This window comes from Kluyvera sp. NPDC087067 (assembly GCF_044745165.1).
In the GTDB taxonomy this organism is placed as follows: domain Bacteria; phylum Pseudomonadota; class Gammaproteobacteria; order Enterobacterales; family Enterobacteriaceae; genus Kluyvera.
Genome location: NZ_JBIUZS010000006.1, coordinates 1 through 115343, shown reverse-complemented (window position 1 = coordinate 115343; position 115343 = coordinate 1). Strand labels below are relative to the sequence as shown.

Here is a 115343-nt window from a genome sequence, read left to right as displayed (position 1 = left end):
GCACGATGCCAATCAGCATGATCGCAAGCGCCACGGTGCTTTTGCGCGTTAAGACCATCACACCGGCAAAAATGCCTTCGCGACGTTGGCGGGTGACAATCTCATCGACGTCCGGGATAAAGCTGTAGATGTTCCAGGGAATATAGTACAGCCCGGCTTTGGCTAACCCTAACAGGACAAAGACCGCGGAGAACAGCAGCGTTGGCACCTGTAGGTTGCCGATATAGGCGATAAACAGGAACGCCAGCACCACAAAAATACTGCCATAAGAGAGCCTTAATGCGCCCGATGGCGTGAGATTAAACTTATTCATCAGTATCATAAAACCGAAGGTGCCGGGAATAGAAACAAAGGCGGCAATGCTTAATAACCCGGAAACCATATCAGTATCATGATGTAATGCGTACACCACGTAATAGGCAAATACTGAACCAAACACATCCATAGCGGTGAATGAGCAGATATAAATCAGAATATGCTGACGAAATATTTTTATCTTGAATGAAGAGATAAGATCGAGAACCAGATATTTTAAATGATTTAAAAGACCGCTACTGCGCTGATTCTCAGGTTGGAATTCGTATTCCTCGCGAACATCTTTGGCTTCCCATGTACAGGCCCAGGTGGTAAATACCGCGATGCAATAAATCACTGCAAAAACCAGACCGGTGAGGGTATAAGTAAACGAGTTATCTTTGCCGGTAAATTGCATAATGATTCCCGGCACGGAGACCGCCAGAAAACCACCGAGCGACGAGCACATCATCCGCACCCCGGACAACCGTGTACGCTCACTAAAACGGTTAGTCATCTCTGCGGCCAGCGTTTCCCACGGCACCAGCACCATGGCGGAGAGCAGCTCAATCGACAGATAGGTTCCCAGGTAATACCAGTAATTCATGTCGGTAATCCACACCAGCGCGTAGAGGAACATCAGCGGTGAGCTTATCAACAAGAAGAAACGGCGGCGGCCAAATTTACGCCCAAGCCAGGTATTACCGAAGTTATCGGTGATATAGCCCATAACCGGACTTAATATCGCATCAATAATACGAGCGATAGCAAATATTGACCCGGCTTCTAATACGGTTAAACCACAATAGGTGGTGTAAAAAAATAAAAGCCATGTTCCTATAACGGCAAAGGCGCCGCCGCCGAAAAGATCGGTTACGCCGTAGCCTATAGCGATACCATAGCCAACGCGGCGTTCGGTTGGTTTTACCATAATATTATTATTCCTGTACTGGTAGGGTGTTTCAGTGCAGAGTTACCTCTGCACCTTATATTATTGACAGCAGGAAATAGTGGATGACGATCACTCTATTATATTCACCCATTTCCTCAATAGTGACGATTGGTAAATAGCATTAACTATCCGTAATGATTTTGCCGCCTCATGAATTCCGCAATAATTTTCGGAATTATTATTGTCGAGTCCTTGATAAAAATGGTGAATCGCCTGTTGATGGCCGATACCCCAGTAGCTTTTGCCGACCCCATCCGGTGACGCGTCGCTGGCCAGTTTTGTGTGCTCATCGCCACAAATTTGCCACAGCGCGTTGTCCGAAAGGCGCAGCGTTCCGTGCTCAAACTCCAGCTCCAGCAGCAGCGGTGAATCGCTGGCATAACAGTTGCTGGCATAAAATAATCCGCGAGCGCCGTTGTTAAAGCTCATTGTCGCCATGGCGCTATCTTCAGTCTCAATCTCATCTTCCAGCAAAGTGCTATCTACCACCCCTTTTAAGCGGCTGACGCCTTCGCCAAACCACTGCATGAGATCCAGCGTATGGATAGCCTGATTAATCAGCAGGCTGCCACCTTCAGTGATGAAACTGCCGCGCCACGGACTGGCGCTGTAATAGCTGCCCCCACGTGACCAGGTGAGCACGGCTTTAATCGCGCGCATGCTGCCAAGCGACCCCGCCTCAATACAGCGCTGGATAGCCAGGCTGGTCGGGTTGAGGCGGTTTTGATAACAGATCCCAACATGACGCCCGGCAGCATCGGCTGCGGTCTGAATCTCCGCCACCTCCTGCGGGTTCATCACCATCGGTTTTTCACAGAACACCTGTTTGCCCGCAGCGAGCGCTGCCAGGATCATCGGCTTATGCAGGTAGTGCGGCGTGCAGATGTGTACCACGTCAATGGTGTCATCGAGCAGCATCTCGCGGTAATCCTGGTAAAACTGGCAGCCGTAAGTTGCTGCCAACCGGCTTCCCTTATCGCCATCAATATCGACAAGGGCGCGCAGGGCCACATTCGGAAGGTGGCGCAGTGCTTCCACATGACAGGTGTGGATAGCGCCGCCGCCGATAATCGCCACATGACGTGTTTTCATCACCGCCTCCCGTTACGCCACGGCGTTCGCCAGCATTTGTGCTTTCACGCACAGCTCGGCGGCTTTAAAGGTATGTTCCTGGGTCATCGCATTTTCGGTGCGATTCAGGCAGTCCAGAATCAACTGGCCGAAATACGGGAAACCGACCTGTCCGGCAACGGGATAGCGGAATTCGCCCTCTTTGTTGACCAGATAAACCACGTCCTGCTCGCCGCGCGTGATATCGACGTATTTGCGGATTTCGATATAGCCGTCGGTGCCTAAGAGCGTCAGACGACCGTCGCCCCAACTGGACAAGCCATCAGGCGTGAACCAGTCGCAGCGGAAGTAGCCGGTTGCGCCGTTTTCCCCGGCCAGCATTGCATCGCCAAAGTCTTCAAACTGCGGATACTCGGGGTGGTTGACGTTACGCACCTGGCTTGCCACCACGCGAGCATCGCTGTTGCCGGTGTAAAACAGGAACTGTTCAATCTGATGGCTGCCGATATCGCACAGGATGCCGCCGAAAAATTCCTTCTCGTAGAACCAATCCGGGCGGCCTTCGCCTTCGCGGTGCGGGCCGACGCCCAGCGTCTGCATCACGCGACCAATCGCGCCCTGTTGCACCAGTTGACCGGCAAACACCGCGCTTTCCACGTGCAGACGTTCACTGTAGTAGACCGCATATTTGCGTCCGGTTTGCGCCACTTTCTGCTTAGCCGCGTCGAGCTGTGCCAGAGTGGTTAACGGTGCTTTGTCGGTGAAATAGTCTTTGCCCGCGTCCATGACTTTAAGCCCCAGGGCGCAGCGCTCAGAGGGGATTGCGGCACCGGCGACCAGATGCACGCTACTGTCGTTTAAGATGGTTTCAAGCGTTGGGGCAATCTGTACCTGCGGGTACTGCTGGACGAATTTATCGACTTTCGCCGGGTCAGGATCATAAACCCATTTCAGCGTGGCACCGGCTTCAATCAGGCCGTTGCACATGCCATAAATATGGCCGTGATCTAATGCTGCGGCGGCAATGACAAATTCACCTGCGCCAACAACCGGCTGTGGTTTGCCCACCGGGGCGTAGTTCATACCGTCTTTGATGCTCATGTTTATGCTCCTTTGTCCAAATCTTTACCCAACGGAATTGCGCCCACTTCATTGAAGTTTTCTACCGACGCGGCTTTCTCATAAAAGTGTGGGGCGAGGGAAACCAGGCCACCGGTTTTATACCAGGGCTCATCCGGGTTGACGGGAAGGGTGACCACCCGTCCGGTTATCGAGGATTGATAAATCGCGGTAATCAGCTCTAGTGAGCGCTTACCCTGCACGCCGTCAATCAACGGTGCGCCTTGCTGTTCAACCGCGTTGAGCAGATCGTTGATCTGTCCGGTATGCAGGGTATATTTCAGCTTTGGCGTATTACGGAACAAGGCATCGAGGCGCGCCTCGCGCTCATCATCATGCTGTTCTTGCGGGAAGCCGTTGTCGGCAGAAACGCTGGCCCACATGTCCCACGGCGCGGAAATTCGGGCCTTTTCACCCTGAATAACGATCTTCTGATCTTCACCGTGATGCACCACCGAGGCGGTTAATTGCGTTAGCGCGCCGCTGCTGTAGCGGAAAATAGCGGCGGAGAGGTCTTCCACTTCGGCATTGTCGTGGGCGACGTTGGTCATCATTGCCACCACTTCCGTCGGGAAGCCGAGCATCCATTGAATGGCGTCGATATGGTGAACCGCATGATTGAGGGTGCAGCCGCCGCCCTCTTTCTCCCAGGTTCCGCGCCACCACAAATCGTAATAGCAGTGACCGCGCCACCAGAATGAATCCACCTGGGCGTGGCAGATTTTGCCCAGCTCACCGGAATCGACCACCTGCTTTAAGCGCCAGAAAGCATCGGTAAAGCGGTTCTGGGCGATAATTGAGAGGATTTTGCCGCTGGCGCGCTGGGCGGCGATCATCGCATCGCACTCTTCAAGCGACGCCGCCATCGGTTTTTCGCACAGCACATGCTTCCCGGCGTTAAGGGCATCGATACTGATTTCAGCATGAACATACGGCGGGGTGCAGACATCAACGATATCGACCTCGAGACCGGACTCCAGCATCGCCTGATGGCTGCTAAATACGGTTGCTTCCGTCAGCCCGTAACGCTCTTTTTTCTCTTGTGCTTTTTCGGGATAGATATCGACCAACGCGACAATCTGGCAGCGTTCGGCAAATTCTTGATATCCCTGAATATGGTTATGGGAGATATTCCCCGTACCCACAATGGCAATGCGTAACATGTGTTTCTCCTGCTGCGGTTTACCAGGTGCCGGAAGCATCCAGCGTTTTGCTTTCAACCTGTTTTTCCACCGAGTGCGCGATGCGCTCGTCGAGTAATTTTTTAAACAACGCTTCGTCAAACGGCAGGTCGACCCAGTCGTCGGTCCAGGTAGAGAGGTGCATAGCGTTGGAGAGCGTCAGGCCATGAATGCCATCGGTACCGGGGGCGATAAGCGGTGTGCCGTGGAGTACGGCGGCGGCAAAATTGGCGGTGACCACGTGATGTTCGCTGGATTCAGGCGCAACCGGAATGGTCACCTCCCAGCACTCAGGCTCGCCAAAACCGTTTTGCCAGCGGGCGTTAAACTCGGTTTCGGATTCGCGCAGTCGCCAGAAGCGTAACTTGCCGTCTTCGACCACGACTTTGCCGCGATCGCCTGCGATCTCCAGACGATTGGTGCCCGGTGCTTCGGCGGTGGTGGTGATAAACACGCCGGTCGCGCCATTGGCGTATTCAGCGTATGCGGTGACTTCGTTTTCCACTTCAATCTGGCGATGCTTCCCTTCCTGGCAGAAGGCGCGGATGCGTACCGGCATCCCAACCAGCCACTGCCACAGGTCAAGCTGGTGCGGATCCTGGTTTAACAGCACGCCGCCGCCTTCGCCTTTCCAGGTCGCGCGCCAGCCGCCGGAGTTGTAATAGCTTTGTGAGCGATACCAGTTGGTGATAATCCAGTTAGAACGGCGCAGCTCGCCCAGTTCGCCGCTGTCGATCAGATCTTTCACTTTCTGATACAGCGGGTTTGGGCGCTGGTTAAACATCATGCCAAACACCACGTTGCAGCCACGGGCGAATTCGTTCATCTCGCGCACCTGCGCGGTGTAAACGCCCGCCGGTTTCTCGCATAGCGTATGGATGCCGTGGCGCATGGCCAGCATTGACAGGCCCGGGTGGTCATAGTGCGGCGTGGAGACGATCACCGCATCAATCAGCCCACTTTTAAGCATGGCTTCGGCGTCGCTGAATATTTCGACCTCTTCACCAACAAGCTGACGAATGGCCGGATGCTTATCGAGATTGTTGTCGCACACTGCCGTCAGGCAGGCTTCTTTCACCGTTCCCGCCAGTAGGTAACGGGCGTGAACGGTCCCGATATTACCTACGCCGATAATGCCAAAACGCACCTTTTCCATGTTGCACCTTACGTGATAGGAATGACTGATGTCTGAAAATAGGCAAGGTGCGAATGACGAACAAACGGAATTTGTGAGAATGCTCGCAGCTGGGAAAGGAATCTGGGCAAGGAAATGAAAATGCGTTTTAAAATCAGCCAACTGCATCTGCAAAAATTTGCAAAACATGATTGCGAGCGAGGTCACACAATGCCAGGTAAGCTAAAAATGGATGAAATAGCCGCCCGGACTGGCTACTCCATCAGCACCGTTTCCCGGGTACTGAGCGGCAAATCGTACACCAGCGACAAGGCGCGAGAAGCGATCGTCAAATGTGCTCGCCAGCTCGGCGTGCTCGACTCGTTGGCAAACGGACGGCTGCTGATTAACGGTATCGCGGTATTTGCCCCGGAGCGGACATTCCAGGGGCGGGGCGATACGTTTTATCTGGAGGTGACGAAAGGCATCGCTGAAGCCAGCGCGCCGCATGACGTCTGGATTAGCCACTGCGCGCTGGAAGAGCAGCGCGCCGACGTCAAATTATTCCTCGAAAAAGCCAACCAGAAGAACATCAATGCGGTGGTGATCATCGGCACGGACGACCCGACGATCCTCAAGCTTGCCAGCACCCTGAATAAACCCTGTGTGCTGATTAATTCTATCGACAGGGATATGGCGCTGGACTGCGTTTCACCCGACCACCGGGCGATTGGGTTTACCGCCATGCGCTATCTCTTTGAGCAAGGTCATCGGCGCGTGCTGACGATGACCTGTCTGCGTCGGGAAACGCTGTATGCCCGGCTGGACGGCATTAAAGAGGCGTATCGCTATTACCACGTTCCCTTCAATCCTCAGCATGATTTACTGGTTACTGAATGGTTTACGGCGCAGGAGGCGGAGCGGGCGCTGGATAAGTGGCTCAAAGAGCACGATCGTGCGCAGTGGCCGGATGTTATCTTCCCTAACAGCACGAATATGACGGAAGGGGTGATGAGGGTGTTGCATCGCTATGGGCTACGCGTGCCGGAAGATATCTCCCTTATCACCACCGATTTTACGTGGAATCTGCAGCACAGCCTGGCGATGCCGGTTACCGGCATTCGCGTGCCGTGTCGCGATTTGGGGATTGAAGCGGTGCATCTGCTGCAAACGCGACTAAACCGGCCACAATCGCCGGTTTACAATCTCTTATTGCAGGGGAACGTCATGGACTTTGGGTCGGTCGCTAACGCCACGCGGCATGCGGCGCGCGTGGCGCTCGACGTTTAATTCTGCAACTGTGGCGGCAGACAAACGCCAATTCCGCCGATACCGCAGTAGCCGTACGGATTTTTGTGCAGATACTGCTGGTGCTCATCTTCTGCATAATAGAACGGTTTTGCGGCTTCGATTTCAGTCGTCACCGTGCGAACGTCACCCGCCGCGCGCATCGCTTCCTGGAATTGTTGCAGGCTGGCATGCGCCGCTTGCTCTTGCTCCGGTGTGGTGGGATAGAGGGCGGAGCGGTACTGAGTGCCATGATCGTTGCCCTGACGCATCCCCTGCGCCGGGTCGTGGTTTTCCCAGAAAATTTTCAGTAAGTCGCCGTAGCTTATTACTGCGGGATCGTAAACCACGCGCACCGCTTCCGCGTGTCCGGTCTCCCCGGAACACACTTCCCGATAGGTTGGATTCGGCGTAAAGCCGCCGGTATAGCCTGCCGCGGTACTGTAAACGCCGGGCAATTGCCAGTAGAGGCGTTCAACCCCCCAGAAGCAACCCATCGCGAAAATCGCGACCTCCATTCCTTCAGGAACGTGCGTCATTGAGTGTTCGGTTACAACATTGAGCGTGGCGACTGGCATCGGTGTATTTCTTCCGGGCAATGCATCCGATTGAGATACAAGGTGTTTTTTATCAACTGGACTCATAGGATTGATCTCCGGGAAACAGTAATTTTCGTTAAGGTTGTAACCTGGCGTGTCTTTTAACACAATAACCACGCCGAATAGGTCTAGATTTAAACATAAGAATAATTTGGGGCTCTGTCTTTATTTCAACCCGACAAAGAGTGGGTTTTTTCAATGGGCGTTATAAGCCGTGCGCCGTAAGTGCGCAAAATGGCAAAAATCAGCCACAACCGCGGAGCGGACTTTCGTTTCCTATTTTGGGGTGGAAACAAGGATATTCAGGAGAAAATGTTGCGACAAATCCGCCAGTTATGTTTGGTGAGCTTACTGCTGACCAGCGGTGTTGCCAGTGCAGCAAACATCCGTCTACAGGTAGAAGGCCTCTCAGGCGAACTACAAAAGAACGTCAGGGCACAGCTTTCGACGATTGATGGTGACGAAGTGACGCCAGATCGTCGTTTTCGCGCGCGCGTGGACGATGCGATCCGCGAGGGACTTAAAGCCCTGGGCTATTACGAACCGACGATTGATTTCGAACTCAAGCCACCGCCAGCCAAAGGCCGCCAGGTGCTGTTGGCAAAAGTGACGCCGGGTGAACCGGTGCGCATTGGCGGCACCGACGTCATCCTGCGCGGCGGAGCCCGTGACGACAGTGATTATCTTAAGCTGCTGAAAACCCGGCCAGAGATAGGAACGGTGCTCAATCACGGCGATTACGACCATTTCAAAAGCTCCCTGACCAGCGTGGCGCTGCGTAAAGGTTATTTTGATAGCGAATTTAAAAAGAGCCAGCTTGGCATCTCGCTTGACCGCCATCAGGCCTTCTGGGATATCGACTACGACAGCGGCCAGCGCTACCGGTTTGGCGACGTCACGTTTGAAGGCTCACAGATCCGCGAAGAGTATTTACAGCATCTGGTGCCGTTCCATAAAGGCGACTATTACCAGTCGAGCGATCTGGCTGAACTGAACCGGCGGCTATCTGCTACCGGTTGGTTTAATTCGGTGGTGGTGGCGCCGGAGTTTGATAAATCCCGCAAAACCAAAGTATTGCCGCTGCATGGCGTGGTGTCGCCGCGTAGCGAAAACACCGTCGAGCTGGGGGGCGGTTACTCGACCGATGTCGGCCCTCGCGTCAAAGGCTCATGGAAGAAACCGTGGGTGAACTCATACGGTCACAGCCTGACCACGAGCCTCAGCGTCTCAGCCCCCGAACAGCAGCTTGATTTCAGCTATAAGATGCCGCTGCTGAAAAATCCGCTGGAGCAGTATTATCTGGTGCAGGGGGGCTTTAAAAGCACCGATTTAAACGATACCAAGGCCGATTCCACGACGCTTGCCGTATCACGCTTCTGGGACCTCTCCAGCGGCTGGCAGCGCGCGATTAACCTGCGCTGGAGTCTCGATCACTTTACGCAGGCTGACGTCACCAATACCACCATGCTGTTCTATCCTGGCGTCTCCATCAGCCGTACCCGCTCGCGCGGCGGCCTGATGCCAACCTGGGGCGATTCACAGCGCTACTCGATTGATTACTCCAATACCGCCTGGGGCTCGGATGTCGACTTCTCGGTCTTCCAGGCTCAGAACGTCTGGATCCGTACTCTGTATGACCGCCATCGTTTCGTGATGCGCGGCAATCTTGGCTGGATTGAAACCGGCGACTTCGACCGCGTGCCGCCAGACCTGCGTTTCTTCGCCGGTGGCGACCGCAGTATTCGCGGCTATAAATACAAATCGATTGCCCCGGAAGATTCCAAAGGCAAGCTGATTGGTGCGTCGAAGCTGGCGACCGGCTCGCTGGAATATCAGTACAACGTAAGCGGAAAGTGGTGGGGCGCGATGTTTGTTGATGGGGGTGAAGCGGTCAGCGATATCCGCCAAAGCGACTGGAAAACCGGCGCAGGCGTGGGCGTTCGCTGGCAGTCTCCCGTTGGGCCAATCAAGCTCGATTTCGCCGTTCCTGTCGGCGACAAAGATGAACATGGATTGCAGTTTTATATCGGTCTGGGGCCTGAACTATGACGTTATGGAAGAAAATAAGCCTCGGTGTTTTACTTTTCCTCGTGGTGCTGGTGGGGGCCGTTGGCTTCCTGATAGGCACCACCACGGGATTACACCTGTTGTTTAATGCGGCGAACCGCTGGGTGCCGGGGCTGGAAATCGGTCAGGTGACCGGCGGTTGGCGCGATCTGACGCTGAAAAAAGTGCGTTACACCCAGCCGGGCGTGGCGGTGGATGCCGGGGAATTTCACCTGGCGGTTAACCTAAGCTGCCTGTGGCACAGTAATTTGTGCGTCAACGACATAGCCCTGCGTGATATTAACGTAGCTATCGACAGCAGCAAAATGCCGCCTGCCGCGAAGGTTGAAGAAGAGGACAGCGGCCCGCTGAATCTTTCCACGCCGTATCCCATCAGCTTAAACCGGGTCGCGCTAAATAACGTCAATATCAAGATTGATGACACCACGGTGTCGGTAATGGACTTCTCAAGCGGCCTTAAATGGCAGGAGAAAAACCTGACGCTGACGCCAACCTCATTGCAGGGGCTGCTGATAGCGCTGCCGAAGGTTGCCGAGGTGGCGCAAAAAGAGGTGGTTGAGCCGAAGATCAATAACCCGCAGCCACAGGAAAAGCCGCTGGGCGAGACGCTGACCGAGCTGTTCTCTAAACCGGTGTTGCCGGAGATGACCGATGTCCATCTGCCGCTGAATCTCAATATCCAATCCTTTAGCGGCGAACAGCTGCGCATCACCGGCGATACCGATCTGACGGTCTATAAAATGCTGCTCAAGGTCAGCAGTATTGACGGCAACATGAAGCTCGACACGCTGGATATTGATTCCAGCCAGGGAACGGTTAACGCCAGCGGAACGGCGCAGCTCATCAACGACTGGCCGGTCGACATGACGCTTAACAGCACCCTGAATATCGACCCGCTGAAAGGCGAGAAGGTGAAGCTGAAAATTACCGGCGACGTGCGCAAGCAGCTTGAAGTTGGCGTGAACCTCTCAGGCCAGGTGGATATGAACCTGCGGGCGCAGGCGCAGCTGGCCGAAGCCGGTTTGCCGTTTAATGTCGCGATTGACAGCAAGCAGTTGTACTGGCCGTTTACCGGCGAAAAACAGTTCCAGGCCGATAATCTCAAGCTGAAACTCGGCGGCAAGATGACCGACTACACCCTCTCGTTTAGCACTAGCGTGAAGGGCGAGGGCGTACCGCCGGCGGATATTACCATTGATGCCAAAGGCAACGAGCGCCAGGTGAACCTGGATAAACTCACTGTCGCGGCGCTGGAAGGTAAAACCGAGCTGACCGCGCTGCTTGACTGGCAGCAGGCGATAAGCTGGCGCGGTGAGCTGGCGTTGCGCGGCATTAATACCGCGAAAGTTGCGCCAGATTGGCCTTCAAAAATCGATGGGTTGATTAAAACCAACGGCAGCCTGTACGGCGGCAGCTGGCAGATGAACGTGCCGGAGATGAAAATCACCGGCAACGTGAAACAGAACAAGGTAAACGTCGACGGCTCGCTGCGCGGTAATAGCTACTTGCAGTGGACCATTCCGGGGCTGCACGTGGCGCTGGGCAACAACACCGCCGATATTAAGGGCGAGCTGGGGGTGAAAGACCTCAATCTCGACGCAAATATCGATGCCCCAAAACTCGACAATATGCTGCCGGGTCTTGGCGGTACGGCTAAAGGGCTGGTGCATATTCGCGGCACCGTGGATGCCCCGCAGCTGCTGGCAGACATTACCGCTCGTGGCCTGCGCTGGCAGGAGCTGTCGGTAGGCCAGGTACGCGTTGATGGCGATGTGAAATCCACCGACCAGATTGCCGGGAATCTTGATGTGCGCGTGGAGCGCATTGTGCAGCCGAGCGTCAATATCGGCCTGGTGCATCTGTCGGCAAAAGGCAGCGAAAAACAGCACTCGCTGCAATTGCAGGTGCAGGGCGAGCCGGTTTCCGGGCAGCTGGCGCTGTCGGGCAGTTTTGATCGTAAAGAAGAACGCTGGAAAGGCGCGCTCAGCAATACCCGTTTCCAGACGCCGGTAGGGCCGTGGTCGGTTAACCGCGATGTTGCGCTGGACTACCGCAACCTCGAGCAGAAAATCAGTATCGGACCGCACTGCTGGGTGAACCCGAACGCTGAACTGTGCGTCCCGCAGACGATTGATGCGGGTGCGGCGGGGCATGCGTTGGTTAACCTCAACCGTTTCGACCTGGCGATGCTAAAACCGTTTATGCCAGAAGAGACTCAGGCCAGCGGCGTGTTTAGCGGAAATGCAGATGTCACCTGGGACACCACCAAAGAGGGGCTGCCGCAAGGTAAAGTCTCCCTTTCCGGGCGCAATGTGAAGGTGACGCAGATCGTTAACAACGCACCGCTGCCGGTCGCTTTTGACACGTTGAATCTCAATGCGGATCTGCACAATAATCGCGCCGAGCTGGGCTGGCTTATCCGTCTGACCAATAACGGCCAGCTGGACGGACAGGTGCAGGTCACCGACCCGCAGGGACGGCGTAATCTTGGCGGTAACGTCAATATCCGCAACTTCTCGCTGGCGATGATTAACCCTATCTTCTCCCGCGGTGAAAAGGCCGAGGGAAGGGTCAACGCGAATCTGCGACTGGGCGGGGATGTCCAAAGCCCGCTGATGTTTGGTCAGCTGCAGCTTAACGGTATCGACGTTGACGGTAACTTTATGCCGTTCGACATGCAGCCAAGCCAGATAACCATGAACTTCAACGGCGCCAGCTCCACGCTGCAAGGGGAGATCCGCACTCAACAAGGGCAGATAAGCCTTAACGGTGACGCGGACTGGCGACAAATTGAGAACTGGCGTGCGCGTATTGCGGCGAAAGGCAGCCGGGTACGGATCACCGTGCCGCCGATGGTGCGTCTTGATGTTTCACCGGATGTGGAATTTAACGCCACGCCAAGCCTGTTCACGCTCGATGGCAGCGTAGATGTGCCGTGGGCGCGCATTGTGGTGAAAGAGGTGCCTGAGAGCGCGGTAGGCGTTTCCAGCGATGAAGTGATGCTAAACGAGAACCTCCAGCCGAAAGAAGCGAAATCGGCGGCGATTCCCATTAACAGCAACCTGATGATCCACGTCGGCAACAACGTACGTATCGATGCCTTTGGCCTGAAGGCTCGCCTGACCGGCGACCTGAAAGTGGCGCAGGATAAACAGGGGCTGGGCCTGAACGGGCAGATCAATATTCCTGAAGGGCGCTTCCACGCCTACGGCCAGGATTTGATTGTGCGTAAAGGCGAACTGCTGTTCTCCGGCCCGCCGGATCAGCCGCTGCTCAACATCGAAGCTATTCGTAACCCAGAGTCGACCGAAAACGACGTGATTGCCGGTGTTCGCGTCACGGGGTCTGCCGATCAGCCTAAGGCTGAAGTCTTCTCTGATCCTGCTATGTCGCAGCAAGAAGCGCTTTCCTATCTTGTCCGTGGACAGGGGCTGGACAGCGGCCAGAGCGACAGCGCGGCGATGACTTCCATGCTTATTGGGATGGGGGTTGCACAAAGTGGTCAAGTTGTGGGTAAAATCGGCGAGACATTTGGCGTAAGTAACCTGGCTTTAGATACGCAAGGGGTGGGTGATTCCTCTCAGGTGGTGGTCAGCGGTTACGTATTGCCAGGTCTACAGGTGAAATATGGTGTCGGGATCTTTGACTCTTTAGCCACGCTCACGTTACGCTATCGTCTGATGCCTAAGCTGTATCTGGAAGCGGTGTCTGGCGTAGACCAGGCGCTCGATTTGCTCTATCAGTTTGAGTTTTAGCAATGCGAATATTTGTGTACGGCAGTTTACGGCGCAAACAAGGCAACAGCCACTGGATGACCAACGCTCAGTGGCTGGGCGATCATAGCGTTTCCGATTATCAGCTGTACAGCCTGGGCCACTATCCAGGCGCCGTGCCAGGAGATGGCACAGTACACGGTGAGGTTTATCGGATAGACGCCTCGACGCTTGCCGAGCTGGATGCGCTTCGCACCAAGGCGGGGGAATACGCTCGCCATCTCATCCAGACGCCGTATGGTAGCGCCTGGATGTACGTCTATCAGCGCCCAATTGACGGGATGAAGTTGATAGAAAGCGGCAACTGGTTGGACAAAGACCAGTATTGAATACGGCAACGCCACCTTCGGGTGGCGTTGTTTTTTTGTATTGTGGATACCGGGAAGCACCCCGGGGTCGGCGTGACCGCCTCGGTAGGCCGGATAAGGCGCAGCCGCCATCCGGCAATGTGCTCGGTTATGCCTGATGGCGGCTACGCCTTATCAGGCCTACATGATGTCAATCCACAGCCCCTGTAGCCCGGCCAAGCGCAGCGCCGCCGGGAACCGCACAAACAAAAACACCGCCCGAAGGCGGTGTCTTGCAAAGCTCGAAAAGAAATCTTATTTCTTCGCGCGCTCGAAGGAAGCGATGATTTCAGCTTTCGCTGCTTCAGCGTTGTCCCAACCGTCAACTTTAACCCATTTACCCGCTTCGAGGTCTTTGTAGTGCTCGAAGAAGTGGGTGATCTGCGCTTTCAGCAGGTCTGGCAGGTCGTTCACATCTTTGATGTGATCGTATTCTTTGCTCAGCTTGGTGTGCGGAACCGCAACCAGCTTCGCATCTTCACCAGATTCGTCGGTCATTTTCAGCACGCCAACTGGACGGCAGCGAATCACTGAACCTGGCTCCAGCGGGTATGGCGTTGGGACCAGAACGTCAACCGGGTCGCCGTCCAGAGACAGGGTGTGGTTGATGTAACCGTAGTTGCATGGGTAGAACATCGCAGTGGACATGAAACGGTCAACGAACAGCGCGCCGCTCTCTTTGTCGACTTCGTATTTGATAGGATCGGCGTTTGCTGGGATTTCAATAACAACGTAGATATCTTCCGGCAGATCTTTACCCGCAGGGACGTTGAGTAAGCTCATGTCTGTTTCCTTTAGAATGTATGGCAAACTAGTGCCCGGTATTATAGCCAACTCGCCGCGAAAGTCTTGGCCTGTTTTACCTCACACACCTTCGCCCTCGTCTTTTTCAGCCACATCCTACGGCAGAAAAATCCATAAACTTAGCCGCATCCTGAATAAAATCATGAAACCGTTTACATCACGGTAAAAAATGACGGCTGCTGGTTTCATTTTTCTACAAAATCGATAGCGCTCAATGGGCGCGCGACCCCTTCTCCTTGCTGAGCTCATTCGCAACGCATCGGTTAACAAAAAATTTACTTTTTTGAAGTGTGATGTAACTCATTCCGTTACATAACCCATTGTCTATAGTTCTTCCGCTGAAGAATATTTAACCAATGATAACCCGATGAGGATACCTCTATGTGGAAGCGCTTACTTCTCGTCACCGCAGTTTCCGCAGCCATGTCGTCTATGGTGATGGCTGCTCCATTAACGGTGGGATTTTCGCAGGTCGGCTCTGAATCGGGCTGGCGCGCGGCTGAAACCAACGTCGCTAAGCAGGAAGCCCAAAAACGCGGCATCACCCTGAAGATTGCCGATGGCCAGCAAAAACAGGAAAACCAGATTAAAGCGGTTCGCTCCTTTATCGCGCAGGGCGTAGACGCCATCTTTATTGCGCCGGTGGTGGCGACAGGTTGGGAGCCGGTACTGAAAGAAGCCAAAGAGGCCAAAATTCCGGTATTCCTGCTCGACCGCTCAATCGACGTGAAAGACAAGTCGCTGTACATGACTACCGTCACCGCCAACAACGTGCTGGAAGGCCAGCTTATCGGCGAATGGCTGATTAAAACCGCCGACGGCAAGCCGTGTAACGTGGTTGAACTGCAAGGTACGGTAGGCGCGAGCGTGGCGATTGACCGTAAGAAAGGCTTCGCTGACGCCATCTCTAAAGCTTCCAATATCAAGATCATCCGCTCCCAGTCCGGCGACTTTACCCGCAGTAAAGGCAAAGAGGTGATGGAGAGCTTTATCAAAGCCGAGAACAACGGCAAGAACATCTGCATGGTTTACGCACATAACGACGACATGGCGATCGGCGCGATTCAGGCGATTAAAGAAGCGGGTCTGAAGCCGGGTAAAGATATCCTGACCGGTTCGATTGACGGCGTGCCAGACATATACAAGGCGATGATTGCCGGGGATGCGAACGCCAGCGTTGAACTGACGCCAAACATGGCGGGCCCGGCGTTTGATGCGCTGGAGAAATACAAAAAAGACGGCACCGAGCCTGAGAAAGTGACCCTGACGAAATCGACGCTCTATCTGCCGGATACGGCGAAAGAAGAGTTAGAGAAGAAGAAAAATATGGGTTACTAAGATATTGCGCCGCCTGAGGGTGTTTTACATATCAGACCTGACCCACCGTAGGCCTGATAAGCGAAGCGCCATCAGGCAATGCGAAGCCGGATGGCGGTGCTGACGCACCTTATCCAGCCTACAGGGTGAGGGGGAGAGCACCATGACCACTGAAACCAACCCAGAAATCCTCCGTACCGAGGGACTCTACCAGTACTTCCCCGGCGTCAAAGCGCTGGATAACGTCAATTTCAGCCTGCGACGCGGCGAAATCATGGCGCTACTGGGCGAAAACGGTGCCGGGAAATCCACGCTGATTAAAGCCCTGACCGGCGTCTACCACGCCAACAGCGGCACTATCTGGCTCGAAGGCCAACCCATCAACCCAAAAAACACCGCCCATGCCCAGCAATTGGGGATTGGCACGGTGTACCAGGAAGTGAACCTGCTGCCGAACATGTCGGTGGCGGATAACCTGTTTATCGGTCGCGAGCCCAAACGCTTTGGTTTCCTGCGCCGCAAAGAGATGGAAAAACGCGCCACCGCACTGATGGCCTCCTACGGTTTCTCCCTCGACGTCCGCGAACCGCTAAACCGTTTTTCGGTAGCGATGCAGCAGATCGTCGCTATCTGCCGGGCAATCGATCTCTCAGCCAAAGTGCTGATCCTTGATGAACCCACCGCCAGCCTCGATACCAAAGAGGTGGAAATGCTGTTTACCCTGATGCGGCAACTGCGCGATCAAGGCGTCAGCCTGATCTTCGTAACTCACTTTCTCGATCAGGTCTACGCCGTCAGCGACAGGATCACCGTCCTGCGCAACGGCAGCTTTGTCGGCTGCCGGGAGACTCGCGAACTGCCGCAGATCGAGCTGGTGAAAATGATGCTTGGCCGCGAGCTGGAACATCAGGCGCTCCAGCGCGCCGGACGAACCTTGCTGAGTGACAAACCGGTGGCCTCGTTTGAAGGCTACGGCAAAAAAGGCACCATCGCACCGTTTGATCTCCACGTCCGCCCCGGTGAGATCGTAGGACTGGCTGGGCTGTTAGGATCCGGGCGTACCGAAACCGCCGAGGTGATCTTCGGCATTCGCCCCGCCGACAGCGGGCAGGCGACGATCAAAGGCAAACCGCAAACCCTGCGATCGCCGCATCAGGCCTCGTGTCTGGGGATCGGTTTTTGCCCAGAGGATCGCAAAACCGACGGCATTATTGCCGCTGCCTCCGTCCGTGAAAATATCATCCTCGCCTTGCAGGCGCAGCGCGGCTGGCTGCGGCCGATCCCGCGTAAAGAACAGAACGATATTGCCGAGCGCTTTATCCGCCAGTTGGGGATCCGCACCCCCAGCGCCGAACAGCCGGTGGAGTTTCTCTCCGGCGGTAATCAGCAGAAGGTGCTGCTCTCGCGCTGGCTGTTGACGCGTCCGCAGTTCCTGATCCTCGATGAACCGACGCGCGGGATCGACGTCGGCGCACACGCGGAGATCATTCGTTTGATCGAAACCCTATGCGCGGACGGCCTGGCGTTATTGGTTATCTCGTCGGAACTCGAAGAGCTGGTGGGCTACGCGGATCGGGTGATCATCTTGCGTGACCGTCAGCAGATAGCTGAGATCCCGCTGGATGCGCTTTCCGTTCCCGCCATTATGAACGCTATTGCGGCCTAAGGAGTTAACCGTGATGCCCCGATCCGTTCCCCAAACCAAGCCATCCGGGCGGCGTTTTCGCTGGCCACCGGGGATGCCGCAAATCGCGGCCTTAATTCTGGTGCTGCTGGTAGATAGCCTGGTAGCGCCGCACTTCTTCCAGATAACGCTCCAGGATGGCCGTCTGTTCGGCAGCCCTATCGACATCCTTAACCGTGCGGCCCCGGTTGCGCTGCTGGCGATTGGCATGACGCTGGTGATTGCCACCGGCGGTATCGATTTGTCCGTCGGCGCGGTGATGGCGATTGCCGGTGCCACCGCGGCCTCAATGACCGTTGCCGGACATAGTCTGCCGATTGTCCTGCTGGCGGCGCTGGCTTCCGGCGTGCTCGCCGGGCTGTGGAACGGCATCCTCGTCGCTATTTTGAAAATCCAGCCCTTCGTGGCAACGCTTATTCTTATGGTGGCGGGGCGCGGCGTGGCGCAGCTCATTACCTCCGGGCAAATCGTTACCTTCGATTCGCCGTCGTTGGCGTGGCTTGGCAGCGGCAAATTGTTGCTGTTTCCGACGCCGGTGATTATTGCGCTGGTCACCCTCGTTATCTTCTGGCTGGTGGCGCGTAAAACCGCCCTCGGCATGTTTATTGAAGCGGTGGGGATTAACATCCGCGCGGCGAAAAATGCCGGGGTAAATACCCGCATCGTGGTGATGCTGGCCTACGTGCTGAGCGGCGTGTGCGCGGCGATAGCCGGGATCATCGTCGCGGCGGATATCCGTGGTGCCGACGCCAACAACGCCGGGCTGTGGCTGGAGCTGGACGCCATTCTGGCGGTGGTGATTGGCGGCGGCTCGCTGATGGGCGGGCGCTTTAACCTGCTGCTGTCGGTGGTCGGCGCGCTGATTATTCAGGGCATGAACACCGGGATTTTACTCTCCGGCTTCCCGCCGGAACTTAACCAGGTGGTGAAAGCGGTGGTGGTGATGTGCGTGCTGATCGTTCAGTCATCGCGCTTTATTGAGATTCTGAAAAGGATACGGGGCCATGATAAAACGTAATTTACCGCTGATGATTACGCTGGGCGTGTTTGTGCTCGGCTATCTCTACTGCCTGACCCGGTTTCCCGGCTTCGCCTCCACCCGCGTTATCTGCAATATATTGACCGATAACGCGTTTCTGGGGATCGTCGCGGTGGGAATGACCTTTGTGATCCTCTCCGGCGGTATCGATCTCTCCGTCGGTTCGGTGATCGCGTTTACCGGCGTATTCCTCGCCAAGGCGATCGGCTTTTGGGGATTGTCGCCGCTGGTGGCTTTTCCGCTGGTGCTGGTGATGGGCTGCGCTTTTGGCGCCTTTATGGGCTGGCTGATTGATGCGTTAAAGATCCCCGCCTTTATCATTACGCTCGCCGGAATGTTCTTCCTGCGCGGCGTGAGCTATCTGGTGTCTGAAGAGTCGATTCCTATCGATCATCCGGTTTACGACACGCTCTCCGGGCTGGCGTGGACGATCCCCGGCGGGGGACGCCTGAGTGCGATGGGTCTACTGATGCTGCTGGTGGTAATCCTCGGGATTTTCCTCGCTCACCGCACGCGCTTTGGCAACCAGGTCTATGCCATCGGCGGCAACGCCACCTCGGCGAATCTGATGGGCATTCCGACCCGCAGCACCATTGTGCGCATTTATATGCTGTCGACCGGGCTGGCGACGCTTGCGGGGATCGTTTTCTCGATTTATACCCAGGCGGGTTACGCATTGGCAGGGGTAGGGGTCGAGCTGGATGCGATTGCGTCGGTGGTGATTGGCGGCACGCTGCTCAGCGGCGGCGTAGGAACGGTTCTTGGCACGCTGTTCGGCGTGGGTATTCAGGGGCTGATTCAGACCTATATCAACTTTGACGGTACGTTAAGCTCGTGGTGGACGAAAATCGCCATCGGCATTCTGCTGTTTATTTTTATCGCCCTCCAGCGTGGCCTGACCGTACTGTGGGAGAACCGGCAGAATGCGGCGGTCACGCGCGTTAGCGTCGAAGTTACAAAGAACTAACATACTGAAACGCTAAAGCTTTTCCGGTAGCAGCCGATACTTTTCTTTTACGCCAAACGTACCCCTGCTACCGGACAACATTATGATGCTAAAAACGCTTTCTATCCGTACCGGCCTGCTTTCCCTGCTCGCCGTGATGACCCTGTTGCTGATTCTGGTCAGCGGCATTGGCATTTACGCTCTCACCCAAAGCTCCTCGTCATTACAGCGCATTGACCACCTGCAAAGTGACCAGATGGCGCAACTCAACGAGGGCTATACGCTGTTGCTGCGAGCCCGTAACGAAGCGAGCCAGGCGGTGCGACTGATGGAAATTGGCATGCTGGACGATGCGGCAAAAGCGGTCAAACAGCTCAATGGTGAAGCGGCGCAGGCACAAAAGATCATGGCGACCGTCAGTCAATCGCCGATAGACGATGCCGACGGGGCGAAGCTGATGGCGGAGGTGGCGAAAAGCTACCAGATCTACAACGCGCAGGGGATCAAACCAATGCTGGCGTCGCTTGAGCAGCAAAACGTCGACGGCTATTACGATCTGCTGGAAAAAACCATGATCCCCGTATCCCGCCAGTTTGATAACGCGATCCAGGCGTTCCAGGGCTGGGGCAAGTCCCGTGGTCAGATTGAAATTGCGGCGGTACACAGCACCAAAAATCGTGTGCTTGTGCTGATGATTATGGCGATTGCTCTGACCCTGGGCGCTATCACTCTGGGCTGGCTTCAACTGCGGCATTTGTTGCTAAAACCGCTGGCGGCAGCCATCGGTCAACTCGAACAGGTGGCCGCCGGTGATTTAACCCGAACGCCGCTTGCCGCGGGCAGCGCGGAAATTAAGCGTCTGAATATCGCCATTGAGGGTATGCGTGAGTCGATGATGAACTCGGTGATGCGCGTGCGCGATGCCAGTTCACAGATTGATGTTGGCAGCCGTGAGCTGACGGCGGGCAATAACCATCTGGCGCAGCGTACCGAGTCGACGGCCACCTCGCTTGAGCAAACCGCAGCGAGCATGGAACAGCTCACCGCTACCGTGAAGCAGAATGCCGACAACGCCGATCAGGCGCACAAGCTGGCGAAAGAGGTCTCCGACACCGCCGACCGTGGCAGTGAAATGGTCTGCTACGTGATTGAAAAAATGCAGGATATTTCCGGTAGCGCCAACCGCATTGCCGATATTCTAGGTGTGATTGACGGCATTGCCTTCCAGACCAACATTCTGGCGCTGAACGCCTCGGTAGAAGCGGCGCGCGCGGGCGAGCAGGGGCGCGGCTTTGCGGTGGTGGCAGGCGAGGTGCGTAACCTGGCCAGCCGCAGCGCCGATGCCGCAAAAGAGATCCGTCAGCTGATTTCCGCTTCGCAAACGCACGTCAATGAAGGCAGCGACCTGGCGCAGCAGGCGGGGGAAACGATGGATGAGATCGCCAGTGAAGTGATGCGGATGACCAAATTGATGCGGGAGATAGCCAGCGCGTCACTGGAGCAGAGTCGCGGCATTGAGCAGGTGAATATTGCGGTGAGTCAGATGGATGAAACTGCGCAGCAGAATGCAGCGCTGGTACAGCAGTCGTCGGCAGCGACGCGCTCACTGGAAGAACAGTCGCAGGCGCTGGCATCAGCGATGGCGTCGTTCCGGTTGCAGGTATCGTAACCGGGTTATGATTTGTAGGCCGGATAAGGCGTTTACGCCGCCATCCGGCAATAACACCGCATCGTGCCGGATGGCGCTTCGCTTATCCGGCCTACAACTGACGGTAAAAACCGCACCGATCGGTCCCCTCTCCCCCATGGGGAGAGGGTTAGGGTGAGGGGGAATACACCCAACTCTAAACGTATTACGCGTCCGGGTACTCACGAATCATCCGCTCAACGTCTTCAACCATATGGTTGTTGCCGACGAAGAACGAACGACGCTGGTGCAGCGTTTCCGGCTGAATATCCAGAATACGCTCCTTCCCATCGCTGGCCTTACCGCCAGCCTGTTCCGCGAGGAACGCCATCGGGTTGCACTCATACAGCAAACGCAGCTTCCCATCCGGGTGGCTTGCCGTGCTTGGGTACAGGTAGATCCCGCCTTTTAGCAGGTTGCGGTGGAAATCTGCCACCAGAGAACCAATGTAGCGCGAAGTATACGGGCGCTGCGTATTGGCATCTTCTTCCTGACAGAACTTGATGTACTTCTTCACTCCGTTCGGGAATTTGATGTAGTTACCTTCGTTGATGGAGTACGTGTTGCCGCGTTCCGGGAAGCGCATACGCTCCTGGCTCAAGCAGAACACACCCAGAGAAGGGTCGTAGGTAAAGGCGTGAACGCCGCAGCCGGTGGTGTAGACCAGCATGGTTGAAGAACCGTAAACCACATAACCGGCGGCAACCTGACGGTTACCCGGCTGGAGGAAATCTTCCTCAGTCACCGGCGTGCCCACCGGAGTCACGCGGCGGTAGATAGAGAAGATTGTGCCGACTGAAACGTTAACGTCGATATTAGATGAGCCATCCAGCGGATCCATCAAGACCACGTATTTCGCGTGTTCGCAGCCGTCAAAGACGACGATTTCGTCCTCTTCTTCAGAAGCGATACCGGCGACGATGTCACGAGCGCGCAGTGCGGCTTTCAGTTTCTCGTTCGCGAAGAGATCGAGCTTTTGCTGTACTTCTCCCTGTACGTTTTCTGCGCCGCTGGCACCCAGGATATCGACCAGACCGGCCTTATTGATATCGCGGTGGATGATCTTGGCACCTAACTTTATTGCCGACAGCAAAGCGGTAAGCTCACCGGTCGCATGAGAGAACTCATGCTGCTTTTCGACAATAAATTCACCTAACGTTTTCATAACACTTTCCCTGACAGTGGATGTTGAGTAAAACGACTGCAACAATCTTAACAAAGAATAAAAAAAATACGCACAGGTGAATCGCGCCAGCAAACTACGGAATATCCTGAAATGCATTTCTCTGGCGGTAAACATATGGGTAAAATGCGAGGCAGATTAAAAAAGGACTGTAACGTATGCGCATTCATATTTTGGGTATTTGCGGCACCTTCATGGGCGGCCTGGCAATGCTGGCCCGTTCGTTGGGTCACGAAGTCACGGGTTCGGATGCCAATGTGTATCCCCCGATGAGCACGCTGCTTGAAAAGCAAGGTATTGATTTAATTCAAGGTTATGACGCAAGTCAGCTTGACCCTCAGCCGGATCTGGTGATCATCGGTAACGCTATGACGCGCGGTAATCCGTGTGTTGAAGCGGTGCTGGAGAAAAACATTCCGTACATGTCCGGCCCGCAATGGCTGCATGATTTCGTGCTGCGCGACCGCTGGGTCGTGGCGATTGCCGGTACGCACGGTAAAACCACCACCGCGGGCATGGCGACCTGGATCCTTGAAGCATGCGGCTACAAGCCGGGCTTTGTTATCGGCGGTCTGCCGGGTAACTTTGATGTTTCCGCACGTCTGGGCGACAGCCCATTCTTTGTGATTGAAGCCGATGAATACGACTGCGCCTTCTTTGATAAGCGCTCCAAATTCGTCCATTACTGCCCGCGCACGCTGGTGCTCAATAATCTTGAGTTCGATCATGCGGATATCTTCGACGATCTGAAAGCCATTCAGAAACAGTTCCACCACCTGGTGCGTATCGTGCCGGGGCAAGGCCGCATTATCCTGCCGGAGAACGACGCTAACCTGAAACAGGTGATGGCGATGGGCTGCTGGAGCGAGCAGGAGCTGGTGGGCGAACAGGGCCACTGGCAGGCGAAGAAACTCAACACCGACGCCTCCGAGTGGGAAGTGCTGCTCGATGGCGAAAAAGTCGGTGAAGTGAAGTGGGGCCTGGTCGGCGAACACAACATGCACAACGGCCTGATGGCGATTGCTGCCGCGCGTCACGTGGGCGTGCTGCCAGCTGATGCAGCCAATGCGCTGGGCGGCTTTATCAACGCCCGTCGTCGCCTTGAGCTACGCGGCGAAGCCAACGGCGTCTGCGTCTATGACGATTTCGCGCATCACCCAACGGCAATCCTCGCTACGCTTCAGGCGTTGCGCGGTAAAGTTGGCGGGACAGCGAAAATCATCGCCGTGCTGGAGCCTCGCTCTAACACCATGAAAATGGGCGTCTGCAAAGACGATCTGGCCCCGTCTTTAGGCCGGGCTGATGAAGTGTTCCTGCTGCAACCGCAGCATATTCCGTGGCAGGTAGCGGAAGTGGCGGAAGCCTGCGTGCAGCCAGCCCACTGGAGCGCGGACGTTGACACCCTGGCAGATATGGTGATTAAAAACGCGGAACCTGGCGACCATATTCTGGTGATGAGCAACGGCGGGTTTGGTGGTATTCATCAAAAACTGCTGGATGGGTTGGCGAAGAAGGCGCAGCAGTAAATCGCTGCGCTTTTTTCCCCCCTCACCCTAACCCTCTCCCCACAGGGGAGAGGGGACCGTTTGGTGCGATGTTTACGCTTGGCACCAATCCGGTTTTCTCCCTCGCCCCTCAGGGGAGAGGGCCGGGGTGAGGGGCCATCACTCAAATTCAGAATGACACCGGTACTCATCAAATGCTAACCGCCAGGAAAATCACCTCCACCGACTCACCTCTGTTTCCCCCGCTGGATACGCTCTACGCGCAAGCCTTCCCCTGGCATGAACAACGCGAACTTCCCGCCAAACAGCGCGCGCTAAACGACCCGCACTTCGCGCTGGAAGCATGGTTTGACGGTGAACAGTTCATCGGGATGAGCGGCACGTGGGCGTTTGAAGGCTATACCTATATCGAACACATTGCGATTGACAGCGGCCTGCGCTCACAAGGCTACGGCAAGCGCCTGCTGGGGAAAATTCTGGCGCGTGCGCCAAAAACCATTCTGGAAATCGACCCGCTGACTACCGAGATTGCGCACAAACGTCTGCGTTTTTATGAAGGGATGGGCTTCTTCGCTAATCCATGGGCGCACGCGCACCCGACCTATCACGCAGGGATCGCCGACCATGAATTGATCGTCCTGAGCTACCCGCAGCCGATAGATGAAGCGCAGTACCAGCGGTTTAATGAGGATTTATGCACCATTGTCATGGTGTAAAAGACGCGGAGGCCTGATAAGCAAAGCGCCATCAGGCAGCCCCGAGCACGTTAACGAGGATAAAAAAATACCCTCACAGCGGAGGGCATTTTACAGAGACTTAATCCTGGTTTTCAGCCAGCTCACGCAGATACTGGTAAATCTGACGGGCGGATTTCGGCGGCTTGTTGCCTTCTTTCTCTTTCTTAGCGTTGCGAACCAGTGAACGCAGCTGCTGACGGTCGGCGTCAGGCCACAGGTTTATCACGTCTTCAATCGCGTCGTTGCTACCTTCAATCAAGCGATCGCGCAGCATTTCCAGCTTATGGAACAGGACAACCTGCTGGTTGTGACGGTTCTTCAGCTTATCCAGCGCCTGACGGAAAGGTTCTACGTCGCGTTGACGCAGCATTTTACCGATCAGCTGCAGCTGGCGGCGGCGGCCTTCCATCTTAATACGCTGCGCCAGTTCAATGGCGGCGCGCAGGTCGGCATCCAGCGGAATTTTATCCAGGGCATTTTTACCCAGGGCAACCAGTTCTGCGCCAAGCTTTTTCAGCTCTTCAGCATCACGTTTAATTTCACTCTTACTGACCCAGATAATTTCATCGTCTTCTTCCTCGATATCATCACCGGGGACTTCGTCGAGCCAGTCTTCGGGCTGCTTTGTCATTTCAGGCTCCTTAAAAAAGAGGCTAATACTAACAGCTTGAACGCATACTGAGAAAGGGTTCTCTGTTAGACTTCATTTAACTTTACCTCAGATTATGGCTTTGACGATGAAAGTGATCACACAAGTTGCACAACAGCGTATTGCGCTGGAAAAAGCGGTCTCGATGGCGCTAGAGCTGGCGGCCAGCAAATCAGATGGTGCGGAAGTCGCGGTGAGTAAGACCACCGGTATTGGCGTTAGCACCCGTTACGGTGAAGTCGAAAACGTCGAATTTAATAGCGATGGGGCGCTGGGGATCACCGTCTATCACCAGAACCAGAAAGGGAGCGCCTCCTCCACGGACCTTAGCCCAGATGCCATTGCCCGCACCGTGCAGGCCGCGCTGGATATCGCCCGTTATACCTCGCCGGATCCTTGCGCGGGCGTGGCGGATAAAGATCTGCTGGCCTTTGATGCCCCGGATCTTGACCTGTTCCACCCGGCGGAAGTGACCCCGGATGAGGCCATTGAACTGGCCGCTCGCGCCGAACAGGCGTCGCTGAAGGCAGATAAGCGCATCACCAATACCGAAGGCGGCAGCTTTAACAGCCACTACGGCATCAAAGTTTTCGGCAACAGCCACGGCATGCTGCAAAGCTACTGCTCCACGCGCCATTCACTGTCGAGCTGCGTCATTGCCGAAGTGAACGGCGATATGGAACGCGACTACGCCTACACCATTGGCCGCGCGCTGGACGATCTGAAATCGCCGGAGTGGGTCGGTGAAGAGTGCGCGCGTCGCACCCTCTCTCGCTTGGAGCCGCGCAAGCTCTCCACCATGAAAGCCCCGGTTATTTTCGCCAACGAAGTGGCTACCGGGCTGTTTGGTCATCTGGTCGGCGCAATTGCCGGTGGTTCGGTGTACCGCAAATCAACGTTCCTGCTGGACTCTTTAGGCGAACAGATCCTGCCGGAATGGCTGACCATTGAAGAACATCCGCACCAGCTCAAAGGGCTGGCATCGACGCCGTTCGATGGTGAAGGCGTGCGCACCGAGCGTCGCGACATCATCAAAGATGGCGTGCTGACCCAGTGGCTGTTGACCAACTACTCTGCGCGTAAGCTGGGGCTGAAAAGCACCGGGCACGCGGGCGGCATCCATAACTGGCGCATCAACGGCCGTGGCCTGAGTTTTGAAAAGTTGCTTAAAGAGATGGGCACGGGTCTTGTCGTCACCGAACTGATGGGGCAGGGTGTAAGCGGCATCACCGGCGATTATTCACGCGGTGCATCCGGCTTCTGGGTTGAGAACGGTGAAATTCAGTATCCGGTGAGTGAAATCACCATCGCCGGCAACCTGAAAGATATGTGGCGCAATATGGTCACGATTGCCGACGATATTGAGACACGCAGTAATATTCAATGTGGTTCTGTACTGCTCCCGGAGATGAAAATCGCTGGGCAGTAATCACGTATCGGGCGCATCCTGCTGCGCCCGTTTGCTTAAATAATAAAAAAGGAAGTGAGCAATGCGTAAAAAACTGTTAGCGATGTTGGCGGTCTCCGCTTTTGCCTTCGGCTCTGCTTCGGCTTTCGCCGATCTCGGCGAAGACATGGATACACTGGCGGAAAATCTGCAAATTGTGCAGAAAACCTCTGATGCGGGCGAGCTGAAAGATGCGCTGGGTAAAATGCGCGTAGCGGCAAGCGATGCGCAAAAAGAGACCCCGCCTAAGCTTGAAGGCAAGGCCGCCGATAGCGCTGAAATGAAAGATTACCGCCACGGTTTCGATACCCTGATTGGTCAGATTGATGGTGCAATCAAGCTGGCTAATGAAGGCAAAATTAAAGAAGCCCAGGCCGCTGCGGAAGAGTTTAAAACCACCCGCAACGCTTATCACAAGAAGTACCGCTAAGCCTTTTGCCGGGAAGCGTCAGCCGACGTTTCCCTCATTTCGTTTGCAAAACTCCCTCAACATCACACTTTTACCCTTCGTTTTGCCATCCGCTTTTCCTATTGCTGTCCTCTGCAATCGTGACATTCATCACGCGAATATATCGATATCGCGATATTCGTGACAAATGTGTGAATCAGATCACCCAGCCCGTCTCCCTTTCCACTTCGAAGTGGAAAACAACTCGCTACAAACTCCCATCCCCCGGCGTTAGGTTTATCCCCAGAGACATTAGCGGGGTAACACGAGTGAATAACGCAGCGGTAACACACGACGCAGGGGAGCAGACGGCGCAGACCGAACAGCTGGCAGACAAGATGCTAAAGCAGGTGTTCGCTCTGTTACATCGTCGCGGTATCACCCCTAACGACGTGCAGGAACAAATGTTGACGTCCCACGTCCGGGCGATGGCCCATCGCTCAATCAGCGGCGAACCGCTACCGGAAGTGGACGCCAGCCTGTTTGAAGAGATTTCAGAAGACTCAATGAATCTGGCTCGCGACGTGGTCGCGGAATTCGGCAATCTGCCAAAAGAAGAGGCGTGGCTACTGTCCGTCCACTTCGAAGTCGCAAAAGAAAACCTGTAAGGAGCAACACATGGAACAGATCACCTTAGTTATTGGCGACCGTCTGGGTAAAGGCCAAAAAGTTGCCGCTGGCGCGGAGAAAGCCGGTGCTCGTGCAGTCGTCGTACCGGGCGTGGCTGCGGATATGAAGCTTGGCGACATGATGAAAGCAGAAAATGCCACCTTCGGCATTTCATTTTGCGGCAGCGGCGGCGCAGGCGCTATCACCGCGCAGAACAAACACGGCTACAAAGCGAAATATGGCATGCGTTCTGTAGAAGAGGGCGTCACCGCCATCAATGAAGGTTACAACGTGCTGGGCTTCGGTTTTATGGATAAAGAAGAGCTGGGCGAGCGCCTGGTTGAAGCCTGGAAGAAGAAGTACGGCGCGTGAACATGAAAGAGCAATTCACCACCACGGTGAGGGTAACGGGTAAAGGCGAAAGCAAAACGCGCGCATTCGCCGATGCCCTGAACCATGTGCAGGCTGCGGTGATGAAAACATCATCGCACATCTTATTGCGTATTGAGCCACAGGATGTGGCGGTGATTCATGCGCGTGAAGCGGTACGAAAAGAGGCCTTTCTGTTCTTCTTTTTGCGCCGTGAACGACGAGCGTACAGCGTGGAGCTGGACGTCACCGTCAACGTGACCGCCATTGATATCGATAAAGTGGATTTCGTCACGCCAACCTGATTTTTACCTAAGGGTTAGATTATGTTCCTGATAATTTTAATAAAATCGCTCATTATCGGCGGCCTGGTTGGCGTCGGCGTGGGCGCCGGAGCGGCACGCATGTTTCATGCGCCCACCACCCAGGGGATGGGCGCATTTCGTACGTTGGGTGAGCTGAACTCCTGCGAAGGCGACCCGGCTTCCCACTTCTCCTTTGGCCTTGGCTTCTTCTTTAACGCTTGGGCTTCTTCCGTTGCAGCAGGGGCATTCACCCAGGACGTCGACCACCGCATTATCCCGAACTGGGGTGCCGCAGCGTTAATGATGAAAAACCGCAACGTCGGTGAGACGCTGCATGATCCGAAGAAAATGGCCATTGCCTGCGGCATCATCGGCATGATTGTGGTTGCCTTCTTAAACCTCACTGCGTCTTCCGTCCCTCAGGCGTTGCAGGTCACCGCCGTTAAGGTTCTGGTTCCGGCAGCAAACCTGCTGGTCAACACCGTGATGCCGGTGATCTTCTGGCTGGCGGCAATTGATGCCGGTAAGAAATCGGGCTTTTGGGCTACGATCTTCGGCGGCGCGGCGCAGTTGATTATGGGTAACGCCGTACCGGGCCTGGTGCTGGGTATTCTGATTGGTAAGGGCGTTGAAGAAAGCGGCTGGCACCGCGTCACTAAAGTGATGATGGGTGCAATCGTTGCGCTGTTCGTTCTGAGCGCCTTCTTCCGCGGCTTCGACATGAAAATGATCGAATCCTTCCACATGACCGTGCCGAACTGGCTGGATCTCATCCACAACTCAATCAGCGGCAAATAACGGGAGCCTGACATGGAACAAAATAAAGGTTTTTGGTATGCCGACTGGTCGTTCCCGATCTTCGTGGGCCTGCTCTCTTCCGGCGTCTTTGCCGGGACACATATGTACTACCTCTACGGCATCGGCGCCTTCAACGAAGTGGCCTTTGTGGCGATGTTGAAAGCCGGGATTGATACCGGCGCATACGGCGCGGTGGCGGCGTTCGGCGCGAGCTTCCTGTTTGCTCGTATCATCGAAGGATCGCTGGTGGGGATTCTGGACATCGGCGGCGCGATTCAGACCGGCGTGGGCCTGGGTGTTCCGGCACTGCTGCTGGGCGCGGGCATTATGTTCCCGGTGACCAACTTTATTGCCTCGCTGATTACCGGGCTGGTGATTGGTCTGGCGATTGGCTACATCATCATTCTGGCGCGTAAGTTCACCATCAATCAGAGCGACTCGACCTACGGGGCCGACGTGATGATGGGCGCGGGTAACGCCTCCGGCCGCTTCCTCGGGCCGCTCATTATCCTAAGTGCCATGACCGCCTCGATTCCTATCGGCGTGGGTTCGCTGATTGGCGCGCTTATCTTCTACGTCTGGCAGAAGCCGATTACCGGCGGTGCCATTCTGGGCGCGATGCTGCTGGGTTCCATCTTCCCGGTCGCCATTAGCTGATTTGTTGTCGTTGTAGGCCGGATAAGGCGTAGCCGCCATCCGGCAATGCCGCCTGATGGCGCTGCGCTTATCAGGCCTACATGAGCGCTCACCACTTGTTGTAGGCCGGATAAGGCGTAGCCGCCATCCGGCAATGACGCCTGATGGCGCTGTGCTTATCAGGCCTACATGAGCACGTGATTTGTATGCCCCCCTTTCTACAGGAGAGAACTATGTTTGATTTACTCCTGCGCCGTGCGCGCCTTGTCGACGATACCCTGACTGATATCGCCATTCAGGACGGTTCAATCGCGGCGCTGGGCGAAATTGATGCCCCCGCGCGCAAAACCGTCGAGCTGGACGGCAACTGCTACGTCAGCGCCGGCTGGATTGATTCTCACGTCCACTGCTACCCGAATTCGCCGATTTATCATGACGAGCCGGACAGCGTCGGCATCGCGACCGGAGTGACCACCGTTATCGACGCGGGAAGCACCGGCGCAGACGACGTTGACGATTTCTATGCGCTCACCCGTAAAGCGACGACCGACGTTTACGCGCTGCTCAATATCTCCCGCGTCGGGCTGATTGCGCAGAATGAACTGGCGAATATGGCCAATATCGACGCCGATGCGGTGAAGCAGGCGGTGCAGCGCTATCCCGATTTTATCGTCGGCCTGAAAGCGCGCATGAGCAGCAGCGTGGTGGGCGAAAACGGCATAACGCCGCTGGAGCGGGCGAAGGTCATTCAGCAGGAAAACGGCGGCCTGCCGCTGATGGTGCACATCGGCAATAACCCGCCGAACCTCGATGAAATTGCCGATCTGCTGAGTTCAGGCGACATCATCACCCACTGCTATAACGGCAAACCTAACCGCATCCTGACCCCGTCCGGCGAGCTAAAAAGCGCGGTCACTCGCGCATTGCAGCGCGGCGTGCGTCTGGATGTCGGCCACGGCACCGCCAGCTTCAGCTTTGAAGTGGCGCGTCGGGCGATTGCGATGGGGATTTTGCCAGACACCATCAGCTCGGATATCTACTGCCGCAACCGTATCGACGGCCCGGTGCGTTCGCTGGCGCTGGTGATGTCGAAATTCCTCGCCATCGGCATGTCGTTACCGCAGGTCATCGCCTGTGTCACCGCCAACGCCGCAGACGGCTTGCGTCTGGTGAAAAAAGGGCGGCTGGAAGTGGGCTATGACGCCGACCTCACGCTGTTTACCGTCGCATCCACCCCAACGCTGTTGGTGGATGCCGAAAAAGAGAGCCTTCAGGCTGACAAGATCTTACAGCCGCTTGCCGCGATTCGCGCGGGCAAGGGCTATTTGACCGAACAAGGGAGCGCGCAAAATGCCTTCGATTTTTGAGAAATACAATTTAAAGCAAGTCATTAATACCTCAGGCCGCATGACGGCGCTGGGCGTGTCCACACCGCGCCCGGAAGTGGTGGAAGCGGCGCTGGCGGGTATGAATCAGTATTTTGAGATGAAAGACCTGGTCAATAAAACCGGCGACTACATTGCCCGACTGCTGGACGTCGAAGGGGCGACGGTGGTCTCCTGCGCCTCGGCGGGGATTGCCCAGTCGGTGGCGGCGGTGCTGGTGAAAGACAGCGACTGGCTGCTGGAGAATCTTCACGTTACGCCGGTTGAGAATAACGAAATCGTCCTGCCGAAAGGCCACAACGTCAACTTTGGCGCGCCGGTAGGCACCATGGTGGCATTGGGCGGTGGCAAGCTGGTGGAAGCCGGTTACGCCAATGAATGTTCCGCCGATCAGCTGGCGGCGGCGATTACCCCGCGCACGGCGGCGATTTTGTACATCAAATCGCACCACTGTGTGCAGAAAAGTATGCTCAGCGTGGAGCAGGCGGCGGTGGTTGCGCGCCACCATAATTTGCCGCTGATTGTCGATGCGGCGGCGGAAGAAGATCTGCAATGCTATTACCGCGTTGGTGCGGATTTGGTTATCTACAGCGGCGCGAAAGCGATTGAAGGGCCAACCAGCGGACTGGTGATTGGTAAAACCCAGTACGTCGAGTGGGTGAAGCGCCAGTCGATGGGCATTGGTCGCGCCATGAAAGTGGGTAAGGAAGGCATTCTCGGTCTGACCTGCGCCATCGAACATTATCTGACCGCACGTAAAGAGAGCGGCGATGAGATGGTGGCGAAAATGACCCCGTTTATTGAACAACTCAACACCTTAAACGGCGTGACCGCTCGCGTGGTGTGGGATAGCGCCGGGCGCGACATTGCGCGTGCTGAAATCAAATTTGATGAAGCCGTCACCGGCGTCGCCACCGGCGAGCTAGTTAACGCGCTCAAGCAGGGCGAATACGCCATCTACTTCCGTGGCTATAAGGCCAACGAGGGCATTATTGAAGCCGATGTGCGCAGCGTTGATGCGCAGCAGCTGGAGATTGTCGCTCGCCGTATTGCTGAAGTTCTAAACAAGGAGAAAACCGCATGAAACTGACCCCTAATTTTTACCGTGACCGCGTTTGCCTGAACGTGCTGGCAGGCAGCAAGGATAATGCCCGTGAAATTTACGCGGCAGCGGAAGGTCATGTGCTGGTTGGCGTGCTCTCCAAAAACTACCCGGATGTGGGCACTGCCGTTGCCGATATGCGCGAGTATGCGCAGCTCATTGATAATGCGCTGTCCGTGGGACTGGGCGCGGGCGACCCGAATCAGTCGGCGGTGGTGAGCGAGATTTCCCGCCAGGTGCAGCCGCAGCATGTGAACCAGGTGTTCACCGGTGTGGCTACCAGCCGCGCGCTGTTGGGGCAAAACGAGACGGTGGTGAACGGTCTGGTTTCCCCGACCGGCACGGTTGGGATGGTTAAAATCTCCACCGGCCCGCTTTCCAGCACCGCGCCGGACGGCATCGTGCCGCTGGAAACCGCGATTGCGCTGCTCAAAGATATGGGCGGTAGCTCAATCAAGTACTTCCCGATGGGCGGGTTGAAGCATCGCGACGAGTTTATTGCGGTGGCGCAGGCCTGTGCGCGTCATGATTTCTGGCTGGAGCCGACGGGCGGGATTGATCTCGAAAACTACAGTGAGATTGTGAAAATTGCTCTGGATGCTGGAGTTAGCAAAATCATCCCCCATATCTATAGTTCAATTATTGATAAGGCCAGCGGTAATACGCGTCCGGGTGATGTGCGTCAGCTGCTGGAGATGACGAAAAAATTAATGTAGTGCGGTTGGTTGCCCCTCACCCTAACCCTCTCCCCACCGGGGAGAGGGGACCGATCGTGCAACGGGCACGTATGGTTTTCTCTCTCGTCCAATAGGGGGAGAGGGGACGGATCGCGCTGGTTTTCTCCCTCGCCCCTTTGGGGAGAGGGCCGGGGTGAGGGGAAACAACGCGCACTAAACCACCAAGGAGTCACCATGCACACCGCTCACCACCTGCTTGCCGCCTCACTCTCCCTGCTCGCTGCCAGCGCCGTCGCGCAAACGCAGTACGCCTGGGTGGGCACCTACAACCCTAACGGGCAAGGCCTGTATCGTTTTATCGTGGATGAAAAAACCGGTGAACTGCATAACAAAACCCTGGTAGGCTCACTCCCGGACGTCGCGCAGCTGACCGTTTCGCACGATGGCAAAACGCTCTACGCCGCCAGTGAAGTGGATCAGGGCGTGGTGCAGGCATGGAGTATTGGTCATGAGGGCGAGTTGACCAGCCTGAATCAGGTGGCCTCCGCGGGGGCAGGCCCGGTATTTCTCTCCCTAACGCCGAACGGCGGCCATCTGCTGGTGGCAAACTACGTCAGCGGCTCGGTGGCGGTGCTGCCGGTGAAAGACGATGGCAGCCTCGGTGACGCGGTCGATGTCCATCAGGATAGCGGCCCGACCGGTGCCGCGCGCCCGGAGGCTGCGGTGGAAGGCAGTTTCGCCATCAGCGGCCACAGCAGCCCGCATGCGCATATGATTTCCGCCGATCCCAGCGGGCAGTTTGTCTACGCCACAGACCTCGGGCTTGACCGGATTTATCAGTACCGCATCGACAACGCCAGCGGCAAGCTGACGCCGAACGACCCGCCGTTTATCGCCGCTTCGTCGGCGGGCGCCGGGCCGCGTCACTTTGCCTTTACCCCGGCAGGTGACGGACTGTGGCTGGTAAACGAAGAGGCGTCTACGCTGACGTTTTATCACCTCGACAAAACTAGCGGTCTGCTGCGTGAAGGCCAGACCGTATCGACCTTGCCTGAAGGTTACAAGGGCACCAGCTTTGCCTCCGGCCTGGTGTTAAGCCCGGATGGCAAACAGCTTTATGTCGCCAACCGCCTGCATAACAGCATCGCCCACTTTAGCGTTATGGCCGACGGCAGCCTGAGCCGTCAGGATGAAGTCTGGACGCGCGGGGATTATCCAAGAACCTTAACGCTGGATAATCAAGGCCGTTGGCTATACGTCATGAATCAGCGCAGTGACAATATCACCCGCTTTCGCGTCGCGCCTGACGACGGCAAGCTGACATTCTCGCCGGACTATACACCGGTCGGCAGCCCGTCCCAGATGGTGATTTCTGCCAAACCTTAAGCCGTAAAATGAAGGAACCGACATGCGATTTCCCAACCAACGTTTAGCGCAACTCTTTAGCCTGCTGCAAAACGAAACGCTGCCCCAGGATGAACTGGCGCAGCGGCTGTCGGTCTCAACCCGTACCGTTCGCGCCGATATCACCGCGTTAAACGCGCTGTTGATGCAATACGGCGCCCAGTTTGTGCTGAGCCGCGGCAACGGATATCAGTTGAAAATCGACGATCCTTCCCGCTATCAGACGCTGGAAGAGACGGCGCCGAAGCCGCAGCCTATCCCACGAACCGGCCAGGATCGTATCGCCTTTTTGCTGGTGCGTTTTCTGACCTCGGCGTTTTCCATCAAGCTTGAAGATTTAGCCGATGAATGGTTTATCAGCCGAGCCACACTACAGAGCGATATGGTCGATGTGCGCGAGCGTTTTGCACGTTATCAGCTGACGCTGGAGACGCGTCCGCGTCACGGTATGAAGCTCTTTGGCAGTGAAGTGTCGATTCGCGCCTGCCTGACCGATCTTTTATGGGAGCTGAGCCAGCAGGGGGCGCTGAACCCGCTTATCCGTGAAGAGGCCTTTGATAGTCGCGTGCTATCAAAGCTGGAAGGGGGATTGCAGGACATTTTAACGCGTCATCAGGTGCGCTTGACCGACGCGGGCGAGCGCTTTATCTGCCTGTATGGCGCGGTGGTGACGCGTCGCGTCAGTGAGGGGTTTCCGCTGGTGGACTTTCGCGCAGAGGACGTGGCGCAAAACGTCCGCGATGTGGCGCATGATGTTGCCGGTGAACTGCAGCGTCTGGCGGGAAAACCGTTCTCTGCGGCGGAAGAAGAGTGGCTGTGCGTGCACATTGCGGCGCGTCAGGTGCAGGAGGTGGATCCGGGCACCATCAGCGCCGACGATGACGAGGCGCTGGTTAACTACATCCTGCGTTACATCAATCAGCAGTATAACTACAACCTGCTGGAAGATGCCCAGCTGCATGCCGACTTGCTCACCCATATCAAAACCATGATCACCCGCGTGCGCTACCAAATAATGATCCCCAATCCGCTGCTCGATAACATTAAACAGCACTACCCGATGGCGTGGGATATGACGCTGGCGGCGGTCTCAAGCTGGGGAAAATATACGCCGTATGCGATAAGCGAAAACGAAATTGGTTTCCTGGTGCTGCACATTGGTGTCGGCCTGGAGCGTCACTACAACATTGGCTATCAGCGCCAGCCGAAGGTGCTGCTGGTATGCGACGCGGGTAACGCGATGGCGCGGATGATTGAAGCGATATTGCAGCGCAAATACCCGCAGATTGAGATAGCGGCGACGCTCTCCCAGCGTGAATACGAACAGCTTGAAGGGGTTGCAGAAGATTTTGTGATCTCGACGGCGCGCATCAGCGAAAAAGATAAGCCCATTGTGACCATCGCGCCGTTCCCCACCGACTATCAACTGGATCAAATCGGTAAGCTGGTCCTGGTCGATCGCACCCGTCCGTTTATGCTGAACAAGTACTTTGACGAAGCGCACTTCCGGGTGGTGGATGCCTCCATGACCCAGCAAACCCTGTTTGCCGAACTCTGCCAGCAGCTTGAGTCAGAAGGTTTTGTCGGTATTGAATTCTATGATTCGGTGGTGGAACGTGAAGCCATTGTCAGCACCATGCTGGGCGATGGCATCGCGCTGCCGCACGCGCTGGGATTACTGGCGAAAAAGACGGTGGTCTACACCGTTATCGCTCCCGACGGCATTGCCTGGGGCGATGAGACTGCTCACATCATCTTCCTGCTGGCGATCAGTAAAAGCGAATATGAAGAGGCGATGGCGATCTATGATATTTTCGTCACTTTCCTGCGCGAACGCGCCATGACTCGGCTTGCCGCGACCCGAAGTTTTGCTGAATTTAAAACGATGGCGATGGAGTGCGTCAGCCGATTTTGAACGGCTGACGTGGAGATTATCGCAGGTGATGGACAACCTGATTGCTGCTTCCGCGCCAGATAAGCGCCGGGTCTTTTAAGTCCTGCACGAACTTACCGTCAACCAGCACGTTGATGAGGTTCACCACCTCCATCTGCGCCGCGTTTAGCTCGTCCAGCTTGTAGCCTGTCCACACCCAGATATCTTTGCCGGGGCATTCGGCGTGGATGCGTTGCACCAGTTTCAAAATCTCCGGCACGTTTTGCGGGTGCAGCGGGTCACCGCCGGAAAGCGAAATCCCCTGACGTTTAACGCGGGTATCGTTCAGGTCGGCGATGATACGGTCTGCCATCTCAGCAGTGAACGGCTGGCCGGAGTTAACGCGCCAGGTGCTCTTGTTGTAACAGCCGGGGCATTCGTGAACGCAGCCTGAAACAAACAGCGTGCAGCGCGTGCCGGGGCCATTGACGATATCAACCGGATAATACTGGTGGTAATTCATTTTCGCTTCTCAATTAACGCCATAACTGCGTTGGCCGCACTCACTCACCCTGGTCACTGACTTATGTAAGCTCCCAGGGATTCCTTCGCTTGCCGCCTTGTTCTGACGTTAATTGCTTCGCGAAAAACGAGTGGGAGGCTTGTAGCAGTTGTAGGCCGGATAAGGCAACGCTGCCATCCGGCAATCAGCTCCGGTTTGCCTGATGGCGCTGCGCTTATCAGGCCTACGGGGTGCAGCCCGGACGAGGCGTTTACGCCGACTCCGGGAATTCCCCGGCGTCGCGGCGCTCGGCCGGGCTACGAGAGTGCAATGCGCTATGAACGGTTCCCTCTCCCCTGCGGGGAGAGGGTTAGGGTGAGGGAGCAAACGCTCGAGCTTAACCGAGCTGCTCATTACCCAGGTGTTTCACACGGCGCTTCACTTCTTCTTGCTTACCGGCGTTGAACGGACGGGCATCCGGGCTGCCGAGGTAACCGCATACGCGACGGGTCACGGAGACGCGCGCGGCGTCGTGGTTGCCGCATTTCGGGCAGGTGAAGCCTTTGCTGGTGCACTCAAACTCACCGGTAAATCCGCACTCGTAGCACTCATCGATTGGCGTGTTGGTGCCGTAGTAAGGCACATGTTTGTAGCTGTAATCCCACACGTCTTCCAGCGCTTTCAGGTTGTGCTGAATGTTTGGATACTCGCCGTAGCAAATGAAGCCGCCGTTAGCGATTGGTGGATAGGCCGCTTCAAAATCGATTTTGTCGTACGGGTTCACCTTCTTCTCCACGTCAAGGTGGAAGCTGTTGGTGTAGTAACCTTTGTCGGTCACGCCTTCCACTAAACCAAACTCGGCGGTATCCAGGCGGCAGAAACGGTCGCACAGGTTTTCGCTTGGCGTGCTGTACAGGCTGAAACCGTAGCCGGTTTCGTCTTTCCACTGGTCAACGGCATCACGCAGACGCTGGACGATGGCGACACCTTTTTCACGCAGCATTTCGCTGTCGTACATATGGCTGTTGCCGAACAGCGCATTGATCGTTTCGTGAATACCGATATAGCCCAACGAGATAGACGCACGGCCGTTTTTGAAGATTTCAGACACGTCGTCGTCGGCTTTCAGACGCACGCCGCAGGCGCCTTCCATATAGAGGATTGGCGCCACGCGCGCTTTCACGCCTTCCAGACGCGCAATACGCGTCATCAGCGCTTTACGCGCCAGCAGCAAACGCTCGTCCAGCAGCGCCCAGAATGCGGCTTCATCGCCCTTAGCTTCCAGCGCAATACGCGGCAGGTTGAGGCTAATCACGCCGAGGTTGTTACGCCCATCGTGTACCTGCTCGCCGTCTTCGTTTTCCCACACGCCGAGGAAGCTGCGGCAGCCCATTGGCGTTTTGAACGAACCGGTTACCTTCACCACCTGATCGTAGTTGAGGATATCCGGGTACATGCGCTTGCTCGCGCACTCCAGCGCCAGCTGTTTGATGTCGTAGTTGGCATCGCCCGGCTTGTGGTTCAGGCCGTCGCGAATAGCGAAGACCAGTTTCGGGAACACCGCCGTTTTACGGTTTTTACCCAGACCCGCGATGCGGTTACGCAGAATAGACTGCTGAATCAGACGGGATTCCCAGCTGGTGCCCAGACCGAAACCAAAGGTCACGAACGGCGTCTGACCGTTGGCGGTATGCAGCGTATTCACTTCATACTCCAGCGACTGGAAGGCGTCGTAGCACTCTTTCTCGGTGCGAGAAAGCGCGTACTCTTTGGCGTTCGGGATCTGCCACTCTTCTGCGGTTTTACTGTGCTTTTTAAAGCTCTCGGTGACGAACGGCGCGAGCACTTCATCGATACGGTTGATGGTGGTGCCACCATAAATGTGGCTGGCAACCTGCGCGATAATCTGCGCGGTCACCGCGGTGGCGGTCGAGATCGATTTAGGCGGCTCGATTTCCGCGTTCCCCATCTTAAAGCCCTGCGTCAGCATGCCTTTCAGATCGATAAGCATACAGTTGAACATCGGGAAGAATGGGGAGTAGTCGAGGTCGTGATAGTGGATCATCCCACGCTCGTGCGCCATCACCACGTCATGCGGCAGCAGGTGCTGGCGCGCGTAGTGTTTGGCGACGATACCCGCCAGCAGATCGCGCTGGGTTGGGATCACTTTACTGTCTTTGTTGGCGTTTTCGTTCAGCAACGCCGAGTTGGTCTGCTCAACCAGACCGCGAATTTCCTGGTTCAGGCGGCCGCGTTTTTCACGCTGGCTGTCGCGGTCGTGGCGATATTCGATATAAGAACGGGCCAGCTGCTTGTACGGCCCGGACATCAGCTGGTTCTCAACGGCGGTTTGAATTTCGTTGATATCGACCTGCGGTTGGTCCTGCATTTGTTGGCTTACGATTGCTGCGACGGTGGCGCAATAATCTGCGTCATCGACTCCCGCTGCTTTAGCTGCACGTAGAATAGCTTCTTGAATGCGCTCTGATTTGAATGGCACTTTACAGCCATCTCGTTTCATCACATGCGGTGTCATGATCACTCCATTATTTATAAGAACAGGTTATCCACAGAGGCCGGAAAAGGTGGATTGGCGTAATAGCGCCAGTCACCAATACTTTCCCGCACTCGCGGCCCAGGTTATCCACATACCCACTACCATTTTCGTGATTCTTGTTGTTGCAATGATAGCCGATAAATACCATATATTGGGCCGGGAAGCATTTTAAGTTCTATATGTAGTGCTTTGCACCAAAGATGTTTGCAATTTTATTGATTCAGAACAAAGTAAAAATGCAAGAGTACAGATGGCAGGCGTTGCGGGAAATGTAAATTGTGTTGCGCAATAATTACGCAAAAATGAACTGGAAATTGCATAATCTCGACAGGCCCGGCAGCACTGCGCCGCCGGGCCATGGGTTTAGCCCTGAAGCCACCAGATAGCTTCAAACGGACGCAGCGTCATGCCGGCTGGGGTGTCGTAGTTGCTCATCAGCACCTCCCCATCGCTGTAACCTGCTGGCGGTTGCCAATCCTGCGGCTCGTCGCTGAGGTTGGCGACAACCAGCAGAGTCTGCCCCTCATGCTGACGGCGATAGCACCACAGCGACGGATGTTCAGGCAGCAGATCCTGATAATCTCCCCAGGTCAGCACCGACTGAGATTTACGCAGCGCAATCAGCTGCTGATAGGCATAGAACACCGAATCAGGGTCGGCCAGCGCCTGCTCGACGTTAATGTCGGCGTAGTTATCGCAAGTGCCAATCCACGGTTCGCCCGCGGTGAAGCCTGCGTTCGGGCTAGCATCCCACTGCATCGGCGTGCGGCTGTTATCGCGCGATTTCGTCGCGAGAATGGCCAGCAGCTCGTCTGGACTCTGCCCCTTAGCTAATAGCTCGTTATACATATTGTGGCTTTCTACATCGCGATATTGCTCAATCTTCGCAAAATGCGGATTGGTCATGCCGATTTCTTCACCCTGATAGATGTACGGCGTGCCCTGCATCCCGTGCAGCACCATCGCCAGCATTTTCGCGGCGTGGACGCGGTGTTCACCCTCTTTGCCAAAGCGTGAAACAATGCGCGGCTGGTCGTGGTTACACCAGAACAGCGCGTTCCACGCCCGGTTGTGCATCCCCTGCTGCCAGTGGCTGAACAGCGCTTTTAACGCCACAAAGTCCGGGCGCGCTAACACCCACTTCTCGCCGCCGGGGTAGTCCACCTTGAGGTGATGGAAGTTAAAGGTCATCGACAGCTCTTTGCCGTCCAGCGACGCGTACTGCTGGCAGTGTTCAAGCGACGTCGACGACATCTCGCCAACGGTCATTAATCCCCGTGGCGTAAATACCTCGCGGCTGAACTCTTGCAGGAATTCGTGGGCGCGTGGGCCGTCGGTATAGAAGCGGCGGCCATCGCCCCGGTCGTCATTCGGGAAGGATTGGTCTTTTGAGATAACGTTGATGACATCAAGGCGCAGGCCGTCAACGCCACGATCGGCCCAGAACTCACAAACCTTTTTCAGTTCATCGCGAACTACCGGATTTTCCCAGTTGAGATCGCCTTGTTCGGTCGCGTAAAGGTGCAAATAGTATTGCCCGCTGGCGGCGTCCCACTGCCAGGCGCTGCCGCCAAATTTTGAACGCCAGTTGTTCGGCGGCGTTTCCGGGGTGCCATCACGCCAGATATAGAACTGGCGATAAGGACTGTCTTTTTTGAGCGACTCTTTAAACCAGGCATGATGGGTGGAAGTATGGTTCAGCACCATATCCAGCACGATGCGGATGCCGCGCTTGCGCGCTTCGGCAACCAGCTGGTCAAAGTCGTCGAGCGTACCGTAAGACGGATCGATAGTGGTGTAGTCGGCAATGTCATAGCCATTATCGATCTGAGGCGAAACGTAGAACGGCGTCAGCCAGATAGCGTCGACCCCCAGCTTTTGCAGGTAATCCAGGCGAGAAGTCACGCCGCGCAGATCTCCCGTACCGCTGCCAGTAGTGTCCTGGAAACTCTTTGGATAAATCTGGTAGATGACACCGTTTTGCCACCAATGAGGAAGTGTATTCATAGAATTTTCCTTGAAGAAGGAGAAGGGGCGCAATTGCGCCCCAAACAAGGTGAGATTTACATGACCGGCAGCGTGCCCTGTTTCTGCTTACGCTTGTACACCATCATGGTCAGAATGATTGGCACGACGATGGAGATGATCATCGCAACGCTGTAAACGCCCCAGAAAGTCGGTTTAATTGACAGAATGCCCGGCAGACCGCCTACACCGATACCGTTCGCCAGTACGCCGTACAGACCGCACAGCAGACCCGCAATACCGGAACCTACCATGGCGCACAGCATTGGGAAGCGGTACTTCAGGTTAATCCCGTACATCGCCGGTTCGGTGACGCCAAGATAGGCGGAGATCGCAGCAGGAACGGAAATTTCACGTTCTTTCGCTTTGCGGCTGCAAATGATGATGCCGACGACCGCCGAGGCCTGCGCGATGTTCGACAGGGCAATCATTGGCCACACCGGGGTGCCGCCCATGCTCTGGATCATCTGCATATCAATCGCCAGCGTGGTCTGGTGTACGCCGGTAATCACCAGCGGCGCATACAGGAAGCCAAACAGCGCCGCGCCAATTGGGGCGAAGCTACCGGTCAGCAGGTGACGCACGGCAAACGCGACGCCATCGCCAATCCAGCGGCCGAACGGGCCGATAATGGCGTGCGCGAGGAACACCGCGAGGATAAGCGAACAGACCGGCACGATAACCAGATAAAGATAGTCCGGCACGATGCGTTTCAGACGTGTTTCAATAAAGCCTAAGGTCAGACCGGCAAGCAGGGCGGGAATAACCTGCGCCTGATAGCCGACTTTAGCGATAGTGAACAGGCCGAAGTTCCACACTTCAGGCACCTGCTGACCCAGCAGATAGGCGTTCATTAGCTGAGGTGACACCAGGGTGACGCCGAGCACAATACCGAGAATCGGCGTGCCGCCCATTTTCTTCACCGCAGACCAGCAGATACCCACCGGCAGATAGAAGAAGATCGCCTCACCGATTAGCCATAAGAAGTCATAGGCGGTTTGCAGCGACGGGTGCATTTGCGCCAGCGTCTGACCGTTGCTCATCGGCAAGTCGCCGATAACGTTACGGAAGCCTAAGATCAAACCCCCGCTGATAAGCGCTGGCAGCAGCGGGAAGAAGATTTCCGCGAAGTGGGAAATCATCTGCTCGTGCCATTTCATATTCTGGCGCGCCGCCAGTTTTGCCTGCTCTTTGTCCGCCGACTTTTGCCCGGTGGTGGCGAGCAGCGCCTGATAGTAATCGCCCACTTCGGTGCCGATAACCACCTGGAACTGACCGGCGTTGGTAAAGCAACCTTTAACCATCGGCAGCTCTTCAATGGCTTTCGGATTGGCTTTCGCCGGATCGTTTAGCACGAAGCGCAGACGCGTGATGCAGTGGCTGACGGTGGCGATGTTATCGCGTCCGCCCACCAGCTCGATAAGTTTATCGATGTTCTGTTGTTCTATTTTTTTGCTCATTATAGGGCCTTAAAACAGAGGTGAGATCTCTTCGATACCCGCCACTTCAGACTGCTTTTCTCTGGCAGACTGACGGACTCAGGATCAAAACCGTAGTTATTACGCTGAACATTAGCGTACCGGGTTTACGTTTTTGGGAAAATGGGAACGTTCCCGAAACGTTGCGACGATCACATTAAAGCTGATATTAGCTTAGGCCAGGATTGCGGGGATCACTATCTGCAGCGGTTCGCTTTTGCCGCTGATTTGGGCGATGAGCTGTTCTGCGGCGCGGCGTCCAGCCTCGGCATAGCCGGGATCGACGGTGATAATTTCCGGGTGCAGGAACTTGGTGAGAGGGGTATTACCGACGCTGGCGAGCTGGACGTTATCGATACGTCGCTCCTGAAGGTATTTGCTGGCCCCCAGTGCCAGCGTGTCGGTGGCGCAGATGAGCGCCGTGGTTTCGGGGGTAATCACCCGGCCCGCATAGTCGTAGCCTTGCTTCATGGCCAGCCCCGGTAAAGCGGCAACCGGCGTCAGCGAGTGTTGCTGACAAAAAGCCTGATAAGCATCATGACGACGCTGACCGGTGGTGACATCGCTTGTCGGAACGCCGAGGAAACTGATGTGGCGATGGCCCTGTTCTAATAGTCGCTGCATCAGTTGGGTAATTGCCCCTGTATCGTCGTAACAGACCGAGGTAAACCCGCTGGCGTCACGGGCCATCAGAACCAGCGTGGACTGCCAGTTAGCGAGCATCTCGTCGGTGATACCGGTAAAACCAAACAGAACAATACCGTCAATGTTACGGCGTCTGAGCATCGCCAGATGTTCGACCACCTTCTCCGGCGAGAACTGGCTCTCCATCATAATCGGGTCGTAGCCCTGATCATAAAACGCCGGCAGCATGGTCTGGACGGCAAGATTTTCCGATAGCGAATCCAGACGGGTAACGATAATCGCTACCACTTTATCACTTTGCCCACGCATCGCGCGCGCCGAGCGGGAAGGGGAGAAGCCTTGCTGCAACATCACGGCTTCCACGCGTTCGCGGGTGCGTTCGCTGACGCCGCTCTCATTATTGAGAACACGGGACACGGTTGATTTACCGACGCCGCTCAAACGAGCGATATCTTTGATGGTCAGCCGATTATCCATGTAGTTGCCCCGTGTAATTATTTTTTCGTAAAACCTGATGGTTTACGTATCGTTGAATTGCTTGCCGTTATTATATCGCCCTAATTGTCACACAACTTGAAATTTTCTCCGTATAATTCGCGGCGATTTTTCCCTATTTCCTTACCGGAGGCGTTATGGATCCCGATCCCACCCCTCTCTCCCGCTGGAGAGTAACTTTCCGGTAAGTCAGTTTTCACTGCCTTACCGATTTGTGAGGCAGTGACATTCCAATGTATGTCCCTGCGTTAAAAATTAAGCGCCTGTAAGGTGCAGATTTTCTGTGCCCGTAAGGCAGACTGCGGCCGCTTTTTGCGGCTGCGAGGGACTATGTATGCTGAAAAACTTTACCCGGCAGCTGTTTGCACAGCTTAGCCGTCACTTACCGCATCGTCTGATTCAGCGCGACCCAATGCCGTCTCAACAAAGCGTCGCCAGCACGCCCATTCCGTCATCGCTGAGCGAGCACTGCCTGAAAATGGCGCAGTTGAGCGAGCAGGAGCTGTGGCAGACCTTTAATACGCACCCCGAAGGGCTTAACGCCGCTGAGGTTGAACAGGCGCGCGCACTTCACGGTGAAAACCAACTGCCCGCACAACAGCCGCAGCCGTGGTGGGTGCATCTGTGGCTGTGCTACCGCAACCCGTTCAATATCCTGCTGACCGTGCTGGCGGCGGTTTCCTACGCCACGGAAGACCTGTTCGCGGCAGGGGTTATCGTACTGATGGTGGGTATTTCCACGCTGCTGAATTTCGTCCAGGAAGCGCGCTCGACCAAAGCCGCGGATACCCTGAAAGCGATGGTGAGCAACACCGCCACGGTGCTACGCGTCATCAACGATAAGGGCGAGAGCGGTTGGGTTGAACTGCCTATCGACCAACTGGTGCCGGGCGATATAGTTAAGCTTGCCGCCGGGGATATGATCCCCGCCGACCTGCGTGTGATTCAGGCGCGCGATCTGTTTATTGCCCAGGCGTCATTAACCGGCGAATCGCTGCCGGTGGAGAAGGTCGCGAAAACCCGCGAACCGAACCAAAGCAATCCGCTCGAGTGTGACACCCTGTGCTTTATGGGCACCAACGTGGTGAGCGGCACGGCGCAAGCAATGGTAATTGCCACCGGGGCGAACACCTGGTTTGGTCAACTGGCGGGCCGGGTCAGCGAGCAGGAAAGCGAACCGAACGCCTTCCAGAAAGGCATCAGCCGCGTCAGCATGTTGTTGATCCGCTTTATGTTAGTGATGGCGCCAATTGTGCTGCTGATTAACGGCTTCACCAAAGGCGACTGGTGGGAGGCGGCGCTGTTTGCCCTCTCCGTCGCCGTCGGCCTGACGCCGGAAATGCTGCCGATGATCGTCACCTCAACGCTGGCGCGCGGGGCGGTGAAGCTGTCCAAACAGAAGGTTATCGTTAAGCATCTTGATGCCATCCAGAACTTTGGCGCGATGGATATCCTGTGCACCGATAAAACCGGAACCCTGACCCAGGATAAAATCGTGCTGGAAAACCATACCGACGTTTCCGGTAAGGTCAGCGAGCGCGTGCTGCAAACCGCGTGGCTTAACAGCCACTACCAGACCGGGCTGAAAAACCTGCTTGATACGGCGGTGCTGGAAGGCGTGGATGAAGGGGCGGCTCGTCGGCTCTCCAGCGACTGGCAGAAGGTGGATGAGATCCCGTTTGATTTCGAACGTCGCCGTATGTCGGTGGTGGTAAGCAAAACGCCGGATGCGCATAAGCTCATCTGCAAAGGCGCGTTGCAGGAGATCCTCAACGTCTGTACCCAGGTGTATCACAACGGCGAAATCGTTCCGCTGGACGTCACCATGCTGCGCCGCATCAAGTGCGTTACCGATACCCTGAACCATCAGGGGCTGCGCGTGGTCGCTGTGGCGAGTAAATTCCTGCCTGCGCGGGAAGGGGATTATCAGCGCATTGATGAGTCCGACCTGATCCTCGAAGGCTATATTGCCTTCCTCGATCCACCAAAAGAGACCACCGCACCGGCGCTGAAAGCGCTGAAGGCTAGCGGCATTACGGTCAAAATTTTGACCGGTGACAGCGAGCTGGTGGCGGCAAAAGTGTGTCATGAAGTGGGGCTCGATGCGGGAGAAGTGATTGTTGGTAGCGACATTGAACAGCTGAGCGACGACGAACTGGCGAAGCTTGCCCAGCGCACCACGCTGTTTGCCCGTCTGACGCCAATGCATAAAGAGCGCATTGTGACCCTGCTCAAACGCGAAGGGCACGTGGTGGGCTTTATGGGCGACGGCATTAACGACGCTCCAGCGCTGCGCGCCGCGGATATTGGTATTTCCGTCGACGGTGCGGTGGATATCGCCCGTGAAGCGGCCGATATCATCCTGCTGGAAAAAAGCCTGATGGTGCTGGAAGAGGGCGTGATTGAAGGACGTCGTACCTTCTCGAACATGCTTAAGTACATCAAAATGACTGCCAGTTCTAACTTCGGTAATGTTTTCAGCGTCCTGGTGGCGAGCGCCTTCCTGCCGTTCCTGCCAATGCTGCCGTTACACTTACTGATTCAGAACCTGCTGTACGATGTGTCTCAGGTGGCGCTGCCGTTTGATAACGTTGATGACGAGCAGATTCAAAAGCCGCAGCGCTGGAATCCGGCAGATTTAGGACGCTTTATGGTGTTCTTCGGGCCGATAAGCTCTATTTTCGACATTCTGACTTTCTGCCTGATGTGGTGGGCATTTAAGGCGAATACCCCGGAAATGCAGACGCTGTTCCAGTCCGGCTGGTTCATCGAAGGGCTGCTGTCGCAGACGCTGATTGTGCATATGATCCGTACTCGCCGCATTCCGTTCGTCCAAAGCCGCGCAGCGTGGCCGCTGTTTGTTATGACGCTGCTGGTGATGATGGTCGGTATCGCACTGCCGTTTTCACCGCTGGCAGGCTATCTGCAACTCGAAGCGCTGCCGTTAAGCTACTTCCCGTGGCTGGTGGCGATTCTGGTGGGTTACATGACCTTCACGCAGATGGTGAAAGGGTTCTTTACCCGTCGTTACGGCTGGCAGTGATCGGTGAGGGCCCCGGCGGCGCTGCGCTTGGCCGGGCTACGTTCGTGCATGTTTGTCGCCCCCGGATTTCGTGCACCTTTGTCGCCCGATCAGGCGCAGCGCCGCCGGGAAACCCGCCGCACAAAAACAAAAAAGGCAGCCATCGGCTGCCCTTTCTTCATACTGCGTCTAATTAGCGACGCACGGCAATCGCTTCAATTTCAATCTTCACATCTTTCGGCAAACGGGCCACTTCAACGCAAGAACGCGCTGGGAAGGTGGCATTGTGCTCGGTGAAGAACGCTTCATAGGTGGCGTTAACGGTCGCGAAATCATTCAAATCTTTCACGAAAACGGTCGTTTTAACGATATCGCCCACTTTCAGGCCGGCAGCTTCAACGATCGCTTTCACGTTTTCCAGTGACTGGCGAGCCTGAGCGGACACGTCGTCCGCTACGCTACCGGTTTTCGGATCAACCGGGATCTGACCGGAAGTAATAACCATGCTGCCCAGGTCAACGCCCTGAACGTATGGGCCGATAGCGGCTGGTGCTTTTTCCGTCGCAATAGTCTTGCTCATGATATCTCCAGATGAACTGCAATAATAAGGTGTTAGCCATTATAGAGAGGCCACATTTCAATACCAACCGCAATTAGTTGGCCAGCACCACATAATGAGAAAACTCTTTTTCACAGTATTTGCATTTGAGTGCAATGTCATCGGCGCGTTTTTTCACTGCAAAGCTCGACGAAACCGGCTCAGCATGGCTGATACAGTTACTGTTCGGGCATACCAGCACGCGTTCAATGCGCTCCGGCAGGCTTGGGCGAGATTTTCCCACCACTTCATAGTTGTCGATGCGGTTTACCGTCGCCTGTGGGGCATACAGCGACAGTTGGTTAACTTGTTCATCGGTCAGGAAGGTATTTTCGATTTTAATCAGGTCTTTACGGCCCATTTCGCCTGACGGCAGGTTCAGACCGATGGTGATGCGCTGATCGGTTTCGGTCAGTTTGAACAGCGTCAGCAGCTTAAAGCCGACCTGCGCCGGGATATGGTCAATTACGGTGCCACGGTTAATGGCTTCCACCTGCAATTTATTGTCGTGTGTCATCGTCATTTCCTCCCTTACTTAAGCCAGTTCGCTATTGAGTACCAGTGCCAGTAACGCCTGGCGGGCGAAGATACCGTTACCGGCCTGCTGGAAGTACCAGGCGTGCGGCGTTTTATCGACATCGGTGGTGATCTCATCAATGCGCGGCAGCGGATGCAGCACCTTCATGTTGTCGCGCGCGCCTTCGAGGTCTGCGGCACGCAGTACGAACTGCGCCTTCACGTTGGCGTATTCGGACGGGTCGAGGCGCTCTTTTTGTACGCGGGTCATATACAGAATATCGACCTCAGCCATCACTTCATCAATGGCGCTGTGCAGGCTCCAGACGATCCCTTTTTCATCGAGCATATCGAGAATGTACTGCGGCATCGCCAGCGCATCCGGGGCGATGAAGTAGAAGCGGTTGCCGTTAAATTTGGCCAACGCCTGGGTTAATGAGTGGACGGTACGGCCATATTTCAGGTCGCCGACCATGGCGATGTTGAGGTTTTCCAGGCGGCCCTGAGTTTCCAGAATGGTGAACAGGTCGAGCAAGGTCTGGGTTGGATGCTGGTTGGCGCCGTCGCCCGCGTTCAGAATCGGAATACCGCCTGAGAACTCGGTAGCCAGACGCGCCGCACCTTCCTGCGGATGGCGCATGACGATAGCGTCGACGTAGGTGCTGATGACTGAAATGGTATCCGCCAGAGTTTCCCCTTTTTTGCCCAATGAGGTGTTGGCGCTGTCGGAGAAACCGACCACGCTCGCCCCTAAGCGATGCATTGAGGTTTCAAAAGAGAGGCGGGTACGCGTCGAGGCCTCGAAGAAGCAGCTGGCGATAACCTTGTGCTTAAGCAGCTCCGGCTGTGGATTCGCTTTCAGTTTAGCGGCGGTCGCCAAAACCAACTCAAGGTCTTCGCGGCTGAGATCGTTTATGGAAATGATGTGTTTTTGATACAGCGGATTAGCCATGGTTATCTCCTGACGACGGCGCAAAAAAAAAGCCCCTTAAATAAGGGGCTTTACGAATACGGATGCAACGGAAAGGAAAAACGGCAGGCCAGCGTCTGTTTTCAGACGCGGTAGGACGCGATGTCGTACACACTGAACCATATTTCCTCCTGGCAAACGGAGCGGAATTATACGCAGCTTTATCCGGCAATCAAGGGGGGAATTCACATTTTAATCGACGAAAACGATTCTCATTGAATGGGTAGTGGGTCAGGGTGAATTTAAATTCGATGAAGGAAACGGCGCAAAGTGTGCGCCAGAGCGGCAGACGCGGAGAGTCATGATAAAAAGTACTGGTATGGTAATGCGATTTTACGTATAACAACTTAAAATTGAAACATTGTTTTATTTGTGGAGTCATCATGATCATTGGCAACATCCATCACCTGCAGTCATGGCTGCCGGAAGAACTGCGTCAGGCGATTGTCCATCTTCAGGCCAACGTCACCGATGAGACGCCGGAAGGGAAATACGATATCGACGGTAACCGTCTGTTTTATCTTATCTCTGAAAATATGACCGAGCCGTTTGCCGAGCGCCGCGCTGAATATCACGCGCGTTATCTCGATATTCAGGTAGTCCTGAAGGGCCAGGAAGGGATGTCATTCAGCGTGCTGCCCGCGGGCAAGCCGGACACCGACTGGCTGGCGGATAAAGACATCGCGTTTCTGCCGGAAGGCGGGCAGGAAAAAATGGTGGTGATGAGCGAAGGTGACTTCGTGGTCTTCTACCCGGGTGAAGTGCACAAACCGCTGTGCGCCGTGGGACAGCCTGCGAAAGTGCGCAAAGCGGTGATTAAACTGCTGGTCGCCTGACGGTGTGAGGTGCCGGATGGCGGCTATGCCTTATCCGGCCTACACCAGCCGGTAGGCCTGATAAGCACAGCGCCATCAGGCATAACCGCGCACATTGCCGGATGGCGGCTACGCCTTATCCGGCCTACACCAGCCGGTAGGCCTGATAAGCACAGCGCCATCAGGCATAACCGCGTACATTGCCGGATGGCGGCTACGCCTTATCCGGCCTACAACCGCATTTGTAGCCCGGACGAGGTGCGACAGCACCGACTCCGGGAACTCCCGGTGTCTCTGATGAGCTCATTTACTCAGCGTCGCGACCATCACCGCTTTGATGGTATGCATCCGGTTTTCGGCCTGATCGAACACGACGCTCGCCGCCGATTCAAAGACCTCATCGGTCACTTCCATCCCGCCATGCATGCCGTACTCCGCCGCCATTTTCTTGCCAAGCGTCGTCTGATCGTCATGGAATGCAGGCAGGCAGTGCAGGAATTTGACCTGTGGGTTACCGGTCAGCTTCATCATCGCGCTATTAACCTGATAACCACGCAGCAGGGCAATACGCTCCGCCCATTTCTCTTTGGCTTCCCCCATCGACACCCACACATCGGTATAGATAAAGTCCGCGCCTTTCACGCCTGCGGCAATATCTTCGGTCAGCGTCACGTTACCGCCATTTTTCTGCGCCAGCGCTTTGCATTCCGCCACCAGACTCGCTTCCGGCCAACATTCCTGCGGGGCGACCAGACGCAAATCGATACCAGTTAACGCCGCCGCTTCCAGCATAGAATTACCCATGTTGTTACGCGCGTCGCCAGCATACACCAGCGTCATTTCGTTGAAGGCTTTCCCCGGCAGATGCTCCTGCATGGTGAGCAAATCCGCCAGCAGCTGAGTGGGGTGGAATTCATCGGTCAGGCCGTTCCAGACCGGAACACCAGCATACTCCGCCAGCGTTTCGACGATCTCCTGACCATAACCACGATACTGAATACCGTCATACATCCGGCCCAGTACGCGGGCGGTGTCCTTAATCGACTCTTTATGGCCAATCTGGCTGCCGCTGGATCCAAGATAAGTGACGCGCGCGCCCTGATCGTATGCGGCAACTTCGAAAGAGCATCGTGTACGGGTTGAGTCTTTTTCGAAGATGAGCGCGATGTTTTTACCGGTCAGGTTTGGCGACTCCGTGCCGTTCTTTTTATCCGCTTTTAGTTTTGCCGCGAGTTGCAGCAGCGTGGTGATTTCTGCAGGGGTAAAATCGAGTAGTTTTAAGAAATGCTTTTTATACAGAGTAGACATTTTTCCCTCACCTGGCTCAAGCCACTTATTGAATTAAAATTCACTTTATATGTATGAATATTCATTTGCAACCCCGATAACAAATCTTTATCGGAAAGGTGGAGGCAATGGCGGCGGTATGTGACAATAAGAGTATCAGCCACATTACGAGGAACGAGTCATGGCAAACGCAGAACACCTGGAAGAACAGCGTGAAGAAACACGTCTGATCATTGAAGAACTGCTGGAAGACGGTAGCGATCCCGACGCGCTCTACACCATTGAGCACCACCTTTCTGCGGACGATTTTGAAACCCTGGAAAAAGCAGCGGTGGAAGCGTTCAAGATGGGTTATGAAGTGACTGAGCCGGAAGAGCTGGAAGTGGAAGAAGGCGAGACCGTCATCTGCTGCGATATTCTGAGCGAGTGTGCGCTGAACGCGGATCTCATCGATGCGCAGGTTGAGCAACTGATGAACCTGGCTGAGAAATTCGAAGTGGAGTACGACGGTTGGGGCACCTACTACGAAGATCCTAACGGCGAAGAAGGCGACGACGAAGACGAAGATGAAGTCGACGAAGACGACGATGGTGTGCGCCACTAAGTTATCTGGTTCCCTACGGCAGCGCTCGCTGCCGTAGTTCAAGGATTTGGTCATGGATTACCCGCAAATACTCTCCCCCATCTACAGCTTCCTGCATTGCAAAACCCCCGACAAATGGCTGGAAAAAGCGCGTTTACCTGAAAACCTTCCTCTGCTGCTCACCGATCATCTGGTTTGCGAGCTGAAAGCGGCGCAAACGGCGATGTTCCTGGTGCGTAAATATGTGGCTGGCAAAGAGGGCGCACAGGCGCTACTTGCGTGGTTACGACCGTATGAAGCCTTTGCTTTTCGTGAGGGAGAAGCCCCGGACTTTGCGCTACTCAATAAGCAGATCAATAAGAGCGTGATGCCGCAGACTGACGATCCCTGGGGGCAGCAGCTTATCGACAGCATGGTGCTGCTGATTAAAGAGGAGCTGCATCACTTCTGGCAAGTGTGGCAGGCCATGCAGCGCCGCCAAATTCCTTACGTGAAGATTACCGCCAGCCGCTACGCCAAAGGGATGCTTAAAGAGGTGCGCACCCATGAACCGCTGACGCTGATTGATAAGCTGATTTGTGGCGCGTATATCGAAGCGCGTTCCTGCGAACGTTTTGCCGCGCTCGCGCCGTATCTTGAGGACGATCTAAAGACGTTTTATCTGTCGCTGTTGCGCTCGGAAGCGCGCCATTATCAGGATTACCTGACGCTGGCACAGCAGATTGCAGACGACGATATTAGCGACCGCGTACGCTTCTTTGGCGAAGTGGAAGCGTCACTCATCACCACGAGAGATGACGAGTTCCGCTTTCACAGCGGCGTGCCGGAAGCACTTTAACCCACAGATTGCAGGCGAGATTAAGGCTTAACCGTAGACTTTGATGCAGCGGAACAGTCTTTACCCACAAAAGTTTGCTTGAGCGTTTGTGAGGTTTCCATCTTCGCTTTTGGCGAGTCAACATCCATTTTCATGGTCATTGCAAACTCGGTATCGCTGACTTTGTTCATCTCAATGTGAGCGTTGGTTTTGGTTTTTCCCTGGGTGCAGACGGTGTCATTCACCATATGGTTGTCAGAGCTTTCCGTAAAGGTGGTGGTACAGCCGTTTAAGCTGTTGGTGTAGCCTTTAGCAATTTTTTTAGATTCTTCCGCCATTTTAGGCGTATAGCAGAGAAGCTTCGAGGCACCGGAATTCTTCTTGTCTATCACCACTTTGCCGCTGGCTTTATCAACCACGTGCATTTGGGTATTTTCCAGCTTCCATTCGCCAGGCTGCATATCCAGCGCGCAGGCGCTGCCGATGCTGAACATGGCGCTTGAGATGACTACCGCGCAGATAAATCCTTTCATTTTCAATCCTTTTGATAAATTGAGATACAACGTACTGGCCGGAGGTATCCGGCCAGCTTTGGCATTACAGGAACGGTAGCGCAGAGGCTGTGCCGCGAGAGATGCGGGCGAAGAAACCATTTTCGACGGGACGCTCGTCGTTTTTCAGTTCAAGCTTATCGAGATCGCCAATCACCATCGTGTTCTCTATCTGGTAGCGAAGAAAATGGACTTTTAACCAAGGATAGGCGAGGCCGAACGTCAGCATGGAGAAAAGCGAAATGATAAGCAGGTTTACAGCCACGTTGAAGAAGGTCAACGACGACTGGAAGCGTATGTCGCCAGCCAGCGTTAAGTTGTTGAACGCATAGTTGCGCAGCGCCGAGAAAAGATAGGCCGTGGAAAGTAAAATGCCAACGGTATACAGAAGGAATAATGAGTATTTCATGTCTGAGGTAGCAAATATCAGTCCACCTAGCCCTGCGTTATTCAGCGTGGAATAAATAATGGCGAAAATGGTGGCAATAAAGGGCACCATAATCAGCATAGATATAATTGATATGGTGACGCACCGCGCTATTTTGATATCGACATTAAATCTATGAATGCCAAATTGGAAGTTATTAGCGAAAAGCTGTATCCAGTTGCGATAGACCAGGCCATAGAGTGCACAGCAGATGATTATCCACGCTATGGCGCCGAGGACGATGGTGGCGATTACCCCATTCATGCTTGTTGGAGTGCCCATCAGCTTGCCAAACCCCATGATAACAATGGCACAGCCAATTAAGATCAGAATGGGCATGCCCATCGTCAGCCACCAGGCACGCAGAGTCGAGCAGTGAAAACCAAAGCGGACGTTATTTAGTTCGGTCATTGCCGCATGGTAATTGAGGCTCTTAACCGCCATGCAGGGAGAGATAAGGATAAAAATCCAGAAGCCGATTTGCAGCTCATCGCTTCCTGTAATCAAGTATTCAACAAAGGAGATGATCAGGAAAGCTACCGATATGGCAAACCAGCTCAGTAGTATCGCGCCACCTTTAGCGTGATAGCTAAAACAGGCACCGTTGAGTTCCATATTTTCATAAATATAACGTCGGCAACGTACCACTGCCCAGGGAATATAAATCCCGCAGGTAATCAATGACAGCACGACATTAATCAGGCAAATAAAGAAAAAGTCCTTGCCGGTTCCATGAAATTTTAGCGTGTGCGATTCACCGCACTCGCCGGGGAGAGTGTGAGACATAATGGACATCCTTGTGTTTAAAGAGGCACAGACTTTAGCGTTTTTTTAAAGGATGGCGTATTAAATTATACCGAGAGACACAGTTTTCGGAATATAGCCCTGACTTGCATTGCCAAAAAGAGAGTGATATTAATCTGATGTATTTTTGTCTTTGAATTAATTTAACTTATGTATAATTTACGGCGGTGCCGCCTTCGGAATAGGGATAAAAAATAGAATGAACTGGACACACGTCATCCTGGCGGGCTATATCGGGGCGGTGATCGCCATCGTAGTCGGTGTATTTCGCAAAAAAGGCTGGATTGGTAAAGCGGCTGGGGCAATTATCTTTGTCGTCGCGATAATCGCCTGGAACTTGTTTGATGTGCACTATCTTATCCCGCGAGAGAGTCCTGATTTTGGCAAAACTGAAGAACAGCAGTTCGAATCAGCGATGTCGACGATGCCGACTTTCCGGGTGCTAAAAGAGCAGGATCCGACATTCTGGCAGCATATTCGCGATATGGCGGCGCAGATGAAAAGGGAAGGCAAAAGCCAGCAGCAGGTCATTGATGCCATTCAGCCTCAAATCCTGCAACTGCAAATGGCGCGGCTACAGCAGGCTCCCGACGCTAACGTGATTGAATACATGAAAATCAACCTTGAGCAGATTGCCGCCGCGAAGAAAAGCGGCGACGACGTGTGCTACCGTTTTCTATTCCCGGCGGTCAAAGGGGGAATTAATCCGGTCAAAATTCTCTCGAAAGAACTGCTGACCCGACGCACTGAAAGTGACGCCCGAATGATGCGAGCGGCTTACGGGCCGGATAAACACACGGTCACGGCGCAAGAGAAACAGCAGGCGCTGGCGGATATGCAAAGCATCGGCCCGACGCTTATTCAACGCTACGGGCAGGATGTGCAAATCATGTCGGATCCGACAAAAGGTGTGGGCAAAGAAGGCATCGCTTGCGATATCGTGCAGGATTTCTGGCAGCAGATATTGGCTCTGCCGGAAGCCAACGCGGCAGGGGCTATTCGCCTGGCGGTCTCACCGGAAATGCAGTAAACCTGATAACCCCTTTGCGTTGCTCAAAGGGGTTTTAGCATTCTCACTTCGCAATCAACATGACCGGTGCAACCCAGTGCCTGCGAGATGTGCGCAAAACCCAGATGCTCGTAGAGACGAATAGCTTCGGTCAGAAACGCGGTGGTTTCCAGATAACATTGCTTAAATCCCTGCTCGCGGGCGTGATCGAGCGCCGTTAAGGCGAGCTTCTTCGCTAAACCCTGGCCGCGCACGCTTGGCAGAAAATACATCTTTTGCAGCTCGCAAATATCCGGCTCGCTACAACCTAACGGCGCCACACCGCCGCCGCCAACGACGTGTCCATTTTGTTCGACGACCCAATAGGCTGCACCTGGCTGGCTATACACCTGGAATAATTCGTCCAGATTCGGGTCAGCCACCGTGTAGCCTTTGTCAGCGGTCAGGCCGTATTCGGCAGAGACCTGGCGAATAACCTGGGCAATGGCGGCGTTATCTTCAGCCGTGATCCGGCGAAGGGTCGCAGAAACGGGTGTAACAACACTCATAGCGAAACTCATGACATAAACGTGAAATATATGCAGTTAATAACACTGCGGGCAGGGGGAGTGCAAGCGAGGATAATTCAGGAGCGAACCCGGAGTCGGCGCAAGCGCCTCGTCCGGGTTACATTCGTACACCTTTGCTGCCCGGGCGAGCCCGGGACAACATCGGCACGATTTACAGCGCGGCGATAACCGCCTGCTGTTCAATCAGCTTCGCTTTCGCTTCGGCGTAACCGTCCAGCTTCTCACGCTCTTTGGCGATGACCGCTTCCGGTGCGCGAGCAACGAAACCTTCGTTAGAGAGCTTGCCTTCGATACGGGCAATCTCACCTTCGATTTTCGCCACTTCTTTCGCCAGACGCGCCAGCTCATCTTCTTTGTTGATGAGGCCAGCCATCGGGATCAGCAGCTCGGCACCGTCGATGATTTTGGTCACGGAAACCGGCCCTTTATCATCAGCAGGCAGCACGGTGATGCTTTCCAGACGCGCCAGATTCAGCAGGAAGCTACGGTTATCGTTCACGCGACGCATTGCGTCAGCGCTGCAACCGCGCAGCAACAGCTCCAGCGGTTTGCCCGGAGCGATGTTCATTTCCGCGCGGATGTTACGCACGGCAACGATCGCCTGCTTCAGCCATTCGGTATCGGCCAGCGCCGCTTCATCAACCTGAGACGCATCGTATTCCGGGAACGGCTGCAACATGATGGTATCGGCGGTAATGCCGGAGATGACCTTCACGCGCTGCCAGATGGTTTCGGTGATAAATGGAATGATTGGGTGCGCCAGACGCAGCAGGCCTTCCAGCACGGTGACCAGCGTATTGCGGGTGCCGCGCAGTTCAGACTCAGAACCGCCGTTCATTACCGGCTTGGTCAGCTCCAGATACCAGTCGCAGAACTGGTTCCAGGTGAACTCATACAGAATGCCCGCGGCGATATCGAAGCGGAAGTTATCCAGCGCTTCGCGGTACGCTTTGATGGTCTGGTTGAATTCCGCGAGGATCCAGCGGTCGGCCAGAGACAGGGTCATTTCGCCGCCGTTGAAGCCGCAATCCTGATCTTCGGTGTTCATCAGCACGAAGCGGCTGGCGTTCCACAGCTTGTTACAGAAGTTACGATAACCTTCCAGACGCTTCATATCCCAGTTGATGTCGCGACCGGTTGAGGCCAGCGCCGCCAGGGTGAAACGCAGGGCGTCGGTGCCGTGTGGCTCAATGCCGTCCGGGAACTGCTTCTCGGTACGTTTGGCAATTTTCTCAGCCAGCTGCGGCTGCATCATGTTGCCGGTACGCTTAGCCAGCAGGTCCGGCAGGGAGATACCGTCAACCATATCCAGCGGGTCGATAACGTTGCCTTTGGATTTGGACATCTTCTGGCCTTCGTCATCACGAATCAGACCGGTCATGTAGATGGTCTTAAACGGAATCTGCGGCTTGCCGTCTTCATCTTTGATGAAGTGCATGGTCATCATGATCATGCGGGCAATCCAGAAGAAGATGATGTCGAAACCGGACACCATCACGCTGGTTGGGTGGAACTGACGCAGCGCGTCGGTGTTTTCCGGCCAGCCGAGGGTGGAGAAAGTCCACAGCGCGGAGGAGAACCAGGTGTCGAGAACGTCTTCGTCCTGACGAAGCTGAACGTCGGCGCCGAGGTTATTTTCCTGACGCACTTCCTCTTCAGTACGGCCAACAAAGACGTTGCCGTCGTTGTCGTACCATGCCGGGATACGGTGACCCCACCACAGCTGACGCGAGATACACCAGTCCTGAATATCGCGCATCCAGGAGAAGTACATGTTTTCGTACTGTTTTGGTACGAACTGAATATCACCGTTCTCAACCGCTTCTACCGCTGGTTTCGCCAGCACGTCAGCACGCACGTACCACTGGTCGGTCAGCATCGGTTCGATAACCACGCCGCCACGGTCGCCGTAAGGTACGGTCAGGTCGTGTGGTTTAATTTCTTCCAGCAGGCCCAGCGCGTCAACGGCAGCGACAATTGCTTTACGCGCGGCAAAGCGTTCCAGCTTCTGGAATTCAGCCGGGATTACGTTGGAGTAAACGTCGGACTCTTCGCCTTTGGTGTCATACACTTCAGCGCTTTCGCGGATGTCGCCATCAAAGGTCAGAATGTTGATCATCGGCAGGGCGTGACGACGACCGACTTCATAGTCGTTAAAGTCGTGAGCCGGGGTGATTTTCACGCAGCCGGTGCCTTTTTCCATATCGGCGTGTTCATCGCCCACGATAGGAATGCGGCGGTCAACCAGCGGCAGAACCACGAATTTACCAATCAGATCTTTATAACGCGGATCTTCCGGGTTCACGGCCACGCCAGTGTCGCCCAGAATGGTTTCAGGACGCGTGGTGGCAACCACCAGATAATCTTTACCGTCTGCGGTTTTCGCGCCGTCGGCCAGCGGATAGCGGATATGCCACATAGAGCCTTTCGACTCGCGGTTTTCCACTTCCAGGTCAGAGATAGCGGTGCGCAGTTTCGGATCCCAGTTGACCAGGCGTTTGCCGCGGTAAATCAGGTCTTCTTTGTACAGGCGAACAAAGACTTCTTTCACGGCATTGGAAAGGCCTTCGTCCATGGTGAAGCGCTCGCGCTCCCAGTCAACGGAGTTGCCGAGACGACGCATCTGACGGGTAATAGTGCCGCCGGATTCCGCTTTCCACTGCCAGATTTTATCGATAAACGCCTCGCGACCGTAGTCGTGGCGAGTTTTACCTTCTTCAGCGGCAATCTTACGCTCAACCACCATTTGGGTCGCAATACCCGCGTGGTCAGTACCGGCCTGCCACAGGGTATTTTTACCCTGCATACGCTGGTAGCGGATCATGGTGTCCATGATGGTTTGCTGGAAAGCATGACCCATATGCAAACTGCCGGTGACGTTCGGCGGCGGGATCATGATGCAGAAGGACTCTTTGCTTTCATCGCCGTTAGGCTTGAAATAGCCCTGCTTTTCCCAGTGCTCGTAAAGCGGCTGTTCGATATCTTGGGGGTTATATGTCTTTTCCATTATTTCCAGGTTGCCGTATTCAGGTTAAAACCAGCCACGCGGTAAGCTTTGTAGCGATCGCGTGCGAGTTGTTTTAAAGTTTCTTCGTAAGGGACGAAGTCTACCACTTCTGTGAAAGCGGTGGCAAAATCTGCAAAATTTACCCGCAGACTGATCAGGATATCGCGTGGGCTGCTGTTACGTTTCGCAGGCCAGGCTATCTCAACCGGTGCACCGCCTCTTGGACCTTCGCCCGCCAGATTATGCGGCACAAAGCTTTCCGGTGGACGCGTCCACAGCGCTTCATCCAGGCGCACGGCCTGCTGCTCGTCTTCACAGGCAATCAGCACCCGCTTACCCGCACGCCAACGTTCTGCGGCAATTTCACACACTAACTGCTCGACGGCGCTGAGGTCGTCGACGGTGGTGTCGTTGTCCAGAATATAGAACGTTGCATTCTTCATATATGGGGCTTCTTGTGGTGGATTTAAATGCAAAGCCGGGTGACCCGGCCTTATTGCCTGATGGCGACGCTGATGCGTCTTATCAGGCCTACAGCGTGCAGTTTTGTAGGCCGGATAAACGCAGCGCCATCCGGCATTCACACATTACTCTTCGCCGTTAAAACCGGCGCGATTAAGCAGGAACTGCGACAGCAGCGCCACCGGACGACCGGTTGCGCCTTTGGCCTTGCCGGAACGCCATGCGGTGCCAGCGATGTCCAGGTGCGCCCAGTTGTACTTACGGGTAAAGCGCGCCAGGAAGCAGCCCGCGGTGATGGCACCGCCAGGACGACCACCGATGTTGGCCATATCCGCAAAGTTGGACTCCAGCTGTTCCTGATACTCATCGCCCAGCGGCAGACGCCATGCGCGGTCACCTGCCTGTTCGGACGCGCCAATCAGCTCATGTGCCAGCGGATTGTGGTTCGACATCAGCCCGGTGATGTGGTGGCCCAGCGCAATCACGCAGGCGCCGGTCAGGGTCGCCACGTCAATCACCGCTTCCGGCTCAAAACGTTCAACGTAGGTTAACACGTCGCACAGCACCAGACGGCCTTCGGCATCGGTATTCAACACTTCAACGGTCTGACCGGACATGGTGGTCAGCACGTCGCCCGGACGATACGCGCGGCCACCAGGCATGTTTTCACAGCCTGCCAGTACGCCGATAACGTTAATCGGCAGCTGTAGCTCTGCCACCATCCGCATGACGCCGTACACCGCTGCCGCGCCGCACATGTCGTACTTCATCTCGTCCATCCCTTCGGACGGCTTGATGGAGATACCGCCGGAGTCGAAGGTCAGGCCTTTACCGACCAGCACGATAGGACGCACGTCTTCAGATGCCACGCCTTTGTACTCGATGACCGACATCAGCGATTCGTTCTGCGAACCGTTGCCGACTGCCAGATAGGAGTGCATCCCCAGCTCTTTCATCTGCTGTTCGCCGATAACGCGGGTGATGACATTCTTGCTGTAACTGTCAGCCAACTGACGCGCCTGAGAGGCAAGGTAGGCGGCGTTACAGATATTTGGCGGCATGTTGCCGAGATCTTTTGCGGCTTTAATACCGGCAGCGATCGCCAGACCGTGCTGGATTGCTCGCTCGCCGCTGGTCAGTTCACGGCGGGTTGGCACGTTGAAGACCATTTTACGCAGCGGACGACGCGGCTCGCTTTTATTGGTTTTGAGCTGGTCAAAGCTGTAGAGGGTCTCTTTTGCGGTCTCAACCGCCTGACGCACTTTCCAGTAGTTATTGCGGCCTTTGACGTGCAGCTCGGTGAGGAAGCAGACGGCTTCCATTGAGCCAGTGTCATTCAGAGTATTAATCGTTTTCTGAATAACTTGCTTATACTGACGCTCATCAAGCTCGCGCTCTTTGCCACAGCCAATCAGCAGAATGCGCTCTGACAGGACGTTGGGTACGTGGTGCAGCAATAAGGTCTGCCCCGGTTTGCCTTCGAGTTCGCCGCGGCGCAGCAGTGCGCTGATATAGCCGTCGCTGATTTTATCGAGCTGCTCGGCAATGGGAGAGAGACGACGTGGTTCAAATACGCCCACGACGATACAGGCACTCCGCTGCTTCTCCGGGCTACCACTTTTTACACTGAACTCCATGCACTACGCTCCTGAATCTTAAAGACAACGGCGGTGGCTACGGATAGAATTGCAAGCTTACGTAACTCATTTCCGCGGTTGCGGTGACTTCGTGTTAATCTTAACGTTATTACGGTGTTGGCACGTCAGAACATTTCCTGAAACGTGAAACCGCTGAGTCATTTAATCTTAGCGATGTTTTCGACGACTCAAGAGAATAAATGACGTTTAAGCCATGAAACAAGCTATTTTCCTGCAATAAGACGGGTTTTTACGGGCGTATTTATAGTGATAATCATACGATATCTGGTGCGAGAGACGCTAAAAAGCCAGCTTGCCATCTTGTTCATCCTGCTTCTGATCTTCTTTTGTCAGAAACTGGTGAGGATCCTTGGCGCAGCGGTAGACGGCGATATCCCGACAAACCTGGTGCTCTCTTTGCTGGGGCTCGGCGTGCCTGAAATGGCGCAGCTTATTCTGCCACTGAGTCTGTTCCTGGGTCTATTGATGACGCTGGGCAAACTGTATACCGAAAGTGAAATTACGGTCATGCATGCGTGTGGCCTGAGTAAAGCCGTACTGATTAAAGCGGCGATGGTGCTGGCGCTATTTACCGGCATCGTCGCGGCAGTGAACGTCATGTGGGCCGGGCCGTGGTCGTCCCAGCATCAGGATCAAGTGCTGGCGGACGCCAAAGCTAACCCCGGCATGGCCGCGCTGGCGCAAGGGCAGTTCCAGCAGTCAACCGATGGTAACTCGGTGCTGTTTATTGAAGGCGTGAATGGCGCGAGCTTCCACGATGTGTTCCTCGCGCAGCTCCGCCCGAAAGGCACCGCGCGTCCTTCCGTGGTGGTGGCGGATACCGGCCAGCTCTCCCAGCATAAAGATGGCTCTCAGGTGGTGACCTTAAATCAGGGAACCCGCTTTGAAGGCACCGCGATGCTGCGCGATTTCCGCATTACGGATTTCAAAAACTATCAGGCGATTATTGGTCACCAGGCGGTCGCTACCGACCCGACTGATACCGAACAGATGAGCATGACCACGCTTTGGAATACCGATACCGATCGTGCTCGCGCAGAGCTGCACTGGCGTTTCACACTGATAGCAACGGTCTTTATCATGGCGCTGATGGTCGTGCCGCTGAGCGTGGTGAACCCGCGTCAGGGGCGCGTGCTGTCGATGCTGCCAGCAATGCTGCTGTATCTGGTGTTCTTCTTGCTGCAGACCTCGCTGAAGTCGAATGCGGGCAAGGGCAAAATCGATGCGGGCTTGTGGATGTGGACGGTCAACCTGATTTACTTCGCACTGGCCGTGGCGCTGAACCTGTGGGATACCGTGCCAATGCGCCGTTTCCGCGCCCGTTTTACGCATAAAGGAGCGGTATAATGCAGCCGTTTGGTGTACTTGACCGCTATATCGGCAAGACGATATTTACCACCATCATGATGACTTTGTTCATGCTGGTGTCGTTGTCCGGCATCATCAAGTTTGTCGACCAGTTGAAAAAGGCCGGGCAGGGCAGCTATGACGCGATGGGCGCTGGGCTATATACGATTCTGAGCGCGCCAAAAGATGTGCAGATCTTCTTCCCGATGGCGGCACTGTTAGGTGCGCTGCTGGGGCTGGGGATGCTGGCTCAGCGCAGTGAACTGGTGGTGATGCAGGCTTCCGGCTTCACGCGTATGCAGGTGGCGCTGGCGGTGATGAAAACCGCGATCCCACTGGTATTGCTGACTATGGCAATGGGCGAGTGGGTTGCGCCGCAGGGCGAACAGATGGCGCGTAACTACCGCGCCCAGCAGATGTACGGCGGCTCTTTGCTGTCGACGCAGCAGGGGATGTGGGCCAAAGACGGTCACAACTTTGTCTACATTGAGCGGGTGAAGGGCAACGACGAGCTGGGCGGCGTGAGTATTTACGCATTCAACGACCAACGTCGCTTACAGTCCGTCCGCTATGCGGCGAGCGCGAAGTTTGATGATGCACAGAAAGTATGGCGACTGTCGCAGGTCGATGAATCTAACTTAAGCGATCCAAAACAGATTACCGGTACGCAGACGGTGAGCGGCACCTGGAAAACCACCCTGACGCCGGACAAACTGGGCGTAGTAGCGCTGGACCCGGATGCACTGTCCATCAGCGGCTTGCATAACTACGTGAAGTATCTGAAGGCCAGTGGCCAGGATCCTGGACGTTACCAGCTGAATATGTGGAGCAAAATCTTCCAGCCGCTTTCCGTGGCGGTGATGATGCTGATGGCGCTGTCGTTCATCTTCGGCCCGCTGCGTAGCGTGGCGATGGGTGTGCGCGTGGTAACGGGGATTAGCTTTGGTTTTGTGTTCTACGTGCTTGACCAGATCTTCGGGCCGCTGACGCTGGTTTACGGCATTCCGCCGATTATCGGAGCATTGCTGCCAAGCGCTAGCTTCTTCCTGATAAGCCTGTGGCTAATGACGCGAAAAGCCTGATATCTCTGTAATGTAGCCCGGCCGAGCAACGCGACGCCGGGTTTTTTTATGCCTGTAGTTTGAGGACGATTGTTCGCGATGAGCGGTTCCCGGGGGCACATGCGTTCGCCCGGACTACCGGTGGGCGTAGGCCGGATAAGGCGAAGCCGCCATCCGGCAATGTGCGCGATTATGCCTGATGGCGCTACGCTTATCAGGCCTACGAGTTGCAGGTGTTCACAGTATCTACGATATGAATTTGTAGGCCGGATAAGGCGTTTACGCCGCCATCCGGCAATGGTTGATGCCCGAGCCCTTAACGACGTCTTCCCCCAAGCAGGCTACCCAGCATGCCGCGCACAATCTGGTTCGTCACCTGACGCACCGCGCTTTTCGCTGCCGTTTGTACCAGCCCATCGTGCTTGCCGCCGCGCGGCCCGGTGGTGCCAAAAATAATGTCTTTGAGCCCACCCAGCAGGCCGCCATCATCAGCACTTTGCTGTCCCTTCGCTGGCGGTGCATCTGCCTGACCCGCGCTATTCTCGACGCCTTTTTGCAGCATCTCAAACGCCGATTCCCGGTCAACTTCATCTTCATACTTGCCGTACAGCGGCGAGTTATTGATAAGCCCGTTGCGCTCATCGTCCGTCACCGGCCCCATTCGTGAGTCAGGCGCAATCACCATCGCGCGCTGAACAATCGACGGGCTGCCTTTCTCATCAAGGAAGGAGATTAACGCCTCGCCCGTCCCTAACTCCTGAATGGCCTGCTCGGTATTAAACGCCGGGTTTGCCCGCATGGTCTGCGCCGCCGTTTTCACCGCTTTCTGATCTTTCGGCGTAAAGGCGCGCAGCGCATGCTGCACGCGGTTACCCAACTGGCCGAGTACCGCATCGGGAATATCTGACGGATTCTGCGACACAAAATAGACCCCGACGCCTTTCGAACGTATCAGGCGGATCACCTGTTCGATTTTATCCAGCAGCACCTGCGGCGCATCGCTAAACAGCAGGTGCGCCTCATCAAAGAAGAACACCAGTTTCGGTTTATCCAGATCGCCCGCCTCCGGCAGCTGTTCGTACAGCTCAGAGAGCATCCACAGCAGGCTTGCGGCATACAGTTTCGGCATCTGGTAGAGCTTTTCGGCGCTGAGGATATTGATGACGCCTTTGCCGTTGCTGTCGGTACGCATCCAGTCTTTGATGTCCAGCATCGGTTCGCCAAAGAAGTGCTCGGCGCCTTGCTGTTCCAGCGTCAGCAGCCCGCGCTGGATGGCCCCCACCGAGGCGGTACTGATATTGCCGTACTGATTCTGGAAGGATTTTGCGTTATCGCCGATATATTGGGTGATGGCGCGCAGGTCCTTAAAGTCCAGCAGCAGCAACCCCTGATCGTCAGCGATACGGAAGATAATATTGAGCACCCCGGACTGCACCTCGTTGAGGTTAAGCAGACGTGCCAGCAGCAGCGGCCCGAGGTCGGAGACAGTGGCGCGCACCGGATGGCCCTTCTCGCCGAAGATATCCCACACCACCACCGGGTTCGCATGCGGCTCCCAGTCGGTAACGCCGATATTTTTCAGCCGCGCCAGCAGCTTCTCGGAAGCCACGCCTTCCTTAGCAATACCGGTCAGATCACCTTTGACATCCGCCATAAACACCGGCACACCAATCTCCGAGAACGACTCAGCCAGCTTTTGCAGGGTCACGGTCTTGCCCGTCCCCGTGGCGCCGGTAATCAGCCCGTGGCGGTTTGCCATATTGGAAAGTAAAACCAGCTGTGTGTCCTGGGTGCGTGCTATTAGCAAAGGTGTGCTCATGGGTAATCCTCCATTTATTCTGCGTCGAGTATAGGCAAAACGGCGGCATTGCGATGCAGGAAATTGCCCAGATTGCGCGGAATTTTCCAGTATTAGCGAGGTGTTGCAGTGGGATGACTTATTTCTGGAAGAGGGTATCCCACTGGAGAGTCAGGCGGGCCGATAAAGAACCGGCGGCAGAGCGCCGCCGGATAAACATCAGGCGTCGGCTTTCAGCACCACGCGGTAGCGGGCTTTGCCGTCACGCACGTGCTGGATGGCGTCGTTGATTTTTGACATCGGGAACAGTTCGGTAATCGGTGCCACCTTGCTGCGCCCGGCAAATTTCATCAGCTTGCGCAGTTCAGACGGATTACCCGTCGCCGAACCGGAGATGCTGCGGTCGCCGCCAATCAGCGTAAACGCCGGTACCGGCAGCGGGGTGAGCACCGCGCCGACCGTATGGAAGTTGCCGCCCGAAGCCAGCGCTTCGAAGTACGGTTGCCAGTCCAGGTCGACGTTGACGGTGTTGATGATAAGGTCAAACTGACCCGCCAGCGCTTTCAGTGCTTCCTGCGAACGGCTGTTCACCACGTGGTCAGCACCCATCGCGCGCACTTCCTGCTCTTTCGACGGATTGGAGCTAAAGGCCGTCACCTCCGCCCCCATCGCCCGCAGCAGCTTGATGGCGATATGCCCCAGCCCACCAATCCCAATCACCCCCACGCGGCTGGTGGCGGTTACATGATGCATCAGCAGCGGTTTAAACACGGTGATGCCGCCGCACAGCATTGGGCCTGCGGTTTCGATATCGATGCTGTCCGGCAGCGGAATAACCCATTGCCAGTCGGCGCGCAGCTTATCAGCAAAGCCGCCGTGGTTCAGGATGGTCGGCACCGACCCACCGGAACAGTTCACCTGGTTGCCGGCGATACAGGCATCGCAGTGGCCGCAGCTTCGCGCCGTCCAGCCAATGCCCACGCGCTGACCAATCTTCAGGCCCTTGCTCTGCGCAGCGCTGCCCAGCGCCACCACGTGACCAATCACCTCATGGCCCGCAACCAGCGGATACTGCGACATGCCCCATTCGTTATCGATCATCGACAAGTCTGAGTGGCAGATCCCGCAGTAATCTACCTTCACCTCAACGTCTTCCGGCAGCAGTTCACCGGCATCGTATTCCCAGACTTCCAGTTCCGCTCCGGCATTTTTGGCGGCGTAGCTTTTTATAATGGACATCGCGATTCTCTTTGGTGTGGTGTTGAACTGAGAGTGTAGAGCATGTGGGGAGGGGGCGCTTGGCGGTTTATGGGCTTTTCACCAGCAACGCATTGAGCCACATTTCCGTGCGCTCCGGCCGTTTGTCCTCGGTAATCCAGTGGCGGATAAGCGTGATATCGGCCAGCGGCGTTAACAACGCTTCCAGCGTCTGTTCATTGAGATCGGTGAAGTGACGACCCTCTTTAACGCGCTCGCCATCGCCGTATTTAAACGACACATACCACACGCCGCCGGGCTTCAGCGCTTGCGCTAGCTTCTCCATCGCCTCCGGCAATGCCTGCATCCTAACGTGCAGCAGCGAGGCGCAGCACCAGATACCATCGTAGCGTGCGGTGACGTCCATATCGCTGAAGGTCATTTGCCTCACCGGAAGACCGGTGTGCTGTGTTGCGAGCGCGGCCATTTCCGCGGTTGCGTCGAATGCCTCAACCGCATAACCCCGTTGCTGGAACGCTTTGCTATCGCGCCCGGAACCGCAACCAGCATCAAGTATTCGACCACCCGCCGGTATGCGTTCCAGGAAAGGGGCATAAAGTGAAGCCATATCGACATTGACCGTCGCGCTGAAAAAGTCCTGCGCGTGGCGCTGATAGTATTCGAGCGTCATCAGAGTGTATCCGTCCCTTGTGCGGTGGGTTCCCATTGGTGGAAGAGGATCTTTAGCGCGTCATTCCAGCTGGTTGCCAGGAATTTATCTCGCTGCGCCGTGGCGGTGCCGGTCTGGCGGATAAGCGTTTCACGCAGCGGCAAATGGCTGTTGATGAAATATTCATTTCTATCGCGCAGGCGTTCAAGCAGTTTACGCGACGGCAGGCGAGCGAACTTACCTTTCTCCCCGCGATTGCACTCCTGACACGCCAGCACCAGATTCCAGACGCCATCAACATTGCGCACCTGCCCGCGCGCTTTCCACGGGATAAAGTGGTCGACATCGGCGAACTGCGCATCGCCCGGTTGTAGGCTGATGGGTGCAAAGCAGTAGAAGCAGCGCCCTTTCTGGTAGCCATTCAGGCTATCGCGACAGCTGGAGATGGCAACCCGGCGATCGCTGTTACGACTAAACAGCATCTGATCGCTATCGTCATATTCCACGTTAATAAGCTGGCTGGAGATATTCATCGCCCACGCCTGTTCCACCAGATTCCAGCGCGCATCCGTTTCAAAGCTGAGGTTGCGATACTGCTGACGCTCACCCAGACGGTAGAAGTTCTCCGTCATCCGAATGCCTTTATGGGTTTTTCGCTCATCGATGAAAAAACGCTTGTCGATCTCGCCCTGATTCACGTTGTGAAAGGCATCAATCACGTTATTAAACCCCTGACGCACGGTTATGCCGGTGAGGTCATCGCGGCTGATTTCGCCCGCATTGAACTGCGCGCAGGCGGCAATAAACTGGCTGCTGCGCGAAGTTATCTGCTTTGGCGCGTGCTTTAGATGTCGACACAGATGCTCGCTGAACGGCACCGCCAGATCGTCGAGCAGGATCAGATCGCTACCGTTCGGCTTGATGTCGTACAACGCGTGCGCTAGGGCGAATTTATAGGACGCGACATTTTTGCCAAAGAGAATAATCCCGCGCCAGTAGTTCTCCAGCGTCGGTTCAACCTGATAGAAACGCATAACGGTGTCCTGAGATCGGGGGATGGCTATTACTGGATTGAGTAACGCGATCTCATAACAAATGCGGGCAAATGTAAACCGACTGGGTCACGTTGCATTTTTTTGCGAGGACGATTCCAGGAAACGGGCTATCTGTGGAGCAGCGGTGGCGTTTGGCAGAAGAGTCGATGTTTTTTTAGGCACTTAGTCATGTGGCGGTGTACTGATGCTTGCATGGTGGCGTGCGGTAGGTATAATCCACAACGTTTTCCGCGTACCTCTTCAGTGCCGAAGTGGCGAAATCGGTAGACGCAGTTGATTCAAAATCAACCGTAGAAATACGTGCCGGTTCGAGTCCGGCCTTCGGCACCATCGGAACATCAATAGACGTCAACGGACGTCTTTTTTTGTGCCTGAAATCCAGTATTTGCAAGGCTTTCCTCGCTTTTTCACTCTACCTAAGTCAACCTGATTCAATCTACATCAACTTACTGATGCGGGTACAACTGCGGGTATATCCCGGTTCGATAATGTTTGTACCCACACAGAACCCTTGAAGGGATACTCATCATGGTTCTGAGTGATGTGAAGGTTCGTTCAGCTAAGCCTGAAGTAAAAGCCTATAAACTGACTGACGGTGAAGGTATGGTTTTGTTGGTTCACCCTAACGGTTCCAAATATTGGCGTCTTCGTTATCGATTCGGCGGCAAAGAGAAAATGCTGGCGCTGGGGAAACGCCCTGAGTGGAGGATACCCGGGCACGTCGTGATGACGCCCGTAAGCTATTAGCTAACGGCGCCGATCCCAGTGAGAATAAGAAAGCCGTCAAAATAGAGCAGGAACAAGAGGCGATAACGTTTGAAGTGGTTGCCAGATACTGGCATGCCAGCAATCAGAGGTAGTCTGCATCGCATAGCGCTCGTGTATTGAAAAGCCTCGAAGATAATCTCTTTGCTGCCATCGGTAAGCGGAACATTGCTGTATTGAAGACACAGGATTTGCTTGTACCCATCAAAGCCGTCGAATCATCTGGATGACTTTAAGTCGCAGCCTGTTTACAACCGCGATTATGCGGAGAGTGGCTTAATCGGTTACAACCCTGCGTAAGAGATAGCCGGTGCGATTGCTACGGCGAAAGACAGCATCATCCTGCACTGAAACTTAACCGCATCGATCACTATTATGGCTGGCCGTTAATCCAACTGGGGGCCACAATCAGTATGTCTGTAGAACTCTAAAGATAACGGTTCGTTTTTCTAGAATATTTGCAATTGCCATTGGAAGTTTACGTTAACTGATTTTTTACACTTCTAGCAATGGAGTTGTGTATATCGAGGTTAAATTAAAAAGTTAGAGCCAGAGTGTGAATGACCGTTTGGATAGTCATTTTTTAATAGAAAATACTAGCATTCAAAGGCTATTCTATTACATACTTATGATACAATAATATATTGTTAATGGTATAATTAAATGAGTTATTATAATGCTCGGGCGATAAAAAAATTAGCCGAAGATGCGGAGAAATTTGTTGTTTTTTTTCAGGGATGGATCGATAAAGCAGACATTAAGCCAGCTTTGAATGTTCTAAAAATCTCAGCACTTTACTATAACCGTTTTACTGAACAGTCTGAAGATGATTATACACGTTATTTTGGTCAATGTATCTATCTGCTTCTAGTCCGTTTTCCCTCTAATTATGATGAGATTTTAAAAATGGAGAAGGACTGCCGCACTATACATGTGGCATATAATGATTTCTTTAGACGTATAAGGATTATGAAGGCGCGTTTTTATAGGGCAGAAGAACATAATCTTAATGCATTTTTAATCTTTTCTGAAATAAGTCTGAGTGTTATGCGCTCACTCCTTGATAACATACCAAGTAGCCGACTTGAGTCAATTTTCCCCATCGTATTTAGAATGCATGGACTTCCACTCTCGGAAGATATCACTCCACATAATGTAAAATCAGTCAGTATGATATTTGATCAAGTGTGTAGTTATACTGGTAACTTATTTAAAGAGTTACGGCACTCTGATCTTCTTGACCTCGAGTATCATTGTCCCGATAAAACAGTAAGAAATGCAGGTTGCTGGATAAAAGAGTGGGATGATTATGATTCACTTAATCGTATCAGCGATCTTTTTCGGTTTTGTCATGGAAAATTTAACTATTTAGATTTAAATAATATTTCATTAGAAGTGGATGAAGGTTGTACTTATAAAGATTATGAGATTGCACGCTCAAGATTTACCATGAGAGGCACTGGTGTCTATTATGAAATTCAGAAGATTTTGGAAAAAAATCCTAATTTCATTGAACAGCTGAAACCGAGAGTTCCTAATTGGGTTAATGAAAATGATTTTTTCTCCATAGCCTATTTTAGTGAAATGGAAAATATGTCACCAGAAGATTTATATATTGAGTATGGTGGGGTGAATATTTATGCATGGATACATGCATATGGAATGTTAGTGGCGATAGCGAAACAGGAGATGGACCAACGCTTCAACAGAACAACGCCCGGAACCTTGCAACTTAAAGATTGGGTTATTTATCATACTCGCGATGAGTGGATACTATTTTTCGTCGAGGGAGGTCTTTCTTACGTTACTGCGGCATTGATCACCGATTACTTTACATTTGATGACAAAGCATTAGATATAAATGATTGCCCGTTACTACCATGTAAAGATGGTCTTTGTATGTTACCTTCCATAGTTTCAATGAGTTGTGTAACCCGTTCTCTACTATCACTTTTTAGTGCAAAAAACATTTCAATTGGTGATAAGGGGAAAACTCACGAACGAGAATTTATCCAGAGGGTCAGGGGTTCTAAAATTTGTGCTGCTCAACTATCAGTTCGAAAAGATTATGACTGTGACTGCGCAATGGTGATTCAAGATCATTTATTCTTTGTGGAGCTGAAATCTAATGGACATCCGGTACATTTTAATCGCTATTACCAGACTCTTGTGAATATTAATGGTGATACTGTTGGGCTAAAAACCAAATCCTCTTGGATTAAACAAGTGACGCGTTACGCCAATTATTATTCGGCTCAATTAGAATTGGTCCGTGATGCTCTGGGTTTACCTGCTGGGTGGAAGCCGAAGGGTCTTCATAAAATGATTGTCACAACTTCGGTGTTTGGGGGGATATATCATCGAGAGGGATGCTTTGTTGTGGATAAAACAGCATTTTATAGTTTTATTGATCGTATGGTGAGTGTAACTACTGAATTGAAAAATGGAATACGTATACAGATAAGTCCCGAAAGTGACCATTTTTACCATGGTGAGATTACTATTGATAAAATGCTTGGCTTTTTGAATGAATTACCATCTATTACTGCAAGGCGTCAAAGAGTAAAGCAGTTATCATATAATGTTCAGTGCGGAAAAGTAAATTTCTCTTATCCATTTTTTGATATATGGCCTGCGTTTGAAACTGTAATAAAAAAAGATGGTACTGAATCTGTTGCTATGTTATAGACCTTTCATGTTTTTAATTTTGAAAAACATTCAGGGGCAATAAAATTTGGATAAAGATAAAGATAAAGATAAAGATAAAGATAAAGATAAAGATTTTATTGCAAGCAGTAATTGTTTATAAGGGTTATATTTTATTAAATGTCAATTATTAAATTGACGTAAATTCATGTCCTTTCTTGAGGGTTATATCTGTGAGCTGCTGATATAGCTCTTTGCATATTAGTGATGTCTATTTCATACGTATTTGAATTTATGGGGAAAAGTGCAGATAAAATTATTTTTCAACTTATTAACTATATTGGTATTAGTCTTTGTGTCTAAAATTCGAGTCCTGCCTTCACCAACAAAGACAGAATATATCTGGCAATAATCATGGCTCTGCACCATTAGCTTTTTTCGGCGGATCAATGAATGACTGTATTTCATTTAACCAGTTTTGATGATACTCACAGATGCTGCCATAGTACCATTGTCAGTCTCCGCCTGGCGTCGAATCCATATCACGCTGAAAACTTAGTAATCAAACTATTAGCACATCTAATGCGGTTGTAGAATAATCCCACATTAGCAAATATGTCAGCATGCCTCCTACAGCTCACTCAATCAAAGGAATTGAAATGCCGCTCTACAATATCTCTGACAAAACCCTCTCCAGACTCGATAAAACCACCTTCTCATCAGAGAAATTACAAGAACGCTACGACTTACAGGAAGCCATTAAGAAACATGTCGGGATTGTTGCTCCTGATTGCCTGGTAATTGCCGAAGAGTTCTCGGACTGGGAGGACAGTCGACGCCGCATCGATTTACTAGCCATTGATAAACAGGCCAATCTTGTCGTTATTGAGCTAAAGCGTGATGAAATCGGTGCGCATATGGAGCTTCAGGCGCTGAGATATGCGGCGATGATCTCTACAATGAGTTTTACCAAAGCCTGTGAGTATTATCAGTCGTATATGCAGAAGATCGGCGAAGAGGGCAATGCGAAAGAAAAGATCCTCGAATTTGTCGATCTCGAAGACACTGAACTCAGTGATTTTGGTAAGGATATTCGAATCGTCCTCGCTTCAGCTGATTTTAGTAAAGAACTGACCACCACCGCCATCTGGCTGCGTGATAAAGGTGTTGATATCCGTTGCGTGCGCCTCACGCCTTACAACTTTAAGGGCGAGGTGTTAATTAATGCAGAACAGATTATCCCCGTGCCAGAACTTGAAGAATATCAGGTGAAGTTTAGAGAAAAACGAGCCGAGCAGGATATCAGCAGCCTGAAGTCAGAAAAAGACTATTCGGAATATAAATACAATGGAGTGATTTTCAATAAAAGAAAACTGGCCCTCGAACTCTTTACCGACTGGATCGCAAAGCATGAGCCGCAGGACTTCAATGAATTGAAATTCAAACTGAATGACGTGCTGAAGAGTCGCACGATTGCTTTAGTGGATAATATTCCAGAATCGAGAAAAAATCGCTTCCACATGAATGAAGATGCGGTCATTGACCTGCCTTCAGGCGAGCAGATTGCAATTTCCAATCAGTGGGGTTTGGGCAATATTGGGCGCTTAATTGATTTTGTACGCCGCGATGGTTTTATCGTCGAAAAGCTATAAATCTTACATCGCCGCAGCCTGTAAAAACTGGTCTGCGGCGTAGCCCCATCAGGTTTAAAAACCTACTTCCCCCCAATCACCCCAATAAACTCCCTAACCTGCCTCTGCTTCCTACCAGACAGCTTCCCCACCGCCCGCATCATCCCTTGCACTTCGTCCGATTCCGGCTCTATCGCCGTCAGCACCATGCACCCCTTCATCACCCGCACTTCCACCTTCGTGCCGGTGCTAAACCCCGCCGCTTCGAGCCATGCGCCTTTCATCATCACCGCGGGAATACGCTGGTAATCTGGATGACGGCTCGCATAACTCACGGTTAGGTGGCGCTTATTCTCTGGAGACACTTCTGGATCAAACGAATCTGCAATACAATCGACGTTAGTCATGATGGCTATTCCTGGTAAATAGTTGTTGTGATCAGCGATGCTGGAGTGTTCCACCACTCCCGCATCGCGCTAAATAACACTGTAAATATACCCAGTCACAACACCTAAAACCAGCTCAACAAAAGTACGAATCAATACCAAACTGGAAACCGTAATAAATAACCCATTACCGCTCCCTCAGCGCCTCCTTCACCTTATTAAACGGCTTCACCATATAATCCATCACCGTCTTCTCACCGGTCTTAATATCCACGTTTGCAATCATCCCCGGCACAATATTAAAACGCTTCCCGGCTTTATTTTGCAGATAATCATTCTCGGTGCGGATAAACACCCGGTAATAATAAATCTCCGGCTTGGCCTCATCCTGGATTGTATCCGGCGAAATACTGTCGACCACGCCCTTTAACCCGCCGTAGATCGCATAGTCGTACGCGGTGATCTTCACCAGCGCTGCCTGATCCGGGTGAATAAACGCAATATCGCGCGGCGACAAACGCGTCTCGATCAGCAAATGATCGTCCATCGGCACAATCTCCATCAGTTCACCGTTCGGCGGAATGACCCCGCCCAGCGTGTTCACCTTGATGTTCTTCACAATCCCTTTCACCGGTGAACGCACCGTCATGCGAGTCACGCTGTCGGTTCTCCCCTTGATGATCTCAGATAACGACGCGGCTTCCGCCGTGGCTTTCGCTAGTTCCTCACGCGCCTGCACCAGATACTGCGAGCGCAGGTCGAGGATCTTTAATTGCAAGTCAGAGCGTTGGCGCTCCAGGCGCAGCACTTCCACATTACTCGCCGCCCCCGTGGTCGCCAGCCTGCGGGTGATAGCCAGCTCGCTGTCCACCGCTTTCAACGAATCATCAATCCGCGCTTTTGAGTCGGTGAACTGGCTGCGGCGCAGCTTATACAGCCGGGTCTCGGAGGCGACCAGCAGCGGCACGGCGTTCAGTTCAGCGGGGAAGGTGAGGGGCAGTTCGTTCACCTCGGCCGATAAACGGGCGCTGGCGGCGAGTGCGGCCTGGTAGCGTGCCACGCTCTCGCCGACGTTCGAGGCGGAACGGGTTGGGTCGAGGCGGGCGACCACTTCACCCGGTTCGACGCGCTGACCTTCGCGCACGTTCAGCGCCACCAGAATGCCGCCGTCCAGCGACTGTAAAACCTGCTCGCGGGAGCTGGGGATCACTTTGCCGGTGCCGGTGGAGACTTCGTCCAGCGTGCCGAACGACGCCCAGATCCACGCCACAATCAGCAGCAGCCCGCTGATGGTGATGATATGGCCGGAGCGTGAAAGGCTGTGGTTATCAAAATCATTTTCACCGTGGTCGCGCGTCCAGTTTAGTGGCCGGGCGTTGGCGGGCGTCGGGATCGGCGCCGGTTCTGAGGGAATTACCGCCAAATCAGGCTGGTCGTCTTTCATTATTCACCTCCGCAACATCCGCGCCTTTGCGCGCCATCGCTTGTTCTTTTGGCATATCCATCACCAGCGCGCCGTCTTTGAGCACCAGTACCCGGTTGACGATGGAGAGCACCGCGCTGCGGTGGGTGGCGATAATCAACGTGCGGCCCGCCAGCCAGTTGCCCAGGCGGTCGAGGAAGTCGCGCTCGGTGTGCTCATCGAGCGATGCGGTCGGTTCGTCGAGCAGCACGATGTTCGGGTCGCGCAGGATCAGGCGCGCCAGCAGCAGCGACTGCCGTTGCCCGCCGGAAAGCCCCAGCCCGCCTTCCATCACCACATGATCGAGGCCGTGCGGCAGCTTACGCACCAGGATGTCCGCGCCGCACATCTCCAGCGCGGCGATAATCTCCTCATCGCGCGCTTGCGGTGCGCCGAGCGTCAGGTTGTCGCGCAGCGAACCGTGGAACAGCCGGGCGTTCTGCGTCATTAGGCCGGTGTTGCGGCGCAGGTCGGCGACGTCAATGTGCGGCAGGCTCAGCGAGTCGAGCCGCAGCTCGCCTTGCTCCAGCGGTACGCCGCCAATCAGCGCTTGCAGGAAGGTCGATTTACCCGCGCCGTTGCGGCCCAGCACGGCAATGCGCTCTCCGGCGACAATCTCCAGTTTGCCGACGCGCAGCGGGACGGTTGGAGAGTCCGGGCGATAGCGAAACGCGGTATCGGTGAACTGGTAGTTGCCATGCAGCACGTCACGGTGCAGGCGCTGGGAGTCTTCGCCGTTCTCCACCGGCAGCTGCATAATGCTGTCGATGCCGGATTTGGCGGCCTTGGCCTGCTGCCAGCGCGCCAGCACGCCGACCAGCGCGGCCATCGGCGCAATCATGCGCGAGGAGAGCTGCGAGGCGGCGACAATGGCCCCGGTGGTGATGTCGCCGTTGATAACCATCGGTGCGCCCACCACAATCACCACCGCATACACCAGCCCCTGAATGGTGGTGCCCCAGGCCAGCAGACCCTGCGTCAGGCGACGGCTTTTCATGCCGGTCTGGGCGGTGATGCGAATGTAGCTGTTCCACTGTTGCAAGAAGCGGGTCTCCGCCTGCATCAGCTTAATGTCCTCCAGCCCCTGTACGCTCTCCACCAGCACGGCATTGCGCAGGGTCGATTCCTGCACGTGTTCTTGCGCCAGCGCGGCGAGTTTTCTTTGCAACAGCAGGCCGGGCGCCAGCATGATGATGGCGGCGACCGGCGCAATCCACGCCAGCTGCGGGGCGATAATCGCCATCACCAGCAGGAACAGGAAGAAGAACGGCAGGTCGGCAATCACCGAAACGGTGGTGGAGGTGACCATCTCGCGAATCGACTCCAGTTCGCGGAGCTGGGAGATAAAGCTACCGGTGGAGCGGGGGACGGCGCTGGTGCGCAGGCGCAGCGCGTGGCCGAATACCCGGTCGGAGATGCGCATATCGGCCTGCTTGCCGAGAATGTCGGTGACGTGGCTGCGCATCAGGCGCATGGCGAAACCAAAGGCCACGGCAATCAGCACGCCGATAAACAGCACGTACAACGTCGGGTAAGACTGGGCGGGGATCACCCGGTCGTAGACCTGCATCGAGAATAAAATCCCGGCCATCGACAGGACGTTAATCACCAGCGACGCCAGCATCACGTGCCAGTAAGGTTTGATTTTGACCATCACCAGTTGGCGCAGCCAGCCGGGATCAAAGTGGGCGAGATACTCTTCGGTGCGGCTGTCGCGCGCCATCGCTGCCGGACGGAAGGCGACCACGTGACGGATCTCTGCCAGCAGTTCAGTTAAAGGCTGAGTGGTGATGAGGTCGGCGTCGCGACTAAAGCTGACGCCGACGTTGGCCTCGCCGTCGAAGCTGTGAATGATCGCCACCTGACCGTCTTTGAGCTGCACCACCAGCGGCAAGCGCCAGCCGGTGGCATCGTCGAGCTTATCGTCGAGCATGCGGCTGGAAAGCCCAATGTGGCGCGCCATGTTTTTGAGCGCTGTCGCCAGCGGTTTACCCAACTGCCAGCGGGCCATCGCCTGTAATCCGCCGGGGGAGAAGGTGAGACGGTAGTGCGTCGCCACCTGGCTTATCGCCGCTACCCACGCATTGAGAGCTTTGGCATCGAGCAGTTCCTGCTCGGTAACACGTGCGGTGCCGCTCATGGTTGGATCTCCACGCCCTGAATGGACAGGTTATTAAGCGCAAACTGCTGGCGTGTGCGCCCGGTGTTGTACAGGCAGTCAAGCTGCAAGGTGCGCAGCTGGCTTTCAGTTTGCTGTTGGGTGAAGCGCGCCTGGTAGACTTCCTGCTCGGCGTTCAGCACGTCAAGGAACGGGCGCGAGCCGAGGTCGAGATATTGCTGCTGGTACAGCTCGCGGGTTTTTTGCGTCAGCGCCTGCTGGCGGGTTTGGATCTGTAAGGCTTGTTCGAGGCTGATGGACTCGTTCTGCGCGGCGCTTAACTGCTGGCGCACTTCAAGCTGCGCGCTGCGCACCGCGGTGGTAGCGGCATCGAGGCTGTACTGGGCGGCATCGCGGTTAGCGGTGAGGCCACCACCTTGATAAATCGGCATTTTTACCCGCACATAGGCGGCGTATTGCGTGCGGTCGAGCCGGTCGCTGTTGGAGTAGCGGTCGTTCAGGTAGTGGGTGATCTCCGGTTCCAGCGAAATGGTCGGTTTCATCTGCGCTTCGGCCCCGGCGAGCTGCGCGGCGGCCTGATTGACCCGCGCGCGTGCCGCCAGTACGGAAGGGACGAGCTGGTCGTTAATGTCCGCAGCGTGGCAGGATTTGCCCAGCGAGGTCGGGAATTCGTTACTCACCGTGCCGATACTGTTCCAGCCCAGATAGGTAATCAGCGTCGCCCGCCAGCGTTCGAGGCTGGCCTGATACTGGGTGAGCGTGGCCCGCGCACCTTCGATACGGGCGTCGGTTTGTACCACGTCGGAGAGGGAACTGGCGCCTTCACTGTTGCGCTGGTTGGCGAGTTTGCCGAGCTGGGTCAGGGAGTTAAGCTGTTCGCTGGCGATGGCGACCAGCTCCTGGTATCCCTGTACCTGCACCAGCGCGGCGGCGGTATCGTGGGCGATTTTATCAATGCTTAACAGCACGGTCGCCTGCTGCGCCGCCACCTCGGCGTTGGCTTCGCGCACCGAGCTGTCGACTTTGCCAAAGTCGTAAAGCATCTGCGAGACCGAGAGGACTAACGATGGGACGTAGTCGTTATTGTTGGAGTAGCTGTTGGTGACGCTGTTGTTCATGCCGCCGCTGATCTGCGGATAGTATTTGGCGCGGGCGACGTCGACCTTCGAGGCGCTGGTAAACAGCTTCCCGGCTTCGGTGCCAATGTCCGGGTACCATTGCACGGCGCGTAAAACGGCCTGGTTGACGGTGAGGACGGCGGGGGGCGCGGCGGCCATCGCCATACCCGGGTCACGGCCTTTTAGGTTCGGCAGTTCATCTTCGACGACGATTTTTTGCGGATTAATTTGTCGGGCGTTTTCCGCCTCCGGCGAGCCCCATACGGCCCAGGCGTCAGATAATAGAAATGGCTGGATACAGGCGACTAGCCAAAGCAGGCGTGTGTGCTTTTGATTTTGCTTTCCCATCTTCTTTCCCCAATAAAATCATTATGATGGTCTGTTGAGACCGTTATTTTTTTTATGACTATTGATGAATATCCGCGACTCGCCACCACATACCTTCCATGGGTAAACCAACGAGACCGGAGGGTGAAGCTCCTGAGGTGAAACCGTCCTGTAAAACAGCCGTAAACCCACGGCAAAGTGGGTTTACGGCTTTGTAGGCCGGATAAGGCAGCGCCGCCATCCGGCACCTGCGCGGGCCTGCCTGATGGCGCTGCGCTTATCAGGCCTACAATTTGTGCTCAATTATGTAGCCCGGCGAATGCGGTGACGCCGGGAGTTTCCCGGAGTCGGCGTTGCCACGCCTCGTCCGGGCTACGGTTTTTGCTCGATTGTGTAGCCCGGCTTCACTGCGTGACGCCGGGGGTTTTTGTTATCCGTGGTTTGCCGTTGCGTCGTGATGCAGCAGTTCCTCCAGCGTCGGTTGCACGCCATCCAGCGTGATAAGTTGCGTCGGTTGGTACTTGCTGCCTTCGCCGTCACGGTCGATGGAGACCACGGTGTCGCCTGAAGCTGTGTGCTCAATAGATAAATATTGGCCGAGATCTTCAGATTTACCACTCCAGTCACTCAGTAGATGGCTGATATCTATATGATCCCCGTCACTAACTGAGAAATCAGTCCAGTGATTGTTATGTCCGTTGCCGCCGGTCGCGTCGTTGTTATCCAGTAAATTGAATATCACCGTGTCGCTACCGTGGCCCAGAGTGAAGGTATCGTCGTAAGCGCTGCTGACGGTGGTGTCAGCTTTGTCGCTGCCTTCAACATGTGGGTGGAGATCGATAGTCAGGCTGCCGTGGCTCAGCGTACCGTCCTGGGCTTTGAGGGTGTAGTCGAACTGCTCGCGCTGCGTCAGGTCGGCCACGCTCACCCCTTCACGCAGGGTATAGCTGTAGCTGCCGTCGGCATGCAGCGTCAGGGTGCCGTACAGCCCCTCAAGGCTCAGCGTTTTCCCACTGCCGACGACTTCACTGATTTGCTGACCACTCTCATTGCTCAGAGTGATGTTGCTCCACAGCGAGCCGACGGTGATTTCGGCGATTTGCCCTTCCACCGTCACGCCTGCGGTGGCGGCTTCTGGCGTCACCTCAACGCTGGTCTGAACCGTACTGAAATCGGTATTCAGCACGTGACCGGCGGTATCCAGCAGCACCACCTGGAACGGGCCGCTATGCGAGGCCGCGCCATCCAGCGCGATGCTGGCGGTAAGCGTGGTGCTATCGGTGGTCAGCGTACCGCTGGAGACAAGATTGCCCTGGGCATCAAGCAGGTGATAATCCGCTTTGCCGCTGGCGGTTGGCAGTGAAGCAAACTCCAGCACCAGCGCCGTATGGACCAGGGTTTCGGTGGCGGTGGCTGCAAGCGTTGCGCTTTGCGCCGCCGTGCGCATCAGCGTCGTTTCCTGCACCACGCTTTCGTCTGCCAGCAGCGCGCTGGTGGTCATCAGCGACTGCGCCGCAAAGGTCGTCGTTCCAGCCGATGGCAGCGAGATGGTCAACGTCGCCGTACTCACCGACGATCCGTTGCGGATCGCGTAGGTAAAGGTCTCCTGACCCAGCGCGGTCGCTGGCTGCCCGGTTTTCAGGGTGTAGGTGTAAACGCCCTGAGCGTTGATGACCAGGTTGCCGTACTGGCCGGCAATCGTGGTGTTGCCGGTGGCGGCAATCGCCACGCCGTTGACGTTGCTCACTACCGTGCCCGCCGGTGCCACATCAACGCCGCCGCTGGTGTTGCCCGCCCCGGTAATCACGTTACCGGTGACTGACTCAACCGCCGCCTGGAAGGTGTGGGTGACGTCGTTGCTGGTGGTCATGTTCGCAAAGGTAGCGACTGACAGCAGACCGTCCGCTTTCAGCAAGAACACATAGTGCCCGGAAGCCAGCGTAAAGTTCTGCGTGGTGTTGCCGACCAGCAATGGTGCCTTGATCCAGTCATTGATAAAGCTATTTTGCTCGTACTGCCCGGTGGTTGGGTTAAGTTTGTAAATGTACAGGTCGTAGGTAGCGCCTAGTGCGACTCCTGTGACGTTGCCGTTCAGCGTGAAGGTACGGGTTGCGCCGGTTGGGACGTCAAACTGCAACTGCCCGCCGGTACTGATATTGGCACCCAGAACGCTTCCCAGCGAGACGCTTGCCAGCACAAGTGAAGAGTTGCTCACCCCCGGCGTTGTCACATCAGCCGCCACCGGATCCACTTCCAGCGTCACCACATCGCTGTTGGCGTGCAGGTTCGGCAGGTTGAGGTCGATAGTCAGCGTCGCGTTACTGGTCGAACCGTTCGGGGCCTTAATCTGGTAAGTGAACACCTCTGGCCCGGTGATGCTCGACGGTGACACGCCCGCTTTCAGCGCATAGGAGTAGTCCCCTTGTGCGTTGATGGTGAGCGTACCGTAGGTGCCGTTAATTACCGTGTTACCGGTGGCGGCCACGCTGCTGAAGCTGGTAGACGACCCCAGGCTCACGCCGCTGACCACCGTGCCGTTTGGTGTGCTATCAATGCCGCCGCCGCCCACGCCGGTCATCACGTTACCGGTGGTGGTGCCGCTTGCGGTATCGACAAACACGCCGGTCGTCACATCGGATGTCACTTTAAGCTGGCTGCTGGTCAGTAACGACAGACCATCATCTGCCTTCAGGAACAGCGCATAGTCGCCCGCTGGCAGCGTGACGTTGCGCGTCGCGGAAACGTTGCCCAACAGCAGAACCCGCAGGAAATCGTCATAACGCTGGTACATGCTGTAGGTGCCGTCGCCGTTGGACTTGTAGATATACAAATCAAAGGTCGACAGCAGCGTCACCCCGCCCGCGCTAGCCTGCAAGGCGAGGGTACGCGATGCGCCTTCATCAACATGGAAGGTAGGCAACTGATTGGTCTGAATCAAATTGACCGTCAGCAGATCGCCGACGCCCAGATTGAGCACGTTGAGGTTTTGCGCGGTGGTGTTGGTTGGCGCGGTTACCTGCTGGATAGAAGTGGTCAACGTCAGCCCCGCCTCGTCGTTCACCGCCGTCAGTACCTGCGTACCGATGGTTGGATCGATAGTCAGGGTAAACGCCGGTGTCTTCGGCCCTTCGTTACCTGCCGCATCGCTGGCGCTGAAGGTGAAGCTGTGGAGCGTACTGGTCAGCGCTGCCGCTGGTGTCCACGTCCACTGGCCGTTGGCGCCTGCGGTCACCGTGGTGACCAGAATTCCTCCGTCGTAAATATTGACCGTGCTGTTAGCCTCCGCCACGCCGGTAAAGGTTGGGCGCGTGTCGTTGGTGATGCTTCCTGAGGTCAGGTTGCCCAGATCCGGCGCGACATCGTCGGTCACCAGCAGGCCGGTAATGGCCGCCGGTGCTGCGGTGTCGATGTTGAGGGTAAACACCGGCGATGTACCGCCGACGTTGCCTGCCGCATCGGTGGCGATAGCGGTGAAGGTGTGCAGCCCATCTGCCAGCGGCACCGTTGGTGTAAAGCTCCACACCCCGCCCGCGCCCGCAACGGTGGTACCCAGCACTTTGCTGCCATCGTAAACGGTGATGGTGGCCCCGACTTCGGACACGCCGCCAATGGTCGGCAGGTTATCGTTGCTGTTCCCGTTGTTGCCGATAGTGCCGGTGACCGGTGACACATCATCAGTCACCGTCAGCGCGCCGAGGGTCGCCGGAGCGACGGTATCCACCGTAATGGTGAAGTTCGGCGAGCGCGGCCCGGTGTTGCCGGCTTGGTCGGTGACGGTGGTGGAGAGCACATAGGTACCGTCCAGCAGAGCATTCGGCGTGAATGTCCATGCGCCGGTGCCATCTGCCTGAGCGGTGCCCAGTATCGCGTTACCGTTGTAGATGGTGACGGTACTGTTCGCTTCCGCCATGCCGTTGAGCGTCGGCGTATTGTCGTTGGTGGAACCGTTGTTGGCGACAAGGCCAATCACTGGCCCGACGTTGTCGGAGACCGTGATATTTGTCGCCGCCACCGGCGGGGTGGTGTCGATGGTCAGAGTGAACACCGGCGAACGGTCGCTGACGTTGCCTGCGGCATCGCTCACCGTGGTGCTGAAGCGGTGAATCCCGTCGTTCAGCGCGGCTGGCGTGTAGCTCCATGCGCCCAGACCATCGGCGACAACGCTACCAAGCAGGGTGTTACCGTCATAGATATTAACGATAGCATTCGGCTCAACCGTCCCGCGCAGCGTTGGCGTGTTGTCATCCGAGCGTGCACCGCTGGTCAGATCGCCCTGAGCCGCGCCGACGTTGTCGCTCACAATAGGTATCGCGCCGACCGTTGGGGTGACGGTATCCACCGTCAGGGTGAAGGCGGTGGTTGGCGCACTGAGATTACCTGCGGCGTCAGACACGCGCAGCGTCAGGCTATGCGGCCCGTCGCTCATGGCATCGGTCGGGGTGAACGACCAGCCGCCCAGCGCATTGACGGTGGTGCGACCCAGTTCAACGGTGCCATCCATGATGATAACCGTCGCGCCCGGCGTTGCGCCCAGTCCGGCAATGGTCGGTTTGTTGTCGTTGGTGGAATCCCCGCTCGCCAACAGACCGGTCACCGGTGAAACGTCATCGGTAACGGTGAAGGCCAGAATTGGCGGCGGCGCGGTGTTATCGACAGTGAAGCCAAACACCGGCGACGGTAGGCTGACGTTACCGGCAGCATCGGTTGCCGTCACGTACAGGCTGTGAGGCCCCGGCAGCAGATCCGTGGTGGTCTGGAAGGTCCATGCGCCGGTGGTGCCATCTGCGGTGACGGTGGTCAGAAGAACACCGTTATCGTAGATTTTCACCGTCGCGCCCGGTTCTACCGTACCGCTCAGCAGCGGCCTGAGATCGTCGGTCACGCCGCCGTTAGCCACTGGCCCGACAATTGTCCCCACATCGTCGGTCACGGTCATGACGCCCGGGGTAACAGGCGCAACGGTATCCACCGTGACGTTAAAGACCGGTGAACTAGCGCTAACGTTACCCGCCGCATCGGTGGCGGTGATGGACAGCGCGTGCGAGGTGTTGCCCAGCGCCAGCAGTGGCGTAAAGGCCCACGAACCGTCAGCCTGCGCCCGGGTGGTGCCCAGCAGCGTGGTGCCGTCGTAAACCGAGACCAGCGCGTTGGCTTCGACGCTGCCTGCCGCACCGGTGAGCACCGGACGAGTATCGTTAATGATGCTGCCAGAGGTGATGGCACCGGTCCCCGGCAAGACGTTATCGGTGACGGTAAAGGCCAGCGGCGTAGTCGGTACGACGGTGTCGATGGTCAGGCTAAAGGATGGTGACGCCTGGCTGACGTTGCCCGCCGCATCGGTGGCGGTGGCCGTCAGGGTATAGGTGCCGTCGCCCAGCAATGACGGTGCCAGGCTCCAGGTTCCGTCCGCTCCCGCCGTCGTTGTGCCGATCAATGTCGCGCCGTTGTACACATTAACGGTGCTATTGGCTTCGGCACGACCGCTGATAATCGGCGTGTTGTCGTTGGTAAATGCGCCGCTCGCCAGCGCCGGAGTTCCCACGTTGTTGGAAACCGACAGCGCCAGAATCGGCGTTGGTGCCACGGTATCGACGGTAAAGTTGAACGGTGTCGACGGATTGCTGATATTACCCGTGGCGTCGGTGGCGGTAATGGTCAGACTATGACCGCCGTTCAGCAGTGGGGAGGTGGTGACCGACCACGAACCGTCTGCCAGCGCCGTTGTGGTGCCAACCAGCAGCGCGCCGTCATAGATGCGGATGGTACTGCCCGCCTCAGCGCTGCCCGCCGCGCCGGTAAGCGTTGGCGTGGTGTCGTTGGTAAAGCCATTTTGACTGATTGGGCCGACGTTTGGCGCAACATCGTCGTTCACCGTAAAGGCGGTGACCTGATTTGGCGCGGTGGCGTCGACCGTCAGGGTAAAGTTAGTCCCCGGGCTGGCGTTGCCAGCCTGATCGACAACTTTGATAACGAAGTTATGCGGTCCATCGGTCAATGGCGTGGTTGGGGTGATAGTCCAAAGGCCGGTTGCGCCAAGCGTTGCGCGGCCAATTTCGGTTGTGCCTTCGGTGATGATAACGGTGCTGCCAATTTCCAGCAGCCCGGCTGAACCGCTGAAGGTCGGGGTTCTGTCGTTGGTGGTATCGCCGCTGGTCAGCGCGCCGATGCCTGGCGCCACATCATCGGTGACCACCAGAGCCGTCACGTCAACCGGCACCGTGGTATCGACGGTGAACTGGATAAGCGGAGTGATCCCCGTCAGCGGCAATGGGTTGTTGACGACGGCTGAAATAAGATGCACGCCATCGCCGAGCGTCCCGGTCGGTGTAAATGTCCAGTTACCGCTAGCATCAACGGTTGCTGTGCCAATAGGGGTGACAAGATTGGCATTGTCGTAGAAGGAAATAGTGCTCCCTGCCGGCGCTTTACCGCTAAAGGTCGGCTGATTGTCATCAGTGACCCCACCGCTGACGATAGGCCCTTGAATGGTTCCAACGTTGTCGTTGACCACCAGGTTGGAAATACCGCCGTTTAGCACGGTGGTATCAATGTCGAGCGTTACCCCAATGCTTGGTGGGCTTTCGTTACCTGCCGCATCCACGACGGTGGTGGTAAATACATGATCGCCGTCGCCCAGCGGGGCCGTAGGTCTGAACACCCACACCCCAAGTGCGCCCACGGTTGTGCTACCTATCAGAACACCATTATCGTAAATATTAACGGTCGACCCGACATCATTGGTCAAAGCCGCACTAGTAAAGTATGGGCGGTTGTTATCCCCGGTAACAGGTGTCAGACCCGTCGGATCACTTGTCACCAGCAGTACCGAAATAGCCGCTGGCGCCGTGCCGTCAATTTGCAGCACCTTATCATTCGAATCCACGCTGACGTTGCCTGCCGCGTCGGTTGCCGTGATATGGAAGGTATAGGTGTTATCCGCAAGCGACGGAGAAGTATAGCTCCACTGACCGGATGCATCGGCGGTGGTCGTGCCTACCGCTACCCCATTGCGGTAGATGGTCACCAGCGCATTGCCTTCCACCACGCCGCTAAGCGTTGGCGTCCGGTCGTTGGTCAGTCCGTTCGCCGGGATGGTGCCTTCATACAACGGCACGTTGTCGGAGGCGATAATATCCCCCGGTTTACCCGGATCAACCGTATCAACGGTCACGGAGAACGAGGTCGACGGGCCGCTGACGTTACCGGCTTTATCGGTGACGGTGGTGATAAAGTTATAGGTACCGTCCGCCAGCGTCGACGTTGGGAATGTCCAACTGCCGTCGGTTGCCGAGGCATCTACTGTCCCCAGCAGCGTGCTGCCGTTATAGATATTGACCTTGCTGCCATTCTCGGCTGTGCCGCTCAGCACCAGCGTATTGTCGTTGGTGAAGCCGCCTGCGATAAGTGGCCCCACGATTCCACCGGCGACGTTATCGGTCACCACCAGATCCGCCACCGGAGCCGGTGCCTGTGTATCGACGGTAAAGTTAAACGGCGGCGAGGCTGGCCCTTCGTTGCCTGCGGCGTCGGTCGCCGTGGCGGTGACGGTATGCTGCCCTTCATCAAGCGGCGTGGTTGGCGTAAAGGTCCAGTTGCCACCCGGAGTTGAAGCGGTCGCCGTGCCCAGCACCTTCACACCATCATAAATGGTGACGGTGCTGCCCGGATCCGCGACGCCGCTAAACGTTGGCGTGGTGTCGTTGGTGAAGCCTTCAGAATTAAACGGCCCACTTTGCGGATCCACGTTATCGGTGGCGCTAATCGGCCCGGCCTGCGCTGGAGCAACGGTGTCCACGGTCAGGGTAAAGGTTGGGTTGTCGGTGGACACATTGCCCGCCGCATCGGTCACTACCACCGTGAAGGTGTACTGCTTATTATCAAGATCATTATCTGGCTCAAGGCTCCACTGCCCGTTGCCATCGGCCTGCGTTTCCCCGATTTTGTTGTTAAGTTCATCATAGATCGTCACCACCGCATTGGCTTCCGCGTGGCCGCTGAAGGTCGGTTTGGCGTCGTTGGTCAGGGCGTTATTCGCCAGATTACCGGTATAAGCATCCACGTTATCGTTGACCAGCAGGCCGGTGACTGGATCAGGCGCGATGCTGTCGACGATAATCACATACGGTGGCGATGCGGTGCTTTGGTTGCCCGCCGCATCCTGCACGATGGTGGTAAAGCTGTGCGAACCCTGGGTCAGGTCGACCGTCGGGGTATAGCTCCACTCACCGGTACTACTGACCGGAATGGTGGCTATCCATTTGCCGTTATCAAACAGGATGACGCTGCTGTTATCTTCCGCCGTCCCGCTGATTGTCGGTTTGGTGTCGTTGGTCGCTTCGTTATTGTCGACGGTCGTGGTGTCTGGCAATACGTGGTCGGTGATCTTAATGGAGAGAATAGGATCCGGGTTAACGGTATCCACCGTCAGCGCAAAGGCTGGCGACGTCGCGGTGCTGACGTTGCCCGCTTTATCGGTCACGGTGGTAGTGATGCTGTAATTGCCGTCATCAAGCGTTGGGCTAAATGTCCAGATCCCGTTGTTATCCGCCACGGCGGTACCCAACACCTCGTTACCGTTGTTGTAGAAGATGATGGTGCTGCCCGCTTCGGCACGCCCGCTAAAGGTTGGCGTGTCGTCGTTGGTGCTGCCGCCGTTGGTAATAAGGCCGGTCACCGGTGCGACATCATCGCTGACCGTCAGGTTGGTCACATTGTCCGGTGCCACCGTGTCGATAATCAGGGTGAAGGCCGGCGTTGAGGCCGGGCCAACGTTACCGGCCGTATCGGTTGCCGTGGCGGTGAGGTTGTATTCGCCGTCAATCAGGTTGCCGTTCGGGGTAAAGGTCCAGATCCCGTCCGGCGTGGAAGCCACAGCGGTGCCGATAACCGTGGTGCCGTTATAAATCGTCACCGTGCTGCCCGGTTCAGCGGTACCGTTAAAGGTTGGCGTTGGATCGTTGGTGCTGCCGCCGCTAAGAACCGGCCCTGGGTTTGGCGAGACATTGTCGTCAATGGTGAAGGTCGGCGCGGTTAATGGTGCCGTTTTATCCACCACCAGCACAAACTCGGTCGAGATATCGCTGACGTTTCCGGCAAGGTCGGTCACCGTTGCCGTGATGCGGTAGGTCGCCTCCGGGAGTGGGGCGGATGGCGTGTAGCTCCAGGTGCCATCGTCGTTTGCCACGATGACCGCCAGCGGTGTGGTACTGCCCGCGTTATACAGCGTTACCGTAGCGCCCGCTTCTACCTTGCCGCTAAAGGTTGGCGTGGTGTCGTTGGTGCTGCCGCCGTTTGGCACGTTGCCAATCACCGGCGCGACGTTATCGGTCACTATCAGCGCGGTGATGGTGTCCGGTTTGGCGGTATCGACGGTAAAGCCGAAGGATGGAGAAGGCTGGCTGACGTTACCCGCCGAATCCGTTGCCGTGGCGGTCAGGCTGTAGTTACCGTCCGGCAGCGGCGTCGTTGGCTGGAAGCTCCAGACGCCATTGCCATCGGCCTGGCCGCTGCCAATCAGCGTTGCCCCGTTATAGACCTTGATGATGCTGTTTGGCTCGGCACCGCTGCCGCTAAGCGTCGGTGACGGATCGTTAATATCACTCCCGGCGGTGACGGTGCCGGTGCCCGGCAGCACGTTATCCGTAACGGTAATGGTGGTGAGCGTTGATGGGGCAGTCAGGTCGATAAAGACGTCGACTGAGGAGGCAACCACGCTGGTGTTGCCAGCGGCGTCGGTCGCCGTGGCGGTCAGCGTGTGCGAGCCTTCGCCAAGCGTTGGCAGGTCGACCGACCAGATCCCGCCAGCACCAGCAACGGTGGTGCCCAGCACGGTGGTGCCGTCGGTATCGTAAACAATAATTTTCGCGCCTTCTTCACTGACGCCGCTGAGCGTCGGCGTGGTGTCGTTGGTGCGGGCACCATCTGCCAGCAGCGTGCCGTCGGCGGAGACGGTCAGGTTGGTCATAATTGGCGCGGTGGTATCGACGGTGAAGCTAAAGCCCGGGGAGGCAGTGCTGACGTTGCCTGCCTGGTCGGTCGCCGTCGCGGTGAGGGTGTAATCCGCATCCGCCAGCGGCGAGGTGGGTTTCACGCTCCAGTGACCGTCGCTGTCCGCCAGGGTGGTGGCAATCAGCGTCGAGCCGTTATAGATATTGATGGTGCTATAGGCCTCGGCGGTGCCGCTGAGGGTTGGTGACTTATCGTTAATCTCAGTCCCGGCGGTGATTGCTCCCAGGTTCGGTTCGCGGGTGTCGGTCACGGTGATCGCATCGATCGGCTGCGGTGGCGTCAGATCGATAACCACCACCGTCGGTTGCGACGGTGCGCTGACGTTACCCAGCTCATCGGTGGAGGTCGCGGTGATGGTGTGTGAACCTTCGCTGATAGGCGCAATAGCTACCGACCATTCTCCGGTTGGGCCCGCCTGTACGGTGCCCAGTACCGTGATGCCATCGGTGTCATAAATGGTGACGGTGGCGTTCGGTTCGGTGGTGCCGCTGAGCGTTAAGGTGGTGTCTTTGGTGCTGGTGCCCGGCTCCACGACCCCGGTGTCGGCGGTCACGGTAATCGCGCCAATCACCGCTGGTGGGGTGGTGTCGATGGTCAGAGTAAAGTCAGGCGAGTGCGGACTGGTGTTCCCCGCCGCATCGGTGACCGTGGTTGAGAGACTGTGCGAACCATCGCCCAGCGGAGGCGTTGGCGTGAACGACCATGCGCCGGTGCCGTCTGCCTGGGTGGTACCCAGCACTTTGCTGCCGTCGTAAATGGTGATGATCGCATTGGCTTCCGCCTGGCCACTTAAGGTTGGCGTATTGTCGTTGGTGCTGTCGCCGTTAGTCAGCGGACCGACGCCCGGCGCTTTATCGTCAAACACCACAAGGCCGGTGACGACGGATGGAATACTAGCGTCAATCTCCAGCACAAACGGTGGTGAAATCTGGCTGGTGTTGCCCGCCGCATCGACCACCGCCGTGGTTATCTGATGCGTACCGTCAAGGAGCGGTGAGCCTGGGATAAAGCCCCACTGGCCGTCGCTGCCCACCGTCGTTGTACCAATCAGTACGCCATTGTCGTAAATATTCACCGTCGTGCCCGGTTCAGCGGTGCCGCTGATGATAGGCGTGCTGTCATTGGTGGCGTCGCCGCTTGCCAGCTGGCCGATAACAGGGCTGCTGTCATCGACGATGGTCAGATTGCCGACCGGGTCGGGAGCGGTGGTATCAATGTCAAGCACATACGGCTGCGAAGGTGGCGACAAAGTACCAAAATTGTTCAGTACAAAGGTAAAGCTGTGGTTTCCCTCAGATAATGAACTGCCCGGTTGCCAGGACCAGTTGCCTCCTGGAATAGTAACAACCACCGACCCGACCAGAACCCCTTTATCATAGATATCAACGGTGCTGCCGAGAGTGTAGCCCGTTGACGTGCCAAAGAAGTTCGGCTGGTTATCGTTGGTTGTCCCGCCGTTCTGAATTATTCCCGTCACCGGGGACACATCATCAACAACAAGCGTCACCGTGACCGCTTCCGCAGGCGGCACAATTAGCAGAGTAAACGGCGGTGATGCTGGGCTAACGTTACCCGCGGCATCCGTCACCGTGGTAGTAAAGCTGTGTGACCCGCCGTTTAGCGGCGCATCAGGCGTGAATTCCCACTTACCGCTACCGTCGACCTGTACGGTTCCGAGCAGTGTTCCACCGTCATAAATGCTGACGGTTGTCCCTGCCTCAGCGCTACCACTAAAGGTTGGCGTAGCATCATCGGTGAGTGAACCGTTGATTAATTCGCCTTGCTGGATGCCAACATTATCCATGACTTGCAAATCGCCCACGGCGGCCGGCGCAACGGTATCGACAATAATCTCCAGCGGTGCCGTTGGCGCACTGGCGTTGCCCGCCGCATCGACCGCTACGGCGGTCAGGCTGTGTGGGCCGTCGGTCAGCGGTGTGCTCAGCTCCAGACCCCAGTTTCCTTTCGCATCGGCGGTGACGCGTGCAATCTCCGTTTCGCCGTCGTAGATAATGACCTGCGCCCCGGCTTCCGCTTTACCGCTCAGAATCGGCGTGTTGTCGTTGGTGGCTTCGCCCGACACAATGGTGCCGACGTTAGGATCTTTGTTATCGGTGGCAATAAACATCGTCACCGCATCCGGTGCCGTACCGTCGACGACCAGGACGTAACCCGGTGAAGCGGCGCTGACGTTACCCGCCGCATCGGTCACCGTGGTGGTGATGGTATGGCTGCCGTCGCCAAGCGGCGCGGTCGGGATAAAGCCCCATTGCCCGTCGGTGCCTGCTTTGACCGTACCGATAACGTTACTGCCGTCATAAATCGTGACCGTGCTCCCCGGCTCGGCGGTGCCGCTGATAATCGGGGTCGTGTCGTTGGTCAGGCCGCCGTTGGCAATCAGCCCCACGCTCGGTGCTTTATCATCGACAATCACGATATTGGCTGCCGCATCCGGGGCGGCGGTATCGACCGTCACCACGAATGGCGCAGACGGTGCCGATGGGCCGCTACCATTATCGACGGTGAAGGTGATGCTGTGCGAGCCTTCGCCCAGCGCGGTGCCTGGGGTGTAGCTCCAGTTTCCGCTGCCATCCACGCTAACCGTCGCGATCGGTTGACCGTTGTCGTAGACCGTCAGCGTGCTGTTTGGCGCAGCGTTACCGCTAAAGGTCGGCGTGTTGTCATTGGTGCTGGCGCCGTTGGCAAGCGGCCCTTGAACCGGATCGACGTTGTCGTTAACCACCAGTCCGCTGATTGGCCCGGCGATAGGGGTAATGTTCAGGGTAAACGGCGGGGAAGATGGGCTGACGTTACCCGCCGCATCGCTGACCACCGTGGTGAACTGATGCTGACCTTCACTGAGCGGCGCGCCCGGGGTGAAGCTCCAGCGTCCGCTTGAGTCAGTGGTGGCCTGGCCCAGCAGAGTGCTGCCGTCGTAAATGCTGACGGTGCTGTTTGGTTCGGCGCGGCCTGCGAACGATGGCGTGGTGTCATCGGTGGTGCTGCCGCTGGTCAGTTTGCCCTGTACCGGGCCCACATCGTCAGTCACCGTAATGTTAAACGCCCCAATCGGTGATGCGGTGTCGACGCTAAAGACCAGTTCCGGCGTCGGCTGGCTGGCGTTGCCCGCGGCATCGACCACCACGGCGGTCAGGCCGTGCGGCCCGTCGCCTAACGGCGTGGTCAGCTCCAGCCCCCAGTTACCGTTCGCGTCGGTGGTGGTATGGGCAATTTCGACGCCTTTGTCGTAAATAATGATGGTGCTGCCAGGTTCTGCCTGTCCGCTAAGCAGCGGCGTGCTGTCGTTGGTGGATTCACCGGCGATAATGGTGCCCACCACCGGATTGCGGTTGTCGGTGGCGATAAACCCGGTGACCGGATCTGGTGCGACGGTATCGACAATCAGCACAAAGCCTGCGGATGGTGCGCTGATGTTACCCGCACCATCGGTCACGGTGGTGGTGAGATTGTGAGTGCCATCGTTGAGCGCGACGCCCGGGGTGATGCCCCATTTTCCGTCGGCGCCGACGACCGCCGTGCCGATGGCGACGCCGCCATCATAGAGGGTCACCGTGCTGCCCGGCTCGGCGGTGCCGCTAATGATTGGCGTGCCGTCGTTGGTGGCGTCACCGCTTTTCAGTTGACCGATCTCAGGCGCGAGATCGTCTACTACCGTTAAATTCCCCGTCGGATTTGGCGCCGTAGTATCCACGGTCAGTTCAAACGGTTCAGTCTGCGGGCCGCCATTCGCTGAGAACGTAAAGCTATGAGAACCTTCACCCAGCGGTTGAGTCGGGGTAAATTGCCAGCTGCCGAGCGGATCGATAACGGTAACCGTCCCTATCGCTACGCCATTATCGTACACCGTGATGATAGCGAGAGGCGGAGCCTTGCCGCTAAACGTCGGCGTGTCATCGTTGGTCATCGCCCCGTTCGCCAGCGTGCCGGTAATCGGCGCAACGTCATCGGTGGCCGTAATGTCGGAGATGAGGTTGAAAGGCGGCGTAATAGTCAGATCGAAGCCCGGCGATGGGTCGCTAACGTTACCCGCCGCGTCCGTCACCGTGGTGGTGAAGGTGTGATCGCCGCTTGCCAGCGGCGCGTCTGGCGTAAAGCTCCAGCTACCGTCCGGCGCGGTGGTCACCGTGCCGAGCAGCGTGGTGCCGTCGTAGATGCTGACGGTGACGCCGCCTTCGGTACTTCCGGCAGCGCCGCTAAAGGTAGGGGTGGAATCATCGGTGGTCGACCCGTTGCCAAGCAGGCCTTGCTGGGCGCCGACGTCATCGGTAACGTCAAATTCCGCCATCGCGGTTGGCGTCACGGTATCCACCGTGAAGTTTAGCGCGCCGGTGCTTGGCCCTACGTTCCCGGCGGCATCGGTGGCATTTGCGGTCAGGCTGTGCGCACCCTCACCGAGTACGGTCGTCAGTTCCAGACCCCAGTTGCCGTTAGCATCGGCGACGGTGGTGCCGATAAGCGTAGTACCGTCGTAAATATTCACCGTACTGCCCGCTTCAGCCTTACCGCTGAGGACCGGCGTGTTGTCATTGGTGGTCTGGCCTTCCGTGATGGTGCCTAATACCGGCGCGTGGTTATCGGTGGCAACCAGCAGGGTAATGGCATCAGGAGCGTGGGTATCAATCGTCACCACAAATGTTGCGCTCTTGGCGCTGGTGAAGCCGCCAAAGCTAACGGTGGTCGCGAACTGGTGTACGCCATCGGACAAGGCATCCGGCGTAAAGCTCCATGCGCCCGTAGCGTCGGCTTTGACGGTGCCTAAGATGGTATCGCCATCGTAAATGGTGACCGTGGAGTTCGCGAGCGCGGTGCCTTTAAAGGTTGGGGTGCTGTCGTTGGTCACGCCACCCGAGGCGATAGCACCGACAATCGGTGCCACGTCATCGGTGATAACGAGGTTTAGAACGTTGTCCACTTCGGTGATGTCGGAGTCGCTGTCGGCATCGGCGTCAGCGTCGGAATCGGAGTCCGCATCGGCGTCGGAGTCGCTGTCGGCGTCGGCATCAGCGTCGGAATCTGAGTCAGCATCGGCGTCGGAGTCGCTGTCTGCGTCGGCATCCGCGTCGGAATCGGAGTCCGCATCGGCATCGGAGTCGCTGTCGGCGTCGGCATCAGCGTCGGAATCGGAGTCCGCATCGGCGTCGGCGTCGCTGTCTGCATCGGCATCAGCGTCGGAATCGGAGTCCGCATCGGCATCGGCGTCGCTGTCTGCATCGGCATCGGCGTCGCTGTCTGCATCGGCATCCGCGTCGGAATCGGAGTCCGCATCGGCGTCAGCGTCGCTGTCCGCATCTGCGTCAGCATCCGCGTCCGCGTCACCTTCCTGGTGGTGATGACCGCCACCGCCGCCGCCAGAGGCCAGCGCAATACCGCCGCCAATTGCCGCGAGGCCCAGAGCGCCCAGCACCCAAGGTGCGGCGCCTTCGCTGTGGCCCTCGTTTAATAGCAGGACATCAATATCAGCCAGCGGCTTAAAGTGCAGCCCGGCTTCGGGATCTTGCACCCACCACAGCGCCCCATTTTGATCTTCAAAGACCAGTTCACTGCCGTGGCCTTCGGCATCGACCACAAAATAGTTCTGTATCGTAACTTTTTCACCGTTATGCAAGGTGATGATCAGGTCGTTTCCTGAACGGTTCAGCGCGGCGATATCCTGCGGGCTAATTTGTAATTTTACGATGCTAGGCGCAACCACGCTTGCAGCGGCACCTGTCACATTGGAGGTAGCGGCGCCGCTCCGGGCAGTAATTGAAATATTAGCCATATGAAGAACCTCGTCACAAAGCAGAGATGAATTGGTTGCTGTGCACAACCTCGAAATATATCCCGGTGAAAAACAGACGAAACAAGCTATGACGACATATCGCGCGGACGCGAAAATATCACCAGTAACAAAAAAATGTATAAAATCAATTAAATGTAATTATATTCAGGTGCGTAATGATTACCCTTGTTAACTATTCTACGCTAAGCGAATTACGCTTGCGTAGAAATTGTAGAAGGAATCATTAACTTAGCCCTCGCTTTATAAAGCGAATATATAAATAAGCTTTATAAGGTTAATTTTTATTTGTCATTAATTAACGGGTGGTAAAACTATTGCCTGCACGTGAGGAAAGTTTACGATCCGCAAAACGTCATGTTTTAGTCAGCTAGTCTGCGACGGGTATCATGTTTTTCGTGTCCAGAGACAACAAAAAATCAGGAATTGTTGTTATGTGTAAAATCGCAAGACGGACTATGAATGACTGTTTATACGAGTGTAGACACTAATAATTCTGGCGTGAATGTACCGTTGAAAGATAACGAGTTTAGATCTCACTTTACGAAGTGGTTAAATGTTAACTGATTGTTTTTATTGAGTATAAAAATAAAATATAATAAAAATCCAGAATAATCCTAAACCCGATGTAATTAAAAACTTAACCTAAATCATAGTGATAGAGTAATTAGCGTATGATATATCATGTATTACAAGGGGAATAGTTAATTAAATTTGTTTGCTAAGCATGGAAATAATATAGAGAAAATATTTTTTTGCTAAGAAGGCGTCGATGTTATTTACAAATAGAACGGCAAGAGCTAGCAAAAAATCGCGGATTGGACCATTGAATGAATAATAAATTGAATATTAGCCATGCTTAAATTCGTCGTAGGTTATTGTGAGTGTTAATACGTAGAGATGTGATTGATTGGTTTTAAATAATTCGCCGAGGCAATTGCGGATGAATACAAAAAGGCGGTGAGTTACGCTCATGATAAAAGATTAGCAAGAGAACCATTATTAAAAATGGCCCCGACATTGGTGACAAACCTTTTTTCTATTGTGTGCGCTGTTTTGCCGGGTGGCGGCTTCGCCTTACCCGGCCTATAAAAATAATCAATCTCAATACGTTATGCGTAACATGTAGGCCTGTGCAAGCGAAGCGCCGCCAGGAATAATTCCCCGGTTTACTCCCCGACGATCTCCACCCGATTGCCATCCGGGTCGGCAATAACCGCTTCATAATAGCCATCACCGGTCATGCGTGGCGCGCTCAGTAATGTTCCCTGTGCGCGAGCCTGCTCCGCCAGCCTGTCTACGTCCTGCTTTGTTCCCACCATCAGCGCGATATGCGCCCAGCCGACAAACTCTGTCGCTTCTGGCGCATTGGATAGCGTGGGCACGGTCATCAGCTCAATCGTTGCGCCTTCGTCGAGGGTAATAAAATGTGACTCAAAGCCCGGCCGGTTTTGGCTGACATAGCGTTCATTGCTCTGCCCGCCAAAGACGTTCTGCCAGAACGCCACCTGAGCGTCGAGGTTGCGGGTCCAGAGGGCTACGTGGGCAATTTTCATTCTTGTCTCTCCTTATAGGGTTCGTTTCCCCTCATCCTGAGCGGTTGTTGGACGGAATACAACGCCCGTCTTATTACGGCACTAGAGTGCTGACCTGCCCCGGAAAAACAATCTGAATGACGCCAGCCCACATACATAACAATTTTGATTGTGCCGTCAGCGCGGGCATATTTCCTACCAACACCGTCGGGGAACCGGGAGCCCACGGGGCGACGGTATTGGGGATACACGGCATCGGCGTTAATACGCCCATCGCGGCGGCGGTCGCAGCGACGACCGTCGGATTCGCCATACTGTTACACATCCCGAACGGCATGATATTAATAAACGGTTTGTTATCCATAATATTGGCCATTGGCATATTGCTGACGATCGTCCGGTTCATCGGCAGGACGTTCATTGGCGTGGGCGCGATGCCAAATGAGCATTGCAGCATTGCGCCCGCGCAAACTCCCGGGCAGCTCATGGTAACACCCCCAGCAGACGCCACAGTCGTCGCGCTGACTCATCGCCGCTAATCAGTTCATTGAGTAATTCTGGTAGGGGCGTATGGCCCCAGACATGCGCGCGTTGCAGTAGATAGGGAACCGGGCTATGAGGTTCAAGCCGTTGCAGATAATCGGCGATCGTTTTAATGGCCTGATAAGCCTCTTCGCGATTGTTAAAGGTGGTGGGAATAGACGTCATGACTGGCCTCTCATTATCAGGAGTATCAAGGGGGACGGGGGCGGGCGAAACCGTGCCGCCCAGCGCCTGCAGTTGCATGCGCAGCTTCTGTTCCAGCGCAGAAAAAGAGGGCGCAGAAATGGCCGGCCAGCTTTGGCAGACGGCGTTAAGCCGCTGTAGCCAACCAAGGCTGCTGACCAGCGCCGACACCTGCGCTTGCCGATTGTCGTCAGAAGGCGGCTCGGTCAGTAACTGGGCGTAACGCAGCGCCATCCAGCCCAACGGCGCGGCGCGGTAGTCATAATCCTCATCCCGAATCCGGGGGTGCAGTGTGTCGGGAAAGCGTTCCAGCGCCAACGCCGGTAGGGCGAGCGCGTCCGGCAGCGCGGCGAGGCCGTGCTGCTTTATCCACGCCTCGCCCAGCCAGCCCATAATCATCAGATCCTTACTGAGATGCGTGGTTATCGAGCTTGCCAGTAAAGCGACTTCCTGCCAGTCGGCGCGTTGCGGCGTACTTTGCCAGACGCCGGTCGGTAATGATTCATCGTCCTCACGCCGCGCGGCGGCGAGCTGGTCGAATTCGGGCGCATAGCGAATGGATTCGCCGCAGGGATGTTCCGTCGAAATCGGCGTCAGCAATGTGTTGAGCTGCTCCATTAATGTCCTCCTGGTGCGCTGTGTTCGGCTAAATTTATCCACGGTAACGGGGTGTTGTTTTCACCGCTGAGTAGCGCCAGCTGCAGATAGACCACGGCCTGAGTGCGCACCTGCCCATCGCCCACGTTTAGGGTAAAACGCAGCGGTAGCGGTTGTGTCTGCGCGCCGTCATCGCGCTGCTGGCTAATCATGCGCAGTAAGGCCCATGGCCCTTGCCAGCGCCAGCGGGCGCTGTCCGCGCTGAGGCTCATACCCGGCTGGCTCAGGCCGGGTAGCGGTCGCCAGGGCGAGTTGGCCGCCCAGCGTAGGCTGAAGTTCAGGCTATCGCCGCTGCGCCAGTGCACATCGTTTTGACCGCCGCCCGGGTAGCTGCTGGCCTGCTGAGGGCCTGCAAGACGCCACTCGGCTATCTGGTCAGCGCCATTTTCTTTTGCCCGCGAGGTGCGCCAGAGAGTGCGCACCGTTACCCCCTCCGGCGCGATTAATGCTGCAAGCAGCGGTCGCGCGGCGGCAAGCTGCTGAACAAGCGGCGACTGGGTGCTGAGATTTTCAGGCGGCAGTTGCGCGAGCAGCGCCACCAGCTCCCTCACCCGGTCGGGGTCGGCGTCCGGGGCGCGCAGGTTGCGGCTAAACGGGAAGTGTCCGGCGAGCCAGCGCTGGTAGAGCGCGCCGATTTTTTGTGACGAGCCCTGGCTTGCCTGTTCGCGCAGCTGACGGCAGGTTTGCTGGAAACTGCCGACCAGCGCGGTCAGCGACTGGCTATAGAAATCATTTCCCCCGGTCGCGTACTGGGCTAACTCGGCTTGACAGTTTTGGGCGGTCATCTCCGGTAGCGCGGTGGCGAGCGTGGTCATCTGAACCGGCGGGCTGACCGGATCCTGCTGTTGCAGGCGCTGCATCGTATTAAGCGAACTGGCCCAGCGGGCTATCAGCGCATTATCCTGCGCCGATAACCACGGGCGCTGTCGGTCGAGCCAGCCGATATCAGACTGGTAGCGCGCAAGCGTGGCGGTGATCTGCTCCGTTTGCGCGCTGGCCCAGCCTGCGGCTTTCTCGGCGCTGGCGGCGGCCTGTTCCGGCGTGGCATAGCTGATGCCCGGCGCCGACGCGGGAGGAAGCTGAACGCTGCCTTCACGCTGAAGGCGGGCAATCGCCTGTGCCGCCATTTTTTGCCGCAGTGCGGAGGCCAACTGCGGGCGGTTTAACTGACCGAATGCGTCAATCACCGGGTCGGCGCTGGCGGGGTTAACCGCGCTATCCTGGGCGGTGGGCAGCGCGTCGGTATATAGCGCCATCATCATGGCGCGGGTGACGGCATTTTGCGCAAGCATTGCGATTTTGGGCTGCCAGAGACTGTCAGGAAGCTGCTGCATATAGCGCTGATAGCCGCCGAGCAGCGCGTTCGCCTGCTGGATTTGCAGATTGCCAGGATAGCCGGGGATAGCAGGCAGGGTCTGTCCGGCGCTGCGTTGCCAGAACGGCTGATTGAGCAGGTCGCGCAGGCTTTTTTGCAGCGCCAGAATATCTGGCGAAATGCTGAATATTCCTTCTGCTGACTGCTCGGTAAGGGTCGAGAAATGGAGCTGGGAGCTTTCTGTCTGCATCAGGAAACGCTGGCGTAGCAACGCTTCATGACGCCCTAAATCCTCAACGACCCGGTTATCGATAAGCCGTAACGTCCGCGCCTGCGTCAGCAATTCATTGAGCGACAGACGAATCGGCGAGTGCGCGGCATCGCCGCTCAGATTATTAAGTAGCGTCAGGTTTCCTTGCAGGCGGCTAATTTGACGCACCAGCGTGCGGACAAACGCGATGTTGATGTCGCGACTGTTACTGAACTGGTTGATGAGCTGTTCTAACTGCCCAACGTCGCTTTCCAGACCGGCGCTATCGTAGGCCTGCTCCAGCCATCGTTGAGTCTGGTGGGAGAAGATCTCGCTGTTTCGCTGGGTAAGCGTGTCGGCGTCCGGTAGCGACAAACGTGACAAATTGAGCGTGGTCAGTAGCGCATTAATATTGCGCTGTGACGGCAGCGAGTTGGCATCGACACTGACGCCCCAAACGGTGGAGGAGAGGGTTGCCAGCGTCAGCACGGTCGGCTGTTTGACCTGAATAAGCTGGAGCAGCGGCAGGTAACGCAGCTCCATCTGTTTGGTCCGGCTGAGTAATTGTTCAAGCTGGCGGTAACGCTCCTCCGGCTGAATATCGTCACGTTCACGGAAGTTTTCCCCGCGCGCCGAGGCTTCACTTTGCAGGCAAATACTGTCGGTTGCGGGGGCCAGCAGGCTGGCTAAGGTGGCGTTGTGGAAAGTATCGCGCAGTTTGCCGTCGGTGCGGCTGAAGTAAGAACCCGGCCAGATGAACGAGCGGAACTGCCATTGCGGCACGGCGTTAAGGATGCGCCAGTACAGCGCGGTCGTGCGCTCGCCCTGCCCCTGATTGTTGGTGACCTGCGTCGCCAGAATTTGCAGGCGGTCGTGCAGACGCAGCGCATTACCGTGCTGTTCCTGCCAGCTCCAAATCATTATCGCAAACCATAACAGACACACCGCGCTGTAGGCCGCCACGGTCAGAAAATGGCGGCGCAGATTGAGGCGCAGTAAGCGGCGAACCGGTAGCGCAAGGCCGCTTTCCGCGGTGATTTTTCCAGTCAGTAGCCCGTGGCAAAACTGCATCGTTGGCTTGTCATCAACGCTGCCGTGCGCGACAAACCAGATCCCGCGCAGTACCGGCGGTTCGTCTCGCGCATTGCTGCTAAGCAGCGTGTCAAAAAGCTCATGCAGCGGGGCGGCAAGTTGCGGAAAAACTTCCGGCAGCTGGAATAGCGCGCGCGGCGTTTCGCCTGCCAGCGCGCCGAGTTCGGTGATGGCCTGGCGTAGCGAGGCGCGGGTATTGTCGAGGGCCTCATCTATCCAGTGAGGACGCCACACCGCCTCACGCGCCGCAGGAATGCTGCTGCCAATCAGCGTCTGGGGAAGTTTTTCCCGCAGCATCGCGACGCCTTCCAGCGTTTCCAGCCCGCTCACCATCACGTAAATGGGCAGGCTCAGCCCGCACACGCGCTGGATTTGCTGGCAGTTGTGCAGCAGGCTTGCGGTCAGCGGATGCGCAGGCCCCTGCTGTAACGCCTCCAGCGGTAACGTCATCACCAGCGCATCAAGCGGGCGCTGCGGGCGACTTCGGACGATGGCCGACAGCGCTTTTTGCCAGTCATTTTGGCGTAACAGGTGTTTCTTTGTGGTGACCTGAAGGGCGTGCGGGACGCACAGCATGTGGCACTGTTCGTCAAACCACCACTGCCCGAACCAGTATTCGGAGCCGTCGTTGAGCGCCCAGCTTCGGCATAGCCGTTGGTTATCGGCTTCATCTCCCAGCATCAGCACGCGGGTCACATCGTAAGGATCCTGCTCGCCAATGGCGCGGTAGATCTCTTTACCGGCGCGAATAAAAGCGTTGTTGCGATACTCCCACTGCCACCAGATGGCCCACAAAATGATTATCAGCCCGATGACGATAACCAGTAGCACGGTGATCCCGGTTGTCGTCATTTGTCATCTCCCGGGCAGGATTGGGTAACCGGAAAATCGGGCAGGCTGTTCACGCCAATCGCATCTTCAATGCTTAACCACAGCCGCTGGCTTAACAGCAGCAGGGCAAACAGCACCACGATAGCCGTCAGATGCAGGCGCGAGTTGTCCGGCAATCGGCGGCGAGGGGGGAGCTGAAGTGATTGACCCAGAGCTTCTGCCTCCAGGCGTTCAGGGAGGGTTTCCGGCTGCGGATCGTGTTGAAACGCAAAGCGCCACAGCAGCTGACAGGTTTCCTGATGATCCTGCGCATAGGCGTTTTGTCGGCTGGCACCAAAGCCCAGCGTCAGGCAGCGCAGGTACAATGCGGCTAAATCGCGCATCGCCGGGTTACGTTCGGTGAGTAGCGTCTCAATACGTCGCGGCAGTTCGTCGCCTGCGCTATGGGTTTGCCACAGGTCATATTCCAGCGGGCAGGCTTGCCACAAGGAGAGGGCAGGCCAATCCTGGCAGCAGAGGATCGTTTCATCTATCAGCGCGACCAGCGCGTAAACGGCGGCCTCAGTTTGCACATGAAACGGCGCGCCCAGTTCACGCGTCAGGCGGCGGCTGTATTCCGCCATCGCCTGATGGCTGAGAGAAAATGCCTGCTGATGCAGCTCGGTCGGGGTAAGCGGCGCGATTTTCCATTGTTCAAATTGACCCAGCCAGCGGCTAAAAATTTCGTCGAACAGGCGGCTGGCGGGCATATCAGTCATCGCTGGCATCGCGTGGTGCCTCCTGTCGGTAGAGCATCACGCGTGCCGGGTTATCCGCCACTTCATGTAACGGCGCAATGTAGAGCGGCGTATTTTCTTCGAACCACTGCGTGCTCAGCGTGAGGGTGAACAGCGCAATGGCGGTATCGGTTTCCCAGTCCCCGCGTTTTTCCGCGGGCAGCGGCGCAATCGACATCCCGTGCATACGCTGTCGGCGCAGTACCGGCAGGAACGGCTCGCTGGCGATGATGCATTGCCGCAGCCAGGCTTCCGCGCCCAGCGTGGCGGTCACCGGCATCATGACGCCTACCGTAAGGGTGTCGCCTGCGCAAAGCGATGAGGGCAGCTCAATGAAAAAGGCGTTTTGCTGCAAGATGAAATTCAGGCGTTGATGGCGACGGTGTATCTGGGCGAGCTGCGATTCCAGCAGCGTGAAAAGGCTATTAAACCCCGGCAGCATATTCTGGTAGTTAAAGGCAGGCAGTACCGGCAGCGCTTTATCCGGCGCCAGAATGGCGGTTTGCCCGGTAAAGACGCAGAGGCTGCGAAATAAACTGAGCGGATGCGTGTGGCTACTGTTCACAAGGCTTTCCAGCAGGGGCAGCGCCCCCTGAACGCTTTGCAGCGCGAGGGTCAGCCAGAGCCAGTCGGTGGTGCGCTGATTTTGCTGCGCGAGGGCAATCTCGCGGCCAAGAAACAGCATCTTCTCCCGCGCCTGTCGGCAAATTTTCCGGGTACGCTGCGACAGATAATCGCCCTCCTTTACCACCGGAGAGGGTGCAAACCATGCATTCTGGCGAAAACCGCCTTCGGTATACTCCACCTGCAACAGCGGTAAGCACACCTGATCCGCTCTTTCGTTGTGGCTTACGATCCGCGGCGCGGCTTTCCACAGCGGGATGCTTTCAGGAAACTCGCCGCTGCTTAAGTCGGGAAGGGGAGCGCTATGAACGCTGCGATAGCGCCCCTCCATGGTCTGCCATTGCCCTGCGCGCTGCGCGGGTGGAAGCGCTAAATACAGCAGATGTTCGCTGCCCGGTGAGGCGGGCAGAAGCGTGGTGCAATCAAACTCCAGCGGCGGATCCTGGCTGATATCATAATCAATCGGCGCACCGTCGGGCATAACGGCCTGTAGACGCAGCAGACGTAGCGTCCCTGCACACAACGCCGCTTCGTCAATCTGTAACTGGTGCACGCCCCAGAACCAGGGATTGGCATCGCGGGCAAGCGTGGCGGCCAGCGTTTCATGGCGCAACGCTTGTAGCTGAAAATGTTGCGGCAGCATCGCCATCCCTTCGTACCAGCATACCGTTGCCGGAATTGTGCTCATATTACCTTCCTTGTTCAGATACCAGCGCGAGGTCATCGGTCATTAGCAGCAGGTGGAGCGAGGTGATGTTATCCAGACGTAGCCGATGATCGCCGTCGCTACGATAGCGGGCGAACAGCACAATTGCCTCGGCGGTTTGCCCCTGTAGCGGATTTTTGTCGGCCACGAAATGCGTGCCGGGTACCAGTTCCAGCGACCAGATACCGAGCGCATCCGGCGCATCACGCACCATCTGAGCTTTAGCCTGAAACCACTGTTCGGCGGATAACGACTGTATTTGCGTAATCAGCGCAGCGTCGCGAATGGCGACAATATCCACCGCCACCGGCGCGTTATCGTTGGCATCCTTAGCCACATCAATCACCACCGAATGAATATCGACACGGCTTTGCCAAAATGAACAGCCGTTATTCATTAATAAGGTGATGCCTAATAATAATGTGCGAATAATAAAACTTATCTCTTTCATTCTATAAAATCCCTTTATAGCTGATTAAGAGGGTAATTAACGTTGTGGTGAGATTGTTTGATTTACATCACTATTAGACAATTCTGTACAAAATGAAAAGAAGGGGGCGCTGCGTGTGTTATGTATATAATTAATTTAGCTAATAATTATGGGTGGCGTGCTTTCTTATCTTATTGGTTTTTAACGATTTTAATGTTTATCCTGCGCTTTTGTGATGTAAGTTATTTCTTAGGCAAAAATTAAAAAATTAGATTGATATTTGTTTTGGACTGTGTTTTTTATAATTGATGTCATTATTGGTGAATGTATTAATGAATGAAGGTGCTGAGAAATAAGCATCAGGGATACTCTTGCAAATAAAGGATTAACAATGGCAGAAAGTATTCAGCATAAGCTCGATAGGATCCGTCCGCCGCGCGTACAAATTACCTATGATGTTGAAATTGGTGGCGCAATCGAGAAAAAAGAACTGCCGCTTATTGTCGGTATTCTGGCAGACCTTTCCGGTCAGCCGGTTTCACCGCCGAATAAGCTGCGTGAACGGCGCTTCGTGGAGATAGACCGGGATAACTTCGACGATGTGCTCGCCTCCATTGCTCCCCGGCTGGCGATGCAGGTGGAAAACCGCCTGACGAACGACGGCAGTAAATTTAACGTCGAACTCAATTTCAATAAGTTCGATGACTTCTCCCCGCTCGACATTATCGACCAGATTAAACCGCTCCAGCGTCTGTTCACCGCACGTCAACGCCTGCGTGACCTGCTCACCAAACTGGATGGTAACGACGACCTGGACGCGCTCTTGCAACAGGTCGTTAAGGATAACGCTGAGCTTCAGGCGCTGCGCCCCGCAGCCGAACAAACGCCTGCCGAGTAACGTTTAAGCGAAAAGGAAACGGACAATGGATACTGTTCAGGAACAAGCCGATAGCGGCGGAGAAACTATTACGCTGAGCGTACTGGATCGCATCATTCAGGAAGGACGAATGGCGCGCGATGAGCTCCAGCAAACCTATGCGCGTGACATGCTGGAAGAGCTGGCAACGCAGATCCTCGACGAAGGTATGGCCGTGGAAGGCGATACCGTGGCGATGATTAACCATCGCATTGCCCAGATTGATGAGCTGATAAGCGCCCAGCTTAATGAAGTGTTGCACCACCCGGATATGCAGAAACTCGAGGCCTCCTGGCGCGGGCTGCACCAATTTGTGATGAACACCGAAACCAGCACCCGGCTGAAGCTACGCCTGCTGAATGTCTCACGCAAAGAACTGCAAGACGATCTGGAAAAAGCCGTGGAGTTTGACCAGAGCACGCTCTTTAAGAAGCTCTATGAGGACGAATACGGCACCTTTGGCGGCAACCCGTACAGCGTGCTGGTCGGGGACTTTGAATTTGGCCGTCACCCGCAGGACGTCGGGCTACTGGAGAAACTTTCTCAGGTTGCCGCCGCCGCGCACGCGCCGTTTATCGCCGCGGCAAGCCCGCGCCTGTTTGATATGGGCTCGTTTGCTGAACTGAATATCCCGCGCGATTTGGCGAAAGTTTTTGAAAGCACTGAGCTTATCAAGTGGCGATCGTTTCGTAGCAGCGAAGACTCTCGCTATGTTTCGCTGGTATTACCGCATGTCCTGCAACGCTTGCCGTATGGCCCCGATACCGTGCCGGTAGAAGGGCTCAATTTTGTCGAAGATGTGGATGGTCTTGATGCCAGCAAATATCTGTGGGGCAACGCGGCCTGGGCGCTGGCGAACCGCATTACCGACGCGTTTGCTTTATACGGCTGGTGCGCGGCAATCCGCGGCGTAGAGGGCGGCGGATTGGTTGAGGGGCTGCCTGCGCACACCTTCTCCACCCCTTCTGGCGACATTAGCCTGCGCTGTCCGACGGAAATCGCCATCACCGACCGTCGCGAAAAAGAGCTTAACGATCTCGGCTTTATCGCCTTGTGCCATAAAAAGAATACCGATAACGCGGCGTTCTTCGGCGGGCAAACCACCAATCAGGCCAAAATCTACAACACACCTGAGGCCAATGCTAACGCGCGTATTTCCGCCATGCTGCCGTACATCCTTGCCGCTTCTCGCTTCGCGCACTATCTGAAAGTGATGATGCGTGACAAGGTCGGCAGCTTTATGAGCAGCGAGGAAGTGGCAAGCTACCTCAATAACTGGATTGCCGATTATGTTCTGCTGCGCGACAGCGCCCCGCAGGAAATTAAAGCGCGCTATCCGCTGCGCGAAGCGCGGGTCGATGTGCAGGAAGTTCCCGGTAAACCGGGCGTTTACCGGGCGATAGTTTTCCTGCGTCCTCACTTCCAGTTAGAAGAACTGACGACCTCATTGCGCCTGGTGGCAGAGCTGCCGCCACCGGTCACGGCCTGATTTAAGGAGATAAATCATGGATGCTATTTTTTTAAAGCTCGACAAAATCGACGGTGAAAGCCAGGTCAAAGGCTTTGAGAAGCAGATTGAAATCATGTCGTACAGCCATAACGTGGCGATGCAGGTTACTAACGATGTCAGTAACACCGAGCGTACCTCCGGGCGTGCGCATGTGGGGGAGATGTCGCTGACCAAGTTTGTTGACCTGTCGACGCCAAGCCTCAATGAGTGCTGTTGCAGCGGTAAAGTTATTCCGACCGCGGTGCTGACGTTATGCCGCAATGACAGCGGTAATATGCTGCCGTTTATCGTTTATACCCTGTCGAACTGCGTCATTTCCCATCTCAGCGTGAGCGGCGGTTCCGGCGGTAAACCGGTTGAAACCCTGTCGCTGAATTTCACCAAGATCAAATGGGAAATTACCGCCCAGAAACCCGGTGGTGAAAAAGAAGGAAATGCCTCGTCGGTGTGGGATTTGGCGCAAAACGCCAACGGTAGCTAACCATGTCGTCCATTCCGGTCGCGCTGTTTGACCGGCTCATCGGCGGAGAAGTTTCCCCGCGCGAGTCGGTGATGCGGGAAATAACCCGTTTCTTCAATACGCGGACTTCGTCCGAGGGCATGGCGGGAGACGATGGCGTACCGGAGTGGTGCACTATTTACGCGGGGGATGAACGTGCGGTGCAGCAGTTTTGTCGGCAGCTACGCGATGCGCTGTTGCGCCACGACCCCCGAATTCAGTCGCTATCGGTTGAGGCCGTTGGGGTGGATAAACAGCGCCTGACACTGTGCCTCATTATGGCGTTAAGGCAGAGCGATAACCGACTGATCATGAATATTCACTGGCAGCAAGGTGGCTGGCAGTCATCCACCCCGGGAGAGATCAATGGACGATCGATTGCTGGATGATTATCTACAGGAACTCCGCAGCCTGCGCGCGGCCAGCGGTGAATTTGCCCGTCGGCACCCTCAGGTGGCGTCAAAGCTGCGTCTAAGCGAGTTTGATTGTCCCGATCCTCATGTTGAGCGGTTGCTGGAGGGTTTTGCATTGCAAAGCGCGCGCCTGCACCGGCGGCTGGAGGACGGGTATGGTGAACTCAGCGAGGCGTTGCTGGAACTGCTGTCGCCTCAGCTAATGCGCCCCTTTCCTGCCTGTTCGACGGTCAGCTTTGTGCCTGACCCGCATGCGGGCTTTTTGACCACCGGCTATCAACTCCCCGCCGGAACCCCACTGTATGCTCTCACCGAAGAAGGCAATACCGTGTGGTGGCGGACTTCGCTTGCGCAAACGCTGTGGCCGATTGTGCTTGAGGAAGTTGCCTGGGAAGAGGCGGCCGAGGCGCAGCACAGCAGCGGATTTAGCGAAGCGCGCGGCGGCCTGCGGTTTCGGCTGCGCTGTTTATCGCCGCATCGTTTTGCCGACCTGACAATTCGCACGCTGCGCATCCATCTGGCGGGCGCTCCGCAGGTAAACGCTGCGCTGTTTGATCTGCTCTACGCGCACACATTGGGCGACGCCCGCCCGTATCCGATAGGTCTGCACCGCGCAGAACATCTGCTGCCGATAGGCCCCGGTGAAGCCGCAAGTGGACAAGCGCTGAGCGCCTGGATGCATTGTCCACAAGCCTTAATGTATTTTGATGTGCCGCTGCCGCCGCCAGGCGAGAGCGACACCTTAACGTTTACCCTCGCATTTGACCGGGCGCCAAATGTGGCGCTGGCGCTTCAGCCTGGGGACATTCGCCTGGGCTGCGCGCCGGTGGTGAATCTGTTTACCCGCACCTCTGAACCGGTGATCCCCTCGCATACCCGCAGCGAACAGCCGCTGGTGGCCGACCACCACGATACGCAAATTGAAATTTATCAGCTGCGAGAGCTGTGGATGAGCCAGAAAGAACGCGCCTGGCGCGTTCCGGCGTACTACTCCGCCAGCGGTCACAGCGAGTCGCGCTGGTTCTGGCATGCCCGACGCAATCGCCATCATGGCAACCGTTTGTGGCTAACGTGGGTGGACAGCCAGTTTTCCCCGGCCGAACCGCAGCCGGAAATCAGCGTGACGGCCAGACTTTGGTGCAGCAACGGATCCCGGGCGCAGACATTACGCGCCGGAACGCCGCTGGCGTTTGAATTCCCCGGCCCGGTTGCGCAGGTGCAGTTACTGGAAACGCCGACGCCCCCTTCAGCGCCCGCCTGCCGGGGCGATGCTCGCTGGCGGCTGGTGTCATCGTTAGCGCTGAATCATTTCTCACTCACGGAAGGCGACAATGCTCTCGCCTCGCTAAAGGAAAAATTGTCGCTGTATGCACCTGAGGGGGCGACGAGCGCGCTGTGGCAGCAAATTAACGGCATCACCAACCTGAGTTGCCAGCGGGTTAGCGAACATCACGGGCGAGACGCCTGGCGCGGCTGGCGAAATGGGCTGCGGGTGACCTTAACGCTGGATAGCTCCGCGTTTAGCGCCAGTAGCCGACTGCTATTTGCAGGCGTTATCGCCCGATTTCTGGCGCAGAACGCGACGGCGAACTGTTTTGTGCAAACCGTATTACGTGACGAAGGCAAGGAGCTGCCGCTGTGGACGCCGAGCGAATCCCCGACGCTAACAGCGTGATGGCCCAGCTGGCGCGTGAGCCCTGGCGATTCACGCTGGAGCAGTATTGGCGTCTGCAACGGCTTGCCGGGCAGACGCCTGCATTACAGGGCGATCTCAGCCTGAGTTTTGCGCCATCGGAAATAAACCGGCTGCGCGATGGCCGTGTGCAGGTACGAAGCATTGGCCCAGGCGGGCCGGATGGCGTATTGCCCTATGGCTGGCTGGAGTGGTTTTCGCAGGCAGCGCAGGACAAAAACGCCGCGCCGCAGGATTTTCTGGACGTGTTCCAGCAGCGTTTTATGGCCCACCATGTTCGCGCATTAAGCCACTGGCGCATCGCGACGCCTTATGCCCGACAAGATCAGGCGGCCTGTACCACCATCCTGCGGGCGCTATGCGGGTTTGATTGCCAGACCGCTCCGCCTCAACTGCTGGCACAAAGTGGTTTGCTGGCTGACCGCCGCCGTTCGCCCGCCGGATTTATCGCGTTGGTGGCCGCAGCGCTGGGTGTGACTGTGCGTGTTGAGCAGTTTGTCGGTCACTGGCAGACGTTGCCGCGGGCCTCCCAGGAAAACATGCGCCGCCAGCTGGGACGTGATGCGGTAGCAGGTCGCCGGGCGTGGAATCAACAGGCGCTATTGCGCATTCATCTACATGTCACCGACGAGGCCCAATGGGCTGCCTTTTTGCCCGACGGGGAACCGTTCAAACAGCTCTGTTCGCTAGGAATGCTGTGGTTTGGGCCGGGGATTGACCTCGAACTTGCGCTGACCGGTACGCTGGCGCTGACGCAGCATCTGCGGCGAGCATCACCGCCTCGATTAGGACATACCGCGCGATTAGCGGGACGCAGGCTACAGCCTTTTTGCTGTCGTCTGTCACTTAAGGAGAAGTGAAATGGATTTAAAAGCACTGGTTTCGCGGCTCAATCCGACCTGCCTGAAAGCGCTGGAGCAAGCCGCTGAGGGGAGCCGCGCGCAGGGCCACTGGTTTGTCGAGCCGGAGCATTTACTGCTGGCGCTGCTGGAGAATGAACAGGGCGATATGGCCTGCTGTCTGACGCGTGCCGCTATCTCCATTGATGCGCTGCGCGCGGAGATTCGCCGTGCCCAGGGGGCATTTAAAACCGGCTGTACGCGGATGCCGGTATTCTCTGTGCAGCTAGTCGAACTGCTGGAAGGGGCGATATTACAGGCGACATTTCTGCGGCAGCCGCATGTGCGTTCCGCGTTGCTGTTGCTCTCACTCGTCACCCGCGATCGTTTGCGCGCCCAACTGGCTCAGGGAATGCCGCTGCTGCTACAGCTTCCCGCTGACTTGCTGGAGAAGCAATGGGCGGGCTGGTGCCTTCACTCCAGTGAGGAGAAAATCGCTGAACAGGAGCGGGATCTGCCAGTGCATCAGGATAGCGTGCTGGAGCAATATACCCACGACCTGACAAAGGATGCGCGGGAGGGGCGGATCGATCCGATCATCAGTCGTGAAGCGGAGATCCGGCAGTGTATTGATATTTTGCTGCGCCGTCGGCAGAACAACCCCATTTTAGTGGGGGCGCCGGGTGTAGGCAAAACTGCTGTAGCTGAAGGGCTGGCACTGCGCATCGCCACGGGTAGCGTACCGCCGCCGCTAAGAGAGGTGGCGTTGCTGGCGCTCGACCTTGGCCTGCTACAGGCGGGGGCGGGTGTGAAGGGCGAGTTTGAGCGGCGATTAAAAGGGGTCATTGAGGCCGTCAGGAAATCGCCGCAGCCGATTATTTTGTTTATCGATGAAGCCCATACGCTGATTGGCGCGGGCGGAGTGGAAGGCGGTAACGATGCCGCCAACCTGTTAAAACCGGCGCTGGCGCGCGGTGAATTGCGGACTATCGCGGCGACAACCTGGCAGGAGTACAAAAAGTACTTCGAGAAAGATCCGGCGCTGGATAGACGTTTTCAGCGTATCCAGATTGAAGAGCCGGATGAGGAGAACGCGATCATCATGCTGCGGGCGGTGGCCGATAAGCTTGAGGCGCATCATGGGGTGCAGATTCTCGACTCGGCAATCCGCGAGGCGGTACGCCTGAGCCAGCGCTATATCTCCGGGCGACAGCTGCCGGATAAAGCAATTAGCGTACTCGACACCGCCTGCGCACGGGTGGCGCTGGCCCAGCACGATATTCCGCCTGCTCTGGAAGCGATACGCCAGCAGCTGGCGGCAATGGAAGAGGAGCGGGAGCGACTCAACCGCGAGCTACTGGTGGGCGTCGATCACCACGATCGTTTATGTGAGCTGGAAATGTTCGCCGACGCGCGGCACGCACAGGCGCGAGAGCTGGAGGATCGCTGGCAGGATGAGCGAAAGCGGGTCCTCGAGCTAATGGCGGCGCGGCGACGCATGTTGGCGCTGAGCGAAAATCCTGATGATGACGGCGAGCTGGAACAAGAGCTGGTGGACTGCGCGGCGCTGATCGCCCGTCTGGAAACCGCCGCCGCCCAGCTGCGCGATGAAGTGCCACTGGTGCCGGACTGCGTGGATCCCGCGACCGTGGCGGCAGTGATCGGCGGATGGACTGGGATCCCCATCGGCCAGATGCTGACTGATGAAGCCCATGCCCTGCGCACGCTAGTTGCGCGAATGAGCGAACGGGTGATGGGGCAACAGGCGGCGCTGGAGACCATCGCCCAGCGGCTGCGCGCCTACCGCAGCGGTCTGACCGACCCGCAAAAGCCGGTCGGTGTGTTTCTGCTGGTAGGGCCAACCGGCGTTGGGAAAACGGAAACGGCCTATGCATTAGCTGACGCTTTGTATGGCGGCGAACGTAACCTCATCACCATCAATCTTTCCGAATATCAGGAAGCGCATACCGTCAGCCAGTTGAAAGGTGCGCCGCCGGGGTACGTTGGCTACGGCAGCGGCGGGGCGTTAACCGAGGCCGTGCGTCGTCGGCCTTATTCGGTGGTACTGCTTGATGAAATTGAGAAGGCTCACCCGGACGTGCTGGAGGCGTTTTATAACGTGTTCGATAAAGGGGTGATGGAAGATGGCACCGGGCTGATTGTCGATTTTAAAAATACGGTGATATTGGCGACGAGTAACGTTGGGGCGGAATTAATTCTCGATACGCCTGCTGCGGAATTAAATAGCGAGAGGTTTAACGAGGCGCTGAAGGCGGAATTATTGCGCCATTATCGCCCGGCATTTTTGGCGAGGATGACGACGGTGGCTTATCGGGCGCTGGATGAGAATGTGTTGAAAGGGATTGTATTGGCGAAGCTGGAGAAGTTGTCGCAGCGGTATTTGGTGGCGACGGGGGAGGAATTAAATATGGAGGATGGGTTAGTCGAGAGGGTGATGGAGAAGTGTAAGGGAGTGGGTGCCAGGGATGTTGAGAATCTGGTGGTTGGGGAAGTGATGGGTTGAATAAAAATAATTTGGAGGAATTTAATAATTATGAATCACCTTTTTTGCCATGGTCATGGGTCTCTTGAAGATGACGATTCTTACAGTCTTGTTAATATTCCAGAGGGTAAATTACTAATCTTATATGCACCCCCTGGTGCTGCAATTGCTGATAATGCCGCTGAGGAAATAATGAAATCATATGTTGAAAAGCATCCAGTGGAAGATGTTCAATACCATATTGAAAATCACCTTCCTTCTTTAACTCTTAAGGGGCGTGAAAGTAAGGGATATGCAGGAGAAAAACCGCCTCATGGGTTTTACGAATTTCCTTTAGTCGGTGTCGGTGGGAGCAGTATTGTCTATCCTAATTTAACATTGACCGGGGGAAAGGATTTGAGTCATTCAGGTTTATATAGAGGTGATGGTTTTGCAGAGTTGAAGTTAGAGGATGGAGATAAAATTAAATTAAGAGATATATTTGATAAATATCAATACTTTGACGTGATACATTGGTTGGCATGTATGTCTGATCATACAAAAGAGAAAGGGAATAGCGCGTTTTATGGATTTAAAGTTTCAATGTAAGTGGGTTGTATTTATTCAATTCATCGTGTTGGAATAAAATAATAACTATCTAATTATATTCTGTAAAAAGGAATTTCATATGCCCGACACCACCATCATCAAACTCACCGTCCCGAAGCTAACCGGCCTTACCGCCGCGACTGCGCAAACCGAATCAATGCTCAACGGTCTGACCACCGCTACCGTCGCTGCAACAACCTCCTCGCCGTTGACTCTTGATACCGCGCTGGCGACCCATCTGACTGCCACCATCAACAGCGCTGATTACGACGGGCTGATCGCCGAAGCCCACCACCTCCCATCTACCGCCAACGCCGATCGCTATCAATTCACCCTGCGCCCCTGGCTATGGTGGCTGACGCTTTCCAGTAATAACCGCGTCTTTCAGAATCTCAGCGCGCAGGAAATTGTCGAAAAGGTGTTTAAAGATAACGGCTTTACCGACTACAAATTCCAGCTCAAAACCAAACCGGCGAAGCGAGAATACTGCCTGCAATACAACGAAAGCGACTTCAACTTTGTTTCACGTCTGCTCGAGCAGGAGGGGATCTTCTGGTTCTTCATATATGAAGAAGGCAAACACACGCTGGTGCTGGCGGATGACAACAGCGCTTTTCCACCGATCCCCGGTGACAAAAAGGTGAAGTATCAGGCCGCGCAGAGCGGTGGCCGGGAAACTGGGGCGATTCGCTCGGCGGAACTGCGCTTGCACGCGACCGCGCAAGGCTTCAAGACCAGCGACTTTAACTACCAGCAGCCGAAAGCCACGCTGTTTGCGCAGGCTGGGGAGAAAAAGGGCGGGATGCAGTATCAGCATCCCGGCGGCTTCAGCGAAAAAGCACAGGGTGATACGCTGGCGGCGTGGAAGGTCAATGCGCTGAAAACCCATGCTAAACAGCTCGTTGGCGAAAGTGATTGCACGGCGCTGACGGCGGGGCACTGGTTCACGCTCACCGACCATCCCGACAATACGCTCAATATTGACTGGCTGGTGACGGCGGTGACTCACGAATATGACGGCGAGCGTTACCACAACCGCTTTACCGCCATCCCGAAAGCCACACCGTTTCGCCCGGCGTGTGTGACGCCAAAACCGTTTATGCATACGCAAACGGCGAGGGTGGTCGGCAAAAGCGGCGAAGCGATCTGGACCGATAATCTGGGACGGGTAAAAGTACAGTTCCCGTGGGACAGAGAAGGCAAAAGCGACGAAACCAGCTCCTGCTGGCTGCGGGTTGCCACCGCCTGGAGCGGCAACGGCTTCGGCGCGCAGTTTATCCCACGCGTTGGACAAGAAGTGGTGATTGCTTTTATTGACGGCGACCCGGATAAGCCGCTTATCACCGGCTGCGTCTACAACGGTGCGAATGCGCTGCCTTACGCGCTTCCGGCGAATCAAACCCAGTCCGGCATTAAAACGCACAGTGAAAAAGGCTTCAACGAACTGCGCTTTGACGACAAAAAAGACGCTGAGCTACTGGCAATGCAGGCGCAGAAAGATTTTCAGCTCAACATTCTTAATGACAGCACCACCACCGTCGGCCATGACGCGGCTGAAACCATCAAAAACGATCGCTCTTCTACTATAGAAGAAGGAAATGATGCTCTGACCGTGAAAAAGGGTAATCGCACGGTGAAGATAGAGAAAGGAAACGACGCGCTCGAAGTGAAGGAAAAACGCAGCGTGGCGGTAAAGGGCGATCAGGAACATAGCATCGAGGGTAACGACCTGACAAAAGTGAAAGGCGATTACACCCTCAACGTCGACGGCAATCTGACAATAAAGGTATCCGGCTCGTTAACGCTTGAGAGCGGTAAAACGCTGACGCTCAAAAGCGGGGCGGACCTTAAAGCCAGCGCGGCCACGGCGCTTAAGCTAGACGCCACGAGTATTGCCAGCGAAGCGAAATCGTCACTGACCCAGAAGGCCGCCACCATCAACCATGAAGCAAAAGCCTCATTAACCAGTAAAGCCAGCGCGACCCAGACAATTGACGGCGGGGGAATGCTGATGGTGAAAGGCGGACTGGTGAAGATTAATTAAGGAAGGAAAGGGATGTCTGAGCTGCTGCAACAACAAACGGGGAGCGGCGTACTCAAGGCAAATCTTAAAGACGGCGTGCTTGAGGGCGAGCTTCAGGTAGAAGAGCATGGACGCTTGCAGGTAGTGCAGCGATATCGGCAAGGCGTTTTGCACGGCATCATGGAAAGCTGGCATCCGAACGGCCAGCTTGCCATGCAGCAGAATTATCAGCAGGGAAGGGCGCAGGGTACAGCGCGCTATTGGTCAGCGGAAGGTTCATTGACCCGCGAAGAGGAGTGGCGGGAGGGGCAGCTTTATGGCGAGTGCCGCTCCTATTATCCCTCGGGGCAGATACAGACGCGTGAACAGTGGCGGGAGGGACTGCGGCATCAGACCTGCGAACAGTTTTACCCGGATGGCACGCTTGCCGTGCGACAGTATTTCCACGCTGGGAAGTTGAAAGGGGAGACTGAACGCTGGCTCCCGGACGGTCGGGCGGTGGATATTAATGGAAAAGCGCAGTCCCGAATCAGCAAATGGACCGAACGGCTCTGACCGATGAAGAAAGAAAGGCCGTTAAAACGGGGGCCTTAGCGTGTATTTCACCGAGCAATGATTGGCGAATGTGGATAACTCTGTGAGTAAATGGGTATAAGGCGGGGTTTTGCTGGGGATTGCAGCAGTCAGTCATTTTTCTGTAATTTAAGGGTTGCGGCCCCGAAGAAACTCCCTATAATGCGGCCCCACTGAGACGGAACAACGGCAAACAAGCCGCCGGGTCAGCGGGGTTCTTAAGAAGAACGCCGGCAGAGAAAAGCGAAA

At 55.7% G+C, this 115343-nt stretch carries 85 protein-coding genes, 1 tRNA gene and 1 pseudogene (1 of these 87 running past the window's edge); 45 read left to right on the top strand and 42 right to left on the bottom strand.

All coding sequences use genetic code 11. The features are described from left to right. From ACIPDS_RS16115 to ACIPDS_RS16095, 5 genes are all read right to left on the bottom strand, one after another. Nucleotides 1-1225, bottom strand: the 5' portion of a protein-coding gene (locus ACIPDS_RS16115) for an MFS transporter (protein ID WP_400737842.1). Its footprint begins 320 nt before the window's first position; 1225 of the gene's 1545 nt are visible here — the first part of the coding sequence; its start codon is at nucleotides 1223-1225; the stop codon falls past the left edge of the window. A gap of 90 nt (nucleotides 1226-1315) precedes the next feature. Beyond that, on the bottom strand, nucleotides 1316-2338 hold the full coding sequence (locus tag ACIPDS_RS16110) for a Gfo/Idh/MocA family protein (RefSeq protein WP_400737839.1): 1023 nt from the start codon (nucleotides 2336-2338) through the stop codon (nucleotides 1316-1318). Nucleotides 2339-2350: 12 nt separating this feature from the next. Beyond that, complete coding sequence (locus ACIPDS_RS16105; protein WP_400737837.1) at nucleotides 2351-3418, bottom strand: Gfo/Idh/MocA family protein; 1068 nt, start codon at nucleotides 3416-3418, stop codon at nucleotides 2351-2353. Between the two features lie 2 nt (nucleotides 3419-3420). Then, nucleotides 3421-4599, bottom strand: coding sequence for a Gfo/Idh/MocA family protein (locus ACIPDS_RS16100; RefSeq protein ID WP_400737834.1), 1179 nt, complete (start codon nucleotides 4597-4599; stop codon nucleotides 3421-3423). 19 nt (nucleotides 4600-4618) lie between these two features. Then, complete coding sequence (locus tag ACIPDS_RS16095; RefSeq protein ID WP_400737832.1) at nucleotides 4619-5773, bottom strand: Gfo/Idh/MocA family protein; 1155 nt, start codon at nucleotides 5771-5773, stop codon at nucleotides 4619-4621. Between the two features lie 189 nt (nucleotides 5774-5962). Here ACIPDS_RS16095 and ACIPDS_RS16090 point away from each other — a divergent pair, with 189 nt between their 5' ends. Continuing rightward, nucleotides 5963-7021, top strand: a complete 1059-nt coding sequence (locus ACIPDS_RS16090) for a LacI family DNA-binding transcriptional regulator (RefSeq protein WP_400738272.1) — start codon at nucleotides 5963-5965, stop codon at nucleotides 7019-7021. Here the strand turns inward: ACIPDS_RS16090 and msrA are convergent. Next, on the bottom strand, nucleotides 7018-7662 hold the full coding sequence (gene msrA, locus ACIPDS_RS16085; protein WP_400737829.1) for a peptide-methionine (S)-S-oxide reductase MsrA: 645 nt from the start codon (nucleotides 7660-7662) through the stop codon (nucleotides 7018-7020). The two genes, ACIPDS_RS16090 and msrA, sit on opposite strands and share 4 nt — an antisense overlap. 270 nt (nucleotides 7663-7932) lie before the next feature. Between msrA and tamA the strand changes: the two genes are divergently transcribed. The 3 genes from tamA to ACIPDS_RS16070 are packed head-to-tail and all read left to right on the top strand — an operon-like array spanning nucleotide 7933 to nucleotide 13786. Beyond that, nucleotides 7933-9666 (top strand): autotransporter assembly complex protein TamA, encoded by a 1734-nt coding sequence (gene tamA, locus ACIPDS_RS16080; RefSeq protein ID WP_166516716.1) that lies wholly within the window; start codon nucleotides 7933-7935, stop codon nucleotides 9664-9666. Then, nucleotides 9663-13439, top strand: a complete 3777-nt coding sequence (gene tamB / locus ACIPDS_RS16075; protein ID WP_400737826.1) for an autotransporter assembly complex protein TamB — start codon at nucleotides 9663-9665, stop codon at nucleotides 13437-13439. Before tamA ends, tamB begins: the two co-directional genes overlap by 4 nt. Nucleotides 13440-13441: 2 nt before the next feature. Then, nucleotides 13442-13786, top strand: coding sequence for a gamma-glutamylcyclotransferase (locus ACIPDS_RS16070; protein WP_166516638.1), 345 nt, complete (start codon nucleotides 13442-13444; stop codon nucleotides 13784-13786). Nucleotides 13787-14059: 273 nt separating this feature from the next. Here the strand turns inward: ACIPDS_RS16070 and ppa are convergent, their stop codons facing one another. Continuing rightward, nucleotides 14060-14587 carry an inorganic diphosphatase gene (gene ppa, locus ACIPDS_RS16065; protein WP_123651119.1) on the bottom strand — a complete coding sequence of 176 codons (528 nt, stop codon included), beginning with the start codon at nucleotides 14585-14587 and terminating at the stop codon, nucleotides 14060-14062. A gap of 402 nt (nucleotides 14588-14989) precedes the next feature. Here ppa and ytfQ point away from each other — a divergent pair, with 402 nt between their 5' ends. The 5 genes from ytfQ to ACIPDS_RS16040 all read left to right on the top strand — a co-directional run bounded on the left by ytfQ (nucleotide 14990) and on the right by ACIPDS_RS16040 (nucleotide 21263). Continuing rightward, a complete protein-coding gene (gene ytfQ / locus ACIPDS_RS16060; RefSeq protein WP_166516639.1) occupies nucleotides 14990-15946 on the top strand; it encodes a galactofuranose ABC transporter, galactofuranose-binding protein YtfQ in 957 nt (318 codons plus the stop codon). A 142-nt stretch (nucleotides 15947-16088) separates the two neighbouring features. Next, nucleotides 16089-17591: a galactofuranose ABC transporter, ATP-binding protein YtfR gene (ytfR, locus tag ACIPDS_RS16055; RefSeq protein ID WP_400737821.1), complete on the top strand. Its 1503-nt coding sequence runs from the start codon at nucleotides 16089-16091 to the stop codon at nucleotides 17589-17591. A 10-nt stretch (nucleotides 17592-17601) separates the two neighbouring features. Further along, nucleotides 17602-18627 carry a galactofuranose ABC transporter, ATP-binding protein YtfT gene (gene ytfT, locus ACIPDS_RS16050; RefSeq protein WP_400737817.1) on the top strand — a complete coding sequence of 342 codons (1026 nt, stop codon included), beginning with the start codon at nucleotides 17602-17604 and terminating at the stop codon, nucleotides 18625-18627. Continuing rightward, nucleotides 18614-19615 carry a galactofuranose ABC transporter, permease protein YjfF gene (yjfF, locus tag ACIPDS_RS16045; protein WP_400737814.1) on the top strand — a complete coding sequence of 334 codons (1002 nt, stop codon included), beginning with the start codon at nucleotides 18614-18616 and terminating at the stop codon, nucleotides 19613-19615. The genes ytfT and yjfF overlap by 14 nt, the downstream gene beginning before the upstream one ends. Nucleotides 19616-19700: 85 nt before the next feature. Continuing rightward, the gene (locus ACIPDS_RS16040) at nucleotides 19701-21263 is read left to right on the top strand and encodes a methyl-accepting chemotaxis protein (protein WP_400738268.1); all 1563 of its coding nucleotides are present in this window, start codon (nucleotides 19701-19703) and stop codon (nucleotides 21261-21263) included. A 184-nt stretch (nucleotides 21264-21447) separates the two neighbouring features. Here ACIPDS_RS16040 and fbp read toward each other — a convergent pair whose 3' ends face one another. Beyond that, nucleotides 21448-22446 (bottom strand): class 1 fructose-bisphosphatase, encoded by a 999-nt coding sequence (gene fbp, locus ACIPDS_RS16035; RefSeq protein WP_166516642.1) that lies wholly within the window; start codon nucleotides 22444-22446, stop codon nucleotides 21448-21450. A gap of 176 nt (nucleotides 22447-22622) precedes the next feature. Between fbp and mpl the strand changes: the two genes are divergently transcribed. Together mpl and ACIPDS_RS16025 are read left to right on the top strand one after the other, a co-directional pair. Further along, nucleotides 22623-23990 (top strand): UDP-N-acetylmuramate:L-alanyl-gamma-D-glutamyl-meso-diaminopimelate ligase, encoded by a 1368-nt coding sequence (mpl, locus tag ACIPDS_RS16030; RefSeq protein WP_400737810.1) that lies wholly within the window; start codon nucleotides 22623-22625, stop codon nucleotides 23988-23990. Between the two features lie 173 nt (nucleotides 23991-24163). Then, entirely contained in the window at nucleotides 24164-24685 is a 522-nt protein-coding gene (locus ACIPDS_RS16025; protein WP_400737807.1) for a GNAT family N-acetyltransferase, read from the top strand. A gap of 100 nt (nucleotides 24686-24785) precedes the next feature. On the opposite strand, the gene yjgA is transcribed toward ACIPDS_RS16025, so the two are convergent. Then, on the bottom strand, nucleotides 24786-25337 hold the full coding sequence (gene yjgA / locus ACIPDS_RS16020; RefSeq protein WP_400737804.1) for a ribosome biogenesis factor YjgA: 552 nt from the start codon (nucleotides 25335-25337) through the stop codon (nucleotides 24786-24788). Between the two features lie 94 nt (nucleotides 25338-25431). Here yjgA and pmbA point away from each other — a divergent pair, with 94 nt between their 5' ends. The 12 genes from pmbA to ACIPDS_RS15960 all read left to right on the top strand — a co-directional run bounded on the left by pmbA (nucleotide 25432) and on the right by ACIPDS_RS15960 (nucleotide 36450). Continuing rightward, a complete protein-coding gene (gene pmbA, locus ACIPDS_RS16015) occupies nucleotides 25432-26784 on the top strand; it encodes a metalloprotease PmbA (RefSeq protein ID WP_400737802.1) in 1353 nt (450 codons plus the stop codon). Between the two features lie 61 nt (nucleotides 26785-26845). Beyond that, complete coding sequence (cybC, locus tag ACIPDS_RS16010) at nucleotides 26846-27232, top strand: cytochrome b562 (RefSeq protein WP_166516647.1); 387 nt, start codon at nucleotides 26846-26848, stop codon at nucleotides 27230-27232. Between the two features lie 287 nt (nucleotides 27233-27519). Beyond that, nucleotides 27520-27858, top strand: a complete 339-nt coding sequence (locus ACIPDS_RS16005; RefSeq protein ID WP_166516648.1) for a glycine dehydrogenase — start codon at nucleotides 27520-27522, stop codon at nucleotides 27856-27858. A 10-nt stretch (nucleotides 27859-27868) separates the two neighbouring features. After that, nucleotides 27869-28231 (top strand): SFCGS family glycine-rich protein, encoded by a 363-nt coding sequence (locus ACIPDS_RS16000; RefSeq protein WP_400737797.1) that lies wholly within the window; start codon nucleotides 27869-27871, stop codon nucleotides 28229-28231. Nucleotides 28232-28233: 2 nt separating this feature from the next. Continuing rightward, the gene (locus tag ACIPDS_RS15995) at nucleotides 28234-28533 is read left to right on the top strand and encodes a DUF4312 family protein (protein WP_400737794.1); all 300 of its coding nucleotides are present in this window, start codon (nucleotides 28234-28236) and stop codon (nucleotides 28531-28533) included. 21 nt (nucleotides 28534-28554) lie between these two features. After that, entirely contained in the window at nucleotides 28555-29331 is a 777-nt protein-coding gene (locus ACIPDS_RS15990) for a DUF4311 domain-containing protein (protein ID WP_062777778.1), read from the top strand. Between the two features lie 12 nt (nucleotides 29332-29343). Further along, nucleotides 29344-29988, top strand: a complete 645-nt coding sequence (locus tag ACIPDS_RS15985; RefSeq protein ID WP_035892755.1) for a DUF4310 family protein — start codon at nucleotides 29344-29346, stop codon at nucleotides 29986-29988. A gap of 212 nt (nucleotides 29989-30200) precedes the next feature. Beyond that, nucleotides 30201-31334 (top strand): amidohydrolase/deacetylase family metallohydrolase, encoded by a 1134-nt coding sequence (locus ACIPDS_RS15980; protein ID WP_400737792.1) that lies wholly within the window; start codon nucleotides 30201-30203, stop codon nucleotides 31332-31334. After that, entirely contained in the window at nucleotides 31318-32436 is a 1119-nt protein-coding gene (locus ACIPDS_RS15975; protein WP_400737789.1) for a DgaE family pyridoxal phosphate-dependent ammonia lyase, read from the top strand. The genes ACIPDS_RS15980 and ACIPDS_RS15975 overlap by 17 nt, the downstream gene beginning before the upstream one ends. Further along, entirely contained in the window at nucleotides 32433-33170 is a 738-nt protein-coding gene (locus ACIPDS_RS15970) for a KDGP aldolase family protein (RefSeq protein ID WP_400737787.1), read from the top strand. Before ACIPDS_RS15975 ends, ACIPDS_RS15970 begins: the two co-directional genes overlap by 4 nt. Before the next feature lie 195 nt (nucleotides 33171-33365). Beyond that, entirely contained in the window at nucleotides 33366-34517 is a 1152-nt protein-coding gene (locus ACIPDS_RS15965) for a lactonase family protein (protein WP_400737785.1), read from the top strand. Between the two features lie 22 nt (nucleotides 34518-34539). After that, nucleotides 34540-36450 carry a BglG family transcription antiterminator gene (locus tag ACIPDS_RS15960; RefSeq protein ID WP_400737783.1) on the top strand — a complete coding sequence of 637 codons (1911 nt, stop codon included), beginning with the start codon at nucleotides 34540-34542 and terminating at the stop codon, nucleotides 36448-36450. A 16-nt stretch (nucleotides 36451-36466) separates the two neighbouring features. Here ACIPDS_RS15960 and nrdG read toward each other — a convergent pair whose 3' ends face one another. The 5 genes from nrdG to treR all read right to left on the bottom strand — a co-directional run bounded on the left by nrdG (nucleotide 36467) and on the right by treR (nucleotide 44092). Then, on the bottom strand, nucleotides 36467-36931 hold the full coding sequence (gene nrdG / locus ACIPDS_RS15955; RefSeq protein WP_400737781.1) for an anaerobic ribonucleoside-triphosphate reductase-activating protein: 465 nt from the start codon (nucleotides 36929-36931) through the stop codon (nucleotides 36467-36469). Between the two features lie 376 nt (nucleotides 36932-37307). Beyond that, a complete protein-coding gene (gene nrdD / locus ACIPDS_RS15950; RefSeq protein ID WP_400737779.1) occupies nucleotides 37308-39446 on the bottom strand; it encodes an anaerobic ribonucleoside-triphosphate reductase in 2139 nt (712 codons plus the stop codon). Nucleotides 39447-39830: 384 nt separating this feature from the next. Next, nucleotides 39831-41474 carry an alpha,alpha-phosphotrehalase gene (treC, locus tag ACIPDS_RS15945; protein WP_400737776.1) on the bottom strand — a complete coding sequence of 548 codons (1644 nt, stop codon included), beginning with the start codon at nucleotides 41472-41474 and terminating at the stop codon, nucleotides 39831-39833. A gap of 56 nt (nucleotides 41475-41530) precedes the next feature. Beyond that, the gene (treB, locus tag ACIPDS_RS15940; RefSeq protein WP_400737773.1) at nucleotides 41531-42952 is read right to left on the bottom strand and encodes a PTS trehalose transporter subunit IIBC; all 1422 of its coding nucleotides are present in this window, start codon (nucleotides 42950-42952) and stop codon (nucleotides 41531-41533) included. A 192-nt stretch (nucleotides 42953-43144) separates the two neighbouring features. Further along, on the bottom strand, nucleotides 43145-44092 hold the full coding sequence (gene treR / locus ACIPDS_RS15935; RefSeq protein WP_400737770.1) for a trehalose operon repressor TreR: 948 nt from the start codon (nucleotides 44090-44092) through the stop codon (nucleotides 43145-43147). Nucleotides 44093-44247: 155 nt separating this feature from the next. Between treR and mgtL the strand changes: the two genes are divergently transcribed. Further along, entirely contained in the window at nucleotides 44248-44298 is a 51-nt protein-coding gene (mgtL, locus tag ACIPDS_RS15930; protein ID WP_122983162.1) for a mgtA regulatory leader peptide MgtL, read from the top strand. Between the two features lie 146 nt (nucleotides 44299-44444). Further along, nucleotides 44445-47153, top strand: a complete 2709-nt coding sequence (gene mgtA, locus ACIPDS_RS15925) for a magnesium-translocating P-type ATPase (RefSeq protein WP_400737767.1) — start codon at nucleotides 44445-44447, stop codon at nucleotides 47151-47153. Between the two features lie 172 nt (nucleotides 47154-47325). Here mgtA and ridA read toward each other — a convergent pair whose 3' ends face one another. The 4 genes from ridA to ACIPDS_RS15905 all read right to left on the bottom strand — a co-directional run bounded on the left by ridA (nucleotide 47326) and on the right by ACIPDS_RS15905 (nucleotide 49339). Beyond that, on the bottom strand, nucleotides 47326-47712 hold the full coding sequence (gene ridA, locus ACIPDS_RS15920) for a 2-iminobutanoate/2-iminopropanoate deaminase (RefSeq protein ID WP_062777803.1): 387 nt from the start codon (nucleotides 47710-47712) through the stop codon (nucleotides 47326-47328). Between the two features lie 73 nt (nucleotides 47713-47785). Beyond that, a complete protein-coding gene (gene pyrI / locus ACIPDS_RS15915) occupies nucleotides 47786-48247 on the bottom strand; it encodes an aspartate carbamoyltransferase regulatory subunit (RefSeq protein ID WP_062777849.1) in 462 nt (153 codons plus the stop codon). 18 nt (nucleotides 48248-48265) lie between these two features. Continuing rightward, entirely contained in the window at nucleotides 48266-49198 is a 933-nt protein-coding gene (pyrB, locus tag ACIPDS_RS15910) for an aspartate carbamoyltransferase (protein ID WP_400737763.1), read from the bottom strand. A 36-nt stretch (nucleotides 49199-49234) separates the two neighbouring features. Then, entirely contained in the window at nucleotides 49235-49339 is a 105-nt protein-coding gene (locus ACIPDS_RS15905; RefSeq protein ID WP_072351778.1) for a pyrBI operon leader peptide, read from the bottom strand. A 260-nt stretch (nucleotides 49340-49599) separates the two neighbouring features. Between ACIPDS_RS15905 and ACIPDS_RS15900 the strand changes: the two genes are divergently transcribed. Beyond that, entirely contained in the window at nucleotides 49600-50052 is a 453-nt protein-coding gene (locus ACIPDS_RS15900) for a YhcH/YjgK/YiaL family protein (RefSeq protein WP_400737759.1), read from the top strand. Nucleotides 50053-50334: 282 nt separating this feature from the next. Here the strand turns inward: ACIPDS_RS15900 and argF are convergent, their stop codons facing one another. After that, nucleotides 50335-51339, bottom strand: coding sequence for an ornithine carbamoyltransferase (argF, locus tag ACIPDS_RS15895; protein ID WP_400737756.1), 1005 nt, complete (start codon nucleotides 51337-51339; stop codon nucleotides 50335-50337). Next, complete coding sequence (locus ACIPDS_RS15890) at nucleotides 51309-51404, bottom strand: hypothetical protein (RefSeq protein WP_400737753.1); 96 nt, start codon at nucleotides 51402-51404, stop codon at nucleotides 51309-51311. The genes argF and ACIPDS_RS15890 overlap by 31 nt, the downstream gene beginning before the upstream one ends. 95 nt (nucleotides 51405-51499) lie before the next feature. On the opposite strand from ACIPDS_RS15890, the gene rraB reads away from it, so the two are divergent. Together rraB and ACIPDS_RS15880 are read left to right on the top strand one after the other, a co-directional pair. Further along, nucleotides 51500-51922, top strand: a complete 423-nt coding sequence (gene rraB, locus ACIPDS_RS15885) for a ribonuclease E inhibitor RraB (protein WP_166516663.1) — start codon at nucleotides 51500-51502, stop codon at nucleotides 51920-51922. Between the two features lie 52 nt (nucleotides 51923-51974). After that, nucleotides 51975-52739 carry a tRNA isopentenyl-2-thiomethyl-A-37 hydroxylase MiaE gene (locus ACIPDS_RS15880; protein ID WP_400737749.1) on the top strand — a complete coding sequence of 255 codons (765 nt, stop codon included), beginning with the start codon at nucleotides 51975-51977 and terminating at the stop codon, nucleotides 52737-52739. A 20-nt stretch (nucleotides 52740-52759) separates the two neighbouring features. On the opposite strand, the gene ACIPDS_RS15875 is transcribed toward ACIPDS_RS15880, so the two are convergent. Together ACIPDS_RS15875 and ACIPDS_RS15870 are read right to left on the bottom strand one after the other, a co-directional pair. Further along, the gene (locus ACIPDS_RS15875; RefSeq protein WP_400737746.1) at nucleotides 52760-53251 is read right to left on the bottom strand and encodes a DUF3617 domain-containing protein; all 492 of its coding nucleotides are present in this window, start codon (nucleotides 53249-53251) and stop codon (nucleotides 52760-52762) included. A 64-nt stretch (nucleotides 53252-53315) separates the two neighbouring features. Beyond that, on the bottom strand, nucleotides 53316-54482 hold the full coding sequence (locus ACIPDS_RS15870) for a YjgN family protein (protein WP_400737743.1): 1167 nt from the start codon (nucleotides 54480-54482) through the stop codon (nucleotides 53316-53318). A gap of 217 nt (nucleotides 54483-54699) precedes the next feature. On the opposite strand from ACIPDS_RS15870, the gene ACIPDS_RS15865 reads away from it, so the two are divergent. After that, on the top strand, nucleotides 54700-55530 hold the full coding sequence (locus tag ACIPDS_RS15865; protein ID WP_400737740.1) for a topoisomerase II: 831 nt from the start codon (nucleotides 54700-54702) through the stop codon (nucleotides 55528-55530). A gap of 23 nt (nucleotides 55531-55553) precedes the next feature. Here ACIPDS_RS15865 and ACIPDS_RS15860 read toward each other — a convergent pair whose 3' ends face one another. The 4 genes from ACIPDS_RS15860 to pepA form a co-directional block, all read right to left on the bottom strand. Continuing rightward, nucleotides 55554-56057, bottom strand: a complete 504-nt coding sequence (locus ACIPDS_RS15860; RefSeq protein WP_400737737.1) for a GNAT family N-acetyltransferase — start codon at nucleotides 56055-56057, stop codon at nucleotides 55554-55556. 172 nt (nucleotides 56058-56229) lie between these two features. Then, nucleotides 56230-59085 (bottom strand): valine--tRNA ligase, encoded by a 2856-nt coding sequence (valS, locus tag ACIPDS_RS15855; protein WP_400737734.1) that lies wholly within the window; start codon nucleotides 59083-59085, stop codon nucleotides 56230-56232. Beyond that, nucleotides 59085-59528: a DNA polymerase III subunit chi gene (gene holC / locus ACIPDS_RS15850; protein ID WP_062777822.1), complete on the bottom strand. Its 444-nt coding sequence runs from the start codon at nucleotides 59526-59528 to the stop codon at nucleotides 59085-59087. The genes valS and holC overlap by 1 nt, the downstream gene beginning before the upstream one ends. A gap of 144 nt (nucleotides 59529-59672) precedes the next feature. After that, a complete protein-coding gene (gene pepA / locus ACIPDS_RS15845; RefSeq protein ID WP_166516670.1) occupies nucleotides 59673-61184 on the bottom strand; it encodes a leucyl aminopeptidase in 1512 nt (503 codons plus the stop codon). A 267-nt stretch (nucleotides 61185-61451) separates the two neighbouring features. Here pepA and lptF point away from each other — a divergent pair, with 267 nt between their 5' ends. Continuing rightward, a complete protein-coding gene (lptF, locus tag ACIPDS_RS15840; protein WP_400737729.1) occupies nucleotides 61452-62552 on the top strand; it encodes an LPS export ABC transporter permease LptF in 1101 nt (366 codons plus the stop codon). Continuing rightward, a complete protein-coding gene (gene lptG, locus ACIPDS_RS15835) occupies nucleotides 62552-63634 on the top strand; it encodes an LPS export ABC transporter permease LptG (protein ID WP_166516672.1) in 1083 nt (360 codons plus the stop codon). Before lptF ends, lptG begins: the two co-directional genes overlap by 1 nt. Nucleotides 63635-63929: 295 nt before the next feature. Here the strand turns inward: lptG and ACIPDS_RS15830 are convergent, their stop codons facing one another. The 4 genes from ACIPDS_RS15830 to ACIPDS_RS15815 all read right to left on the bottom strand — a co-directional run bounded on the left by ACIPDS_RS15830 (nucleotide 63930) and on the right by ACIPDS_RS15815 (nucleotide 68312). Then, on the bottom strand, nucleotides 63930-65432 hold the full coding sequence (locus ACIPDS_RS15830) for a helicase HerA-like C-terminal domain-containing protein (protein ID WP_400737725.1): 1503 nt from the start codon (nucleotides 65430-65432) through the stop codon (nucleotides 63930-63932). Between the two features lie 198 nt (nucleotides 65433-65630). Next, the gene (locus tag ACIPDS_RS15825) at nucleotides 65631-66650 is read right to left on the bottom strand and encodes an NAD(P)-dependent alcohol dehydrogenase (protein ID WP_400737722.1); all 1020 of its coding nucleotides are present in this window, start codon (nucleotides 66648-66650) and stop codon (nucleotides 65631-65633) included. Nucleotides 66651-66717: 67 nt separating this feature from the next. Continuing rightward, nucleotides 66718-67299 carry a class I SAM-dependent methyltransferase gene (locus ACIPDS_RS15820; RefSeq protein WP_400737719.1) on the bottom strand — a complete coding sequence of 194 codons (582 nt, stop codon included), beginning with the start codon at nucleotides 67297-67299 and terminating at the stop codon, nucleotides 66718-66720. Beyond that, nucleotides 67299-68312, bottom strand: a complete 1014-nt coding sequence (locus tag ACIPDS_RS15815) for an HNH endonuclease (protein ID WP_400737716.1) — start codon at nucleotides 68310-68312, stop codon at nucleotides 67299-67301. Before ACIPDS_RS15815 ends, ACIPDS_RS15820 begins: the two co-directional genes overlap by 1 nt. Nucleotides 68313-68578: 266 nt before the next feature. On the opposite strand from ACIPDS_RS15815, the gene ACIPDS_RS15810 reads away from it, so the two are divergent. From ACIPDS_RS15810 to ACIPDS_RS15795, 4 genes and pseudogenes are all read left to right on the top strand, one after another. Further along, nucleotides 68579-68663 (top strand) — tRNA-Leu (locus ACIPDS_RS15810). Between the two features lie 198 nt (nucleotides 68664-68861). After that, a pseudogene (locus tag ACIPDS_RS15805) lies at nucleotides 68862-69520 on the top strand (tyrosine-type recombinase/integrase); the annotation flags it as partial. A 241-nt stretch (nucleotides 69521-69761) separates the two neighbouring features. Next, a complete protein-coding gene (locus tag ACIPDS_RS15800) occupies nucleotides 69762-71786 on the top strand; it encodes a hypothetical protein (protein WP_400737713.1) in 2025 nt (674 codons plus the stop codon). A gap of 617 nt (nucleotides 71787-72403) precedes the next feature. After that, the gene (locus tag ACIPDS_RS15795; RefSeq protein ID WP_400737710.1) at nucleotides 72404-73396 is read left to right on the top strand and encodes a hypothetical protein; all 993 of its coding nucleotides are present in this window, start codon (nucleotides 72404-72406) and stop codon (nucleotides 73394-73396) included. A gap of 62 nt (nucleotides 73397-73458) precedes the next feature. On the opposite strand, the gene symE is transcribed toward ACIPDS_RS15795, so the two are convergent. From symE to ACIPDS_RS15735, 12 genes are all read right to left on the bottom strand, one after another. After that, nucleotides 73459-73782 (bottom strand): endoribonuclease SymE, encoded by a 324-nt coding sequence (gene symE, locus ACIPDS_RS15790; RefSeq protein ID WP_400737707.1) that lies wholly within the window; start codon nucleotides 73780-73782, stop codon nucleotides 73459-73461. Between the two features lie 166 nt (nucleotides 73783-73948). Beyond that, a complete protein-coding gene (locus tag ACIPDS_RS15785; RefSeq protein WP_400737704.1) occupies nucleotides 73949-75205 on the bottom strand; it encodes an HlyD family type I secretion periplasmic adaptor subunit in 1257 nt (418 codons plus the stop codon). After that, nucleotides 75186-77363 (bottom strand): type I secretion system permease/ATPase, encoded by a 2178-nt coding sequence (locus ACIPDS_RS15780; protein WP_400737701.1) that lies wholly within the window; start codon nucleotides 77361-77363, stop codon nucleotides 75186-75188. The genes ACIPDS_RS15785 and ACIPDS_RS15780 overlap by 20 nt, the downstream gene beginning before the upstream one ends. Then, complete coding sequence (locus ACIPDS_RS15775; protein ID WP_400737698.1) at nucleotides 77360-78808, bottom strand: TolC family outer membrane protein; 1449 nt, start codon at nucleotides 78806-78808, stop codon at nucleotides 77360-77362. The genes ACIPDS_RS15780 and ACIPDS_RS15775 overlap by 4 nt, the downstream gene beginning before the upstream one ends. Nucleotides 78809-79217: 409 nt before the next feature. Next, nucleotides 79218-94577 carry a BapA/Bap/LapF family large adhesin gene (locus ACIPDS_RS15770; protein WP_400737695.1) on the bottom strand — a complete coding sequence of 5120 codons (15360 nt, stop codon included), beginning with the start codon at nucleotides 94575-94577 and terminating at the stop codon, nucleotides 79218-79220. A 1187-nt stretch (nucleotides 94578-95764) separates the two neighbouring features. Continuing rightward, nucleotides 95765-96151 carry a VOC family protein gene (locus tag ACIPDS_RS15765; RefSeq protein ID WP_166516692.1) on the bottom strand — a complete coding sequence of 129 codons (387 nt, stop codon included), beginning with the start codon at nucleotides 96149-96151 and terminating at the stop codon, nucleotides 95765-95767. A 73-nt stretch (nucleotides 96152-96224) separates the two neighbouring features. After that, a complete protein-coding gene (locus ACIPDS_RS15760) occupies nucleotides 96225-96617 on the bottom strand; it encodes a DUF4280 domain-containing protein (RefSeq protein WP_400737691.1) in 393 nt (130 codons plus the stop codon). Then, the gene (locus tag ACIPDS_RS15755; protein WP_400737688.1) at nucleotides 96614-97474 is read right to left on the bottom strand and encodes an ImpA family type VI secretion system protein; all 861 of its coding nucleotides are present in this window, start codon (nucleotides 97472-97474) and stop codon (nucleotides 96614-96616) included. The genes ACIPDS_RS15760 and ACIPDS_RS15755 overlap by 4 nt, the downstream gene beginning before the upstream one ends. Beyond that, nucleotides 97474-101022 carry a type VI secretion system protein gene (locus tag ACIPDS_RS15750; RefSeq protein ID WP_400737685.1) on the bottom strand — a complete coding sequence of 1183 codons (3549 nt, stop codon included), beginning with the start codon at nucleotides 101020-101022 and terminating at the stop codon, nucleotides 97474-97476. Before ACIPDS_RS15750 ends, ACIPDS_RS15755 begins: the two co-directional genes overlap by 1 nt. Beyond that, entirely contained in the window at nucleotides 101019-101768 is a 750-nt protein-coding gene (locus tag ACIPDS_RS15745) for a DotU family type IV/VI secretion system protein (RefSeq protein ID WP_400737682.1), read from the bottom strand. Before ACIPDS_RS15745 ends, ACIPDS_RS15750 begins: the two co-directional genes overlap by 4 nt. Next, nucleotides 101752-103089, bottom strand: coding sequence for a type VI secretion system baseplate subunit TssK (gene tssK, locus ACIPDS_RS15740; protein ID WP_400737679.1), 1338 nt, complete (start codon nucleotides 103087-103089; stop codon nucleotides 101752-101754). The genes ACIPDS_RS15745 and tssK overlap by 17 nt, the downstream gene beginning before the upstream one ends. 1 nt (nucleotide 103090) lies before the next feature. After that, entirely contained in the window at nucleotides 103091-103558 is a 468-nt protein-coding gene (locus ACIPDS_RS15735) for a T6SS protein Cts2N (RefSeq protein WP_400737677.1), read from the bottom strand. A 370-nt stretch (nucleotides 103559-103928) separates the two neighbouring features. On the opposite strand from ACIPDS_RS15735, the gene tssB reads away from it, so the two are divergent. The 10 genes from tssB to ACIPDS_RS15685 all read left to right on the top strand — a co-directional run bounded on the left by tssB (nucleotide 103929) and on the right by ACIPDS_RS15685 (nucleotide 115076). Continuing rightward, nucleotides 103929-104435, top strand: coding sequence for a type VI secretion system contractile sheath small subunit (tssB, locus tag ACIPDS_RS15730; RefSeq protein ID WP_400737674.1), 507 nt, complete (start codon nucleotides 103929-103931; stop codon nucleotides 104433-104435). 25 nt (nucleotides 104436-104460) lie between these two features. Further along, nucleotides 104461-105942, top strand: coding sequence for a type VI secretion system contractile sheath large subunit (gene tssC / locus ACIPDS_RS15725; protein WP_166516700.1), 1482 nt, complete (start codon nucleotides 104461-104463; stop codon nucleotides 105940-105942). A gap of 16 nt (nucleotides 105943-105958) precedes the next feature. Continuing rightward, complete coding sequence (locus ACIPDS_RS15720) at nucleotides 105959-106444, top strand: Hcp family type VI secretion system effector (RefSeq protein WP_400737670.1); 486 nt, start codon at nucleotides 105959-105961, stop codon at nucleotides 106442-106444. Nucleotides 106445-106446: 2 nt separating this feature from the next. Then, nucleotides 106447-106851: a GPW/gp25 family protein gene (locus tag ACIPDS_RS15715; RefSeq protein WP_400737667.1), complete on the top strand. Its 405-nt coding sequence runs from the start codon at nucleotides 106447-106449 to the stop codon at nucleotides 106849-106851. After that, on the top strand, nucleotides 106829-108550 hold the full coding sequence (gene tssF / locus ACIPDS_RS15710; protein WP_400737664.1) for a type VI secretion system baseplate subunit TssF: 1722 nt from the start codon (nucleotides 106829-106831) through the stop codon (nucleotides 108548-108550). The genes ACIPDS_RS15715 and tssF overlap by 23 nt, the downstream gene beginning before the upstream one ends. Then, nucleotides 108514-109428, top strand: a complete 915-nt coding sequence (gene tssG / locus ACIPDS_RS15705; RefSeq protein ID WP_400737661.1) for a type VI secretion system baseplate subunit TssG — start codon at nucleotides 108514-108516, stop codon at nucleotides 109426-109428. The genes tssF and tssG overlap by 37 nt, the downstream gene beginning before the upstream one ends. Nucleotide 109429: 1 nt before the next feature. Beyond that, a complete protein-coding gene (gene tssH / locus ACIPDS_RS15700) occupies nucleotides 109430-111931 on the top strand; it encodes a type VI secretion system ATPase TssH (RefSeq protein ID WP_400737658.1) in 2502 nt (833 codons plus the stop codon). A gap of 30 nt (nucleotides 111932-111961) precedes the next feature. Beyond that, nucleotides 111962-112498: a putative adhesin gene (locus ACIPDS_RS15695; protein WP_400737655.1), complete on the top strand. Its 537-nt coding sequence runs from the start codon at nucleotides 111962-111964 to the stop codon at nucleotides 112496-112498. A gap of 79 nt (nucleotides 112499-112577) precedes the next feature. Then, the gene (locus tag ACIPDS_RS15690; protein ID WP_400737653.1) at nucleotides 112578-114542 is read left to right on the top strand and encodes a type VI secretion system Vgr family protein; all 1965 of its coding nucleotides are present in this window, start codon (nucleotides 112578-112580) and stop codon (nucleotides 114540-114542) included. A 12-nt stretch (nucleotides 114543-114554) separates the two neighbouring features. Beyond that, a complete protein-coding gene (locus ACIPDS_RS15685; protein WP_400737650.1) occupies nucleotides 114555-115076 on the top strand; it encodes a toxin-antitoxin system YwqK family antitoxin in 522 nt (173 codons plus the stop codon). Nucleotides 115077-115343: the final 267 nt, after the last annotated feature.

Bases quoted from the DNA above. Each gene is read 5' to 3' on its own strand.
- ACIPDS_RS16110 (WP_400737839.1), bottom strand. From the start codon at position 2,338: ATGAAAACACGTCATGTGGCGATTATCGGCGGCGGCGCTATCCACACC.
- ACIPDS_RS16105 (WP_400737837.1), bottom strand. From the start codon at position 3,418: ATGAGCATCAAAGACGGTATGAACTACGCCCCGGTGGGCAAACCACAG.
- ACIPDS_RS16100 (WP_400737834.1), bottom strand. From the start codon at position 4,599: ATGTTACGCATTGCCATTGTGGGTACGGGGAATATCTCCCATAACCAT.
- ACIPDS_RS16095 (WP_400737832.1), bottom strand. From the start codon at position 5,773: ATGGAAAAGGTGCGTTTTGGCATTATCGGCGTAGGTAATATCGGGACC.
- ACIPDS_RS16090 (WP_400738272.1), top strand. From the start codon at position 5,963: ATGCCAGGTAAGCTAAAAATGGATGAAATAGCCGCCCGGACTGGCTAC.
- msrA (WP_400737829.1), bottom strand. From the start codon at position 7,662: ATGAGTCCAGTTGATAAAAAACACCTTGTATCTCAATCGGATGCATTG.
- tamB (WP_400737826.1), top strand. From the start codon at position 9,663: ATGACGTTATGGAAGAAAATAAGCCTCGGTGTTTTACTTTTCCTCGTG.
- ACIPDS_RS16070 (WP_166516638.1), top strand. From the start codon at position 13,442: ATGCGAATATTTGTGTACGGCAGTTTACGGCGCAAACAAGGCAACAGC.
- ppa (WP_123651119.1), bottom strand. From the start codon at position 14,587: ATGAGCTTACTCAACGTCCCTGCGGGTAAAGATCTGCCGGAAGATATC.
- ytfQ (WP_166516639.1), top strand. From the start codon at position 14,990: ATGTGGAAGCGCTTACTTCTCGTCACCGCAGTTTCCGCAGCCATGTCG.
- ytfR (WP_400737821.1), top strand. From the start codon at position 16,089: ATGACCACTGAAACCAACCCAGAAATCCTCCGTACCGAGGGACTCTAC.
- yjfF (WP_400737814.1), top strand. From the start codon at position 18,614: ATGATAAAACGTAATTTACCGCTGATGATTACGCTGGGCGTGTTTGTG.
- ACIPDS_RS16040 (WP_400738268.1), top strand. From the start codon at position 19,701: ATGCTAAAAACGCTTTCTATCCGTACCGGCCTGCTTTCCCTGCTCGCC.
- fbp (WP_166516642.1), bottom strand. From the start codon at position 22,446: ATGAAAACGTTAGGTGAATTTATTGTCGAAAAGCAGCATGAGTTCTCT.
- mpl (WP_400737810.1), top strand. From the start codon at position 22,623: ATGCGCATTCATATTTTGGGTATTTGCGGCACCTTCATGGGCGGCCTG.
- ACIPDS_RS16025 (WP_400737807.1), top strand. From the start codon at position 24,164: ATGCTAACCGCCAGGAAAATCACCTCCACCGACTCACCTCTGTTTCCC.
- yjgA (WP_400737804.1), bottom strand. From the start codon at position 25,337: ATGACAAAGCAGCCCGAAGACTGGCTCGACGAAGTCCCCGGTGATGAT.
- pmbA (WP_400737802.1), top strand. From the start codon at position 25,432: ATGGCTTTGACGATGAAAGTGATCACACAAGTTGCACAACAGCGTATT.
- cybC (WP_166516647.1), top strand. From the start codon at position 26,846: ATGCGTAAAAAACTGTTAGCGATGTTGGCGGTCTCCGCTTTTGCCTTC.
- ACIPDS_RS16000 (WP_400737797.1), top strand. From the start codon at position 27,869: ATGGAACAGATCACCTTAGTTATTGGCGACCGTCTGGGTAAAGGCCAA.
- ACIPDS_RS15995 (WP_400737794.1), top strand. From the start codon at position 28,234: ATGAAAGAGCAATTCACCACCACGGTGAGGGTAACGGGTAAAGGCGAA.
- ACIPDS_RS15990 (WP_062777778.1), top strand. From the start codon at position 28,555: ATGTTCCTGATAATTTTAATAAAATCGCTCATTATCGGCGGCCTGGTT.
- ACIPDS_RS15985 (WP_035892755.1), top strand. From the start codon at position 29,344: ATGGAACAAAATAAAGGTTTTTGGTATGCCGACTGGTCGTTCCCGATC.
- ACIPDS_RS15980 (WP_400737792.1), top strand. From the start codon at position 30,201: ATGTTTGATTTACTCCTGCGCCGTGCGCGCCTTGTCGACGATACCCTG.
- ACIPDS_RS15975 (WP_400737789.1), top strand. From the start codon at position 31,318: ATGCCTTCGATTTTTGAGAAATACAATTTAAAGCAAGTCATTAATACC.
- ACIPDS_RS15970 (WP_400737787.1), top strand. From the start codon at position 32,433: ATGAAACTGACCCCTAATTTTTACCGTGACCGCGTTTGCCTGAACGTG.
- ACIPDS_RS15965 (WP_400737785.1), top strand. From the start codon at position 33,366: ATGCACACCGCTCACCACCTGCTTGCCGCCTCACTCTCCCTGCTCGCT.
- ACIPDS_RS15960 (WP_400737783.1), top strand. From the start codon at position 34,540: ATGCGATTTCCCAACCAACGTTTAGCGCAACTCTTTAGCCTGCTGCAA.
- nrdG (WP_400737781.1), bottom strand. From the start codon at position 36,931: ATGAATTACCACCAGTATTATCCGGTTGATATCGTCAATGGCCCCGGC.
- nrdD (WP_400737779.1), bottom strand. From the start codon at position 39,446: ATGACACCGCATGTGATGAAACGAGATGGCTGTAAAGTGCCATTCAAA.
- treC (WP_400737776.1), bottom strand. From the start codon at position 41,474: ATGAATACACTTCCTCATTGGTGGCAAAACGGTGTCATCTACCAGATT.
- treB (WP_400737773.1), bottom strand. From the start codon at position 42,952: ATGAGCAAAAAAATAGAACAACAGAACATCGATAAACTTATCGAGCTG.
- treR (WP_400737770.1), bottom strand. From the start codon at position 44,092: ATGGATAATCGGCTGACCATCAAAGATATCGCTCGTTTGAGCGGCGTC.
- mgtA (WP_400737767.1), top strand. From the start codon at position 44,445: ATGCTGAAAAACTTTACCCGGCAGCTGTTTGCACAGCTTAGCCGTCAC.
- ridA (WP_062777803.1), bottom strand. From the start codon at position 47,712: ATGAGCAAGACTATTGCGACGGAAAAAGCACCAGCCGCTATCGGCCCA.
- pyrI (WP_062777849.1), bottom strand. From the start codon at position 48,247: ATGACACACGACAATAAATTGCAGGTGGAAGCCATTAACCGTGGCACC.
- pyrB (WP_400737763.1), bottom strand. From the start codon at position 49,198: ATGGCTAATCCGCTGTATCAAAAACACATCATTTCCATAAACGATCTC.
- ACIPDS_RS15905 (WP_072351778.1), bottom strand. From the start codon at position 49,339: ATGGTTCAGTGTGTACGACATCGCGTCCTACCGCGTCTGAAAACAGAC.
- ACIPDS_RS15900 (WP_400737759.1), top strand. From the start codon at position 49,600: ATGATCATTGGCAACATCCATCACCTGCAGTCATGGCTGCCGGAAGAA.
- argF (WP_400737756.1), bottom strand. From the start codon at position 51,339: ATGTCTACTCTGTATAAAAAGCATTTCTTAAAACTACTCGATTTTACC.
- ACIPDS_RS15890 (WP_400737753.1), bottom strand. From the start codon at position 51,404: ATGAATATTCATACATATAAAGTGAATTTTAATTCAATAAGTGGCTTG.
- rraB (WP_166516663.1), top strand. From the start codon at position 51,500: ATGGCAAACGCAGAACACCTGGAAGAACAGCGTGAAGAAACACGTCTG.
- ACIPDS_RS15880 (WP_400737749.1), top strand. From the start codon at position 51,975: ATGGATTACCCGCAAATACTCTCCCCCATCTACAGCTTCCTGCATTGC.
- ACIPDS_RS15875 (WP_400737746.1), bottom strand. From the start codon at position 53,251: ATGAAAGGATTTATCTGCGCGGTAGTCATCTCAAGCGCCATGTTCAGC.
- ACIPDS_RS15870 (WP_400737743.1), bottom strand. From the start codon at position 54,482: ATGTCTCACACTCTCCCCGGCGAGTGCGGTGAATCGCACACGCTAAAA.
- ACIPDS_RS15865 (WP_400737740.1), top strand. From the start codon at position 54,700: ATGAACTGGACACACGTCATCCTGGCGGGCTATATCGGGGCGGTGATC.
- ACIPDS_RS15860 (WP_400737737.1), bottom strand. From the start codon at position 56,057: ATGAGTGTTGTTACACCCGTTTCTGCGACCCTTCGCCGGATCACGGCT.
- valS (WP_400737734.1), bottom strand. From the start codon at position 59,085: ATGGAAAAGACATATAACCCCCAAGATATCGAACAGCCGCTTTACGAG.
- holC (WP_062777822.1), bottom strand. From the start codon at position 59,528: ATGAAGAATGCAACGTTCTATATTCTGGACAACGACACCACCGTCGAC.
- pepA (WP_166516670.1), bottom strand. From the start codon at position 61,184: ATGGAGTTCAGTGTAAAAAGTGGTAGCCCGGAGAAGCAGCGGAGTGCC.
- lptG (WP_166516672.1), top strand. From the start codon at position 62,552: ATGCAGCCGTTTGGTGTACTTGACCGCTATATCGGCAAGACGATATTT.
- ACIPDS_RS15830 (WP_400737725.1), bottom strand. From the start codon at position 65,432: ATGAGCACACCTTTGCTAATAGCACGCACCCAGGACACACAGCTGGTT.
- ACIPDS_RS15825 (WP_400737722.1), bottom strand. From the start codon at position 66,650: ATGTCCATTATAAAAAGCTACGCCGCCAAAAATGCCGGAGCGGAACTG.
- ACIPDS_RS15820 (WP_400737719.1), bottom strand. From the start codon at position 67,299: ATGACGCTCGAATACTATCAGCGCCACGCGCAGGACTTTTTCAGCGCG.
- ACIPDS_RS15815 (WP_400737716.1), bottom strand. From the start codon at position 68,312: ATGCGTTTCTATCAGGTTGAACCGACGCTGGAGAACTACTGGCGCGGG.
- ACIPDS_RS15800 (WP_400737713.1), top strand. From the start codon at position 69,762: ATGAGTTATTATAATGCTCGGGCGATAAAAAAATTAGCCGAAGATGCG.
- ACIPDS_RS15795 (WP_400737710.1), top strand. From the start codon at position 72,404: ATGCCGCTCTACAATATCTCTGACAAAACCCTCTCCAGACTCGATAAA.
- symE (WP_400737707.1), bottom strand. From the start codon at position 73,782: ATGACTAACGTCGATTGTATTGCAGATTCGTTTGATCCAGAAGTGTCT.
- ACIPDS_RS15785 (WP_400737704.1), bottom strand. From the start codon at position 75,205: ATGAAAGACGACCAGCCTGATTTGGCGGTAATTCCCTCAGAACCGGCG.
- ACIPDS_RS15780 (WP_400737701.1), bottom strand. From the start codon at position 77,363: ATGAGCGGCACCGCACGTGTTACCGAGCAGGAACTGCTCGATGCCAAA.
- ACIPDS_RS15775 (WP_400737698.1), bottom strand. From the start codon at position 78,808: ATGGGAAAGCAAAATCAAAAGCACACACGCCTGCTTTGGCTAGTCGCC.
- ACIPDS_RS15770 (WP_400737695.1), bottom strand. From the start codon at position 94,577: ATGGCTAATATTTCAATTACTGCCCGGAGCGGCGCCGCTACCTCCAAT.
- ACIPDS_RS15765 (WP_166516692.1), bottom strand. From the start codon at position 96,151: ATGAAAATTGCCCACGTAGCCCTCTGGACCCGCAACCTCGACGCTCAG.
- ACIPDS_RS15760 (WP_400737691.1), bottom strand. From the start codon at position 96,617: ATGAGCTGCCCGGGAGTTTGCGCGGGCGCAATGCTGCAATGCTCATTT.
- ACIPDS_RS15755 (WP_400737688.1), bottom strand. From the start codon at position 97,474: ATGGAGCAGCTCAACACATTGCTGACGCCGATTTCGACGGAACATCCC.
- ACIPDS_RS15750 (WP_400737685.1), bottom strand. From the start codon at position 101,022: ATGACGACAACCGGGATCACCGTGCTACTGGTTATCGTCATCGGGCTG.
- ACIPDS_RS15745 (WP_400737682.1), bottom strand. From the start codon at position 101,768: ATGCCAGCGATGACTGATATGCCCGCCAGCCGCCTGTTCGACGAAATT.
- tssK (WP_400737679.1), bottom strand. From the start codon at position 103,089: ATGAGCACAATTCCGGCAACGGTATGCTGGTACGAAGGGATGGCGATG.
- ACIPDS_RS15735 (WP_400737677.1), bottom strand. From the start codon at position 103,558: ATGAAAGAGATAAGTTTTATTATTCGCACATTATTATTAGGCATCACC.
- tssB (WP_400737674.1), top strand. From the start codon at position 103,929: ATGGCAGAAAGTATTCAGCATAAGCTCGATAGGATCCGTCCGCCGCGC.
- tssC (WP_166516700.1), top strand. From the start codon at position 104,461: ATGGATACTGTTCAGGAACAAGCCGATAGCGGCGGAGAAACTATTACG.
- ACIPDS_RS15720 (WP_400737670.1), top strand. From the start codon at position 105,959: ATGGATGCTATTTTTTTAAAGCTCGACAAAATCGACGGTGAAAGCCAG.
- ACIPDS_RS15715 (WP_400737667.1), top strand. From the start codon at position 106,447: ATGTCGTCCATTCCGGTCGCGCTGTTTGACCGGCTCATCGGCGGAGAA.
- tssF (WP_400737664.1), top strand. From the start codon at position 106,829: ATGGACGATCGATTGCTGGATGATTATCTACAGGAACTCCGCAGCCTG.
- tssH (WP_400737658.1), top strand. From the start codon at position 109,430: ATGGATTTAAAAGCACTGGTTTCGCGGCTCAATCCGACCTGCCTGAAA.
- ACIPDS_RS15695 (WP_400737655.1), top strand. From the start codon at position 111,962: ATGAATCACCTTTTTTGCCATGGTCATGGGTCTCTTGAAGATGACGAT.
- ACIPDS_RS15690 (WP_400737653.1), top strand. From the start codon at position 112,578: ATGCCCGACACCACCATCATCAAACTCACCGTCCCGAAGCTAACCGGC.
- ACIPDS_RS15685 (WP_400737650.1), top strand. From the start codon at position 114,555: ATGTCTGAGCTGCTGCAACAACAAACGGGGAGCGGCGTACTCAAGGCA.